Consider the following 115,343-nt stretch of genomic DNA (forward strand, 5'->3'; position numbering starts at 1 on the left):
GACTGATTGGATTTGTATTTTTCCTGAGAAGAGAATGGAGGATATCTCACCACGAGTGGTTAGTAACAATTTGTATAAACAGCTGGATCAAATAATGCCTGATGTGGTATTAGCGGGTGCTATAGCCTTTCCTGCCGGGGCTACCGCTGTCAGGTGGTCAAAGGAGCGCCATAAAGCGGTTGTGATTTTTGATGACGCAAAATGGGAGGATGTTCCCCGAAATAAACTTGTTAATTATATCAAGCAAATTTTCTATAAACATGTAGAAGCCGTTGTTTGTCCGGCACCCGATTGGAATGCAACTTTCAAACGGTGGCGGTTTAAGCCGGAACAGGTGTATTATGGAGTAGATGTTGTGGACAATGATTATTGGAGCATAGCTACTTTACCTCCTGCGCATTTACCTGATAGATATTTGTTGACTGTAGGTCGGCACATTCCGGCCAAGAATTTTCTTTTGTTACTTGAAGCCTATCATCAGTATCAACTTGCCAATGATGGGAATTTTCTCCCACTGGTAATAGTGGGAGATGGTCCGCAAAGAACGCAGTTAGAAAAGTTCATCTCTGACAGGTCGCTAAAAGGTGTGTATCTGTTATCTTTTGTTACACCGGAGAGATTGCGGCAATATTACCAACATGCCCGGTGTTTTATATTGCCCAGTTGCTATGAAACATGGGGATTGGTAGTTAATGAGGCTATGGCTGCGGGCTTGCCGGTGCTGGTTAGTAACAGATGTGGTTGTGCCGGATCTCTGATAGAGGATGGGGTGAATGGTTATACTTTTTCAATTGGTGAAGCCAGCAGGTTAGCCGCCTTGTTGGATAAAATTACTTACATGAAAGAAATAGATATTCTTGCAATGGGTATTTCCGCTCAGCAAAAAATTCAAACATGGGGTATTGACTTCTTTGTTAAGAATGCCATTGCCGCAATTTATTTCGCTGCTACCAATAAAAAAAGGCATCCTTCTTTAATGGAAACATTTGTATTGAATTGTTGGAAAGGGAGATACAGACCAATATAGATACATCTATTGACATGACTTAAAAATAACTTGCCTATGAAGGTGCTGATTATCCATAACGAATATGGGAAATATAGCGGCGAAGAAGCCGTGGTAGACCAGATGGGACAAATGCTCCAAAATAATGGACATGAGGTGGGTTTCTTCCGCAGAACGACCGCTGGATTGCGGGAAAGCCTGACCGGTCAGGTTAAGGTTTTTTTTTCCGGGATCTATTCCTATCAGGGAGTACATGAGCTACGTAAAGAATTAAAGCGGTTCTGTCCTGATGTTATTAATATACATAACCTCTATCCGTTTATTTCTCCGGCAGCACTCTTTGAATGTAAAGCAGCAAAAATACCGGTGGTAATGACCGTTCATAATTACAGGTTGATATGCCCTACCGGACTGTTTATGCGTGATGGTAAACCTTGCGAGCATTGCCTGGAGCATAAGAATGAATGGGGCTGTATACGTTTTAACTGCGAAGGCAGCAGGTTGAAGTCCGTCGCTTATGCCTTGCGCGGCTACGTAGCCCGTAAATGGAGAGCCTATCATCAGAATGTTGACAGGTATATTTGTCTGACCTCTTTTCAGAAAAGTAAATTGATACAGGCGGGTTTTGATGAAGAAAAAATAGCCGTAATACCTAATAGCATTAATACCCCTGGACCTTATGAGCCGGCAACAGGTAACTATGTGGCCTATTCGGGCCGTTTTAGCTACGAGAAAGGTTGGGATATGTTAATAGATATAGCCAGGAAGCATCCTGAGATATCATTTTGTTTAGCAGGTCAAAAGATGGAGGCACATCTTCACCCCGTTCCGATACCTGCCAATGTTGTTTTTAGAGGATTTTTGGACAAACAGGAAATGGCCGATTTTTATAGAAACGCCAGGTTTCTGATTGTACCAAGCAGGGTTTATGAAGGATTTCCACTCAGTTTGCTAGAAGCAATTTCCTGGGGTAAACCAATAATAGCCCCAAATCATGCAGGATTTCATGATATTGTGGGGAGTGGGGACGAGGCAATCGGATATTTATTTACTCCTGGAGATATTAATGATTTAGAAGCTAAGATTACAATACTTTGGAATAACCCACACTTAACTTGGTATTATGGAAGAAAATCGTTTGCCAAATTTACAGCATTTTATGAGTCAACAGTTGTATATCAACAATGGAATTCACTTTTTACAAGTTTACTGAAATAAAATTGACTAATATAAGCTTTGTGCCTAATCCCCCAAGTTTTCAACTTGATCCTTTTTAACTTGATCCCTTGATCCGGCAATTAATTAAATTATAATAGTAAGGAGAATGAAAAAAGGGGAAATCAACTATGCTTCGTTGATTTCCCCTTTTTGCGGGCTATCGGGGACTAATTTCGAACTTGTTTGTCCAGGATTTAAGCAAAATTAGGACGTCTCTGGATATAACACTCCGTTTGGCGGCCTATTTTTGTATTATAATTTTCCCAGTCAGTTTTTCTCCTGTAATAGTGTTGATCTTTATGAGATAGACGCCTGCTGGGATATGATTTGGTACTTTCAGGTTGTTTGTTTTCACCATGAAGTAAGCATTTTATTTTGAACAAAGTAGAGATTGTACATTAGGATGGACTAATTGTTATCTAATAGGATTCATTAATTAAGATATAAACAGGCATGGGCTTGAGCGATGTTGAAGCGGCATTTTTTTAAAGTTATGTGTTCAGGATTGACATCAGGTCGCAGCTTCCAGGTAATACTAAATGGTATGAGTTTCCGACAATTTTTCCTGACGCAGTGCATTGACGAAAGTAACGATGCCGGCCAACCACAAAGAATATTACCGCCGATATATTGCAGTGGTAAGCGCTATTTTGCAATAGCTGAATTGTTGACTCTGTAATTCTTTTATAATAACCTCTCAGGTAATATTTCTTATTAAAAACCTAAAAACCCACACATGAAAAAAGTAGCGTCAAAGAAAATGCGACTCTCTACCATCAGAATCGCCACCCTAAGCAATCCACAAAAAAGGCAAATTAAAGTTACCGGAACATCCACCCCTTGTACACTTCTTGATCACACCTATTGTGGATGTCCTCCGTCTGCAATTTGTTAATGAACTTTGTAAATTAGAACAACAGCCCCGGCGAAATTACGATCTTCTCCTTCCGTCTGTGATTGCAGGCTATAGGAGATAGGTATATTCACCGGGCTTTTTATTTTTCCACCTGTTCGAGTTACATGGATCTTATTAACCCATATATTTATGCAGGAAGTATGCCGATTGGAGTTGTTGGTGGACAAGACCTGGAAATTGTCGATGTCTGAAGCAGAAGTAGACTACTCTAATAAAATTGTAACATAGTATATTCCCTGTGCAGGGCAGATCAGTCATTAACAACGAAGTGTAAAAATAGCGGCGCTACACACATGGGCTGCCATATTATTTGCTTTCCCTTTTATTGATAAGCACCAATAGCCTCCTGCACTAAATGGGAGCCCAATACTTTTACTGAGAGGGAAGAGGGTGTGATTATAGTTGTATTTTAGTTAGTGATCCAATAAGGTAACATAAAACCAGAAGAGAAGTCGGAACTCGACTAAACATGCGAGTTAAAAAAGAAAAACCCGCGACTAGCACGGGTTCCTTCGAGATTTTGCGGGGTGAAAGGGACAATGTTCGAACTTATTTGTGGCAGATTTGCAGAAGATGATAGTCTATGGTTCTTAAGCTTAAGATGGCGGCAGATCATTGTGTAGAGATTGTTTTACGTAGCTAGTACTGGCTTTCTTATTACATTAAGGTGTAATGATATGATAGTCAATCGTAAATAATATGATGAGGCTAATTTAGGAAGGATAAGTCACTGATATTATAAAATAATTTCATAGGTTTTCCAATTTGGCTTTACCAGCATATATGATTGGGCTTAGAGCGAATTTGATGGCCAATTTGGCTCTAAGTGTTCGTTTTTGTATATTTAAAGCCAAATTGCAAGAAATGAGTAGAATAATCGGAAGAGAGAAGGAATTGAAAATTCTAGGACAGGCAATGAAATCTGAGACCTCCCAGTTTATCGCAGTATATGGAAGGCGGAGGGTTGGTAAAACTTTTTTAATCAGAGAAGCTTTTCAACAGGATTTTGCATTTTACCTAACTGGCGTAGCTAATATAAATCTACAACAGAATTTGTCCAATTTTCAAAGAGCCATGCAGAAATATCATCCTGATGAATCTGCTCCTTTTCCGGAAAATTGGTTTGCCGCTTTCAGTCAACTGGAAGAATTATTATCAAAAAGCGGGAAGCAAAAAAAAATAGTATTTCTGGATGAACTTCCATGGTTGGATACTGCACAATCTGGCTTCATTCAGGCACTCGACTATTTCTGGAATTCATATGCTAGTGCAAGAAACGATATTATTCTGATTGTATGCGGATCTGCTGCCTCATGGATGATCAATACACTTATTCATAATAAGGGAGGATTACATAACAGGGTTACTCACAGGATACGTCTCGAGCCCTTTTCATTGAGGGAATGTGAGACTTTCTTTCAGAGCCGCGGAGGAGTATTTAGTAGATACCAAACAATTCAATTATATATGGTGATGGGAGGTGTACCTTTTTACCTTGATCATGTAGACGTAAGTATGAGCGCCTCTCAAAATATAAATCGATTATGTTTTCAACGGGACGGATTATTGACAGAAGAGTTTAGGGATCTTTATACTTCTTTATTCAATAAAGCAGAAAAACATCTTTCGGTCATAGAAACGTTAAGCAAGAAAGCAAGAGGATTAACGCGTTCCGAAATTATTCATGATACAGGATTACCAAATGCAGGAAGTACGACAAGAATATTAAATGAACTGGAGGAAAGTGGCTTTATACGTAAGTATTTCTCATTTGGCAAGAAGGAGAAAAGTAGTCTTTTTCAGTTAAGTGATTTTTATTCTTTGTTTTATATCAGATTTATACGCGGAAATCATGCGTTGAACGAGAATACCTGGATTAATGGGCTTGATTCACCACAACAGAGGTCCTGGAGTGGTTATGCATTTGAACAGGTGTGTCTTGCTCATCTGACAGAGATTAAACATGCTCTTGGTATCAGTGGTGTCCAGACAAGTAGTTCTTCATGGATCAACACAGGTGAGGGGAGCAAGCGACAAATAGATTTGGTTATAGATAGAAAAGACGATGTTATCAATATATGCGAAATGAAGTTCTCTATTAATCCTTTTACTATTGATAAAAAGTATCAAACAGAATTACAGGATAAAATAGACACATTCCGAACAGCAACACGTACTAATAAATCCATTTTTTTGACTATGATTACTACTTTTGGAATAGTGAGAAATATGCATTCTAATAGTATAGTTCAGAATAGTTTAACTATGGATGATTTATTTCGATGATTTAAATATTACTTATGTTCACATTGAGAAAATTTGAATTACAGATAAGTGATACAATCGTATATAGAGGAAGGGAATATTATGAAAATGGAGCTGTTGTTGATGTTGAGGAAACAGGAAAAGACTTCTGGCAAGCCGAAGTGATGGGGACTGAACTATATACAGTGAGTGTGGAGATTTTAAAAAAGGATAGAATAAAATCATATTCATGCGACTGTCCTTATGACGGTGATATTTGCAAGCATGTTGTCGCTCTTTTATTTCTTCTGAGGGAAAAAATTATAAACACTGCTGCTCGCAAAAATGTAGTTCCCAAAACAGATTTTTATAAGTTAATTCAAAGAATAGGCTTAGAGGAACTCCAGGAATTTATTTTGGCCCATGCCACAAAGGATGAAACCTTCAAATCTCTCTTTGAGCGGTACTTTTCGGATAAGGATAGCAGTATTAATATAGAAGATAAGTATACGAAACAGCTTAGAAGTTTCATAAGGAGTCATTCGAGCGGAGATTTTATTGACTATCGATCCATTCACAGGTTGGCAAATGAGGTTAATGGATTGCTTGATGAGGGCCGGCAGATGATACAAAAAAGCAATTTCCGCGGTGCTTTTATTGTAGCGAAATCTGTGTTAACAGAAGCTATCGAACTTATTACTTACTGCGATGATTCCAGTGGATATATTGGAGATATTATCAACAGTTCTATAGAACTGATAAGGGTTGTCGCAGAGGCTGAAAGCTTAGCCGTAGATTTGCAGGAGGAAGTCCTTTTTTTCGTACAATCAGCATTAAATCGTCCTATATACTTTGATTATGGTGATTTTGGATATGAGATAGTTGATTTGTATCAAACTCTTGCCATAAAACTAAATAGAGAAAAATCCTATTTGGAGTTTGTTGATGGTCAGATTAAAATGACTTCAGCGGATGAATATCCCTACAGAAAAGAATATTTCATTGTACAAAAAATAGCCTTTCTGAAAGCTATAGGAAATATTAGAGGAGCTCAGGAGCTTGTTCGTGAAAATTTAGATATTGTTGATGTCAGACGTGGGGAGGTAAATGGTTTAATAGAAGAAAAAGATTTCTCTCCGGCGAAGAAATTTATAACCGAAGGAATTAAAATAGCTGAAAAGAAAGGCCATCCAGGAACCGTTGCGGAGTGGCAGAAAGAATTGCTGCGCATTGCCATTTTAGAAAACGATAAAAAGACGATCAGGCATTACACGAAGTATTTTGCTTTTAACCGGGGTTTTGATACAGTTTACTATAATCAATGGAAGAATACCTTCACCATTGATAAATGGGAAGAGGAAATAGAAGAATATATTGAGGAAAGAATAGCAAGTGTAGAACTGCAATATCAAAAAAATAAGGGCAAAGCATGGTATTCAACCGATACTTTACTGCTTGATTTACTTGCCCCTATTTATATTGAAGAAAAATATTGGGACAGGCTACTTGCACTAATGAGCAAGGAAACAGATTTGGACAGATTGTTACAGTATCATAACCATTTGATAAAGATATATCCGGTACAGCTATTGGCAATATATATTCCTGCATTTGAGCGTAAAGGAGTTGTGGTTGGGAACCGTAGGGAATATGCAGATTTGGCTACCAAAATGGAAAAGGTAATTAGAGCTATTCCTGAAGGAAAAGATGAAATTATAACCGTGGCAGAGGAGTTGATCCGTAAATACCCCCGCCGTCCCGCTATGATTGAAGAACTGAATGCAGTCGTCTCTTTTAATAGGTCCCCTTCGCGGAACCCAAATGATAATATTGTAACTTAATAAACGAACCTTAACCCAAGTAAAGTAATATAAACTGATCGGGGGAAATTAAAGGGAAATCAACTAAAAAAGAAAAACCCGCGACTAGCGCGGGTTCCTTCGAGATTTTGCGGACTGGACGGGACTCGAACCCGCGACCTCCGCCGTGACAGGGCGGCATTCTAACCGACTGAACTACCAATCCTCTTCCCCTAAGGGAGTGCGAAGGTAAAGATTTCTTTTTTTATTTTCCAACAAATCAGCACAATTTTTTTTACGCCCGTAGAAAGTATTTTTGTGGAAACAGATTCCACATAGAAAAGATACTGCACCGTCACGACTATCCGGCGCACCGTAAAACCCGTATCGCGCCTACGCCCAGCGGCTTCCTGCACCTGGGCAATGTGTTTTCTTTTGTGCTCACGGCCACGCTGGCACGCCGCTGCGGCGCCACCATCCTCCTGCGGATAGACGATATGGACCAGCAACGGGTAAGACCGGAATATGTGCAGGATATCTTCGACACACTGCATTTCCTGGAGATACCCTGGGAGGAAGGGCCCCGCACACCGGAAGAACTGAAACGGGAATGGTCGCAGCTGCACCGGGAAGCACTGTATCAACAGGCGCTGGAAGCGCTGAAGGCGGGAGATAAGCTCTTCGCTTGCGACTGTAGCCGGTCAGGACTGCAACATTCCGGTGGGGCGTATGATGGTCATTGCCTCCACCGCCAGCTGCTGTGGGATGGACCGGATGTTTGCTGGCGCCTCAATACGACCACGCCATTGATGCTGGACATGCGCGCGGCCAACGGCGTACTACCGGTAACGCTGCCGGCTGAACAGCGTTATTTTGTGGTAAGGAAAAAAGACGGCCATGCTGCCTATCAGCTGGCATCGGTGATAGACGATGACTATTTCGGGATAGACCTGGTCGTGAGGGGAGAAGACCTGTGGGATTCCACGCTGGCGCAATTATACCTGGCCCAACTGGCAGGAATGGACCGTTTCTGCGATACTACCTTTTATCATCATACCCTCCTGATGGAAGCGCCTGAGAAAAAACTCTCCAAGTCGGATGGCGCTACTGCTGTGCGTTACCTCAGAAAAGAAGGCAAAGCCAAAGCAGACGTCTTTGCGGCGATCGCCGGTATGCTGGGCATCCGGGAACAGGCGCCTGATTGGGAAACGCTGGGAGCCCTGCTGCTGGACCATTACCCTGTGTTCCGGCAACGGGTACAAACGCAGCACTGAGCTATTGGTAATGATTTCTTAATAGTGGTTATGTAGCTTCACACCCGAAATCATTAAACAGGGGTGTTATGAAGTATATTATTTTACTGGGGGCCTTTCAGGCATTGGTTGTATTCAGCATATTTGTCATCAGCCATAAGAAAAGATCTTCCGATAATATATTAAGCTGGTTTTTAATGTTGGTGTTTGTCCATCTGGGCGCAGGTTTTGTGCTGCATACATTGTTCCCTCATGCGGAGATCCATAAGCAGTATTACACATTTATTACATTAATGTATGCACCGGTATTATGGATGTATACCACCCACCTTTCCGGAAGATACCAGCAGGCCAGGCGGAGCAATTACCTTCATTTCCTGCCGGCGATGGCTGGTGCCATAGCCTACTTTACGATTGCCGGTTATATCATTGCCCACAATGGTAAAACACCTCCTGCCATCATTTATTATAACCAGACGGTGGGATATATAGCACTGGTATCTTTTCCGCTATATGCAATACTGTCCCTGTGGGAAGCCCGGCGGATCCCGGCCTTCTGGCAATCAGAAAGACAGCTGGTCCGTTTTATGGCGATCGTGTTTCTGGCTACCACGCTTTTTAGTTGGCTACTGACGGTCAATAATAATCTGTCCCCGGCTTCCCGGTTTATTATTGATACCCACCACTGGGGAAGAATAATTACCTACATCTCCCTGCTGAGCATCTGCCTGGCTATCGGCCGGGTGAGGATTTTATTTTTGATGGATACCGGCGCTACACTGCCACTGCTGGAGAATACCCCACCTGTTGCTGCCGTCGTGGAGGAACCGGCAGAGGAGGAGGTTACTCCTGATACTTTGTCGCTCCCCCGGAAATCGGTATTGTCCACCCAGCAGCAGGCGGCCATTGCGGCACAGGTGAAACAGTGGATGTACGAAAAGGCCCTCTATAAAGACCCGGAACTGACGCTGGATAAACTCGCCGCTGCGATGGAAATATCCCGGCACCATCTTTCGGAGGCATTGAACCAGTACCTCGGACAGTCTTTCTATCAGTTCATCAACGAGTACAGGATCAGGGAAGTGGTGAAGCTGCTGGACAAATACCGGCAGGATAAAGAGATGCCCAATATTCTTTCTTTGGCGTTTGAAGCCGGTTTCCATTCCAAGTCATCGTTCAACCAATACTTCAAAAAAGTAACCGGCACTACCCCTTCCGCCTATATGAAAAGTAAAAATACGGTGGTAATAACCGCACAAAGTACGGTGAACAGCGCGCTGACCTGAATGGCTTAACAATTCCGTAATATTTTATAACTAATTGGTTTTTAGTTGATAATAAAAGTGTTTGTTTCCCCCGATCGATAAATTCGTACGGATTTATCTACAAGGACGACTTCCTCTGGGCACCAACTCAACTTTGCGGAAAAATATTTTTCGCCATGAGCAGCCGGCTTTTATTACTGATTTTACTCCTGCCTGTTTTCTGTACGGCACAGCAGATCAGAGGGAGTATTTTATCCAAAGAAGGTCCTTTGCCTTCGGCTACCATCGTTATCGACGGCGCCGGAGCGCAAACCGATCTTTCCGGGGTTTTTAACATCACCCTCCGGAAAACAGGAAAGGTGACACTGAAGATCAACTATGTGGGTTTTGCCGTTAAAACAATGGAGGTAGATGTTAAACCGGGGTTAAACCAACTGGGCTCTATTATGATGGAACCTGCGAACGACGTACTGGGAGAAGTAGTGGTGAAAGGTGCTTCGGCCGGCTCACAGATACGGGCTATCAGCATCAAAAAGAATGCACCGGGAATTATGGAGGTGCTGGCGGCCGATGCCATCGGCAAGCTGCCGGACCGTAATGCCGCTGAAGCGGTACAGCGTATTCAGGGTGTTTCCATTGAGCGTGACCAGGGCGAAGGACGTTATGTGTCTGTACGTGGCACGCCTATCCAGTGGAGTGCTACCTTGCTGAATGGGAACCGTCTGCCCACCGCCAGTCTGGATTATACCGACCGCCGTATTCAAATGGACATCTTCCCGTCAGAACTGATAGAGTATGTACAGCTGTCCAAAGCCATCACCCCGGATATGGAAGGCGATGCCATCGGAGGATCTATCAACTTCATCACCAGGGCCGCGCCGCAGTCAAAGATGCTGCGGATCAATGCCGCCGGCGGATATGGCGATCAGGCCCGCAAAGGTTCCTATAATGCGTCCATCGTTTATGGCGACCGCCTCCTGAAAGGCAAATTGGGCTTTGTGTTGTCCGCCGTTATCTGGGACCGTACCTCCGCACAGGACCGGTACAATATGAACTACGACTTCGCCAATCCCAATGCAAAACAGTCTTATTCCATCACCGACCTGCAACTGCGCGATTATATTGCCCACCGCAAAACCACCGGCCTCAACGCCGGCCTGGAATACAAATTCAACGACAGGCATAAGATACAGTTCAGGGGTATCTACAGCTCCTTCCTCGATGGACAGAACGTTCGTGAGACGTATTTTTATTTCAACAATAAAAACGCCACCATCACAGACAGGGCTTCCAATTACTTCACAGATCTGTATTCCGGTGAACTGAGTGGTCAGTCCGTTTTCTCCGGAAAACTCACACTGGACTGGGCAGCCAGCATGGACAAGTCAAAATTCCGGTTTAAAGACCCGGGATACTATCCTATGGCCACTTTCCAGCAGGCGGTCACCTACGAAGGGCTGGCGGCCGACGGAAAAAAATACCTCGCCATGGATGCTCCCGATGGAAAAGGAGATGTGATAGATGCCGTATTACCGCATATTTCAGCCAATACGCCTATTACCGCCGATGCGATGAAGCTGTCGCAGGTGATCATGTTGCGTGCTACCAACTGGGAGGAGAACAAACGTTTCAGTTTTAATTTAAAATACACCCCATCAGAAAAACTGATGCTGAAGTTCGGGGGCAAGTTCATTCATAAAGACAAGGTGGTACAATCTCCCTATAATATATACATCGCAGGTATGCAGGGCGCGGCGCCTTCCATGGCCAGCCTGGGCACTGAGCCATTCCCTTATAACGGCGGCTTCCTGTCTGAAATCCATTCTCCCTATAACAACGTGGTCATCGATCAGATGGCGCTGGGAAACCTGAAATCGCTGGCAACGCCGGAAGGCATCAGCCAGTACAAGCTGTATCCTTTCCAGGTGGATTCTGCTACCAATGCTTCTGGAGCGACCAAGTACTACAGCGGTGTGGAAAACGTATATGCGCTTTACGTGATGGGAGAATATAAAGTCTCTGAAAAACTTACGCTGACCGGCGGTATCCGTAACGAGTACAACAAAGTGACGTTCAACGGCAGCAAGGTAAATGGCAAGCAGGTAACGGCTATCACACAGGACAATAGTTACAATGCTTTCCTGCCGATGCTGCATGTGAAATATAATGTAACGGACAAGGATATCCTGCGTGTAGCGTATACCCGTAGCTTCGCCCGCGCGGATTTCAATAACCTGAACCCCGGTACCACACAAGATGATGCCAATAAGCTGATCACCCGCGGCAATGCCGGTCTGAAGCCTACGTTCGCCAATAACTTCGACTTGATGGCAGAACATTATTTCGGAGGTATCGGTATGGTCAATGTAGGTGCTTTCTACAAAAAACTTACTGACCTGGTATATACGAACCAGTCTTCTGAAAACATCAACGGCATACAATATACCGTGAGCGAGCCACAGAACCTGCAAGGCGCCTGGCTGGCAGGCTTCGAGGCGGGTTTTGTAAAAAGATTCACCGGTCTGCCGGGCTTCTGGAAAGGATTTGGGGTAGATGTCAATTATACCTATACCGATTCCAGGGTGAAGATCCCCCGGTTTGTGAATAACGAGAAGATCGAAGATAACAGCGTAATTCCCAAACAGGCTAAACATATCTTCAACGCCTCGCTGTTGTATGAATACGGGAAGTTCATGGCCAGAATAGCCGGTAACTATAAAGGCAAATACCTGGACGTGATCCGTCAGGCTGCAGGCCCGGACCACTACCGCTGGTATGCGGAGAATTTCACAGTGGATTTTTCCGCTTCTTATGCTATTACGCCTAAGATCAGGACATTCCTGGAGCTGAACAATATCACCAATGCACCGGTACGCTACTATCACGGCACTTTCGACCGGGTGGAACAAGCTGAATGGTATTCTCTCCGCGGACAAGTAGGCGTGAGCGTTAAAATTTTCTAACAACAAAAAAATCAACTGATGATGCAGACAACTATTACCCGTGCGTTGGGAACAATGCTGATGGCCTGTGCTACCACCATTTGCGGGGCACAGTCGCTGGACACACTTAAAATAAATCAGGTACAAATACTGGGCACGCACAACAGTTACGCCCGTCCGGTAGATACCGCGGTACTGGCTTTGATTGATCCTATCTTTGAAAAACTGGGCCAGACTTATATGAAAAGCATGCCGAAAGAGCAGCTGGCGGCCTTTCAGGAGTTTCATCCCAATACGGTGAAGATGAGCGAAGGCTTACATTACAATCATCCTCCGTTTGATATGCAGCTGGATGCCGGGGTGAGAAGCCTCGAGGTAGATGTGTATAACGATCCTACCGGTAACCGTTTTAATGATCCTGCCGCTTATCGGATACTGCGTCAGAAAGGGGTGACGGACCTGGCGCCTTTTGATACCAAAGACCTGGACAAACCTGGCTTCAAGGTATTACACATGGCCGATATTGATTTTCGTACCCACTATACCACGTTTAAAGGTGCGCTGACTGCCATGCGTTCCTGGTCTGACGCACATCCTGGTCACTTCCCTATTTATGTGATGATTGAAGCGAAAGACAAAGGCATTCCTTTGTTCCCCGGTTCCGCACAGGTACTGCCTTTCGATGAAAAAGCCTTCGATGCGCTAGACCAGGAAGTGATCGCGCAGCTGGGCAGGGACAAGCTCATCACTCCCGATGATGTACATGGTAAATTCCCTACGTTGCGTGATGCTGTACTGGCTAAAAACTGGCCTACCGTCAAAGCTGCCAGAGGGAAATTTATTTTCCTGTTGCTGCCTTCCACTGCGGGCATGAACCTGGTGTCTGACTATGCTAAAAACAGGCCTAACCTCGAAGGCCGGGTGATGTTTATGCAGTCGGCTCCGCAGGACAGCTATGCCGCATTTTTCCTGTTGGACAATGCTATCGTGCGTCAGCAGGAGATACAGCAGGCCGTGCAACAGGGCTTTCTGATCAGGACCCGTTCCGATATTGAAACCTATGAGGCAAAGGTGAATGATCACACCCGTGCTGATGCAGCGTTTAAAAGCGGCGCTCAGATCATCTCCACCGATTTTTTCCGGCCGGGAAATGGTTATGGTACACCTTATTTTGTAACCCTGCCGGGTGGCGGGGAAGCAAGACCTAATCCCGTGAATACCGGTAAGTAGTCAGGGTTTGTTTCTTAGCGGCGGCATCACCTCTCCGGAGGTGATGCCGCCATTTTTTATGGAGATAATCCGTAATATGCAGCTTTGTATGTTTTCCCGAATAAACAAAGTATAACGGAGATGCCTATATTATCAAAAGCAGCTACTGACCATTGGAAAGCTCCTTTTTTAAACGGAGCGGTATTATATAGCGATGATACCTTTATGATGACTGTTAACCCGGACCTGGAGGATAATGAACGCGTCATGTTGCTGGAACCTGTTGATGGCCCGGCAATGGCCGTACTTACGCTCGGGATGGCTTCCCTGGCGGGATTGGAGCAGCCTCAAAATATGTCATTGCCGGAATTTCGCAGCCAATTGCAGCGGGCAGGTATTATACTACATGGTGCGGATTATGTTTTTTTCTTTCCGGAAGATGAAAAGGCCCGTTTAATGAAAGAGACCACGGAAGGCAATATCCGCCGGTTGACAGCGGCCGATGCGGCAGCTTTTGAGGCATTCTGCGCAGCTTCTTCTGAAGAAGATCTCGATGGCGCCTATGTGGAGCTGGACCACTGGCGGGTGATGGGGGTTTTTGAGGGAGAGCAGCTGGTGTGTGCGGCCAGTATGTATCCGTGGAATGATACGGCCATTGCCGATCTTGGCGTACTCACGCTGACGGCTGCACGGGGAAAGGGTTATGCCCGCAGGTTAACGCGCGCTATCTGCCGCCTGGCCTATGAAGAAGGGTATGAGCCGCAGTATCGCTGTCAGCTGGATAACCAGGCGTCTGTGGCGCTGGCCAAAGCGGTAGGGGTGATGTTATTTGCCAAGTGGGACATGCTTTCGGAGAAATGTGCGCTGTAATTCATTGCAGGTAAGGGTTATAGGAATATGGTTATTTTGTGTTATATTCATTTAAGTAATTGATAGTCAGTCAAAAAGGTAAGGTTGCCTGACAAGATGGTTTTTGGTTATGATAACGGGAATGCCTATCTTGTATCAGATTACGAATACAAATACGAATACGACCATACCCAAAAACCATTTCCAATGAATTCCCAGCAGTATATGGAACTGTACTGGCAGCAATTGAAGGATCTGGGCCTGAGCAACGAAATGATTAACCTGTACCGCCAGCAAATGGAACAGTCGATGAATACGGCTGATCAATTACTCCCCTTTGCTGAAAATATCAAACAGTTTAATCAGTTTTTCACCGGCGATGATGCTGATGAAGAAGCGCTTAGCCGGGAACCGGAGTCCATTTTGCTGAATAAAACCAGCCTATTAACCCAGGAACAACAATGGGCCATCGCTTGCGGAGCCGATCTGGCTTTCCTCAATGGCCAATTTCTCAATGACATCACCACTGGTATTTCCAGACAGGAATGCCGGCAGCTGCTTTCCGAATGGTGGGACATCGACAGCCCGGAAGAATTGTACGATATGTTCGCCTGGCTCCACGAAAGTGGCCACAGGATTGATTATGATATCATCCTTCAGGCTATCAACAGCGTATCCATGAAAGAAAGCAAAGCCTTTCTGCGGGAGTACATCGCGGCCAACGAACTGGAAGAAGCGGTGGTCATGGAGCGCCTGCGTAATACCCGTGACGCGCTGGAACTGTTCCGCAGCAAACAACTCATCCACGACAAACTGCAGCCGGATATGCTGATATGGGACTTTGCCCGTATCATCAACCTGTCCAGGGCAGGCTTTGACGCGGGGTATATCGGGTATGACGCGGCGATGGAGCAGATCATGTCCTGTGTGCCGGTGATACGGCGTACCTATAGCTCGTGGAAACACCTGTCACTGTCTTATCAGTTCGCCCGCTGCGTATGGAACGGCGTGGAAGAGGACAGCTTCCAGGCGTTGCAGAACAATATGAATTATCTGTTGCAGACACCAGACAGCCCCTGGGTGGCGCTGCCGTGGAAGTGATAGTCTATAACATATCAAACAATTTATTGCGGGCCAGCAGGGAAGCGCCAATCACGCCGGCCCTGCTGCCTAGTTTGGACAGCTTGTACTGCGTATCGTTGTTCACAAGGCTCAGGGAATATTTATTGATAGCACTGCGTAAAGGCAGGAAAATCGTTTCTCCTGTAGCCGACAAAGCCCCTCCTAAAATAATCAGCTCCGGGTTATACAGGTTGATCAGAATGGCAATGCCCTTGCCCAGCTTCTCTCCAATGGCGGCAATCAGTTCTATGGCCAGCGTATCGTCGTGATTGGCGGCATCCAGGATATCTTCCAGGGTAATATCTTTTACCGCCACTTTTTTGGTGACGCCGGAGGTGGCGCCTTCTGCGATCCGTTGTTTGAACTGCCGCACCAGCGCCTGCCCGGACGTTTCTGTTTCCAGGCAGCCTTTTTTACCGCAATGGCAGAGGATTTCATTCTCAAAAAAGGGAATGTGGCCAAACTCACCGGCAAAACCGGATTTGCCATAATACAGTTCCCCGTTGATCATAACGCCAAGGGCTATACCATAATCGGCATTGATGAAAATTACGTTTTTCTCGTTTTTCACCACGCCGTTACAGAATTCGCCATAGGCCATGGACCGGGAATCGTTTTCCACATAGGTTTTAACGCCCAGTTTGCTTTCTATGATACGGGTAAGCGGCTCTTCATTGAAATAGAAGTAGCTGTAACTGTAGCCGGTCCGGTAGTTGATACGGCCCGACAGGTTGATGCAGATACTGGAAATCTTTTTGGCGATGCCCTTCAGCTCTTTGATGAATTGGCTGATCAGCCTGCAAAGCTCATCCAGTGAAGCGGCGGTGTTGCTCAGCTCATAAGGGATCTTTTCCTGGAATTTGACCAGTTCCTTCTGGAAATTGAGCAGGCCGATGTTAATATGATTGTTTTTTACTTCTACCCCCAGGAAGAAGAGGGAATTAGACTCCAGCCCGTACAGGTTGGGCCGGCGGCCAACGGTAGATTCTGTTTTGCCATAATCCTTTACCAATCCGGCTTCCATCAGTTCGTTGATCAGCTCTGCGATCTTAGGCGAACTTACATTCAATACCTTGCTCAGATCAGCAATGGTAGTATTGCCCTGGTTGGCAAACCACGACAGGATGCTTTTCTTCAGCTGCAGGTTTTTATAGGCAACACCGGTTATCTCCTCGTTATACAGATCACTGAGAAATGAGTTATTTCTTGCCATGTATGGGTTGATAAAGGATTTGATAGATGATACCAAGATAATCAATTTCCCGGCTACCGGACAAGAAAAACCCCCGGTGTAGACCGGGGGAACTCATAACGCTATAAAATTACGTCCTTGTCTTAGACGTTAACTGACACATGAGCGGATTGTCTATAGTACATAATACCTTCTTTCTGTTTCCAATACTTCCTCTTGTGGTTCGTATTGTTCCTGTAACATCTGCCGCAGATCTTTTTCAATATTGCGTGCAATGGTTGTTACCGGCGTATCTGTAGGTTTATTTTCGAACGGGTCCTGTAAGTTGATGCCCATCTTTTCTATCAGCATGAAAGCAGAGGCAATGGCAATTACCAGGGGTATCTCCATAAAGCCCAGTACATCTATCAGGGCAAAAGGCAATAACAGGATGAAAAAGATCAGCGTAAAGTGGGTATAAAGGCTGTAAGTGGCCGGGAATACCGTGTTCTTGATCCTTTCGCATTTACCCATGGAATCACACAGGCGTGATAAGGTCTGGTCTATGCTTACCTGTTGGTACTGGTTGATCCAGCCATTGTTCAGCGCTTCTTTCAAATCTTTACCGTGTAAAAGCAACAAGGCAGCCGGTACATTATCATACTTCATCAAATAGTTTAACTCCCTTCTGCTTATTAACCTGTCCAACCCTTTTACCGGATCTGTTTTTCTTAATGCCTGGCCGAGACTATAGCACCACGCTGCCTGCCGCTTTACAAATCGTTCCTGAAAATGCTGCAGTTCTTCTGATTGATATGTTGCATCCATCAAACTCAAGACCTGTCTTGTCAGGGAACGGGAATCATTAACGATAGCGCCCCAGATGCTCCGGGCTTCCCACCACCGGTCATACGCCTGATTGGAGCGGAAAGCCAGTAGCATCGATAATATGGTAACCAATACCATCGGGACGGCTATCGGAATACTGATAAAGGTTAAATCAAAACGGTAGTACAGCGTATTGATGACCATGGTATACACCGCTACCAGCAGCATCTCATACTTGATTTTACCGAATACATATTTTAAGGGGATATTCTTCTTTAGTAACATAGCACCCTGGTTTTAGAGGTTATTCTGTAGCCATCAACAATGCAGAAATAGTTGATTTGGCTATTATCTTCCGGGTAGAGCCGGTCAATGTTGTTTTAATTAAAGGATATTTAGAGGCAGCGATCAGTTTGATCGGGTTGTAGCTTCTTTTCGAAGGACAAACAAAATCGTTGTCTGTTGGCTGCAAAATCACATCTACGTTCTGTGCCAGGCAGAAATTGCGGAACGCCGCCCTGGTATTGCCATGGAAGAACTCCACTTTCAACTTGCTGACAGAAGACGCATATTTATTACGGATGATTTCACAACCATCTTTAAAATCAGCGGTGATCAATTCGATATGCCTACTGTTACGGGTATACGTAATGAAGTCAAACAATGAATCGGGCATATGCAGGGCATGCATAAAAATGATATTCACAGATTCGTTGGGGTAATGTGCTACAACGCTGTGCACATATCCCAGTGAACGTATGGAGAAGTCGGTCGGAATGAGTATATTTTTCATAGCTGTTGCTTTTATGATCACAAAACTACCAGCCGCAGGTTAGTAAGCGGTAAGAAGGGGGTTAAAAGATGGTAAGAATGTGGTAAGAAAACGGTAAGAATAGCAGCCGCTACAGTGGGAGTTCAACCCTGATCTCAGTTCCGACGTTTATCTGGCTCTCCACCAGGATATCGCCCTTGTGCATCCGGATGATGTTCATGGCCAGCGGCAGACCGATACCGTAGCCTTTAAAATGGCCGGTATTGGAGGCGCGGAAAAAGGGAGAGAAGATATAAGGGATATCGTTGGGGGGAATGCCGATACCGTGGTCTTTAACATTGATGATCACTTTCTGGTCGGTAGCCGCCAGTACGATGGAAACAGGCTGGTTGTTGGAGTATTTGATGGCATTCATCACAATGTTGCTCAGCGCCAGTTCCAGCAGTTGTTCATTACCATTGACAGACAGTTTTTCTTCTTCCTCCGGAAAGAGGCTGTAGTCGATCTCTACTTTATTGTCCGGATGTATTTTGTCAACGGTGCTTTTGATGGTAAATAGCAGCTCGTCCATACGCACCAGGCCCCAGTCCTGCTTTTTACCGTCGAAGCCGGTCTGTGCAAGGTGAAGCAGGCTTTTGGTGATGTGCTCGAGACGGCCGGCTTCGCTGAGGATGCTGCGCAGGGCGGCCATATAATTTTCGGGCGTTCTGTCTTTATTGAGTGCCAGTTCCGCTTCCCCGATGATAGCGGTGAGCGGGGTACTCAGCTCATGAGACGCGTTGCTGACAAAGTTGTTCTGTGTTTCAAAAGCGGTCTCCAGGCGGTCCAGCATATTGTTGAACGTAGTGGCCAGTTCATTGATCTCATCGCGGCTGTCTTTGGCATTGAGCCGCAGATGGAGGTTTCGGGAGCTGATACTTTTTACCTGGTGCATAATGTCCCGGATAGGCCGGAAAATATACCGCGAGAAGAAAATGCCCACCGCAATCAGGATAGCGGAAGACACAATACAACAGATCAGTAAAATTTTGCGCAGCCACCCCAGGTATTCGCTGCTGTACTGGTTAATAGCTGATACAATAACAATATAAAGTCCTTGTTTGCTTTTGTATAATACCCCTTCGTAGAAACGGTTGCCATCCCGGTGGGTGGCCTTACTGTTGGTCAGTACCTGTTGATAGAAGCTGACAGGCAGTTTCAGGCTGCTGTCTTGCTGTATATGGCCGGTATCGGTTACCTGCAACAGGTATTCTTTTTCTGCAGGCAGTTTTTCCAGGTGTTCATCCCGGATCTCGTTGTAGATCACAGAATCAGCCTCGTAATAAGGAAGGGAGGCCCGGGCGGTAAGATAGGCGCGTATTTCGAGCCGTTTATAAAAATCTTCAAAGGAATGCTGGTTGGCAAAATAATACACAAGAACGCTCATCACCATGATTGTGGAAATGGTGAGACCGGCAAAGATGAGCAGTATTTTAGTGCGTATTTTCATCCGCCGTTTGTTCCTTTAACATATAACCCAGTCCTGTTACGGTTTGTATCAGTTCAGGGAGATTGTTTTTGTTGATTTTTTTCCGGAGATAGTTAATATAGACATCCACCACTTTGGTGTTCATATTGAAGTCGATGCCCCATACCTGTTCCAGTATTTCCATGCGGGACAATACTTTACGGGGATTTTTCATCAGGTATTCCAGCAGGCGGTATTCCGTGGCGGTGAGCTGTATGGTTTTACCCTGTCTGTTGGCCGCCTTGGTGTCAGTATTCAGCTCCAGGTCGCCTACCTGCAACAAGCCCTGCTGCTCGTTAATGGTAACGGGAGCGGCTATATTACTTTTACGCCGCAGCAGGCTGCGGATACGGGCTTCCAGTTCGGCCAGTTTGAAGGGCTTTACCAGGTAATCGTCTGCGCCGCTGTCCAGCCCCATCACGATGTTTTCGGTGGTGCCCAGCGCGGTGAGCATGAGGATGGGCGTGGCCACCTGCGCGGCGCGCAGGGCACGGCATACCTCTATCCCGTTCATGTTGGGGAGCATCACGTCCAGTATGATCAGTAAAAAAGAGGGATTGTCGAGGGCCATACGCAGGCCGCTGGCGCCATCAGGCGCTACGCTCACTTCATAGCCGGCTTCCGCCAAACCGCGCGTGATCACGGATACTACCGCCGGTTCGTCCTCTACTAATAATAATTTCATACACAACAAATATAGGACATGTCGACTAAAGCGCATCCCCGGTAAAATATTTCTATCTTGCTTTAACAAAAAAATATATGTCTCTATCCACCTATGATGATCTCTGTACGAAGATAGCCGCCGCAGGCGGCAAACCACTGGCGCTGGAAGCGGTATGGGATGGCGATACAGAAGGTTGGCATCTGTGCCTGACGTTGTACACCCGTGCGGGGAGAGAAACATTTTATGAGCATTTCCTGGGTTCAGTGGAGCCTGATACGAACTTCAGGATACCTGATGAAGAGTCGTTGAGGTCTGTTGAAGCATTTCTCGTCAATCAGTGGGGACAAATGGCTGCTGTGCAATACGGCCTTGAATTCTATTTTCCCTCTCCTGATGAGTATACTGATGATTGTCCACGCTGGCCGCAACGGCATCTCGGCGTTAGTTGCGCAGACTGTGGAAAGCTTATGTTAAAAGAAATGGCGGCCCGCCATAAAGGAGTGTGTTTTCATTGCGATATGAACAGGGAAAGCAACCGAAAACTCAAAACCAATGCGCCGGGAAGCAGGCATGGTATTTTTGCCAGCGTAAAAGATGATAATATCAGCTCCATCGTAAGATGCACAAATGGTAAAGGTCTTTCCATTGTGGAAGGACTGGAAATGGATACTAGTACCTGGAAAAGCCCTTCTTCGGCGATAGTGGAAATTGTAATAACGGAGGAGGATATACTACGCTGGAAGGAAATATTACATGGAAAAATCAAAATAGAGTTATCCACAGCTAAGTCCTCGCTAAGCCAGGTACAGGAACAGCGTTTTTCTCAACTCAAATTTGAAGGCCAGACTTATTATTTCGGAAAGTGGGACACGCTCGATTACGCAAGCGTTACTTTTCTGATGGGCGAGTATGAACCGATAACAGCCGCTTTGGCGCAAAAAGCCGTCTTCAAAATATTTTATTTTCATGATCTCTCAGCGAGGGAAGATAGTTTTATGCGCTCTATTCATTTCGGGTTTAAAGGGCAGGCGGCAACGACATTACTTATCAATAAGTTTAAAAAAATCCTGACACCGGAAGAAGTAATCACAACGTTAAAACAAATGGAAGAAAGAGGCTTGCTGAACCGACAGGGGGATCAGCTGACATTAACCACCCTGAGTACTCTGGTCACAGCTTTATGATCCTAATGCTTCAGTGCGTTTGTTTTTTTGGCTATCTTCGGACATGCATTAAACCGCATCCCATTTGCCTATGTTACGTCCGTTTGTATTATCCGGGGGCGGCGCCCGGGGATATGCCCACCTGGGAGTATTAAAAGCCTTTGCCGAACGGCAGATTTTTCCGGAAGCTATTTCCGCCACCAGCGCTGGCTCTATCGCCGCCGCATTTATCTGCGACGGATTTCATACGGATGAAGTCAGGGAAATATTCCAGCAACAGAAACTGGGATTATCTATGGAATGGAAAAACTGGCGTGGCGGCTTTTTGTCGCTGAAGAAGGTGGAAGACGCATTAAAGAAAAACCTGCGGCATACTACTTTTGAAACATTGCCGCTGCCGCTGTATGTGGCTGCTACCAACTTCGCTAACGGAGAACAGAAAATATTTGATCGTGGTCCGCTGATACCGGCCATCCTGGCCGCTTCCACTGTTCCGTTGTTGTTCCGGCCAGTGGAAATAGAAGGTGTTCCGTATGTGGACGGAGGGCTATCGGGCAACCTGCCGGTGGAACCGCTGCTGGCGAAACACGACCGTGTGATCGGCGTGCATGTGAACCCGCTGACGCCGTACAACCCGGCTGGCGGCTTCTTCGCTAATATGGAACGTACGGTACATATGGCCATCCAGGAGCCGGTGCTGAAAAGCAAACAGCAATGTGAGTTTTTTGTAGAGCCGGAGGGACTGGGAAAGTATGGGATTTTTGATTTCAGCAAATTTGATGCGATCTATACTATCGGTCTTGACTATACGAGGAAGTTACTGGAGACAGTGCTGACTGATTAAAAAATCAGGCCGGAACGCTTACGTCCCGGCCTGGTATATATGGCGTTAATTGTTTTCTGTGTACTTGCGGAAGTTGTCCAGGATGGCCTGCCATCCGGCATGTTGCATTTCCAGCGAATTGGTGCTTTCCGGGTCAAAGGTTTCCGTGATGTGCGTGGTGTCACCGTAGCTGTTGAAGATGATCTTCACTTTGCGTCCGTCACCCAGTATATAACCGATCAGTTCATGTTCTTTTATTTCGGTGTATTCACCACCAAAATCGAAGCTGAAGCTGCCGTCTTTTGCAGCCATGGTGGTGCTGAATTTCCCCCCGGTACGCAGGTCGTTGGTGGCTTCCGGTGCATGCCAGTCGTCAGATGCTGCACACCATTGGGTTATGTGTTCAGGAGCGTTCCAGTATTGCCATACTTTTTCAATAGGGGCGTTGATAGTGCTTTCAACGGTAATGGTAGTCTGATTTGCGGTTGTCATGATAAAATATTTTAGATTATTTTTTGACTGTTGTTAACGATACAAACTTACGGCGACTTCGGCGGAATGAACGTGTGTGATAACGGCAAATAGGAGGTGTTTTGCGCCAATGTTATTTTTGATTTAAGGGGCAGTAGAAAACTGCCCCTTTCTTTTTGTTGATTGTTATCAAGCCCCATTTTTCGATTACGTCCGTTGTGTGTTTACCACCCTTTATTGTTTGGTTTTATATTTGGATTGCTCAATATCTCTGACTGTGGGATGGGCAGGTAATAATATAGGGCAGAAGGTAACAGGTCGGTCTGTGTATCTCCCTGTTGCAGGTCAGCCTCGTCCCTTTGTACCGGCAGTCCCAGCCTTTTCAGATCATAATAACGATGTCCTTCAAAAGGCAGCTCCCTGAATCTTTCCAGCAGAATGGCCTTGAGCAGCTGTTGAGCATTATTCAGGACCGGAGCTTCATATCCCTGTATACGGGCATGGCCGATGCTATTCAGGTCTGCTGCGGCCTCCGGCAGTTTGCCAAGGTGCATATTGGCCTCTGCGCGAATGAGGTACATCTCCGATACCCGGAATACTTTCACATCATTACGGTTTTCGGCTCCTTCTTCCCCTGCATATTTCCGGACCACATCGGCGAGCTGGCCGTCAGCGGCCAGGGCCGGGTCCTGGTCGAAATAGCTGCTGTAGCGGATATCATTGTCTTTGTCGTAAGCCTTTAACAGTTTTTGTGAGGGCGCAAAGTAAACGATGCCGATGGACGGGTTTTTCCAGATATCGCCGGGACGCAGCGTGCTCAGGTTGGTCCGTTTCAGTTTAAAGATCACTTCGGTATTGCTTTTATCAGTCCAGATGGCGGGGAATTCCTCCCGGCTGGCCAGCGTCAGTTTACCTATGGCGCGGGTAGCGTTTTCGGCGGCCGCGGTCCAGTTGCCGGTGTATAAGGCCACCCTCGCCTGTAGGGCATATATGGCCTGTGTATGCATACGGGTAACGTCGTCGGATATACGATCGCCTGAAATAATGAGCGCTGCTTCCAGGTCGCTTTGCAGCTGCCGGAAAAAGTCGGCAGCTGCCGGACGGGTAGGTTTGTTGTTGATATCGGCACTGGTCACATAAGGCACGGCAGGGGCATCGGGTTGGTATACACCGGCATAACTGTAATTGCGGTACAACTCAAAGTGCTCAAAAGCGCGGATGGCCAGCAATTCCCCACGCAGCTGCTGCTTTTGCTGCTCTTCCGTGGCGTTGTTAACGGGCACACGGTCTATTCCTTCAAGGATACGGTTAGCGCGATTGATGACCTGATAGGCATTGGTCCATGGTATGGAAATTTCTGCGTCCCCACCGGAAAAAGCCCATCTGAACAGGTTTTGGGCCGATCCGTTCACACCGGCATTTTTTAACCCGATACGGCATTCGTCTGCCATCACGGAACCAATACGCAGGGTGTGTTCCGGTTCCCATCCGGCGTAAACGCCGAGCACGGCGCGGTTCACGGTGGAAAGAGATTTGAATATGTCTTCCCCATCTACCTGGTCGGTGGGTTTTACATCCAGCATATGATTGCAGGAAGTGCTGTAAACGGAGAGGGCGGCGGCGCAGCAAACGACTGCTATATGTTTGATGATACGGTTCATGGTCATGAGAATTTAGAAGGTGACGTTAATACCACCGGTAATGGTGCGTGGCATCGGGTATTCGTATTGTGCAATGTCGTTGGCGTCTTCCGGATCGAAGCCGCGCCATTTCATGATAGACAGCAGGTTCTGACCACTGGCAAATACTTTCACATTACGGATGGCGCCGGACATACGCACTGGTACAGGGATATTATAGCCCAGCGTGATATTGCGCAGCTTCACATAGTCGGCGCTGGTGACATCGCGGGAAGTGAAGTAGGTGGCATATTGCGCGCCAGGGTATTGACTGATGTCACCGGGCTTCTGCCAGATGTTGAGCATGTCTTTCGACTGGCTGTACTGGCGGTAGTTCGGGCTGCCGGAATGTGCGTACAGATCAGGATAGTTCAGGCGGGACATGCCGTGGATAAAGCTGACAAGCATAGACAAATCGAAACGTTTGTAGCGGATGCTCACGGTAGCGCCACCAATCAGCGGCGGATCATAGACGGCTTTCAGCGGTACGGCATCGTCAGGATTGTAGGTGTTGGTTTCTTTACCTGCTTTGTCGAGATAGATGGGTGCGCCGGTTTGCGGATCTACGCCTTTCCAGCGTACGGCATAGAAGCTGCCGAGTGGCCGGCCAACAATATTCATGGTGGCTTCGTCGGCAAAGATCTGCTCTTCTCCGCCAAGGCTCAGGATGTTGTTTTTGTTGTAAGCGAGGTTCACGCCCAGGGTGAGGGAGAAGTCCCTGTTTTTGATGGCGTCGCCTTCCAGCATCAGTTCTACGCCACGGTTACGGACCTTGCCGGCATTGGCGGCGATGGTAGGAAAACCAGTGGTATGGGAAAGATTACGATTGACAAACAACCCTTCGGTGACGCGGTTGTACAGGTCTATTTCACCACGCAGGCGGTTGTGGAAGAAACCGAATTCCAGCCCTACGTCGCCGATACGGTTCATTTCCCAGTTGTAGGCAGGGTTGCCGGGCGTCATGGGGACCAGCGTTTTGTTGCCGTTGTAATCAGCGGGATTGTACAGCGTTCTGAATCCGTAGTCGCTGGTGAAGCCACCGGCATTGCCGGTGAGGCCATAGCTGGCGCGCAGGCGCAGCGTGCTAAAGGCCTGCTGGTCTTTCAGAAAATCTTCTGCCAGTATGTTCCAGTTACCGCCAATAGCGTAAAAGAATTTGTAGCGGTTGGTAGCTGGTACCTGTGAGGAGCCATCACGGCGCAGGCTGGCGGAAAACGTATATTTGTCGCCGTAGGAATAACGGAACAACGCGATCTGCGATATCAGCAACCGGTTAGGTGTTGTTTGGCCGCTTACTACCGGAATGAAGTTGTTGTCAGGTGTGCCGGGTGTAATGCCACTGGGCGTGCCAGGCAGCTCTGGTACAAGGCCATAGCCGGTGAACCCGAAACCATTGCCTTTTATTTTATTGATTTCGGATAACAGGTTGGCTTCTATTTCATGGTCCTTTCCCCACTGTTTATTATATCGTACACCACCAGTGGCCACCAGCCCCAGCCTGTTGGCCAGTCCCCGCTGATAGGAGCCCTGGTTGCCGTTGCTCACTAGTTTACCGTACCACGAATCGGGGTTCATATAGTTGGTGGTGTTGTTCTGCTGGAAGTCCATGCCCACGGTACCGGTCAACTGAAAGTCTTTTGTCAGCTCCACTGTTTCATTCAGTGACAGCACTGCTTTTATCTGGTTGTCTTTTTTCAGGCTGTTGGCGTATGCGTCCAGCGCATTGGCGCCATAGCGGCCGGGCCCGGGTTTACCATAAGGTGATTCATAAGGCAATGCATAATACAGCGCCGCTATGGGATTTTTTTCGGTGATACCGCCGCCGCCAACAGCTGCACCGCCTTCTTCGGCCACGCCTTCATCCTGTATGTATTTGATGGTGGCGGTAGAGATGCCCATATTGAGCGTGGTTTTAAACCTGCCGCTGCGGTTTTGTACATTGGCGCGCAGGCTGTAACGTTCCATGCCGGAGTTGAGCGCAATACCTTCCTGGTTAAAATAACCACCAGAGAGATAGAAAGTTGTTTTTTCGTTGCCGCCGGAAACATTCAGGCTGTGCGTTTGTATACGGCCCTGGCGCAGCAGGTGTTTGCGCCAGTCGGTGTTGATTTGCCGGAGGCTGTCGAGGTATTGATTGCCGAACGTATAGTCTTCTGCAGTTTTGGGTACTGAGATGCCGTTCACCAGTTTGTTGGGGTTGTTGCGGGAATAAGCCCATCCCGGCAGGGTGGGGTCTTGCAGTATTTCTTCAAATTGCAGGCGCTGATCAGTGTTCATCATGTCCCATTTGCTACTGTTGAGGCCTGACACACCAAACTGGCCGCGGTAGTTCACCCGTACTTTCCCGTCTTCCCATGCCTTTCCTTTTTTGGTGGTGATAACGATCACGCCATTGGCGGCGCGGGAGCCGTATTGCGCGGTGGCGGCAGCATCTTTAAGCACATGGATGGTTTCAAAGTCTTCCGGGTTGAGTGCTGCAAATGAGTTGTTCGCTACCGGTACGCCATCTACTACATACAGCGGGTTCACATCGCCGTTGATGGAACCGAGGCCACGGATGGAGACGCGGCCGGCTTCTCCCGGCTGACCGGTTGGTGTGCCTACATACAGACCGGGAGCACGTCCCTGCAGCATCACATCGAACGATGCTACCGGTGCCTGGGTGGTAACGGCCGTAGGCAGGCTGGTAACGGCGCCGGTTGTACGGGATTTGCTTTGCTGCGTATAGCCGGTGATGACCACACTGTTGAGCGACTGTGCTACAGCAGAAAGGAATGCGTTTAATTCATCATTGCCCGGAATTGTTTTAATGGATAAGTCACTGTAACCTATATACGAAAATCGCAGCGTGTTCTTTCCGTTAGGTAATACGATATTGTAATGGCCGTTAGCGTCGGTAACTACGCCGGTGGCAGTACCTGGCACCGCCACCGTAACACCGATCAAAGGTTGCTGCGTCAGTGAATCGGTAACAGTTCCCCGGATAGTCCGTTGCTGTGCTATGCCGGCAAGTGATACGGCCAGCAATGCTACAAACAGGAGAATAGATTTGATGTGCATAATCAGTTGTGTAATGAATAAATGAATAGGCTGTTGAATACGGGTGCAAAGCTAGTGGCAGTGTATTAGAGCGGAATTAAGAGAGGGCGGGCAACTGTTAGAAGGCAATTAGAAATTACGCATTACGAATTCGTAATTTCTCTCAGTACATATCCGACACCGATAACGGTATGAATGAGCGGTTGGCTGAAACCTTTGTCCACCTTGGAACGCAGGTAGTTGATGTATACATCTATCAGGTTAGTGCCCCTGTTGAAATCGATGCCCCACACGGTTTCGGCCATATAGGCGCGGGATAGCACCTTGTTTTTGTTAGTGATAAGCACTTCCAGCAGCGCATACTCTTTTATCGTAAGGAGAATTTCCTTGCCATCCCTGAAAACGGTGCGGTTATAACAATTCATTTCCAGGTCGGCCACGCGGTATATGGCGGCAGGCGCACTGGTCTGCGCACGGCGGTGCAGCGCCTGGATGCGGGCGAGCAGCTCCTCGAAATGGAAAGGTTTGGGCATGTAGTCGTCTGCTCCGCTTTCAAAGCCCTGTACTTTATCTCTCACCGTTCCTAATGCGGTTAACATCAGTACAGGCAGGCCTTTTTTCATGGATTTGATGCGGCGGCAAACTTCCAGCCCATGAAGGGAGGGCAACAGCCGGTCCAGTATCACCAGGTCGTAATCATATTGTAGGGCCACATGGCAGCCGTCTTGTCCGTCATATGCTACTGTAACCGTATGTTGATGTGCTTCCAGTCCTTTTCTGATAAATGCTGCTACGCTGGGTTCGTCTTCTATCAATAAGATGTTCATAATTGTAAGGTGAGGCTAAATTAAGCCACCACACTTATTCTCCGTGTTGCATTAAAATATTCTAATACGCCATGCATCGTTTTTAATCAAAAAGGCCTGTTAATTTTACATTATCGGGTAGGGGGAGTTATTTTTTTTAATGTCTTATCAATAGACATCTTTTATTTTTGCGATTTTTATGACGAATTGGAAGACCTTGCTACCAGCAGTATTGACTACGTTTGTTTTTGTTTCCTGTGAGGAAGACAAAAGCAGACCGGCTACTCAACAGGCCCTGCTGATGGCAGTAAACGCGGCGCCGCAGGCCGGCCCCGTGAGTGTGGTGTATAACGACAGAAGAAGGGTGAACAAATTATCCTATGGTAGTTACAGCAGCCGGTATGGCAGCGCCTACCGCAGTGTTACCACAGAGGATACCGACGACCTGATGGTGGAAACGGCAGATGGAAAAGTAGTCATTGCCGACAGCCTGCGTATAGAGCACGGAAAAAAATACTCCCTGTTTATTTATGATACCCTTCGGGGAAGCCCGTCAAGGCTCAATTATACCCTTGTGCCGGATGACATTCCTGCCCCTGCCGCAGGCAGCGCACAGGTGCGTTTCCTGCATCTTTCCGCAGATGCGGCGCCGGTTGTGGTGGACCTGTTCATGGCAACAGACAGCATCCGGCTCACCGGCGCGGCGGTGCCTTACCTGGCCTCTCAGCGCAACCCCGCTGCGGTAGCAGCTTTCAGAGCTGTAAAAGGAGGCGTGTACCAGGTAAAAGTGAAACAGTGGAGAAACGAATCACTGGAAACCCTGTTGGACATCCCCCGGGTAAAACTCAATGAGAGAGGTGTTTTCACCCTCTATCTGCAAGGCCTCGTGAAAGGGCAACCTCCTTACGCGCTGGCCCTTGGACAGGTCCGCCACTGATCATATTATTCCTGCATACTGCTTTGCCAGGTGAACCAACGGGTGTGGCTAAACAGCCATTCGGGCAATAGGTCGGTAGTATATAACTCACTGTATATCTCGTGTTGCAGCTGATCTATCTCCCAGGCCCGCAGCTGGCGGCCTTGCAGGGTACGGATTAATATAGAATCTGTACGGTAAGGATTTTCTGTATCGGCATTACCATGGACCACCCATAATGGCGTAGCCTCCAGCGCTGGCAGATGATCGAAATCGGGGACGCCGGAAATGGCCACACCGGCGGCGAAAAGGTCGGGCCGCAAACCAATGCTGTTGATAACGCTCGAAGCTCCCATAGAGAAACCAATCACATATATGCGTCTGCCATCTACCGGCAGCACTTTCTTCAAAGAATCCACCAGGGCCAGTACCGTATTGGTATTGGGCCCCGGCTCAGATACCAGCGTGTGCCGGCTGCTGTCCATAACGTAGTTGGAAGAGCGCTCGGGAAACTGCGGCGCCACTACAAATGCCGGATAATTCCGACGGATACGGGGCTGCGCCCATAATTTGGCGAGAAGGCCCAGCTGACTGTTATTGTCGGTACCTACCGCTCCGGAGCCATGCAGCACCAATACCAGCGGGTAACGTTTATGCTTCTGTAAAGACTGGGGCTTCATCAGGCGATAGCAGACTGTCCGGAATGACAAGGCCTCAAAAGGACGTGGGTCCATCTCCCGGAGGACATTTTTAATACTGTCGGCTTTGCCTTTGTCTGGCATGGTACGGATGAGGGAATAACCTGTGGGCTTTTGTGCGTTGGCCATCCATGATGACAGCCCGCATAAGCAAAGGAACAATAGCTTTTTCATACAAAGGGGCTACTACCATAAGTTGTACCAATCTTTCGTTACATCCGGAAAAAATGGGACCAATTTATCTTGAAGTATGTGAAGAGCGCGATTAGTAGCAGCGGATGAGGTAACTTTCATTAAACAAAAACTGCATCATGATGAAAGTGCTGATCTGTTGTTGTCTGCTCCTGCTGACAAGCCTGGCCCCGGCTGTTGCCTGTTCTATTTTGTATTATATAGATGCTAAAACCGGAAAGATTTATGCTGTCAACAACGAAGATTACTGGTTTGATGTATCCCCGTATATCCGTATCCTTCCACATGAAGACGATAGGCTGGCGAGACTATGGTATGGGTGGGGAAAACATGCACAGGGAGGGGTCAATGAGGCGGGATTGTTCTTTGATGGCGCAGTTACGCCTGAAGAAGCCCGCATCAAAGGGTATCATAATCCTGTAGGCAATCTGGGAGATGAAATATTGGCGCGATGCCATACAGTGGAAGATGCATTGGCATTGTTGGAAGAAAAAAAGGTAGCACTGACAGATGGGCATTTGTTGTTTGGCGATCGTTCAGGACATGCTACCGTTGTGGAATGGGTCAATGGTAAGCGGAATCTGGTCAATATTCAAAACAATGTGCTGATGGCCACCAATTTCTTGCTGACCGATAAAGAAAAAGGCAATTATCCCTGCCCCCGTTATGCAGCCATGGAAGCGGCAGTAAAGCAGTTGGAGGCTGGCAATGCCCCGGTAGGATTGAAGGAAGTGGGCAATATTGCAGCAAAGGCAGTACAGCCCATGGCCGTTGTTGGGCCGCAACAAAAAGCGTATGGTACGCTCTATACAAGCTTCATTAATATTACCGATATGGAATTTGTATTGGTATATAAACTGGATAATACCAAACAGACAAAGCTGGACTTAAAGGCTGAATTTGCAAAGCCACGGTCGCAGACGATCTGGCTGCGCTAATTTCATTGGAGATAAGCAATTACTTCTTCCGCTGTTTTCCGGGCTGTTCTGCCTACGCCGATCAGGGTAGCCGAGGCGAAGCCGGTCCATTGTCCGTAACCTACCAGCCATAGTCCTGGCATATCTGTGGCCGCGGTGCCACGGGTGTTGATTTTACCGTTGGCCTGCATAATACCCAGTGGCAGCAGATGTGCCAGTGCAGGCCGGAAGCCGGTACAGAAGATAACGGTATCGACGGTTTCTTTTTGTCCGTTCTCCCAGGCAATACCGTCTTCATAAAAATAATCGAAGGCAGGCAGGTAATGTTGATAGACACCGCTGTCCCTCGCTGCTTTCACCGGGGGCACCATGACGATCTGGCCAAGGGAAGGCCGCTGAAAGTCCCTGCCCTGTTGCATGGCTTCATACTGCATGGTAGCGGCGTCGAAGAGGTATTTACCGTCAATATCGTCTGGAAGGAAAGTGGGCGGCTGCCGTGTAATCCACAGGGTATCGGCCATGGGCGCCAGGTCTGCCAGTATCTGCGCGCCGGAGTTGCCTTCCCCGACCACGGCTACACGCTGGTCCCTGAACAGCTCCGGCGACTGGTACGAGGAGGAGTGAAGCAGGGTGCCCCGAAAGCGCTCTTTCCCGGGAATATCCGGTAGGTATGGATTGACGAAACTGCCGGTGGCGCTGATGACTGCGCGGGCATGGTAGGTGCCGGCGGTGGTATCTAACTGGTAGCCGTTAGCCTGTTTTTCCACCCGCAACACTTTTACGGGCCTTTGTACCGGGAACTGATAACGGCGCTCATATTCCTGCAGATACCGGATCGTTTCATCGCGGGAAGGATAGTATTGCTGGCCGCCGGGCATCAGCACACCGGGCAACGAGCTCCATAATGCCGGTGAAAAAAGGGAAAGAGAATGCCATCCATGTTGCCAGGAGCCTCCCGGACGCGCTTCTCCGTCAAGCAGGAGATAACGCAGGGAGGTGCGCCGGAGATAATAAGCTACTGCCAATGCACTTTGACCGCCACCAATGATAATTACATCATATTCCATGTATGTAGTTTACGATAATATGCCCAGCCAGCCAAACAGGGTATTTCTTTTTTCAAAAAACAGGATTATATTCGGTATCACGATGTGCCGACCATACAGCAGATGTTGTAACATATATACAGGGAAAGCCTGTCCTGTTAAGAAAATTAATATCCACGTAATATTGAACGATTACTTTTGTTGAGACTGTTATATTTCCTTTTATGACCGTGCATAAACCAATCAATTCCTGTAAAGTCGGCGCTGTGGCGGATTTTGAGCAATCTGTGGGTGTTTACTGGAACAAGCTGCTGGCCATTGCTGTGGCCAAAACCAATGCACACGACGCGTTTGATATTGTGCAGGATGTTTTTCTTTCCCTGTGGGAGAAATGGGAAACTGCTCCTAAAGATGAAGGTCTTGAGTATTATCTTTTGCATGCCCTTAAGCTCCGTATATTTAAGTATTACCGTACAGCAGGCCGTTATCAGGCACATCTTAAACAGCTGGAAACATTATTAAATGATTCGCTGGAAACGCCGGGCACTTTTGCCCAGGAAGAACTGTACGGGTTGCAGGAAGCCATTCTCAATGAGGCACTGGACACTTTATCACCCAGCCAGCAACAGCTGATGACCTTACGGGTGCGTCATCATTATTCCTACCAGCAGATCGCCGGTATGCTCGATATAGATGCGGCGTCCGCCCGTGTGTTATACTGCCGTGCCCTCAAGCAGGTAAAGACACATATTAAAGCTAATCCTTCGCTGGCAGTCAGTCTGGTATCTGCCTGGATGTTGTTTACAATTTCTTAACGTTGGCGTAGTTAACATTTCTTTCGCATCGGGTATTCTTTAGTAGATGACACCGCAAAATTATCCCGGGGCACAAGCCCTGTTAGAAAAATTTCATGCAGGGAAATGCACCCCTGAAGAACTGGCGGTCCTGGACAAATGGTATAACAGTCTGGGAGCGGGAACACCTGTCGACCTGGAAGGACTGGAAGCAGACCTCCGGCGGCAACAGTTCCTGGCCAACTTCCGTGGCACCCTGTCAGCGGATCATGCCTCCGGGATGGACCCCGTGGATACCAGGCATCAACAACAATTCGTGACCGGCTACCGCAGCTCACTACCTGCGGACCACACCTCCGGACAAAAACCTGCGGCTACCGGACCTGAACCACAACGTAGCCCAGGGCTTCAGCCCTGGGATTGGCAACGATGGGCCGCCGCGGCCAGTATCGTATTATTAGCCGGTACGGGTTGGTTATGGCGGCAACAAACAGGTAAACAGCACCAATCGCCTGCACTGGCGGGTATGGTGACCGTTACCAACGAAACCGCCGGTATTAAGCAGGTCACGCTGCCGGACAGCTCACGGGTATGGCTCAACGCACATGCGACCATTGCGTGGAAAAAAGATTTTAACCGGCAGGAGCGTGGTGTAACGCTGATTGGTGAAGGTTTCTTCGATGTTCATGCCAGCGAAAAAAGGCCTTTTGTGGTGCACACCCGCGATATGGCCATCAAAGTACTGGGCACACGATTTAATGTGGAAGCCTATGCCGGAGAGAAGAACACGCGTGTGTCCCTGCTGCAGGGGAAAATACAGGTAAAAGCACATCCGAAAAATGCCAGGGCATTGATATTACAGCCCGGTTGCGCTGCTTCCTGCAATGCCGGTGATACGCTTTTACAGGTAGGTGAAACCGATGCCACTAAAGTAGCGGCCTGGAAAGAGGGTGTTTTCACTGCCACCGATATTTCACTCAAAGACGCAGTGGAAAGGCTTTGCGACCGCTACGGCTATTCCGTCAGCTGGAAAAACAAACAGGATATCGAAAAGAATATTACCGTGATGTTCAAAACAGATAGTTTCACGGGAATGCTGGACAACATATGTTATATCAGTCGTAAACAGTATAAAATTTCCGGTAGAGAGGTGACGATTTTTTAAAAAAGCTACAACACTCCGAAAAACAATTTTTATTATGAAAAGGAAATTTACAGTCTCGGACCATTGGGTCCGCAGCGGCGGGCTTGCCATGTCAGGGATGAAACGCTTCCTGTTGCTGGGCTGCTGCCTGCTCCCCGCCACCATCGGTTTCGGCCGGCAAAACAGCCTGAACGAAAAAGTGAAACTGGACGTATCCAACGCTTCTTTGTCACAGGTGCTAAAAGCATTAAGCAACCAAAGCAGCTTCACTTTTAATTATGTCAAACAGGATTTTGACAACATCATGATCCGCGATTTCAAAGCCAATAATATTACCCTGAATGAAGCACTGCACCAGCTTCAGAATCAGTCAGGCATTGAATACAGCGTGAATGATAAAGCTATTCTGCTGCGTAAAACACAACATCAGCAGGATGCTCCGCAGAGCGGCAAACAAGTTGTAGCCCGCCGTATCTCCGGCCGTGTTACGACTGAAAACAACGAACCTATTCCCGGTGTGACCGTATGGGTGAAAGGCACTAAAAACAGGGCCATCACTGACCCCGAAGGACGATACGAAATCACCATCGATACAGAAAACCCGGTCCTCAGCTTCAGCTATGTCGGTTACCAGACCACAGAACTCACGCCTGGCAGTGGTAACACGCTCAACCTTGTCATGAAAAACGGGAACACGGCGCTGGATGAAGTGGTGGTAATCGGTTACGGTACCGCTAAAAAAAGTGACCTCTCCGCCGCTGTAGCCACCGTGCCGGACATGAAACAAATCAAGGAACGCCCCGTGATGGACGTGGCCAACATGATCCAGGGTAAAGTACCCGGTATCACGGTTGTCAGCAACGGTGGCCACACCAGTAATGGTAACAATGTCGTGATCCGCGGTGTAGGCTCTCGTGCAAAAGAGAGTGTGTTGTACGTGGTAGACGGTGTGCCTAATGCACCTTATAATCCAGCTGACGTAGAATCCATCACTGTATTAAAAGATGCGGCTTCTGCTGCTATCTATGGTGCTTTCGCGGGCGCTACGGGTGTTATCCTCATCACAACCCGTCAGGCTTCGAAAGGGCTGCCACAGGTACAATACACCGGCTTTGTAGGCGCTAAACAGGCATGGCGCACGCTCCAGTCCCTGAGTGCTGAAGATGAAGCAAAAGTGTCTAACCTGGCTTATGCCAACGCCGGCAAACCACCGTTGCCAGGATGGGACGCTTCCCTCAATCCTTATGCACAGGTGACCCGTACCAACTGGATGAAAGAGATATTCCGCACCGGCATGATGCAACGCCACAACGTGAGCTTTAATGCAGGTTCAGATAAATTCTCTACACTGTTACAGGCACGTTACGAAAATGAAGAAGGCACCTTACTGAATACCTACAACAAAAATATCTCCGTTCGCTTCAACGTTAACTACGAGCTGTCGAAGAAAGTAAAACTGCGGCAGGATATCTTCTGGAACAACAATGAGAACCGCGATGCGGAAACTGCCAGCGGCTATACCGGCGTTATTCTCTCCGCTATCTACATGCCCCGCTCTGCCACCCCTTATTATCCTGACGGTTCTTTCGGCGGCGTAGGTCCTGCTGATTCCAAATACCTGGGTGTTCACGGCGACGTGGTGAATCCAGTAGCCACCCTGTTGCGTAACCAGCCTTACAATAAAAAGAGCGATATCCAGTCTGTGACAGAACTGACGGTGTCCGACATTATCCCCGGCCTGTCCTTTATATCACGTTTCTCTTACCGTCAGGTAGATACGCTTTTTAAGAATTTTGAGCCAAGAAGACTGGAACCCGGTAAAGCCAATGCACAAAACAAACTGACTTATGCTTTCAGCAGAGACTACAACTGGCTGTGGGAGAATACGCTCAACTATAACAAGACCCTGAAGAAACACAACATCGGCGCGATGCTGTCCATGACAGGACAGGAAGCTGGTAACCGCAACTTCGGGATCGCAGCCAGAGGTTTTGAAAGCGAAGCTGACTGGGCCCGCTTTATGTCACTGGCTTCCGTATTTGACCAGGACCGTCCAACAGACCGTGAATGGAAAGACAGGAACCTTTCTTACGTAGGAAGGGTTTCCTATAGCTGGGCAGACCGTTATTTCCTGACCGGTAGCTACCGTCATGATTTTGCCGGCAGGCTCCCTGTTGGTTATCGTGGTCTGGGCTTCCCCGGTGTTACAGCTGCGTGGAAAATCAGCTCGGAGCCTTTCTTCAACGTGCCGGCTGTTGATCTGCTGAAAGTAAGAGCCAGCTGGGGCCGTATTGGTAACATCCAATCAGTGGCAATTAACTATGCCTATCCGCTGCTGGCTAACGACTTCACTTACCAGGTGGGCAACGGTGCACCGCTGTCCAGCGCGCTGTTTAATGATACGAGATTTAATCCCCAACTCACCTGGGAAACATCTCAGCAAACAGATATCGGTATTGACATCGCCCTGCTGAAACATCGTCTTACCATCACCGCAGATTATTTTGACAAACTGACTTACGACCTGATCAAACAACAGGACACTTACTGGCCTGTTTCTTTTGGCTTAAATGCACCACAGATCAATCAGGGTAAAATCGGTAACAAAGGCATTGAAATAGCTGTTGGCTGGCAAGACAAAATCGGTCAGGTAGGTTATAGCCTGAACGCCAATATGGCTACGCTCCAAAACCGCGTAGTGGAAATTGATGAGAATCCTAATTCTGTATGGATACATAAGGACAACTGGAGAACCGTGCTGAATCCTTATCGTTCAAAAGTAGGACAACCTTATTATTCCTACTGGCTGATACAGTCTGCCGGCATCTTCCAGTCAGACGCAGAGGCTAACGCCTATCAGAAAAACGGACAGAAGATCCAGCCTAACGCCAAAGCTGGTGACCTGAAATTCATTGACCAGAACGGCGACGGTAAAATCGATGATGCAGACCGTGTGTACATGGGCGCTGCTTTCCCGAAACTGACCTATGGTTTTACTGCCAACTTCACCTGGAAAAACTTCGACCTGAGCCTGTTCCTGCAGGGTGTGGGCGGTGTGAAACTGTTCAATGCCTTCAAACAGTCCACCCTGAACGGTGCTGAACAAGGATATAACCGCTGGGATAAAATCCTGGGTGCCTGGTCTCCGGAAAATACCGGTTCCAACATCCCCCGTATCTCTGCGGATGATACTAACAAGAACTTCCAGACAGCTTCTGACTGGTACCTCGAAAGCGGTAACTACCTGCGCCTGAAAAACCTGCTGATCGGTTACACGTTCAGCAAGATGCGCTGGAACAACGGTCTGCGTGTATACTTCAGCGGTGACAACCTGCTTACTTTCACCAAATACACCGGTATGGACCCTGAAGTGGGTGGTATTGGTCTCGATGGTGGACAGTTCCCTGTTTCCCGCACCTATTCCCTGGGCCTTAATGTTAAATTCTGATCAAACTGACAATCATGAAAAAGAAATATATCTATATACCCGCACTGATGGCGATGATGGCCGGTTGGAGCTCGTGCTCCGAAAAATGGGTGGACACTAAACCCAATGGCGCGCCTTCCACCGCTTTTTTCTGGCAGAGTGATAACGACCTGCGTAAAGCCACTGCCGCCATGTATGTGGACATGAAAGATGAATATACCTGGGGCCGTGACCTGTTCTGGGTGCAGGATGCCAGTGATGACCTGATCGTAGGCCGTACCAAGGCAGATGGTGAAAACATCAAAAACTTCATCCCCAGTGGTCGTGAAGGTTACCTGACCAATGGCTGGGAGAAGCTTTACAATATGATCAACAGGGCTAATCAGGCGATTGAAAATATCCCGAAGGCCGTTAACGTATCTGAAGAGGTGCGTAAAAAATCCCTCGGAGAAGCTTATTTTATGCGTGGTTTCGCGCATTTCTGGGTAGCCTACATGTATGGCCATAAAGACCAGGGTGTTCCGTTTGACGGGCCTGAAAATCCGGAATTTGGCAAACGTATACCGCCGCAGTTAGCTTCTGTAACAGACAACTATGCACAGATCATCAGCGACCTGCAAAAAGCCGCTGACATGCTGCCACTGTTCGAAAGCTATAAAGATGGCGATAAGGGCCGTGCTCACAGAGCTGCGGCGTGGGGTTATATGGTGAAAGTATATGCTTACTGGGCACAGTTTGACAAAAACAAATGGCAGCTGGTGCCGGCTTTATGCGATAAAATCCGTGATGAAGGCCACCGCGCATTGATCAGCGGACAAGCCAACAGCCGCGAAAACTATCAGGCTGTTTTCCGTGTGGCCAACAACTGGTCTTCTGAGTATATCTGGTCTGTTAACTCCAGCATCCAGGGTGGATCTGAGTTTCCCGGTGTAATACTGGAAAATAAAGGCTGGACCAAATACAACGGATGGGGCTACTTCCAGCCTACAGAAGAGCTGTACGAAGAATATGAAGCCAATGACCCGCGCAGGGAAGTAACGATTCTGAAGTTCGGTGATCCGTTCGTTTATATCGGTCAGGCCAGGCAATATTATTCTACCAACAGCCTGTCCGGTTTCCAGATCAATAAATACATGGAGCCATACAGCTACGGTTCCAACGGTGATATGGCCAGCAATACCTTCGCCAGCTCTAACCCGGATTATCCTACCACGGCGCTCAATCTGCCGCTGATGCGTTATGCGGAAATATTGCTGTTTAAAGCGGAAGCGCTGATACAGCTGGGCCGCAATGGTGAAGCTGCCGCGCCGCTTAACGAAGTACGGGCCCGTGTTGGCCTCACACCGGTGGCTAATCCTACTATCGCTGATCTGAAACATGAGCGCCGCGTGGAACTGGCCTGTGAATGGACAGACCGCTTCCATGACCTGAAAAGATGGGGTGATTATGACAAGATCAATGCACCGCTGCATGGCCGTATCCATGCTAACCGTCAGGACCCTGCTTCTCCCTATACCATCAAGGTAGTATGGCCTGCGCGTAATTTTAATCCGGCCAAACATATGGCATGGCCTATCAGTCCGGATGAAATTGCCCGTACCAACGGCCTCTACAAACAAACACCCGGCTGGTAACCTCTCCGTTACTATGTCATGATAACAAACAGCGGAATTTTTCCTTCTATTGGAAAAATTCCGTTGTTGTTTTTATAGGTTACCTATCTTTAGGTACAACCTGATCTGTTACTATGCTATTCTTTCTAATGCTGATAACGGCCGTTACGGCTGCGCTGATGGGAGGCTTATTTTACGCCTACTCCTGCTCTGTCAATCCTGGCTTGGGCCGCTTGTCTGATGCCGCTTATCTGGCAGCCATGCAGTCTATCAACCGGGCTATTCTCAACCCGGTATTTTTTGTTGGCTTTATGGGGCCGGTGTTTTTGCTTCCGCTCAGTACCTGGTTCATGTTCCGCGAGGGAATGCCGCCAGCGGGTGGGTGGTTGCTGGCAGCTACCCTCACTTACATAGTAGGTGTTTTCGGGGTTACAGCAGTAGGCAATGTGCCGTTAAACAATGCGCTGGACAAGATATCGTTGCAGGACGACAGTGCAGCGCTGGCTGCACATCGTGCCCGTTTTGAACGGCCCTGGAACCGGCTGAATACTATTCGTACCCTATCCGCTATTGCTACGGTGACGATGGTCATCATTGCCTGCCTGAAATCGTCGCTTTAAAATTATGTTCTTCATAGACGTAGCCGGGCGTAGAAATACGCCCGGCTTTTTTGCTGACGTTGCAGTTGCTCGTCGCTGTGCTGATATAAGTGGATGTTAGTTTTTCCGGAGATAACCAAACAAACCATGAGACTCATCATCAGGACCTGCAGTAAAGAACAGCTGACCTGGTGCTGAAGGCACGTTGCTTTCCAGTGCCCACAAGCCTTCTATGATAACCGGACCAGTACCTTTCTGCAACTGTCCGAGGTAAAGTCCTTTTTCGCTATAAGCGTTGATATGCCCGTCGCCAAAATTGCCGATGAGGATCACGCCATCTTCCATGCCGGAGCAGCCTTGTGTGATGCCCCATGGTGAATTGAGCGTACCTTGTGAGACAAACCTCCTGATAAGTTTACCATTAGGTCTGTAGATGTCCACATATCCATTGCCAGGGCCAGCCTGATCATCATGTTTGTCGGGTTTTTGTTTGGCGTAGGTAACGAAAAGCACGCCTTCTATGTTCCGGATATTGAACGGCGCAAAGCCTGTCGGGATAGCCGGATCAACGAATGGTTTGGTAGAAACGTAATGGAAGGCGGAGTCAAATACATCGATGGTGCCATTATGGAAATTGGTCGCATAAATGTAGTTTTTGCCACTGTCGCTGGCCAGTGCAATGCCTTTGTAAACAGCATTGAAAGAGGAGCGGTTGGCTTGTATCACAGCAGTATCGCCGGATGTCCAGGATACAATAGTGCCGTTTTCAGTGGCAAAAATAAAGCGGGCGCCCTTGAAGCTGGTCGTGTTATTGAATACCTGGCCGGTAGGGCTGCCGGGGTCTTTACCTCCTGGTGAAGGGATAATTACCGGTGGTCTCAGCGTAGCACCGTTTTTATCGTAGATAACGCTGGAGCCGTCGCCATTGGAGGAGATCCAGAAGGCGCCTGTGGGCCCTACGGCAATGCCCCACGCATTCACCAGATGCGGATCGATACGTCCTGCATCATAACCGGCAGTATCAGCCACCAGGTTGGTTTGTTTATAAGTTTTGCCCAGACAGTCACACTGGTCGCAGGCGTGAAAGGGATCATTCTTATGACAGCTGGTTACCGATAACATAAATGTGATGACCATCATCGCGATGCCGGCACGAATAAATTTTGGGGGTGTTCCGACAGGCTTTACCGCTGCCGGCATTTTTTTAAACAAGGCGCTCATGTTGATACATTTTAAAATGTGATAGAAAATAGTATGGGTGAAGTGTTGTCATACGACAACCTTCGGTGAAAAGCGGGTTTCTGCCAGTCTCAGCAATCATCAATACCAAACACGATGAATTACGATTTCTTTTGGGGTGATTTTTTTTCAAGAGGTGAGATGAATAAATAAGGATTAACGGGTAGGAAATGTTGCACGAATGTTAAAAAAAATATTGTGATGGCTGGGTGCGGTTCCATGCAACATTCGATTGTTTTGCCAGTCATAGATTTTATTTGATGAATCTATCAGACCTTCCGAACTTATTGTTAATAAACTGTCGGACCTCATGAAACCAATTTTACTTTTCCTATGGATGACCATCGTCACCATAACTGTTGCTGCACAGCAAATTTCCGGTACTTATGCTATCCGTAATGTTCAGACGGGTATCCTGTTGCGCATCAAAGATGCTGATACCCGCAACGGTACGCCTATCGTGGCTTATTCACCGGTCAACTGGAAATGTGTGACCTGGGATTTCAAACATGTGGCAGATAACACCTATCAGCTGGTGAACCTGTACTCCGGCAAAACACTACAGCCGCAAACCACGGCAGCAGCCGGAGCAACACTGGAGGAGCAGCCATTGGTGACCGGCAATGACAACCAGGAATATGAGTTTATTCCTGCAGGCAAAGACCAATATCTGGTGAAGCTGAAAGGAACAACACTTTATCTGACGCCAGCCGATGACAAAGGGACTGTGAACGCCCCGGTGGTACTGGCTCCGGTGAACAACACCGCATTACAGCACTGGACGTTGAAAGAACAACACCCCGAGATGTAGCACGGAATAGTTTTTGCGGCGGTCGCTTCATTGTTTACCCACTTTAAAAGCTGTCGTCTTATGATCTTTGTTGAAAGTGAATTTGCGCCGCTGCGCACCGTTGTCCTGGCTGAATCGGAATTTGGCATGCCCAAGGTCCAGCGGGAAGAAGACCTGAAATTCCTGACCCCTGAAGCACGCACCGACCTGCACACCAAAACAGGCATGGACTACGGTGACGCCTATCCGGAAAAACAACAGGCATGGATAAAAGAACGAGATGCCTTTAAAACCGTGCTCCTGGAACACGGTGTGGAAGTGTTACGCCCCCGGCGCCTTACCGCAGCAGAAAAAAAAGCCGGCGGTGATGACGGCTACGCTAATTTTTTCTCCCGTGATCCTTTCTTTACTGTCGGTAACCTGGTGATAGAAGGATCGATGCGTTTGTTGCATCGCCGCATGGAAGTGCTGCCGGTACGGGACATTATGCTGGAACGGGTGTACCCCGAAACATGCACCTATGTGGCCGCACCGCGCGCGGAAGTGGCAGCAGCAAATGATGTGACCCTTGGCCCTGGCCCCTTTATTGAAGGTGGTGATGTACTGGTGCTGGACAAACATATTTTCGTTGGCAGCTCCGGCCTCGCCTCCAATGCGCTGGGCGCCCGGTGGCTCGAAAAACTGCTGCAGCCCTACGGATATACGTTGGAGATAGTACCGCTGCAACCGGATATCCTGCACCTGGACTGTGCCCTCGGTCTCATCAAAGATGGATTGATGGTGGTATGTGAAGCTGCTTTCAAAGATGGTATCCCCGAAAAGCTGCGCTCCTGGGACCGTATCGATGTAACATACAAAGAAACCACCAACCTGGCCACGAACGGACTGCCGCTTAGCCCGGAGGTATATGTGACTGATCCGGTGTTCCGGCATATCGGTGATCAGATAGCCAGCCGTGGTGTGAAGGTGGAATATGTGGATTTCCAAATCACCCGAAGCCTGGGAGGTTCTTTCCGCTGCAGTACGCAACCGTTGTTACGCAAAAGTTGAAGCAGACACAGCAAGAATAAATACATCATTTATAGTAAAAATATTTTTCTGAGAAACCGCTTCGTGCGGTTTTTTTTATGCTGAAATACGCTGTCAGTATGGTTTTTATGCATAATGTCGTGCCTATTGTGAATGTCTTTCCTGATCGTTATATTTGGTAGAGAATGTTCGGAAGACTTACAGATGCTTTGTTACCCTGGTTCATGACGAATTAGAGAGGTGAACACTGTTTTTTAGTATAATAATAATGTTGAATGCGTTTTTTCCCTGTGTTCCGTGATCAGCGATTTTATGAAAAGATATGGTGTTGGTTGATCCCATTGTTATGTAGTTTGCCAGTGGCCTGCAACCAATCGAATCGTGATAACGAAGATCATCCCGCGTTTTTTGAGCCGGTTTTTCAAAAGATAGACCAACTTGGCCCCGGACAAAAGCCGGAGGCTTTCCGCATATTGGATGCTGTTTATGCTGGCTTTCCCAAGCCGGGCCCAATGGACCTGGTGTGGAAATATCGTTATAAACTGGATTACTACTGGCTCAGTCAAAATGACCGCTTTCATACAAGAGTATATGCGGACAGTATATTGCAGGTGTTATCGGGAAAAACCGACAGGCCGGGATATGCAGTAGAATATGGCCGGGCATTGATGTACATCGGGGATATATACCGGGATGAAGGAAAGCTGGACAACGCCGTGTCGTTGTATTATGAAGGCAGGACGTTTATCCAGCGGAACGGTGATACCTGCACTATGGGGGAATATAGCCTGAGACTGGCGATGGTATATTACCGGCAGCGGAAATATAACCTCGCCATTCCCTATTTCAGGGAAATGTTTGCGGAGCTGTCAGCCTGTAATGCGAAGCCGTTTTATCGGTTTTGTTATCAACAGGGGCAGCTGGATAATATCGGGTTGTGTTTTGATCACCAGGACCAAAAAGACAGTGCCATGTATTACTACGACAGCGCCATGCGTTATATAGAGCAATACAAAGCCCCTTTTATGAAGTTGCCCAACCAGGTTATGTATACAATGGCTGCGGAAGCGGTGATTTTGGGGAATAAAGGAAGCTTGTTATTGCGGACCGGCGATACGGTTGCTGCAGAAAAACTGTTGAATGAAAGTGTCCGGATCAATCTTTTGCAAGGTACGGAGTTCAGGGATGCACTGTTAACGATGGGCAAACTGATTCAACTGCAACTGGAACAAAAAAGATTTCCAGAAGCGCAGCAAGGGTTGCTGAAAATGAGAGCTGCCCTCGATTCTGTGCCTGTTAATGCGGCAGAGCTGTCATGGCGGGAATTGCAATCGGAGTTTAGCGAGGCTACCGGGAAAAAGAAGGAAGCGCTGGCATTCCTGAAAAGCTATCAACGGATGAAAGATTCACTGGCATCCCTGGATGATCCTTTTCAGGCGTTGGATGTCAATACCCAGTTTAATTATCTGTCCGGTGAGATGGAATTAGATCTGTTGAAAAAACAGAACGAAATCAAGAACATCTACCTCAGTGTCATGTTGCTCCTTACACTGATGGTGATCATCATCGGCCTTCTTATATGGCAATACTCGAAGCGTTCCAAAAAGCAGGCCGCCAAGCTGGAAAGCCTTAACAGGGTGATCACGCGGCAAAACGAACATCTGGAAAAAGGCCTGCGGGCATTGGAACACAGTCAGCAGGATAATACCCGCATGCTCAAAATAGTGGCGCATGACCTCCGTAACCCCGTAGGCAATATGATTTCCATGGCCGACTTTCTGCAGAACTATGGCAACGTTACGGATGAACAGAATAATGAAGCGCTGCACCTTATCCAGCAATCCGGCCATATGGCACTGGAGCTGATCAGTAATCTGCTGTACATGAATATACGGGGAGATATCAGGAAAGAGCAGGTAGAGGTGGATGTGGCCCTGCGCTATTGTGTCGATCTGGTAAAAACAAAAGCAAGCGAAAAACAACAACAGATCATTGTTCATCTCTTTCATGCCACGATCTGGGCTAGCCGCGAAAAGATATGGCGCGTATTCTCCAATCTTATTACCAATGCTGTTAAATTCAGTCCTGTAGGCGGTACTGTGGAGGTATCCATGCAAATAGCAGATGCTGTTGTCCGCATCACAGTACGGGACAATGGCATCGGTATACCCGATCCGCTGAAGGGAAGTATTTTTAATCTCTCGCAGGATGTAAAACGCCGGGGCACTATGGGCGAAGAATCTTTTGGCTTCGGGCTGGCGATCTCCAAACAAATTGTAGATGCCCACGGAGGCCGGATATGGTTTGAAAGTGAAGAGGGAAAAGGTACAGCGTTTATCGTGGAACTGGAAAAATACAATGAACTGAATCACCACTGACATTTTTATTGCCGTGCCAGTCTTTTTATTAGATACAAAGAAAGTCGTATAGTCATGCTATATGGCTTTCTTTTTTTGAAAAAAAATAGCTTATTTTAGCATGACAGGTATAATTGATTACCTATGTGCGATTATATATCCGCTTCTGACCGAAATCCCTGTCATCTCTATCTGATCAGCATACCGCCATATCACTGTCGATATTTAAATTGAAACTGACTATCCATGGCAAGTATGATCAATGTTGTAACAAAAGAACTGATTGTATTAACACCCTATTATGCCTTCGGACGAAATGCGTCCATCGTTCACACTACTATTCCGCAGCAGGATGTATCTCAATCCCATGCTACTATTTTCTGGAACCGGGAAGGTTGGTTCCTGCGTGACCACAGCCGGAACGGCACATTGATCGATAATGAACTGTTGTGCCAATCTATCCGCAAGCTGAGTAAAAAGCACCAGATACGGTTTGGCAACACGGAAAGTACCTGCTGGAATATCATCGATCTGAAACCTCCCGCACCCTATCTGAAGTCGGTGCATTCAAAAGAAAAGGTTATGCCGTTGCCAACCGGAACGGATGCACGGATATTTTGTTCGCCTCATCATGGATGGGTGTATGAAATGAATGGCCATATCACCCATTTGTCGGATGGCTGCAGTGTTTTTTTTCAGAACGAAGAATGGCTGTTCATAGCCAACGGTTACCTGGAGGAAACGATCGATCATCAGCACCTGGTGAACAACACTGTTTTCCTTTTCACATTGAGCAGTAATGAAGAACATATCCGGTTACAGTTGCGGGTATCAGACGATCAACTCATTGATCTGGGCAGCCGCGCGCATAATTACCTGTTGCTGGTGCTGGCGCGGAAGCGGCTGGCAGACCATATTGTAGGACAAAGTCCGGAAGAACAGGGTTGGATTTCCCTCGATGAGCTCATAAGAGACATCTCCAAAGAGATGCAAAAAGACATAGATGTATATTTTATCAACCTGCAGATTTTTCGCTTACGGAAACAGCTATACGAACAACTGTCCTTCGGACAAATGTTTGCCAATGTTGTGGAAAGACGTATGGGAGAAGTCCGTTTAGGGCATCCTTTCTTCAGTATCAGCAAGGGGTCTGAGGAGCAGGGCAGTATCCTGCCCTGATGAAGGATGCCTGAGAACAGCAAAGCATTCCTTATGGAAGAACCCTCAATGCATGATCAGTTTCCCTTCATGGAATATTACCACATCGTGGAATTGTTGTGCGATGGTGCGCACAGTAGTGTGTATAAGGCTGTCCAAAAAGCTACCCGCCAGTATGTGGCGATCAAACTGATAAAAGGGAATTTGTTGTCGGAAAAGCAGCTGCAGGAGAGGTTTGAACGGGAGGTACGGATCTGCGCAGAAATCAACCACCCTTACATTGTTAAATTGCTGGATACCGGTTATACCGGTGACAACATGCCTTTTGTTGTATTCGAATATATCGCCGGTATTACGCTGAAACAGTTCCTTCAACAGGAAGGTGCTATCAACCTGCCGTTGGCGGTAGAACTGATGGGGCAGGTATTGGACGCGCTTGCCTGTGCGCATAGCATGAGCATTGTGCACCGCGACCTGAAGCCTGAGAATATTATGATCACACAACCCGGGGCAAGACCTTATGCCAAAGTACTTGATTTTGGTATTGGTGCTTTTACGGGAGATAGTTTTCCGGTAGATAATGCCGCTGGTACTCCTGCCTATTGTGCGCCGGAACAATTGCGGGGAGAACCGCCTTCCACACGATCAGATATCTATGCCTGGGGGTTATTGCTGACAGAATGCATCACCGGTACGCCGGTTTTCAGGGGTATCACCACAGCCGCTGTGTATGAAGGGCAGTTAAGCCCGGACCCTGTTCCGCTGCCGGATTTTATAGCAGGGCATCCATTGACCGCTTTGTTGCAAAGGGTATTGGAAAAAAAGGCAGTCAACAGGGCTGGGGATGCACATCTGTTACTGCAGGAGCTGGCAGCCATGGACTTCATGGACCTGCCGCTGGTGGCGCCTGTTGATGCTTTGTTGAGACCCTCCAACACGGGAACGATGGACAATATGCTGGCATGGAACTACGATAAACGGGAAAAACGATTGATAACGGTGCTGTCCATAAAGCTGGATGTGCTGGGCTGTCGGGGTAGCCATCCGGAAGAGGAGTTGCTGGAAGAATTACAACACCGGCAGCTGAGTGCCTGTGCTGCTATCGCTACCCGCTTCGGTGGTTTTGTAAAGGGTATGATGGCAGATCACCTGCTGATTTATTTCGGTTATCCACAGGCGACGGATAATGATGCGCGCATGGCCTGCCGGACAGCACTGGAAGTATTAGAGGACATGCAGCAGTACAGCATAACGTTGTATGAACAGAAAAAAGTGATGCTGGAAACCAGGCAGACGATGCATACCGGTACTATTATTTCACGGAGGAACAGAGTACCGGAAGGCATCACTGCCAATACCGGATTTAAGTTGCTGCACTATACGCCGGCTGATCGTATACTCGTTACCGATACTACCGCTGCACTGATCGGAACATTTGCGGAGCTGGAGAAGAACCATGGTATGACGGATGAGGAGTGTTTGCCGGTACAGGAAACATTCTACGTATTGAAAGAGCGCCGCGCGGAAGCGTTTTCGCAACTATACTCTGCTGCTGCCAATCGTTCCATGCATGGGCGGACCGCCGCGTTGGATACGATTATCCGGCATTTTGAGCAGGTGGCTGCCGGCAGGAGGAAGGTGATACTGGTAACCGGCGATGCCGGTATCGGCAAATCGAGGTTGCTGCTGGAAGCCAGGAAAAAGATGACGGCAGTCACCCTGATTGAACGCCGCTGTTTGCCGGAGCATCGGCATATCGCGTTGTTTCCTTTTATTGAAATCATCCGGCAGTATTATGGATTGTATCAGCATGCGGGGGCGTGGGTGGTCCCACTGTTGGAGCGACTATTATCTGTGGCCGGATGTGACCTGACAGTCACTTTGCCGGTAATGCTGTCTTGTTTCGGATTTCCATTTACGGATAAATATCCGGCATTGCAGGCGGGGCCGGCTGATCAAAAAAAGATCCTCTTTCAGGCGTTAAGGAAATGTATGGGAAACATCTCCCGGAAGAAAAAATATGTATTGCTCCTGGAAGACTTGCAATGGATGGACCCCAGCAGCAGGGAGTTTCTGGCGGGTATGATTGCTGAAAAAGAGGAAGAAGGAGGTATGTTCCTGCTTTCAGCCAGAACGGAATTTATGCCCGGGTGGGATGCTACGTCATTTACCCGGCTGCAATTGGGGCCGCTGGATATCTGCGCAGTAAGAAGAATGATAGAAGAACAGTTGGGATATGGAAAAAAAATAGCGCCCGCCTCGCTGCATTATGTGATGCGGCATACAGACGGTGTACCGTTTTTTATAGAAGAGCTGTTGCAGCTGTTACTGGCGGAAGGATGGCTGGTAGCGGTACGGGATACTTATCACCTCATGGACGATGGCCGGCAGCCCGGTGTGCCATTGACGCTGAAGGAATTGTTGCATGCGAAACTGGACCAGACTGGTAGCGCCAGAGAAACAGCGCAGCTGGCTGCTACCATAGGAAGGGAATTCTCTTCCCGGCTGTTGATGAAAGTAGCCATGAAAGAAGTCTGTAGTGTATGGAATGACTTGCAGATGCTGACAGCAGCAGATATCATTGTACCGTTACGGACAGAGAAGGGGTTGTGGTATGTGTTCCGGCATATGCTTTTCTGTGAAGTGGCGTATGACAGTCAGCCGGCGCCGGTACGGGAACAGGCACACGCCCGCATAGCGGAAGAACTGATTGCAGTGATAGATCCTGATGGGCAGCCGGATGTGCTGGCCGTGAATACCCTCGCACAACACCTGTATGGCGCGGGAAATGTGGCAGCAGCTATTGAATGGCTGTTGACCGGTATTCAGCAACTGATCAGTACCTCGGCCAACCGGGAATGTATACCGCTTTGTGAACAGGCGCTGAAATGGCTGCGGGAACTGCCTGCCGATCATATTACCGAACTGGCCATCAGGCAATACCTGCTTTCCAATCTGGTGATCGTGGATGGATATGGTGCTACTACGGTAGGGGAACAACTCGATATCATGTACCGGTTGTATGAACAGTTACCGGCGCAGGAGCAACTGCTTCCCGGCATGTTTATTTATACCAGTTACTATGCCATGCGTGGTGACTGGAAAATGGCGGCCATGGTGGCACAGCGGTTATGTCAGCAGGCATTGGCCCTGCAGGATATAAAATATGCCATCGTTTCTTCTGTCTTCCTGGGGCTGCAATTGTTCAACGACGGCCGGTTTACAGAAGCTGCTGCCGTGTTGGAGAAAGCATTGGCGCTGTATGACCCGGCCAGCCAGGATGTCCGGAGGCGGGATGAACCGGCGACTGTTGTCGGTGCCGGTTCGGTGCGCAACGATTGGGATGCGGCTATTGCTGCCATGGAGATAGTTTTCCGGCATTATGTTACTGCGGAAAGCCGGGTACAGGATTGTCTGCGCTTTGTTAACAGTTCGGATGGACAACAATATATCACTGAAACCTATCGGTTACTGTCGCTGGCAGGTGCTGGTAAACAGGCATATGCTATTGCCCGTAAATACCTGGCCTTGTCACAGCAAATGGCGGAAAAACAACAGATGATGGTGATGCAGCGTGTGCATTGCCTTCGATAACATTACCTCCTTTTTTAAGGATGAACCTGTTCTGGTATGTCGACTGAAATATGTTGAAATAGGAATTTTTTATACTGCTGTTTAGCTTTGAAACAGCAAGTCAATGGAGCTCCGGATTGACCATCAGCAGGCGGATACCGAAAAGCCTGAAAAGAGTAGGTAATACTTTAAAACTTTAATAAGATGCCCGAATATAGTTTACAAGTACAGTTTAACCAGTCACAGCTGGATATCCTGTACGCCACAGGTAGCAATGTGGTAGTCGCGAAACCCACCGGAGGCTCCAGTCCTAATGTTGCCTGGCAGGTATTTAAACCCATGCGTTCCAATAAGCTTGGATGGGGAGAGGAATATGGTATCTATGCTTCTACTGCCAGAGTAGAGAATGGCGCAGAGCTGGAACAATTGTCCGCCACACCGGTAGGCGCTGCCAGGAACAAGCTATATACACTGGAGCCTTCCTCTAATATCAAAGGACCAGTTAGTGGCGGCTCGCCGGATGCATATTGCCTGTTGAATAAATATGATCCCCAACCATATATGACAGTAGGCTTGTACCAAGATGCTACTGTCAATGGAACAGATATTATCGGCAATGCGCTGTCAGCAGTCCCTGTACTGCTGTCCAGTAAAGCCACTATGACTCCCTTTACCACGGTTTATATCTGGCTTCAGTCACAGGTGATCAGCAACACCGTTGTAACGCTGGTGACATCTCCCATGACCCAGCTCAAATACGGCGATGGGGTCAATACGTTGTCCGTAGCATATGACAGCAGCTCTGGTAAGTTCCTGTCTACCGACGGTACGAGAGCCACTGAAGCCCTTATTTCGTTTATCGATCCTGTTTTGTAAATCCCAATGCCGGGGCCTGTTCCCCGGCCAAATGAAGCACTATGGAAACTGTATGTGGTACTGTTACGATGCAGTCCCTGTTACTGGCCATGCAACAAAGAAACCTTGTCTATAACTACGATTTCAGGTATTACAGCAATAAAGTCATAATAGGGAATGATATCACTTATAATTCCCCTGACGGCTGGATATATCTTGACCCCGGAAGGAATGGCAAGATCGGCTTTGACTCGGTCAATAACACCTGCATCATTACGAAAAGCGAAGATAACAGCCCAATGCGTTTTGCCCAGGCTCTCCATGAATTCCCTCGCTGGCAATCCGTGCTCGCTGGCAGGCAGGTAACGGCAAAGGCTATACTGAATATTCCTGCAGGAGCGGAAGTTACCCTTTCGCTGACAGATGGAATAGATGCCTGCACAATTGCCCGTAAAGGCAGTGGTCTGACGGAGATGGTGGTACAACTGGTCGTCAATCCCAAGTCCACCGCCGTATTGTTAACGGTGGGTTGTGCCACGCCTTTTGCCAGGATTGCTGTTTACAGCATGTGTGCCAATGTCGGAGCGGTGGCGCTGGACAATCTTCCCTGCACGGTGCAGGGAATTATCGGGGAGCGAAGACAATATATCGCTACCGAGAATCCCCCGGCAGAAGAATTATCGCTCTGTAATCCGGCGGCGGAACTGGGCCTTGATTTTTCCCGGCTGAACAGCGTCATTAACAGCCGGTTTGGCACCGGCCCCAACAAGCGGTCCTTGTTACCGGACATGCGGGGATATTTCAGCAGAGCCTGGGACCATGGTGCGGGCACCGATCCGGATGCCGGTCAGCGTAAACCCCTTGGCGGTACTATCAAAGGCGATAACGTGGGAACCCTGGAAGAAGATGAATTCCTCAAACATGACCATCAGTTGTCATTCTCCACAGATAAGCCAATCCTGACCGGTAAAGAAGGATCGGCCACTATTATCAACACCGGTAACACCTCCAATACCAAACCCGCTGGAGGTAAAGAAACCAGGCCAAAAAATTTGGCGGAGTTATTCACCATCAAATGGGCCTGATATTTTTTAACCCTTTAATCCCAATTAATTATGGCAAACTTCACCATGAGATGGGCTAACAGATCTCAATCCACACAAGACTGGATGATCGATATCCCTGATGCATTTACCCTTCCCCCCGACTGGGTACGGGAGGCTGATTTGATCATCAACACCGATCATACTTTCCAGATAGCGGTGACCACAAACGGAGGCTTTGCAGCAGCAAACCTTACCTATCACAGTGGCGCCAACAACTGGACCCTTCACAGTAATACTCCCAATGAGTGGCGTCTTAGTCAGGGCAATGGTTACGTGACAGTGGCCTGTCTCCTGAACAATGTACGCTTTAGTAATATCGCTTACACTGCCTCTCGTGCGGTAGCAGAAACTGCAAAAGGCAAAGGTGGTTATCCTGCTTATCAATTGTATGAGGACAATACGGAAACCACGTATTGTTCATCCAGGAAAGTAAAAAGTCATGCCGAAGGCGCTGAATGGATACGCGCTTGTCTGGCGGCTCATGAAGGCACCAGCTGCCATGGCAAACCCTGGATTAGTGACGACCAGGAAGGGGTTATCTGGCCGTGATAGATGTAGTATGTATGCGGAAGTACGCGCCGTGTTCCTCCTTCGGGAGGAATGCGGCGTATTGTTGTCGTGTGAAAAAAATTGTTGATACGTGACAGAGGGTTTTTTATGTTTTCATCGTTATATATCCGGAAAACCTAAAAACCCTTACACCATGCGTTTATTTTGTAGTATCCTCACCTTTGCCATGATGGGCCTCTTAAGCTTTTCATCTTGTAGTAAAAAGGAACAATCAGACAACAACAACAAACCTGCCAGTGAAACATCTCTTAAAGCCAGCACGGAGCAGATCAATTATGGGCAGGAATTACGCAACTTCATTCAGGATATCAGCAGCTGGGCACGGACACGCAAACCCGGGTTTATCGTGGTGGCGCAAAACAGCACAGAACTGCTGACCGCCGATGGCGACACTTCAGGGCCTTTGGTCACTGAATACCTGAATGCGCTCAATGGTATTGGCAGAGAGGAATTGTATTACGGCTATGAAAATAACGACAATGCCGCTACGCCCGCCGCCGTTACCAAAGAATGGGTACGATTTGGCAAACGCGCCACTGCCAGCCACCTTGCCGTGCTTGTCACCGATTATTGCGACCAGGCGCCATTGATTGCCGCTTCTTACCAAAAGAACGAAGCCAACGGGTTCATCTCTTTTGCTACCGCCAGCCGTCAGCTGCAAACCATTCCGACCGGTGCGCCCAATCATGAAAATGCCAACAACATCAACACACTGGCAGACGCCAAAAATTTCCTTTACCTGATCTCCCCTGATGATCAGTATCTCAACAAGTTGAAGGCGACCAACTATGATGTACTGGTTATCGATGCTTTCCAGCCGGATAAAACAATTACCTGGACACCGGCCCAGATCAATGCGCTCAAGGTGAAAAAGAATGGCGGCAAACGCATAGTGCTGGCGTATATGAGCATGGGACAGGCAGAAGAATACCGCTGGTACTGGAAGCCTGAGTGGAATAAAAATCATCCGGCCTGGATGGCCGAACTGGACCCAAAATGGGAAGGTAACTATTACGTTCGCTACTGGATGCCTGAATGGAAAGCGTATATCTATGGTAACGCTGACTCCTATACGCAAAAAATACTTGATGCCGGTTTCGACGGCACTTATCTCGACCCGGTGGATGCTTCTTCATACTGGGAAAACCCAGCGGGCCAATAATGACTAAATATGGAGTGGCGAACTGGCAGGCGTTACCTGTCAGTTCGCCACTTTTTTATTTGGTTCACCCCCAATACTAATTTCAGGCAACCCTGTGAAAGACAACAACGCCCCTGCTATCGTTCCCGGTTTAAATATTTCCCCAGGCAGACCATCCACTGCCACTTATCCAGAAAATAGTCGTCATCACCGTGCCGTTGGCGGCAAATACATCGATAAAGTTAGGAGCACGAGAGATGGCCGCGGGGGTAGCATTGATAGGACCACCGAGATTGATGGAAGACGACCATCCTGTTGTGCTTGTCCAGTTGAAGTTGATCAGGATACTGCCGTTTCTGGCAAAGACCTGCAGATTGTTTGCGTCCCTCGCCACTACAACGGGATCGGAGGAAAGCGAACCTCCCAGGTCACTCCACGCGCTCCATCCGGTACCTTCCGTCCAATTCAGGGTAACCAGGCTGTTGGTGACACTGCGGGCAAAGATGTTTAACAACTGCGGTGTTCTGGACCTGACAGCCGGAGAGCCTGCAATACTACCTCCAAGGTTGTTCCATGCCGACCATCCTCCGGTGGCAGACCAGGTTATCTGTGTCAGATTGTTGTTGGTCGTTTGGGCAAATACATGCACATTGTTCGCATCTCTTGAGGCTACCGCCGGCTGCGAGGTGATATTACCACCCAGGTCTTCCCAGGCAGACCAACCACTGCCACTGGTCCAGGTTCTTGTAACGAGGGTATTGCCAGCGCTTCTGGCAAAAACACTGATCACACCAGGCGTCCTGGAGTTTACAACCGGTGCGTCGGCAATATTACCGCCCAGGTCTTCCCAGGCAGACCATCCCTTGAAGAGTGTCCACGAAATATGTATCAGGTTATTGGAAGGCCCTTTCGCAAAAACATCCATGAAGCCTGCAGCCCTTGATACCGCCGCGGGGATAGATGAAATGGGACCGAGTAATTGCCATTTGGACCATTTGCCGGTATTATTCCATGATTTATGCATCAGGTTATTGGCAGGGCCTATGGCAAAAACACTCATATTGTTGGCGTCTCTCGCAATAGCCACCGGTGGTGAGTAACAAGGCGTTGCCAAAGGAACGCGGAACAGGTATTCCAGTGCGAGCCGGTCGTTGGCGTTAAAGCTGCCACTGGTATCGCCGATGGTGCCCAGGCTGTAGCAGGCCAGCATAAAAGAGCCTGCATCAGCGCCTGTAGGCGTACCTGGAATAGGGAAGGCGCCTGCGGTGCCGGCACCTTCATTGCTGCCGCTGCCGCAACTATAACCGGTGTTGCTCCAGTCGGTATGCCGCAAGCCAATAGTATGGCCCATCTCATGCTCCACAACATGCCTGATGAAATCCACATTATTGCCTAACTGGGATGAACAGGTATTGATGGTGATGGTAGGGTATGGGTTACCGTTAGCAGGGAATCCGGAAAAACCCAGCTGACCAGCACTAAGACAGGCGCCTTGCACTGTAATGTCTGCTGAAGTGGCTATCACATATTTAAAAGTCAGGTCCAGTCCCAGCGCATTGTAATTATCTATCGCCTGGCGTACTGCTGTCACAAAAGCGCTACTGAGGCCAACAGTACGCACCGTCAACACACGTGGCAAACCAGTCACCAATTGTGTTGTTCTGTACTGCTCTGTCTCCGCAATCCGGAGTACAGGGCCCGCCGGTCCGAGATCACGTTCATAGAGCAGGATGTCCCGCTCTACCAGATAACCACTATCGATACGTTGCAGGTCTTTAATACTGAAGCCTAACGCTTTGATACGGTCAAGCACAGAAGCCGGTACAGGGCCGGAATCATTGGTCCAGCCAGGATGTTCCTGCTTACAGGAAATACTCAGACAAAAGAGCAGACAGCATAGGAAAAGAAGAAAAATTTTTTGCATAAAAGACAGATTTTTAGCTACATCAAATAATCGGGAATACAGCGCCAGGCTTTCGGGTAATACCGTGGGGAAGCGATATCTGTGCCACAGAATAGTTTGTTGGGTAGTGGCATAAATATAGGGAGTAGCGGTGCTGCTGTCTCACAGCCTCAGAAAGGGGATGCTGCACAGGACATGCGAGCCTGCCTGGTTGCCGGTATAAATTTAATACAGATGAAAACAGCCAGGAAGATAAGTGTTGTAGCGGTTACATACAACCACCCCGCACTGTAATAATAGATGGCCCCACCACTGATAGGGACCAAAATATTGGTGAACGATTGCGGACTTTGATCACGCCCTGCAATCCTTTTTTATGGGCAAAGGTGCATTCTGGTCACGTTTTGGGGTATTAAGTTTTTTTTTCTGACTAGATAAGGGTAGAACCAGTTTTTGGTGTATTACTATTAGTGGAGCTAACTAAAATACGTTGAAAATATTCATGTTGAACGACCATAATGATGATCGATTAGTTGAAATGTGCTTTAAAAGTTATTACCAGGCATTGCACAGGTATGCCTATGCTATGCTTAAAAATAATGAAGAAGCAGGGGATGCGGTGCAAGCTGTGTTCCTGAAAATATGGGAAAAGAGAATCCACTTAATAAAGGACCAAGGTATTCGAGCATATCTTTATACGGCGGTGCATCACCATTGTCTTAATATCAAACGGCAGCAAAGAACACAGGAAAAACGTCTCGCAGATTACCGGGAACCTGGTGTTATCAACATAAATCAACTGATTTCAAAAGAAAGTTATAATAGAATAATGAACTGTATTGATCAGCTACCGGAACAATGCAGGCTGGTATTTACCAAAAGCAGGTTTGAGCAAAAAACATATAATCAAATCGCTGCTGAGCTGGATATTTCCGTTAAGACTGTAGAAGTGCACATGGGTAAGGCTTTGCGTATCCTGCGGCTAAAATTATCAGATATACTGTGGATAACTTTCCTGTACAATACCTTTACCTGTTTCAGCAATTAATTGAAATGATATGGATTTTTCAGAAGAAGAGATATATGAATTAATCACCAAGTTTCTTTCGGGAGAAGCCACTCCGGATGAGGCCATGCAATTGGAAGAATGGAAGGAGGAATCCATTGATCACAGCGAGTTTTACGCACATGCGGTCAGATTGTGGGAGCAGGTCAGTGGTGATGCCTCTTGCCCGGAATCCACCAATAAGGCCTGGGAAAAACTTGCCGGAAAGAAAACTGGTAACAATAAAAAGAAGTTCACCTTAAAAGTAATCTTAAAGGTGGCTGCCGCTGTCATTTTAATGGTTTCTGCAGGGGCACTGTTGTTCAAAATAAATCACACGCCTCAACGGGAATATTCCATTATGCTGGATGCTGGGAATAATTTTCTGAGGGATACGCTGCCCGACAATTCAATAGTTGTGCTGGATAAACAGTCTGGTTTCCAATACGGGGCTGATGATAATTCCCGTAAGGCAATTTTAAAGGGTCAGGCCTGGTTCTGTATTCAGGGAATAGATGGAAAACCTTTCGAAATTGAAACCAGGTATTTTAAAATAAAAGTACTGGGAACTACCTTTCATGTCTCTGTGGAAAAGGAGTTTCAATCTGTAACTGTCACCAATGGGGCGGTTTTGCTGATTACCCCCCATGACACGCTGTTGGTGTCTGCTAATCAAAAGGGCTGCTATCTTCCTTCCTCCGGAAGGTTAACGCTATATCGGAAAATAGATATTAATGAAATGGCATATGCTACTCATCAGTTCTATTTTGACGATACCAGGCTGGAAGACATATGTGCTAAACTAGCCAGCGTATATGGTAGAAAAATGGTTATAGCTGATGAATCACTTAAGTCGATGAGGATGACCGCCGAATTCCAAAATGAGTCGCTTCAGGATATAATGGTGATAATCGCACAGACTTTACATGTGCATTTCAAACAAACGAATGATTCAATAATCATACATGAAAAGAACAGTGACTAAAATATGGTTCCAAATTCTATTGATGGCATTTGGTGTATTTTATGCCAGGTCCCTGCAAGCACAGCATTCGTCCCCTGAAGCTGAATATGTAACGATCTGTACTTCCGAAATCCGGTTTAATAAACTGTTTGAATTGCTGCATGCCCAAACCGGTGCGCACTTTTCCATCAATACCAGTAAGTTTCCCTCCACAAAAATTATCCGGTTGAACGCCGGGCGCTATACCCTTAAGCAGGTCCTCATTCAACTACGAAACCATACCGGAATTGAATATAAAAAAGTAGACAAATACATAGTGATTACAGATGGTACTGTTCCCAAAAAAAGGGCAATCATTTGCCATAAGAACTCACCAGCGAAAACAACCTGTTTATTACATCATCTGAGTTTATCTAATCTTCCATATACAAGCCATTTAACCTATAACCCCGCTGGCGTACAATTGCCAGTTATCATTGTTGATAGTGGCAGCATGAATGCGGTCAGGTTGGATAAAGGTCTAAAACAGGAACACCTCAGGGAATCAGATACACTTCGTTCTATTGCCACTCGCCATAGCTTCTTGGTGGACTCCGTTAAAAAGCAAACTGGTGAGGTATTAAAGGTTAATCTTCCATCTATTCCTATTCACCCTTTTTATGCCCATTCTTCCGCTGGTTATCCTTATATCGCACTGGGTTGGTACGCTGATGAAAATTCATTGCTCAATGTTGAGGTTAATGGCGGCTTTCAGCATCTTTACCTGGTAGCCGCTGTCAGCAGGAACAACGGGTTTGAATTGTTCAGATATGGACTGGGATCTAAGGTGGGATTAGATAAACACTATGATTTGAATGTTAGCGCCACATACGGTATTAACCAAAAAAAGTATTCGGACCTCAATGATACTTCCAAGAGCAATCAGGTAACGGTAAAAGGAAAGTTCCTGCAAGCCAGATTAAACCTGGAACGCCACATTAATGATCATTGGAGTTTACAGGCTGGTATCTCCATTAATGCACTTTTTCAAACGTATTATTATAATGATATCCCTGCGGCGCCCATGTTGGACGAGCAACATTACTTTGCTGCCTACAAGATTGTGCATACTCCTGTAATACTTGGTGATAGCTATTCTTCACAGAAAAGCATAAGTTTTATTTCATGGATGGGATTTCAGTTTGGAATTTCCTATACTATCAATTCATTCCATAAACGGCCAAAGAAGGGGTGTCCTAAACCAGACCAATAATAATACTTTCCTTCTTTATTTTATTCTGGTAAGGGTCAGAACTTATTTATGTGTATAAGAATAAGTAAGCATTCTTAACACAAAAGAAAATAAGTTATGATAAACCTGATTCAGACAGCAGAAAGAACAAACAATTCTTCACATATCAATAATTACATTTTTCAGAGACATTTATTTGCCTATAAGAGTGTTCCGGAAAAGTGGTTGTCAGGAAAGGATGTATTGGAAATAGGCTGTGGTACTGCTTATGGTGCTTCTATTCTGGCTGCGGACGCTAATGTGTATGTTGGATTGGATAAGAAGGTTCCGGTTGTGGAGCCTGCATTTAAAAACACTCGTTTTTTAAAGTGCACACTTCCTTTTCTTCAGGAAATTCCTGACGGGAGTTTTGATACAATAGTGTGTTTCCAGGTAATAGAACATATCCGGCAAGATGCATTGTTGCTTTCGGAAATGAAAAGAGTGCTGAAAAAGGATGGCGTTATTCTTATTACAACACCCAATAGGCTTACCACGCTTGTTCGAAATCCCTTTCATGTAAGAGAATATACCGGCGAAGAACTGGGTCACCTGGTACATCAATATTTCGATAAGTTCGATATTTATGGCGTATTCGGAAATGAAAGAGTAAAAGAATACTACGAAGTGAATAAGAAAGCAGTGGCAGGTATTCTCAGGATTGACAGGTGGGGTTTGATAGATAAAATGCCTGCTGCCTTACTTAAAATCCCCTATTCAATTATGAATAACCTCAACAGGTTGTTGCTATTCCTCTCTGCTCCTCCGGAAACAAGAATGATAACAGACGAAGACTTCTCTTTATTAAAAGTTGACGATGATTGCCTCGATTTATTTGCGGTGATACACAACTCGGACCAAGCTGAAAAGTTGCGGGATTAGCAGAATAGTTGCTTTGGTAGCAAGAATGAAAAAGGGAAAATCAGCAATAACTTACTGATTTTCCCTTTTGGGAGAGAAGAGGAGTGTTGATTACTTTAAAAAATTATTCAGATAGGTCGAGATTATTGCCGTCTCTTTCATCAGGCTAACATGTCCTTGTCCAGGAACAATGGCCAGTTGTGATTTGGGCATAGCGGCCAAACCTTCAGCACCCCCACCTCCCAGTAATTGGTATGTTTTTATCAACTCAGTTTTATCTAGCCCGTCATTGTCGCCCGATATGATTAATACTGGCGCGGTAATTTTCGAGATATTGGCGTCTCCCAGGTCGAATGGTGTTCCAGCGGAAGCAATCATCTGTTCCAGGAACTTTGTCCATTTTGTTTTGTCGGGCGCTACTGCGTCGTATGCCGCGTGCATAGGCGTGTTCGTAAAAAATTCAGGTTTCATTTGTTTAAACCCATTGGTTACTTCCGGGAGCCAGCCACTCGTTTTATAGGTGGAAGAGATGATGACTAATTTCCTTAACCGTTTTGGGCTTTGTATGGCAAATTGGTATGCCACCTTGCCACCAAAGCTATATCCTACTATATCAGCACTGTCAATTTTCAGGTGGTCCATTACGCCTTCCACGTCACTTGCTAAAGTAGTCAGTGATAATTTTCTCTCTGAAAATTCCGTATGTCCATGCCCCTGCAGTTCAATAGCAATTACTTTTCGGGATTTTGACAGTTCAGGGATTAATTGCCCCCAGTTCAGATCAATTGTCATATAAGCACCATGTAGTAAAACTATGGGCCTGCCTTCGCCATACACTTCATAATAAACTTTGATACCATTGACAGGTGCGTAACCGCTTTCGGAAGGTTTGACGTGTTGCCCGTCAGATTTAGATGCTGTAAACATAATGATCGAGATTAGGAGTATGGATTGAAAGAGATGTCGTGTTTTGAGTAGCGTTTGCATAACGTTTCAAATTTTATTGGCCATACAAAGATGGGATTCATTTCAGAATCCGATACTGTGTGAAAACGACAATCTTAGGGGGTAATTCCGGCGCTGTATTGTTATTATGGCTGCTGAACTTTCTCATTTTCCCATTTTATCAGTTACATGCTTTATTATGGCCACTGTTTCATCTATTTCTTTTTCGTTCAATCCTGCAAACCCAAATCGTAGTGAATTCAAATGGTGTGTTCCATAACTATAGAATTTTCCATCATTCATGAACATACCATTAATTGCTACCTGTTTGGAAATTTCGGGTAAGGAAAAACCTTCATTGAATTTAGTCCAAACCGCAAGGCCTCCCGCTGGCTTTGCAAACGAAACCACATTTCCCAGTTGCTCTTGTAGTTGATCACATAAATGGTTCCTCCGGGCACGATACAATTTTACTGATTTTTTTATATGCTTCCGCATTTCCCCGTTTTGCATTAAAGCGGCGAGGGCTCCTTCGAACAGGTAATCGTTTCTGTAATCCAGGATGGTTCTCACTAAAACCGCTTCGTTAATAAAATTGCCGGGAGCAATCATGTATCCTAAACGGACGGAAGTAGTGAGTGATTTGGTAAGTGAACCAATGTAAATGATATTCCCACCATGATTCCCGCTTGCTAATGGCAATATTGGACTGCCATTATAATGAAAATCATAATCGTAATCATCTTCAATCACCGGGAAATGGTATTTCCGGATTATGCCCATCAATTTTATTCTCCTGTCAGTACTTAGTGTTACTGTTGTTGGATGGTGATGGTGTGGGATGATATATAAAAGATCAGGTTTTTGAGTCTTACAGAATTGTTCGATAAAGTCTATTTTCATTCCATTTTCATCCATGGGAACTTTTACGAGTTTTGCGCCGAATTGCTCAAAAATCAGATTGGCCAGAAAGAAATTGGGCTCACCTACCAGCACAGTTGAACCGGGCCGGAGTAAAATTTTGGCAGCTATATAAATGGCCATTTGCCCACCATGTGTTAGCAGGATATTATTGGTGTCGATATTTAATCCTCTGCTATCTGATAGATATTCTACCAGTGCAGATCGCAAACTCAATGAGCCCATTGGACTGCTTTGATTTTGAGTATGTCTGTGCGAAAAACTATGGAACAAACTACGGTATTCTCTCAGTAGCAGATCTATTGGCGCTATTCTTTGGTCCGGGAATCCGTCGTTGATCACCAAACGATATTCTGTGGATTGAGGGGCCAAAGCCGGGAAATCAATTATTTTTTTTACTTCAAAGCCGGTGTCCCTGGTGTAGGCAGACGTTGTTTTGGATTTGTTAAAATCCCTGGGATTTATTCGGGGTAGTTTTTCTGCGACCGTAACATTCTTTCTCGGCTCAATTTCAACCCAGGCCTGCGCTTCCAGCTCCTGGTATGCAGCAACTATTGTTTTTCTGTGTACGCCAAGTAAAACCGCCATTTCGCGGGTTCCGGGCAAAGTCGCTCCTGGTTTAATAATACTGTCGAGAATAAGCTCCGTTAATTGATTGGATATTTGTTGATATAAAGGTGTACTGGTATCCTTGTCAAGTTTAAGCAGTGTCTTAAATGGAAGCATATGGACTACATTGAATGTTGAAACTGGCCCCCAAAGGTAAATGAATGCCTTTATAGTTTTGCCAGTGAACAGTAACTGCTCACTATTTATTTTTTTTATCTAAAAGGCATCCAGATCACGTCATGTTCTGCAATAAAATTAATAGTCTCGTCTTCCTGTTGTTTCCTGTAATTGTGCTAAACTCCTGTGGGAGTAAATTGCAGCATCAAACAGAAACCTCCGCGCTAAAGGAATTTCCGGTGTTAACGGTTGAAGTGAAAAACACCAGCTTATACAGTGATTATCCTGCTTCTATACAGGGTGTACAAAATATTGAAATAAGACCAAAGGTAGATGGTTTTATTGAGAAGATATATGTGGATGAAGGAGCATCTGTACAAAAAGGGCAGGTTCTTTTTAAGATAAATGCGCCTCAATATGAACAGGAAATGCGTACAGCGGCTGCCGCTATTAAAAGTGCAGAAGCAGAGGTGGGTACAGCCAGAATGCAGGTTGAAAAGGTTATTCCACTTGTTAAAGAGGAGATAGTCAGCAGCTATGAGCTGGAGACGGCAAAATTTATACTGCAAACTAAAGAAGCCGCGTTGGTACAGGCAAAAGCCAGCCTGGTCAATGCACATATAAATATTGGATATACGACCATCCTAAGCCCTGTTGACGGAGTGATTGGAGGCATTCCTTATAAAACCGGAAGTCTGGTAACCGGTAGTTCCTTGCTGCCGTTAACAACGGTGTCGGCAATAAAGGAGGTATATGCTTATTTTTCAGTTAATGAAAAACAATTCCTGTTATTCTCCGAAACACATGCTGGTATTACGCTGGAGGATAAGCTGCAAAAGCTGGCGCCTGTTTCATTGATCCTTCCCACTGGGGTTAAATACAAAGAGAAGGGCCGTGTGACAACAGTGAACGGATTGATAAATACGGAGACAGGGGCGGTCAGTTTCAGAGCAACTTTTCCTAATGCATTGGGGATAATAAGAAGTGGAGGAAGTGCCATTGTTCGTATGCAACAGGAGATCCCTAATGCATTGCTGGTACCTCAGAAGGCTACCTATGAAATGCAGGGTAAAAGGTTTGTTTATAAACTTGATGAAAAAAATACAGCCAATAGTACAGCGATAGAAGTTGTTGAAGGTGTGCCCGGAGATTTTTTTGTAGTTCAGAATGGGCTGAAGGCGGGAGATCGGATTGTAGCATCTGGTATAGCTAATCTGAAAGACGGAATTAAAATTAAAGCAACAACAACTTCATTACAATAGTATGTTACGAAAATTTATTGAGAATCCCGTACTATCTACGGTAATATCTGTTATTATAGTAATTCTTGGTTTACTGGGATTATACGCTTTACCTATTACCCAGTATCCTGACATAGCACCGCCTACCGTAGAGGTGACGGCAACCTATCAGGGGGCCAATGCGGATGCTGTTATGAAGAGTGTGATTATTCCGTTGGAAGAGCAGATCAATGGTGTGGAACATATGACTTATATGACTTCCAGGGCGAGTAATGATGGAACTGCTGTAATAACAATAACCTTTAACCAGGATGCCAACCCGGATATGGCTGCAGTGAATGTTCAGAATAGAGTGAACAAAGCTATCAGCCTGATGCCGGCAGAAGTAGTGAAAGCTGGCATTAGTACAACAAAACGCTTAAGCAGCGAAATATTCAGTTTCCTGTTATACAGTGAAAAAAAGGAGTACGATCAAAAATTCCTGGAGAATTATCTCCGGATAAATGTATTACCTAAAATAAAGCGAATAAATGGGGTAGGTGACCTCTATATCTATAGTGGACAGGAGTACAGCATGCGGATATGGCTTAAGCCTGATGTCATGGCATCCTATAACCTTATGCCTGCGGATATTATCGCGGCGCTCACGGAGCAGAATATTGAGGCAGCACCCGGTAAACTGGGGGAAAATAGTAACCAATCTTTCCAGTATACCTTAAAATACACCGGCAGGTTGGAAAAGCCGGAACAATTCGGTGATATCGTTCTTCGGTCTGTGGGGAACGGCCAGGTATTACGTCTTAAAGATGTAGCGAAAATTGAATTAGGCGCAGCATCCTACTCCAGTACTACTACAGCCCAGGGCTATCCTGCCCCTTATATTGCCGTTAATCAGACGTCTGGCTCCAACGCTCATGATATCATTAAGAAATGTGAGAGTATATTGGATGATGCAGCCAAAGAGTTGCCCAAGGGATTGAAATTTACTGTTTACACCAATGCCAATGATTTTTTGAATGCTTCCATGGATAAGCTGGTACATACATTAATCGAAGCTTTTGTGCTGGTATTTATTGTGGTATTCATTTTTCTGCAGGATTTACGTTCAACGCTTATACCTGCCATAGCGGTTCCTGTTGCAATCATCGGTACTTTCTTTTTTTTGAAGCTATTCGGATTTACCATTAACCTGTTAACGTTATTTGCGCTGGTGTTATCAATTGGTATTGTGGTAGATGACGCTATTGTTGTCGTTGAAGCAGTACACGCCAAGTTAGACCAGGGCGCACATTCTGCAAAGAAGGCAACCGTCAGTGCCATACATGAAATCAGTACCGCCATTATATCCATTACTTTGATTATGACTGCTGTATTTGTTCCCGTTACTTTTATCACGGGTTCAGTAGGAGCATTTTATAAGCAATTCGGTTTAACCCTTGCCGTTGCTATTATCATTTCTGCGATAAATGCGCTCACATTAAGTCCTGCTTTATGTGCATTATTGCTAAAGGCACATACCACTAGCCACAGACCAGAAAAGAATTTACTAAAGCGGTTTTCTCAAAGTTTCAATACTGCATTCTCGGCTATGACAGCGCGTTATTCAGAAGCGTTGATGTTCCTTGCCAGAAGGAAGTGGTTGGCCATTGTCGCCATGGGCGGTTTCTCTATGTTATGCTGGTACCTGGTAAAAACTACCCCAACCGGGTTTGTGCCAAATGAAGACAGTGGATTTATATATGGCAATATTATCCTGCCCCCGGCGGCCTCACAGCAACGTACAGAGCAGATTGTTTATAAGATGGACAGTATTGCCAGATCAATGCCTGAAGTAGGCTTAACATCATTGGTGTCTGGCCGCGATCTGATCAGTGGTGCCGGTGGTGCTTACGGCTCTTTGTATGTTAAGTTGAAACCATGGGACGAGCGTACGCATAAAGGACAGGACATCAATAGTATTGTTGGGAAACTGGTAGCGCAAACCGCTGGAATAAACGAGGCCAATATTATTTTCTTTACAGCACCAACACTGCAGGGGTTTGGTAACAGCAGTGGCTTTGAGTTTCAGTTGCAGGATAAAACAGGCGGAGATTATCAGTCATTTGATAACGTGATTCAAAAGTTCATGAAGGCTTTGCAGGAAAGACCGGAAATCATGTACGCAACAACGCCCTACAATACTAACTATCCACAATTTGAAGTAAGCGTAAATGTTGCAAAGGCAAAAGAGGCCGGTGTGCCGGTTAATTCAATTCTGCAAACATTACAGGGCTACCTCGGAGGGATCTATGCTTCGGACTTTAACCGTTTCGGAAAACAATATAAAGTGATTATTCAGGCTGACGCGTTGCATCGGACCTCAGCAGAGGCACTTCAGGGTATTTTTGTAAGAAACGGCAAGAACGTAATGGCGCCTGTGTCTGAGTTTATTACACTTAAAAAGATCTATGGACCTGAATTCATCAATCGGTTTAATCTTTTTAATTCCGCCCTCGTCAATGGTTCTCCCAATCCTGGTTATAGCTCAGGCGACGCTATCAGGGCTATTCAGGAGGTGGGGGCCACAACGCTGCCAAGTGGCTACGGATATGAATTTTCCGGCCTCAGTAGGGAGGAGATTCTAAGCGGCAAACAAACAGTGTTAATATTTATTTTATCCATTGTATTTATTTATTTTTTATTGAGCGCCCAGTATAAAAGTTATATACTGCCGCTGTCTGTACTGCTTTCACTTCCTGTAGGGCTGGCTGGCGCTTTTCTGTTTGCCCGTTTATTCGGATTAGATAATAACATCTTTCTCCAGATCAGCTTAATCATGCTGATAGGGTTGCTGGCCAAGAATGCCATCCTGATAGTGGAATTTGCTGTAATGCACAGAAGGAATGGAGAAGGACTGATACATTCGGCAGTAGCGGGGGCCACTACCCGTCTGCGTCCAATTCTGATGACTTCCTTCGCATTTATATTCGGCCTGTTGCCTTTAATGCTTGCTACTGGTGCCGGGGCCATCAGCAACCGGTCCATTGGTACGGCTGCCGTGGGGGGTATGCTTATCGGGACATTGGTTGGGATATTTATTATTCCGGTTTTATTTATCATTTTTCAATCCCTGCAGGAAAGGATTGGTGGTCATCCTTCAAAAAAAATCACCCGGGAGTTAAGCCCTGTTTCAATTGACTGAGCGTATTTCAAAAAGAATAATAGATGAAAGATATTTATAAATGGTGGGTTCTGCCCATAATGACCGTTTTTTTGGTATCCTGCAAAATCACACAAAAATATCAGCGGCCGGACATGCAGGTGAATGGCCTATACCGGGATCGTTTAGATACTGACACAAGCAGCATCGGTGTTATGCCCTGGGACACTTTTTTTACTGATTCCCTGTTACGGCAATTAATTATAAAAGGAATTGATCAAAACCTGGATCTCAAAAAAGGTATTGAGCGCATAAGAGCATCGAGGGCTGCTTTTATACAAAGCAAAGCAGCATTTTTACCTGATGTGGCTGGCAGCGCCGGTGTTTCCAGGTCACGTTTGTCTTACCCGAAAGGATTCGGCATCATTACCTCCACAACACAATATGACGTGGGGATAAATGCCAGCTGGGAGGCAGATATCTGGAATAAACTAGGTAGCGCAAAACGGACTGCCTTTGCTCAATTGCTGAAAGAGGAAGCTGCACGGAAAGTTGTGCAGACTCAAATTGTAGCTGACATTGCGGGGAATTATTATCTTCTGCTGGCATTGGACCAGCAATTGGACGTATTGGAAAAAACTGTGTTAAACCGAAAGGAAGATGCCCGTGCCATGAAAGTTCTGAGAGAATCGAATGTAGTGAATGGTGCCGCCGTGGTACAGAGTGAAGCTAACCAGTATGCGGCAGAAGTGGAGGTGCCAAAACTGAAGCGGCAGATCAGAGCGGCTGAGAATGCAATAAATGTATTGCTTGCAGATCCACCAGGTATAGTGAGAAGGAGTAGCCTGGCGGAACAACAGATAAATACTGCCTCTCTTCAGATCGGAGTACCGGCAATGCTCTTAAAAAACAGACCGGATGTGCAACAAGCTGAATATGCATTTCGGGCTGCTTTTGAAAATACTAATATCGCACGAACATATTTTTATCCTTCCTTCAATATTACCGGAGCAATAGGTTTTTCAAGTTATAGTTTTAAGGAGTGGTTCTCTGCTGCCGGTTTTTTTGCCAATATTGCCGCTGGCCTTGCTCAGCCTATTTTGAACAAGGGACAGAACAAAGCCCGCCTGGAAATTGCAAGAAGCCGGCAACAGGAATCATTATTGAATTATCAGCAGTCGTTAATTATTGCCGGGCAGGAAGTTTCCGATGCCTTATATGATTACCATACCGCTGCAGATCAACAGATAATCCGCTATAAGCAATTAAAAGCATTGGAAAAATCAGTGGATTTCACAAAAAAGTTGTTGCGATATAGTACGACTACCAATTACACTGATGTGCTAACATCAGAACAAAACTTGCTCTCGGCACAGCTGGATAATATAAATGACAGGCTTTCAGAATGGCGGGCATTGATTAATCTGTATCGGGCATTGGGGGGCGGTTGGCAATGATGCAATAATAGTGATTGTTGTATTGCCGTTGTGCTGGTTGTTTGCGAAAGCCACTTTTTAAGTGGCTTTCGATATTTGGCAAAGAATCAGATGGCCCTGTTTCTTTAAATGAATCCGCCATCTATAGAAGATCATGCAGTGATGCATATGACAACAATTCCCCGTCAAAAAGGTCCTCTGTTTTATGCTGTTTAAGCGCTGCTGCTGAATCTCTGATCTTTGTCAGGGCAAGACTAAATAATAAAGGACCAAGGCTAACCCTTGCTACCCCGGCTGCCTGTAATCGTTGCAGATCTCTGATCGGTTCAATGAGGAGCACATTAATCGGCAGAGGGGACTTTTCAGCAATTTCCTCCACTTCTTCATATGTTTTTACAAGAATCGGGTATATACAGTCTGCTCCCGCATCCGCATATGCTTCAGCTCTTATTAAAACCTCTTCAACCGGGTTTTTTATATCCGGATTAAAATAAACATCTGTTCTGGCATTGATAAACAGGCGAACCCCCAGGTCATCAGCAACCTTCCGGATAGTAGCTATTTTTTCACATTGCTTTTTGATATGCAACAGGTCATGATGATTAACATTACTGTCTTCAATATTGATTCCCACAATTCCGGTTTCAATGAGTGCAGCTATATTTTCCTCCAGTTTATTGATCGAACCGGAAAACCCACGTTCTATATCCACTGTGACTGGAAGATAATCAGCTGCAGCTGTAATGTTACGCACCACTTCCAAAAGCCGGGGAAATGGTATATGCTCTCCATCCGGATAGCCGTTTGAAATCGCTGTGGCTATACTGGCTGTTCCAATTGCAGGAAAGTTCAGCTTCGTTATTAGCTTTGTACTGACGTGATCCCAGACATTAGGTAATAGTAGTAATTTGTCAGAATGGTGCAAAGCCCTAAATTGGTCAGCTTTCTGCGTCTGATCAGGTTTCGTGTTTGACATATATTTATTGCAATTTTAAATCGGGAGTCAGTTGGTTCGAGTTCACCCAATAAAATTATTGATATAATGCAGCGTTTTTAGGAGCCAGATTTAATATTCATCGTAGTCCAGGCGGAAGTTATAGATCAAGTCGAAAAGTTGGGAGATGGAGTAACAACACATTGCCTGTCGACAGCAATGAGAAAGGAGTGTTTCCCTGGATATATGGCTATGGTACATACAGCATGCCTATAGTAACCCAGGGGTAAAGGTGGACTTGATGCGGGGGTGTTCTTTGGAGGTATAGCCTTAATGAAATATAACAGGCAGGATGGAGACGATGCAGGACATGCATGCAAAGGCAGACCACAGGTTAAGCCTGCGGGCAGTAGGTGGGAGTATGTAGTTCAAAGGGAGTTATGTTTGTTCATCAGTATACAGTTGCCAGGCAGGAAAACGGCTTATTCCCGTTGAATGACAGGGAGCAGGAGTTGCACTGATGCAGCGGCCGGTATTTTCTCTGACAGCAGTTTTAACCGGGGGCGTTCTGGACAGATCTGTTTGTGCAGGAGCTCCGGCAGGGGCGGCGGCGGCTCTGCTGCAATAATATCAGCGGCGAAGTATTTCGTGTTGCAGGAAGGAACATGGTCCTGTACACCTCTTACCTGTAGAACAACTATCAATGTTCCTTTACCCGGTACATCCACATTACATGCTGCTCCTTTAAAATCTTCCCCGGTTTTTACTATGAGCACAGCGCTTTCTGTACCTACTACCTGGTGTGTAGCGAAATGGATACGGGCGGCGATCACCTTTATTTCCAGGCCGTTGATGCCTTTGTATGCAGGTAATGCCTGTGGCGAAATGTACAGGATACCATCATGGGAAAGTTTGGGTGCATGGATGAGAAACCTGTCTGTTCCCGTATGCCGGTTGAACCTGAAGCCGGTAATGCTCCTGATGTTATTACCGGTGGCGGGAATGAGTGCGCTGGTCAGCCTGTTGATATGCCCGCTATCGCAACCAGCATCCAGCTCGCCCAAAAAAGCACTGCGGATGAGCGCTCCTTTTTTGCTGGCTATGCCAAATCGTTGAGCGGCCCTGCGGGTAGCTGCCGTCTGCCGGACGTATGAAGGCATGCTTCGCAGGAAGTGTTTGCCATTACGCCTGTAACCGATCAGGTTGCCGAGCCTGCCGGTGAAGGTGATGATAGAAATCTGTTTTGCCATAACGAATGATACTGATGATAGCTAAAGATAGCATTATCAGCAAAAGCTATTTGATGGCTGCACTGAAGATTATCCAATAGCAAGGCCCGGATGGAGGGGAAATATTCAGGCGGTGTGTATCAGGCATTAGATATTCGTTAAAGCCGGGAGAACCAGGTTTAGAAAATTTTGAAAATACACAACAAGAAAACAGGTACACCGTTTTTCGGTCCCAACTTTTCAACTTGATCCTTTTATTTTTGAGCTAATTACTAATAGCTATGCTGGGAAGGCTAGAATAGGATTAAATTAATAGATTAATATTAATATGCTAACTATTTATATGTATAAGTATTTGAAAAATTGTTGTGTTTAATAGTAAATCAATTTTCACTATTTTTACATCAAATGAGTAATAATGATACCCGAAGCAAACTTGAAAATATCATTAATGGAACTATCCTTGAGGGGGAAGCAGATAATTGCACAGCAATCAGAAATCTCTTATGCACAAGCTTTAAAACAAGTACAACGGTTAAAAGAGATTTCGAAAGTAAATCAATCATTAAAAAAGAGCAGGCCGAATTCTTAAAACGGTATGGCAGTAAAAATAATTTATGGGTAACTGATTTACCTGATGAGACTACCTTCTTAGCAAAAGGTGGTGAGGCCAGTATATATTTCAATGGTGCTAATAATAGTGTTATTAAGTTAAATGATGCTATTTATTACGCGACATGGCTCGAATTTTTTAATAGCCTTGTTATCCATAACCTGCTTTTTGCCGATACTGCTTATACTTTTCTCGGCTTTTGATTTTAGAAGATATTCATGATGAAAATGTGATTGTAAATTCCAATACACTATTTTTTATCGACACTGTATTTTATACTGCATTCCAGAATAAGTAGCTCCTAAATAATAATAAATTTCTCAGCGTATCAGCAATTAATTATACTGAGGGGAAAGTCTGTATAACGAACAAAATAAAGCCTTCAAATCTACAGACTTGAAGGCTTTTTAAATTTTTTGCGGACTGGACGGGACTCGAACCCGCGACCTCCGCCGTGACAGGGCGGCATTCTAACCGACTGAACTACCAATCCTCGCTGTGGTTCTGCTTTTCAGCCAAACCGTTGGCCCCGTTTGGGGTTGCAAATATAGAAATATTTATCTGAATCAGCCAAATAATTATACAATTTTATTTAAATAAATATTTAAACGCTTTCTGGTGGCTTGTTTGATCCTGATTTGTAATCCAATAATGCCAGCCGCGCATAGTGATCAGCCAGCCGGGTGGTTTCCGGCAGACGGTATTGGGTGGCCATTTTCAGGACGATATCGGTAGCGGTGTCCAGACTGATCTTATGACCCACGGAAACAAATACGGGGTTAATACCGTCCCGGGTACGCAGGGCATGGCCGATCAGTGCTTGGTCATCTTCCGCTATCAGCGGGGCTACGCTGCCGCGTGCTTCGTCCAGGTTTTGATACTGGCCACACAGGCGTGTTTTACCGCAACCTATCACCGGCTTGTTGAGCGTTACCCCGAAATGGCAAGCCAGGCCGAAGCGACGCTGATGTGCCAGTCCCTGGCCATCGCAGATGATGAGGTCGGGCTCCACCTCCAGCTGCCGATAGGCTTCCAGCAGTGGTGGCATCTCCCGGAAAGAAAAAAGCCCGGGGATATAAGGAAAGGTCACTTCCATACAGTGAGAGGCAACGGCCAATACAGACAGGGTGTTGTAATCCAGTACCACCACGCTGCCGGCAATAAGGTTGGTGGACTTGTCGTACTCTACATCAGTACCGGCAATAGTCCGGATAGGGTGGGGCAGCACATCAGTAGTGATGACCTGCGCCCTCAGCTGTTCCTGAAGGATAATGGCATCGGCGGGTGTGATCATGTACAGCTCAGTTTTAGCTGCAATATTAACTATTTGTATATTTGATTACCATATCGTGTCACCAGGACATATTTTTCTACCAGTATAAATGATCTCATTATGACACTCTGTTCTCATCTGAAAGCCATCACCGACATTAAAACTGCTAAGGACTACGTTTGTGAAGAATGCATCAAACATGATGGTACCTGGGTACATCTGCGTACCTGCCAAACTTGCGGCGCCACCCTCTGCTGCGATGACTCCCCCGCCAGGCATATGACACAGCATTTTCACCTGACAGATCATCCGGTCATCTCTTCGGCTGAACCGGGAGAACAATGGCTCTGGTGTTATAAAGACGGAGTTTTTGCTGAATACTGAAGAAAATTTTATTAATATTGACGGATACAAATTCCACCGGATGAACAATGATGATCCACGATACGATAGCCGCGGCGTAACCTTGTGTTAATAATAGCATGTTAATTTTGTCTCCGTCATGGACAATACAACCAATCTGATTTCACCAAAACTGTTGCAACGCCTCTGTCACGGGGAGGAGGAAGCATTGCGCTCCCTGCTCGATCTGCTCGGGCCGAAAGTGCTCGCGTACTGTAAAAAGAAGGTGGGCAATGAGGAAGATGCGGAAGAACTGTTGCTGGACATCTTTCTGAAACTGTGGCATTTCCGGGATAAAATAGACCAGACGGCCGATGTGCAGGTATTGCTCTTCACCATTGCACGTAATCATATTCTGAATTTCATCCGTAACAAAGCCACACGCCAACTAGCCACCATAGAGCCTGCGGAAGCTTTGCCGCAACAGGAAGACCATATCCGCCAACGGATAGATTATAACGAGCTGTTCAATCAATACCAACAGGTATTGGAAAAACTGGGTGAAAAACAGCGTGCCGTTTTCCGTATGAGCCGTGAAGAAGGCCTCTCTCACCGCGAAATCGCGGATAAACTGGGCATCTCCATACGCACGGTGGAAGCCCATATCCACAGTAGCCTGAAAACAATCCGCACAGAACTAAAAGATGCCTATATATTAATCGTGTTACTGTTAATCCAATAAATTTATTTCACTCCACTAAGTAGTCCCTTCTTTTTTCGTGTATATAAGGGAAAGAGCCAGTTAAATATGACGAAGTACGATGCCTCGGACATGCAGGAACTGATCCGGAAAATACAGGAACATACCGCTACTGCGGAAGAACTGCGGCGTTTCCTGCACATGACGGAACAACCGGCATTAGACGACCTGCTGCCTTATGCGGAATGGCAGCAAAGTCAGGAGGAGGCATTGCCATCCGGACTGAAAGAGAAAGTGATGCAGGCAATACCTGTCAACAGGCTACGCCCGCTGAAACACTATCTCCGTAAGTCATTGCCCTATGCTGCTGCCATAGCCCTGTTGCTGGCATTGCACCAGCTGCTGCCCCGCATAGGGCACCGCCAGCCTGCACTGCTGACAGCTACTACGAAGGATGGCGAAATAAAACGTATAACCCTGCCCGATAGTACGACCGTGGTGCTCAACGCCCGTTCTGCTATCCGGTATGCGTCATCGCCGGATGCCATCCGGGAAGTGTTCCTGGAAGGTGAAGCGTATTTCGATGTACGGCAAAACGAAATCAAGCCTTTTGTGGTACGCTCCGGCGCACTCAGTACCCGCGTGCTGGGCACGTCCTTCAATATCCGGGCATATCCCGGCGAAACGCAACAGCTGGGCGTGGTGTCAGGTAAAATACAGGTGTCATCCCCGGAAGGCAAATCACTGATCATGGTAAAAGGCGACCAGGTAACCTATGATGCTACTGCCACCTTTGTCAGTATCGCCACTGATCCGCAACAGATGAGCAATTGGCAGAAAGGCATCATCGATATGAACAACCTGACGCTGCAACAGGTGGCTGCTATTCTGGAAAGATGGTATAGCGTTAAAATTATCCTGTTGTCGCCCGGCATCGGCCAGCATGTACTGTCCGGCACACAAACCAATACTTCGTTAACGGCTACACTGGAATCCATCTGTTTTGTATACAACCTCCAATACCAACAAGAGGGACAAGTCATAAAAATCCGTGAAAAATAATAACCGGACCATACTGTCACTCCTATACGACGCTTACAAAATTTAAGGTATGAAACTATCTTTATCCACTATCCGTGGCCTTACGGGAAAGGTCATGCTAAACTTCCTGTGCCTGCTGCTGGCGGTAGCACCTGCAACAACGCTGAGGGCGCAGGCTCCCGGGCCGGACAACCAAACGGTCAATATTGCTGTGAAACAAGCTACGGTGGTGGAAGTGTTCCGCATCGTGGAAAAACAGACTTCCTTCCGCTTTCTTTTTGATAAATCCCTGGAAGCTTTTGCTGCCAGGGTTTCCCTTCAACACAAGAACATTCCTGTAGCACGACTGCTGGAGGAAGTGGACAAACAGACGGGCCTTCAGTTCAAAACATCGGGTACAACTATTTCTGTGGCTGTAAAAAATAGACCTTCTCAGGTGCATCCGGGCGTGGACGCCCCAAAACGGGAAATCACAGGTATTGTACTGGATTCTTCCGGGCAGGCTATGGTGGGAGTGACCGTCGCTGTAAAAGACGGCCGCATCGGTACCGGTACGGATGTCAACGGCAGGTATATCCTCTCTGTGCCTGATGATGCCACACTCGTGTTCAGCCTCATCGGCTACCGCAAACAGGAAATGCCAGTGGCGGGAAAAGATAAAATCAACGTCATCCTGCAAACGGCATCTTCTTCGCTGGAAGAAGTTGTGGTGGTGGGTTATGGTGAACAGAAAAAAATCAGCCTGGTAGGCGCACAGGCTACTATCTCCCCCAAAGACCTGAAACAACCGGTGTCTAACCTCACTAACTCGCTCGGTGGCCGTATCGCCGGTATGGTGTCGGTACAACGCAGCAGTGAACTGGGGTACAACGATGCCAATATCTATATCCGCGGTATCTCCACCTTTACCAAAGGGCTCAGTGCTCCGCTCACACTGGTGGATGGCGTACCCAGGAATATCGCCAATGTGGACCCTGAGGACATAGAAAGTTTTTCTGTGCTGAAAGACGCTTCTGCCACGGCTGTTTATGGTGTTCGTGGGGCCAACGGCGTTATACTGATCACTACTAAATCAGGTAAAGCGGGTAAGCCATCTTACAATATCCGTTATACCGAAGGCTTCACCCAATTTGCCAAACTGCCGGCTTTTGCTGATGGCCCTACTTACATGCAGATCTCCAATGAAGCCCTGAAAACACGCGGCAGCGCTCCCATCTACACGGATGAAGCTATCCAGAAAACACGCGATGGCAGCGATCCTTACCTGTATCCCAATGTGGACTGGTTCAAAGAGCTGTTCCGCGATCACGGTAAAGTGAGAAACGCCAATGCCAATATCAGCGGCGGTTCTGAAAAAGCGGTGTATTACATCGGTCTCGGTTATTATGATGAACTGGGCCTTTACAATGTGGATGGCCTTTCTAAATACAACTCTTCCATCTATTCCAAACGTTATAATGTAACGTCCAACATTACACTCACCCCATCCAAAACAACAACGGTCAAGCTGGGCATCCAGGGTTATCTGAATAACGTTAACCTGCCGGCTACCAGTGTCGGTGATATTTTCTCCGATGCTTTCTACCTGACTTCTGTGCAGATACCCACCCGCTACCCTGATGGCAAAGTCGCCGATCTGCGCGGCGGCGGACTGAAAAATCCCTGGGCATCGCTTACGCAAAGCGGTTATGCGAACCAATGGAGAAGCCAGCTGTACTCTAACCTGCGCCTGACGCAGGAACTGCCCTTTATCACAAAAGGCTTGTCTGTTACCGGTATGTTTTCGTTTGATGCCTATAACTATACCAGCAACCGCTATACGAAAACACCGGATACCTGGTATGCTACCGGCCGTGATGGAGATGGCAAATTGCAATATGAACAGACTGCCATCGGTACGGAATTTCTCGCTTATGATAAATCCAACCAGGGTGAACGCTCTTTCTACAATGAACTGGCAGTAAACTACAACCGTGGCTTTGGTAAACACGATGTGTCCGGCATGCTGCTCTATAATAATAGCGATAAGGCCAACACATATGCAACTAACCTTGAAACGTCATTGCCATACCGCTTTCAGGGACTTGCGGGAAGATTTACCTATGGTTTTAATAACAAATATTTCGCGGAACTGAACTTCGGTTATAACGGTGCGGAAAACTTCTATCCAGACAGACGCTATGGCTTCTTCCCATCTGCCGGACTCGGATGGGTGATATCGGAAGAACAATTTTTTAAACCTGTTAAAGATTACGTACAGCTGTTTAAAGTACGCTTCTCGCATGGCCTCGTAGGCAACAGTAATATCGATGGCAGAAGATTCGCCTACCTGGCTACTGTGGCGGGTACCGGCGACTATTATTTTGGTAAAAATATTGACCAGAAATTTACGGGTAAGGAAATTGGAGAATATGCCGTGGACGTGCAATGGGAGACTTCTAAAAAGACGAACCTCGGTTTTGATATACAAGTGCTTGACGAAAGCCTCACTCTACAGGTGGACCTCTTCAAGGAATACCGCAGCGGTATCTTCCTGCGCCGTAAATCTCTGCCTGGTTACATCGGCATGATCAACGCTCCTTTTGGTAACGTTGGTATTATCGATAACAAAGGCATCGATGCATCGGTGACTTATAACCGCCGCTTCGGTGATCTCTCTGTACAATTGCTGGGCAATTTCACCTACAACAAAAACGAAGTCATTGAAAACGACGACCCCGCCTGGAAATATCCATGGCTGGAAAGAAAAGGCCACAAGGTAGACCAGCGTTTCGGTTACGTCGCCCTCGGTCTTTTTGAGAGTGATGAGGAAGTACGCAATTCGCCGCGCCAGCCTGGTGATGTCCGGGCAGGTGACATCAGATACAAAGATATCAACGGCGATGGCGTCATAGATACCTACGATCAGGTGCCTATCGGTTATGGTGATGTTCCTGAAATCATCTACGGATTTGGGTTCACACTGGGGTATAAATCTGTCAGCCTCTCTGCATTGTTCCAGGGCGCTGCTCATGTGGACGTGCTCCTCAGCGGTGAAGGCACTATGCCTTTCCAGCAAGGCCTTGCACGAGGTAACCTCTTCAGCAATATCACCGATCGCTGGACAGAAGAGAATCCCCGTCAGGATGCATTTTATCCCCGTCTGATGGCCGGCTCGCTGAACGATAACTACGCCGCCAGCTCCTGGTGGGTGAAACGCAGTGACTATCTCCGTCTGAAGACACTGCAGTTGAGTTACAGCCTGCCACAACGCCTCATGAAACGTATCGGCCTTAAATCGTCCAACATTTTCCTGCAGGGTGTTAACCTTCTCACCTTCTCCCCGTTCAAACTTTGGGATGTGGAAGTGGGCAATGGCAGAGGTGCTGCCTATTCCAGTACCAAATCCTATACTGTCGGCGTAGCCGTGAATTTCTGATGATTTGCTAACAACAATAATCTTCTTCGGATGAAAATAAAAAGACTCGCTTACCTCGCATTGGTAAGTACTTCGTTCCTGACAACGTCCTGTAATAAGGACTTCCTTAACCAGGTGCCCGATGACCGGATCACCATTGAACAGGTATTTTCGCGCAGACTCTATTCAGAAGAATACCTGGCGAATATTTATATCACCCTGCCCAACGAAGCATACCGTAACACTTCTCCCTGGGAAGGCTGCTCTGATGATGCGGACATCACCTATGACCGTCCGGGTTCCGGTTATGACACCTATCCCATCAATCTGGGCAACTGGAGCGCTGCTTCCGGTTACATGGATACCTGGTCCAAATACTACCGCGGCATTCGCTCAGCGTCTTATTTTATACAGCATATCGATGAGAACAAAGAGATAAAGGAGTTGCCCAACGGCCAAGAACTGATTGATAAATACAAGGCAGAAGCCCGCTTCCTGCGTGCATTCTTTTACTATGGCCTGCTGCGTCAGTATGGCCCGGTGATCCTGCTTGGTGATACGCCCATTGCCGGTGACCTGGAACCTTCCGATGCGGAAATGCAGAAACCACGTAACAGCTACGATGAATGTGTGAACTACATCGTGTCTGAACTGGACCTCGCCGCCATGAAATTGCCCAAACACTTCACGGAACAAGCCGATGCCGACTATGGCCGCGCTACCGCCGCCACCTGTAAAGCCATCAAAAGCCGCGTGCTGTTGCTGGCCGCCAGCCCGCAATTCAACGGGAATACCGACTACGCCAATTTCTCTAACCTCGATGGCAAACAGCTGATCAGCTCCGCCTTCGATAAAGAAAAATGGAAACGTGCTGCCGACGCGGCAAGAGATGTGATCACCGGTTTTAACTTCTCCCTGTACCGCAAAAACGACGCTGCCGGAAAATACGATCCATACCTTTCCTGCCGCGACGTGCTCCTCGATCCATGGAATAGTGAAGTGATCTTCGCCCGTACCACCAACAACCTGAAGGACTGGGAAAGGTCTACCAGTCCGCGGTTGGCGAACGGTTATGCTGCTGTGGCAGTGACCCAGCAACTGGTTGATGAATTTGAAATGCAGAACGGAAAAGGTATCCGCGAAGCCGGTTCGGGTTATGTGGAAACGGGCTTTTCTACCGCTGCTACCAAATACACCACCACCGGTACTTACAATATGTATGTCAACCGTGAACCGCGTTTCTACGTGAACGTTAGTTACAACGGTAGCCTGTGGATCAACACCAGCGAAGGCAACAAGGTGATAGAAACGTTCTTTACCGGTAACACTGGTAAGAAAGGTTCATGGGATTTTCCCCGCACCGGTTATATCGCACGTAAAAACATCCATCCCAACAGCAACCCAAGAATTTCCCAATACATCGCCAGGCCATTTGTACTGGTCCGTTATGCGGAAGTGCTGCTCAACTACGTAGAAGCGTTAAATGAATATGCTCCTGGTGATCCGGATATTACAAAATACCTCAATGAAATCCGTAGCCGTGCCGGCCTTCCGGAAGTGACGCCAGGACTCGGTCAGAGCGAAATGCGGACGAAGATCCGTCATGAGAGAAGGGTGGAACTGGCGCTGGAAAGCCTGCGTTATTTTGATACCCGCCGCTGGAAAATCGCGGAACAGACAGATGGTGGCAACTTCTACGGCATGAACGTAGACGCCGGTACGAAACTGACGGACCTCGTGTTTTATCAGCGCACTGTTTTTGAAAGAAGGGTATTCCTCAAAAGCTATTATCTGTTCCCCATTCCGCAATCGGAAATGGACCGTGATCGCAACCTGGTACAGAATCCAGGCTGGTAAACACTTTTTATTGATCTTAAAACGACTGACATCATGAAAATGAAAATAGGAACGGCCTGCGGAATGGCTTTGTTTATGCTCGCCAGCTGCAACCGTGACAGGGATTTGCTCAGTAATATTCCGGACAGCATCGCGGTGGTGTATATGCCGCAGGCGGTGAATAGTCCGGCTACGTATAGCTTTAACCGTACTGCCGCCACCGATTCAATTATCTATGGCGCCTGTTATGGCGGCCCGCATTCACCGGCATCGGATATCCGGATACAATTCAGGGCTGATGCATCACTGGTAGATAAATTCAATGCGAACAATTATACTAATTATCCCGTACTGCCCGAGGGGAGCTATGAGCTGGAGCAATCCGGCTCAGTTATCCCCGCAGGCAAATACAATACGCCACCGTTGAAGCTGCGTGTACGTTTCGATAAACTGGATGGTGTGGGAAACTACCTGCTGCCTGTCAGCATTACCACCGATGCCAAAGTAAATGAGCGGTTACGCACCACGTATTTTCTTATCAATGCTAAATATACCAGCAATCCGTTTCTGCTGTTCGATCGCGCTGCCTGGAAAATAACAGGCTTCTCCTCTGAAGAGCCTACCGGTGAAGGTGCTACCAACGGTCATGCTGTTCACGCACTGGATGGTGATGAGAATACCTTTTGGTCTACCCAGTGGAAGGCCGCTAAACCTGGTCCGCCGCATATCATCACCATCGATATGCAGACAGCCCAAAAGCTCCATGGACTTGCTTTCACCGGCCGTACAGACAAAACTACCGGTGAAGTAAAAGCTACCGGCAATCCTAAAAACATCGTCGTGGAAACCAGCCTGGATGGTAACGTGTGGGACTATACGGAAGCTTTCACGCTGGATAATAATAAGCTCAATACCATTTTCCTGGCCTATGCCCGGCAGGCAAGGTTCTTCCGGCTGACGATCAACACCAGCCAGGGGGATACCTATCTGACGAACATCGCTGAACTGAATGCTTTTTAACCTGTATATATGTCCAGATATTTTATCATAGGCCTGTTGTTGATGCTGTGTGCCTGTAGTAAATCAGACAACAAGAAAGATGACCCGCCGGCGCCGGTGAAAGAGAAAGTCCGCTTGAAAGTGATGACTTATAACATCTACGGCGCCCGCGCCAGTACCGGTGCGCCAGCCGATCTGTCCGAGCTCGCCAAAGTGATCAACGAGCAGCAGCCGGACCTGGTCGCTTTACAAGAGGTGGACGTATTCACCAATCGTACTGGTACTGCCGTGCATCAGGCGAAAGAGCTGGCTGCCCTTACCGGCATGGAGTGGTTCTTTACGAAAGCCATTGATGTCAGTGGCGGACAATACGGCGATGCGGTGCTGTCACGGCTGCCCATCAAAGAAAGCAAACGATACGCACTCCCGGTAGATCCCAATGTCAGCGGAGAATTCCGGTCTGTCGCCATGATCAAAGTCAATAAGGAAGGCAAGGACTTTTATTTTGCCTCCACGCACCTCGATCATCTGTCACAGGAAGAGAACCGTTTGGTACAGGCAGCTGAACTGAAAAAAATAGTGGCCGGCCTGGACCTGCCGCTGATCATGGCCGGCGATCTCAATGCAGTGCCCACTTCGCAGACCATGAACATTGTCCGGGGTTTTATGAACCTGGGCTGCACGCAGCAATGCCCGCTGACGTTCCCCTCCAATAAGCCGGACCGTACAATCGATTACATCATGACAACGCCGAATGCTGGTTTCTCAGTAAGTACCTATCAGCCGTTGACAGGATATATGGCTGATAAAAACGTATATGCGTCAGATCACTGCGCAGTAATCGCTACCATCAGTATAAACTAACGAAAGACGATAAAGGATGAATGCTACAACGGCTGTTCCCAAAAGGGGAGCAGCCGTTGTGTTTTACAGATATCAGGATATGAAGTGATGTTTTAAGGTGTCTATGATGGATCTGACGGATAGTTATTCCTGAAGTAGGTAATAGTTGTTGCCAGTTCACTTGCTTCATCGTTTATGGTGTGGGACATGTTAATGCGGCAGACGGCAGTTTGTTGATTGGTAAGTGCAATGATCAGATAGAACTCAAGACGTCTTCTCTCGTAGGGCCGTTTCCGTTCTACAATAAAGGTATTCGTGATGTTGTTCCATGGATATGTTCCGATATCCAGCGTGATGCCCTGTTTGTTTATTGTGACAATTGGTTTGTTTTTTCTGTCAGATGCCCTGGCCAAACGGACAATACCCCATACAATAAAGAGTAAGACGGCTATGGCGGGTATTGCATATAACAGCTTCGGTTGTAACCCGATCATGCTCATAAAAGCGATGAACACCAAAGCAAGTATTGGAGAAAGATAATCAGAACGTTTGTACACTAAAAAGGGGCGTCCGTCCGGTTTGATCATAAAAGTATGTAAAGACTTATCTGCCGTAGGCTTTATACGGAGACAGCAGCCATAGTGAGACAGCCGCCGGATGGCTTCATCTCTGCATACCTGTTGATATCCGGGTACATTTTTATATTTTTCTGCGTCTACGATAGGCATGGCTACAATAAATTTCAATCGGTTTTACCGGCGAGATTGCTGAAATGCGCTATGGCTGTGGCTAATCTGGGAACGCCATTTAAGGAGTAGTCCTCTATTTTAATGTATTTATACCGTTGTTCCGGTGTCACCAGTACAAGATGTGTCCAGCGGGATTTGCCCTTAATTCGTTCTACAATAAAAGTATTGGACAAGTCTCTCCATGGATAAAGTGCCCCTTTGGTGGTGATGCCTTTGGGGTCAACGGTGATGTCTGTCGTTAGCCGGGAGGACGTCCATTTGAACTTAAAAATGATCAGTAAACCCAGTATAATAGTCGATGCTACTACAAAGGGAATATAGATTACTTTCATTTTGCCGCTCATCAGGACTCCGGCCACCACGGAGCCATAGCAAAGAAATATCACCCGCCATCCCTGGTAGGTGCGGAAAGTATACCCTTCTGGCTTGATCTTTATCATGTTGGTATGCAGGGAGCGTTCTGAGGTACTTCGGATGACAACATTCATTTCCTGGGTGGAAGGCTTCTGGGATTCAAGCTCGTATACCAGCTGATAACCCGGTGTACTACTATATTTGTCGGCATCTATAACAGGCATGGGAATACGAATATGCTTTATGCTAAAAAACACTAAATTAGCAAATATTCACTATTATCCGGCTATGAGATATCTTATCTGTGCTGCATTTGCATGCCTGATGTTTGCCTGTCATCCGGTTGCCAGTATAACCGGATGAAAGCGTTTTATCCGCAGTAGTAAAACAGAAACCGCACATCCCGTGTCCGGTTTCCGTTTTAATTTTATACCTATATTCGATGACTGTTTGTTTTTTGTTTAACCCGCCTGTTGGCCCAAAAACATGCCTTCCCTTCACGGAAGACGGGCCAAAAAAGCCGGCACGGAAGTGGCAGAGATAGATTCGGAAGAAATAATATCTGTTATCCTCCACCATGCGTATAAATATGAAAGAATCACTCAAAAAATATCTGGAATACATCGATTCCGACGAAGACTTTTCCTTTAAAGTAAGAATGGAAGCGGAATGGGATGATCATGCCTATCAGGAATTCATCCGGCTGATGACCGCCGTCATCAATGATTATAAAGACAGCGGCCTGATACCGATACCCGTGATGCTGTTCTTTACATCCGGCCTGGACCAGCTGATCGGCATTGTGACGAATCCGCTATTCTTCAAAACTGCCTCCAGAGAATACGAGGACCTCGTCCGAGGCCGCGTGGCAGAACTGGAGACATTGCAAAAAAAATTCCTCTGTGGCGAACTTTTTATGCAATCATAATCTCTCCGCGAATGCATAATGTAGGCCGGGGCGTCAGCCCCGTTACATCTTAGCCCAGGGCTTCAGCCCTGGGAAACCTGGGGAATCCGCGATTTGGATTAGTGTTTCCTCCGTAAATCGCACAGCATATCGGAATGGATATTCAACCCAATATTGGTCATGTTATACAGGTGCTCGCTGGCAATCAGCCATACCACTTCACAGATCTGTGTTTCGTTGTAGAACATCGCCATGCGGGAGAAGGTGTCCGGATGTACTTTTTTATGCTGTGTCAGCTCTGTCACATAATCCAGCAACGCTTTCTCTGCGGGCGTAAATAAGGCACTGGTTTCGTATTCAGGGAGTGCATCAAACTTGGCGTTGTCCATGGAGGTGCGGATAACCTCCCACCGTGCGATGTCCATGCAGAAAAGGCAGATGTTCAGCCGGGCTACCTGTTGCCGCACCAGCAGAATGGTTTCATTGCTTAAAGTCAGCTTTTTGTCCAGTTTATTCACTTTGCCATAGAACATACCGAAAGCTACCGGGAGCCGTACAGAATGTACTTTCAGCGGAGCCAGCACTTTACCGAACTGCTTACGGGTGAAATAATAAGCCAGTTTCATCATCAGGCTTTTAGGTTGCTCAACGGGTGCGAGAAAAGTGTCCATAATCATGCTTTTTATCAGGGTGATATAATGTTTTTCGAATGTTATACCCTTATATCAACTGAACTTCCCGGAATAGGACACCTGGCGAAAATTTTTTTTAGTAACTTTCCTTTTTTAAAAACACCGATTGATTGTCAGTATATAAAATATATTTGGTAACCCCCATTGGTATGTCTGATGGAATTTAACCTTACCCTGAATGAACAATAATATCACCGTAGAACCATTTCAGATTGAAACCACCCGCACGGCGTTAGCGGTAGTCACGCACCTCACGGCCACAACAGGCGTATCCCACCGCGATAACATCACCTATGGCGAACAGACGCTCATGGCCAACTATGTCTATAACAGCCGTTCCTATAAAACGGTGTATACCCTGATGGATGCTGATGGCACTGTCATTAACAGCTACGAGGAGGAAGATGGTGTACTGCCAACGCTGTTTACCAGCCCGTCGGGGGAGGCATTCGTGTCTGTTGTGCCCTATCATCCGGATAAGGAGCTGGAAATCAGCATACCTGTTTTTAACCGGGAGCAAACAGAAAAACCGAAGGGCAACCGTCCTTTTACCGGCAATTTCATGAACGTGGTAAAAGACACTGCCGTTTTCTATGACAAAGACCAGTGGTCTTCTGAAAAACCGGACAAGATGCTCACCATCGTCTTTAAAGACGGGATCATCAAAAAGAAAAACAATATCAAAATACCGCCGCCCGCACATAATAAGATATACGTCGCAGACAATGAGATTCATCTGCTGCGAGAGGTAAATGAGCAGTGGATACACCGGCAAATCAATGAAAAAGGAGAGGAGGTGAAACGCCGGGAACTGGATATGGGAAGACACTACGCCCGGGATATCATCACCTGCTCCTTTGAAGAAACCTCCTGCCTGCTGGCAGATGAGGAAAACGGCCTGTTGGCCCTCCTGCTGGTAGATACCGCCGGAACGGTGACCCGTAAAGAACTGTTTGATCTGGGGGACCCGATTTTTAATACCTGGTGTGCGGTCTGTATCGGTCCGGGTACCTTCGCTATTCGTTTTAATACAGAATTTGGGAACGGCTGGATGGTGGTCCGCAACCATCAGCTGGTCGAACTGTTCTATAGTAAAGGTGTGCAGGGATACAAAAACCTGCTGACCGGTGAAGTGATCAGCATCCCAACGGAAGACAAACTGATACTCTCCGGACTGAATAAAACCCGGGAAAATGCGCTGGCTGCCATTATCTACCTTAAATCAGACAAATCCAAAGAACAAAAAACATTGTTTATTATCAACAGAACAATAACGACAGATGGAAACGGATGAACAAAGACAGGCCTTTGAAGATTATTCGTTCGAGGTAACCAGACGGCTCTTCGATCAACACGGCGGAAAACTGGACCAGCTCCCGGAAAAAGAACAGGAAGTGGTACGGATATGGCGACTGGAAGCAGACATGTATAACGGTGGATTCCTGCAGTACTTCTGCAACTGGGGCTACGAGAACTTTGAGAAAACCCAGGCGATATTGACCAAACTGGGCGCAGTCAAAAGCCTGGCGATCATCACAGAATATGAAAAAACAATCGCTGTGCTGAAAGAGGAAGAGAGAATCAAAGAACTGTGGGATATCCCCAGGTACCTCGACGAGTACCTTAACGAGGAACAACAGCAACGGCTCAACGAACTGGATGAGCTGTACTGGGAAAACCCCGATGATATTCAATTATTGTGTTATAACTATTATTTGAAACAAGATGCGTAACAAATCAATGTTTTTAATCCTGCTCCTGGCGCTGGGGGCAACCTGCGTAAGGGCACAGGCTAAAGTCAACGACTATCTGAATATACCAGGACCGCTGCAGCTCAACAATGCCGCCTATCGACTGGCATGGTCTGCACACCCCAACAATAACTATTACAAGCAGGAATACCTGGTACCCGGAGAAACCCTGGAGAAATTTAATTCCCTGGTTACCATTGACTTCCTAAAGGGTGATTTCCAGCCCGGCGACCTGGTAAGCCAAAAGGTAGAGGAACTGAAAAAACTACAGGCATCGAATCCATTGGTAAATTATAATGTGTATGAAAAAGACCAGCAGTACATTTTAGATTTCCTGGTGAGCCAAAGTTCAGCCGATGGCAAACAGCTACTGATCGTGGAAAGAAATGTATATCGGTATCAACGCAACGCCAACCCTGAACAGCCGGGTGTTCTACTGCTGTGCGCGAGCCAGCGTGCCTATGGCAATGGTATTGAATCGTTCCTCAAAAAGCTGAAAACGGATAAGATGAAGCTGGTCAATGAGGTGGCAGCATATAAGATGCCGGCGGTCAGTGCCAAACAGTAATACATTTCCCCTTCATTCTTAAAGGCGTGTTAAAATTTTCTTGTACGCCCCGTAACATCCCTTTGCGGCATAATAACCGGGTAGGTTATACGTTTTTCACCTAAATTTGGATCTGAAAAACTTATAGCCAACAAATAATCCGGATGCTCATAAAGCCGCCGGGCCCATAGGAGTATGAAGAAGAACATAATTACGGCTGCCGCTTTGCTGCTGGCTTCCTGCGCTTTCGGTCAAACTAAACCGCTCATCGGTATTGTTTTCAAAGGAATTGACAGTACCGGCCATCAGGCCGCTATTCGGAATACCGTGGAAGATGCCTTCCTGCGTGCCAAACGCTTTGATTTTGTGGAGCGTGGTGAAATGAATGAGATAAAATCCCAGCCAACGGAAAGTGCACAGCTGGAAGCTATGAAAGAGCTGAAAGCCCAATATCTGCTGGTCGGCAATGTAGTGAGTGTGATGGAAGACCAGAAACAAGCCAAACTGCCGGTATTCGGTAATTCCGTAACCCAGCAAACGGAAGTCATCTTTAATGTGAAAGTACTGGACGTTAATTCCGGTGAACTGGTAGCTGCCGGCAATTTTTCCAATACAGGCAAAGGGAAGAACGGCTTCCACGATGCACTGGCCGGTACCCGCGGCCGCCTCGATAAATTCGTAAAGGAGAACTTCAGACTGATGGCCACCATCGCTTCTGTAGAGGAAAAAAACGCCTACGGCGATGCCGTGAAAGTGCTGCTGTCTGCCGGTAAAGCGGTAGATCTCCGTGAAGGTGACGAATTTAAAGTCTATGAATCCGTGGAAGTAAACGTGGACGGCAAAAAAATCACCCGTAAGAAAACCGTGGGAAAGATTATCGTTTCCAGGATAGAGGATGAACACTTCAGCGTTTGCGCCGTGGTGGAAGGCGCTGGGGAAATTACGAAGCTGGTCGGCAGCGGCGCTACCCTTCGCTGTGAACTGACTGCCGAAGCACCGAAGAAATTATTTTTCCAGAAATAAAGTGATACTAAAAAGCGGCTGCCTCAAGCAGCCGCTTTTTTATTTTAACTCCTCCAGCGCAATCGCCGCCACATCTTCTGTTACTTTCGTAGGCGAATTACAGTCGCAATTACTTAATCCCACCACGTAGATATCTTCTCCCGGGATATAAACTGCCATTGACTTGTACCCGAAGATATGGCCTCCATGCACTCTGGCGGGTACGCCTTTAATGTCTTTGAGTTGCCAGCCATAACCATACGTATGTGCCTCTCCGTTATTTAAGGTATAATGTGTAAATGCTTTCTGCATTGCTGTGGTGTTCAGCAACAGATGCTGGTTGAGCGCATTTTGCCACTTCAGCAGGTCTGTTGCGGTAGACATCAATGCGCCGGCAGAGTAAGCGATATCATAACTGATCCTGGTTTTATTCACATATACGGAGTCCCTTTTGTGATAGCCATAGGCCCTGTTTTTGATGATCTGCCTGTCAGTGGCATAGTAGGTGTTATGCATACCTATTTTATCGAGGATGTTTTTCTGGATGAAATCTTCGTAATCTTCTCCGGAAACCTTCGCTATAACATATCCCAACAGGAAGTAACCCGAATTGTTATACGAATATTTTTCGCCAGGAGCACCGTCAACAGGTTCATTTTTGAAGAAATCGATCACCATCTCCGGGGTCATTTCCTTTTGTCCGATGGTGAAAAGGTTTTTCATACGGGTAAAATCCTGGATGCCGGAAGTGTGGGTCAACAGGTGATGCAGTGTTATCTTATCGCCTGAAGGGTAGTCAGGCAGATACTTTGACAACGGGTCATTAACGCTTAATTTCCCTTGCTGCTCCAGCATCAGTATGGCTACGGCGGTAAACTGCTTGGTCATGGAGCCTATCTGGAACACATTGTCTATTTTGACTGGTACGTCCAGTTCGAGATTGGCTTTGCCCCAGGCTTTCTGATAAACGGGCTTGCCTTTCCGGGCAATCATAAATACGCCTCCGGGGCCGTTGGGGTCTTTAAAAAGTGTGGAAATCAGGCTGTCGACCCGCGTTTCCAGCCGTTGGGCGGAAATAATCCGGGTGGGGCAACAGACGGTAAGCAACAGTAACAGTAATAAGGGATAGCATTGTTTGAAAGGCATCATGGTTGAAAAATAGATTTTGATGTCTTCAAAAGTACGGGGGAGAGGGCCCTTGGGGATGTCATCTGTTGTCAATACAGGCATATTTGGTGTAAAACCCTGGTTATTTGTGATGGAGGGAGGAGAAAACATGAATGCCCCGGCTGTTCGCAGCCAGGGCATTCGTAGCGGGAGAAATTTACCAGGGCCTGTCGGCCTGAAAAAATAAACAGGACCTTTCCAATTGAGAAGAGCTATGGGCCAGAAAATAAGACTGCACCAGTCCTTTTTCACCGGTAAGGGGAAAACCCATACCAAATGCAGAAATCTTACTGTCATTTTCGTTGTCGTTAAAAGCCCATTGATCTGTTGTACCGGCCAGCGTAAAATGAATATTGGCGGACCGTAGTTCATTTTTGTCATCAAAATCGGCGGAGGGCACATAATCGGGATATATCCACGTATTAGGGTTCACATTTTTAGCAAGATATGCCCTGTACTCTTTGCCAGTGGCGGCGTCTTGCCGATAGAGGAAAATATCAAAAGCGGCATCGCTCCCGGTGTAACGGAGATAAAATCCCAGTTTGTTAGTAGCAGGGTCTGTTGCCGGCGGGTTGATAGCCAGCTCTTTCCCGTCAATATAAATGAAGTTAAAATTGGCTTTGGTTCCGGTGGCAGGTAAAGGTTTACTGAAAACAACCGCTTTAGTTTCCATGTCTGTGAGTGTTAGTACAGCTTGTGGCCGGTTTACCGGGTACGTATATACGGTATTAAAGCTAACCAGTGATGACGGATTGACAATATACTTGCCGCCAGCAACGGATGGACCAAAAGAAGTGGTGTCAATGGACACCTGCAGGGCATTATTGTTCCCATTGTAGCCGTTAATGATTATCTGCATGGCTTTTTCTGCCTGTAGGTCTTCTTTGTTGCAGGCGGTGAATAGTATACAAAGCAGGACGGCGATGATGCTGATATGTTTTTGTAGAGACTTCATGATTCAGTTGTTTTATAACTCCAGATTTTTGTTAAACCTTATACTATTCCCTGTTTCACTTTCACTAAAAATATGGATGGTGGAAGACGGAGTGGATGCAGAGGGGGTAGGGGCGCTGGATGAAGTGGCATGCCAGGTGTATGGTGTTCCCTGCGTGTAAAACTCATTGGTGCCGGCTTTGTAGATGTAAGCCTTAAACAGCACGGCCGTATTCTGTCCGTTATACTGCTGACCGGTGGTGGAAAACGTGGATAAAGTCACGGTTTCACTGAACTCGTTAGGTTTTACATTTTTAATGCGGATGATTTCTTCAAACACTTTTGGGGTGAAATAATATTTCCCCAATACGATATCTACTGGTTGGTCATAATGGGTCAGGGTAGGATTGAAGAGGTAGGATATTTTGATTTTACCATCTTCTTTGGCCTGTTTTTGTGGCATGTTCATTACTTGCCCGTTCATGTAAAAAAAGCTGATAGTGGTGGGGCCGTCACCTTTTTTTAATTCTTTTTCCAGGATAACTTTTCCTGTTTCCTGCCCGGAAATGGTCAGTTTCACGGTATGCTGATTACCCGGAAAAGTGTAGGCTTCGCTTTGGTCAAAACTGCCTGAGGTCAGGATGTTTTTGAATTTAAAAGTGTCCACTTTTACAAGCAATGGTTCGGCGTCTCCGTTATATCCCTTAACGGTAACTGGCAGCATATCGCCTTTGTAAAAGAAATCGTCTTTTTTATTGCAGGCCACTGCTGTCAACAAAAAAATCAACGTAAATATTTTATGGTGTTTCATGTTTCTTTTTTTAGGATGATCAGGCATTGTTTAGAAAGAATAGGAAACAGACAAACTGAAAGACGTGCCTACCTTACGGATGAAGGTATCCTTGTCTCCGACGCGGGTCTTTGTTTTTCCGTCTGCTGATGTTTCATAATGTCCTTCTTCGTATCGCTGTGAGAAGCCTTCTTTCCACTCGTAGATGTCGCTCCATTCTGTTACCGGGATTTCTGACAGGGATAGGCCGTTCCATCTGTCCTGGTATTTGTAGGTATCATTGCTGTTGATGAAGAAGCGGTAAGGGCTGTTGAGGATATTGCTTACGTTCAGTCTTACATTGAGTTTTTTATCTTTTAAGAAGGCATAGCTCAACTGTGCATCCAGCTGGTCGCGCGGGCGTTCGTATTCAACAATGTTGGGTGTCATGCCTGCGGTGAAGGTTTTATAACCCATATGGTTAAACGCAACGTTTGCTCCGAAGCGGTTGCCGGTGTATTGGAGGCCAATATTGTAGGTTACTGGCACCTGTCCGTACAAGGGTCTTTTTTCTTTCTGTAACATTTTAGTGCGGTACTCATAGTTTTTGCCGTACTTATCATCCGTCATGCTTCTGCCCTGGAAGGTACTGGCCTGTACCTCTGAACTTTGAAGGGTAAGGTTGCCGCTCAGGAAGATGTTGTTCAACCATTTCCAGCCGGGGTTGATGAACCCGAGGCGTTTGCGCATATCAAACTCCCAACCGTTGACCTTTGCCCACTCGGAGTTTTGGGTAACTACATATACTCTCATGCTGGCATCCGGTTGCATGCGATACAGTTCCACAGGCTTATCAAAGTATTTATAAAAATATCCTGCGGAGATGACCTCACCCGGCTGCGGATACCATTCCAAACGGAAATCGTAGTGATCTATCAGGGTGGACAATACGCCTTCATTACGGCGATATGCACCGATAGCAGGATCGTAGCGCAGCATACGGGAGTTTTCAATCAGGGCAGGTCTTACTACCGATTGAGCATAGGCCGCTCTTATGTTAAAATCCTTCAGTGGTGTGGCGGTAAGGCTGGCGGATGGCAGGTAACGCCACTTTTTTTCTTCGGTGGTAGGATCAGCGAATGGGGATACTATTTTACCAGTTTCAGGATCAACATATTTGAGTTTTTCTCCCTGGTCCATCATCGCGCTGATGGCGAGGTCGTTTGTGCCGTTTTTCAGTCTTTCGTATTGATAGTATTCTGCCCTGATGCCCCATACCAGGCGAAGCCAGCTGGTAATGCGGTTGTCCAGCATACCATAAATAGCCTGATTGGTATTTTTACCTTCGTAGCTGTTCCGGGAAAATGCTGCCGGGTAATACAGGAGGTCTTTCAGCGGATTATTGAATTCAAGGTATTTGCTCCATTCCTGTACTGGCACAAACGGATAGACGTTACCGATAGTTTCTACTGTGCCAATCGGTAATACCATCCAGTCATACATGCCCTGGCGTTCCATATACTGGTAACCGCCTTTTGCAGTTTGTTTTTGTCCCAGTACATTAAAATGATAGCTGAGTGCAGCTTCTGCTATTTTATTGGTTTCTTCATACCGGTACTGGGCCCTGTTGAAAGTGCCGTTACCCGGATTGGTAACGCCGCTGGGTAATACATTGTAGGTGGTATTGTTGAGTGTACGGGTGGGGCCCAGCCAGGCCTCTACCGCATCCTTTTCCAGGTTGGTCAGTTTGTTGCGGGAGAGGTTCCAGTCGAATTGAAAAGCACCCAATGTATGCTCGCCATTGATGCGGTTTTGCAGCAGGTCAATAAATTTGGGACGGTCATATTCCCGGATAGCGGGATCAGCTCCAAAGCCGATATCATTGCCCCAGCCTACAATACGGGAAAACTGATTATTGAATACCCGGGAGTAAAAATTACGGGCGGTGATTTTGTGGTTTTTGGAACTCCAGCCCATATTGAGCAATGCACCCCAGGTAGTATTGAAATTATATTGTTTGGAGGAAGTGGCATCTATTTCTTCTCCGGTCTCCGCGTTATAGGCTGTGCCACCTAATTTCTCCCAGTCTCCCCGTTCAAAATGGGAGATGTCATCAATAGATTGTTCATTGCGGTAACTCACAGAACCTACGAAGCCAACGCGATGGTCTTTAAGCTGATAGCTGCGTCCAAGGCTGAACTGGTAGTTTTGTCCGGGTGCGGCCCTGTAGTTCCTTGTTCCCATTCTTTCCAGTCCGCCTATTCTTTTGTTCTGCGCTGCAATCATCGCCGGTGTGATCGGGGTGATACCTGCCGGTGGAACAGCGTTAGGATTTTTGGGGTTGTAGTTTTGATTGCTGAAGGTCAGCAGATCATCAGGAAAATGGTCCCTGCTGCCGTCGTCAAAACCCAGGTAGTCCTTGCTGCCACGGCCATAGCCGAGGAATTCCTTACCGGTGCTGCCCACCGTATATTTTCCGCCTATACCAATGGTGGTAAAGTTCTGATGAGGGATAGCGAAGGTATTTACCTGTATGAGACCGCCACCAAAGCCAAAACTCATGTCTGGCGTGGAGGTCTTGGATACGATCACATTGTCGATCAGGTTGCTGGGGATGATGTCAAATTCGAAATCACGCACTTGTACGTCCGTACTGGGTAAAATGGCGCCGTCCATCATGGCTACATTGTACCGTTCTGCAATACCGCGTACGACTACACGACGGTTGTCGTTGGTGCTGATGCCGGAAATCCGCTTTAACGTTTCGCCTACATTTTTGTCGGGCAACGCTGCAATCTGTTCTCTGCTGATGCCGTTGGAGATACCGGCTTCATTCTTTTGGCGGGCATAGAGCGCATTGATACTTTCTTTTTTTGCGGAAGAGGTGATCACCACACCTGCCAGTGTTTTTTTCTCTCTTTTTAGGGTGATGCTTAAGTCAAAAGTCTGCTCGTCTTTTACTTCGATGTCGGTTACCAGCTTGGAGATATAGCCGATGGAAGATACTTCTGCCTGATAGGTTCCTTTGGGCAGCGAGATGATGAATGAACCATCTTTTGCGCTGGTGGCTCCTTTGTTGCCGATGCGAATGGTCACATCGGGTAATGGGTCTCCGTTTCCTTCGTCAATGACTTTGCCCGTCACACGTCCGGGTACTTTCTTAGCGGGATCGGAGGCTGCTTTGTAAGCAGGATCGGGAACGAGGAAAATCAGTTTTCCTTTGATGGTATAGGTGATCGGGCTTTTGTCGAAGATGCTCGCCAATACACTTGTTAACGCGGCATCAGATAAGGAGAGGGTAACATTTTTACCATAGGCCGACAAGGAGTTTTCAGAATAGGAAAAACTAAAGCCTGTTTGTTGTTCAATCCGGGTGCAGGCTTCCCGCAATGGCGTGTTCCTGAATTGCACAGATATTTTTTTGCCGGCATCTTGTGCTGGTAGCGTAAGGTTCAATACCAGCAAGCATCCCAGGAAAATGGTGCGGAACGCTTTTCGGGGCCGCATTCTCAAATGCCCCGTTCGATTTTTTTTCATACTTTTAATTGTTGTTTGTGTTATGGAAATGGCCGCCTTTGGATTCCCGTCCCCGGCGGCTTTCATAGCGCATGCTTATTTCCGCTTCTGTCAGCAGGAGCGGATTTTTTATTGTATCAATACTGATTTCCCGGATCTTTTTATTGTTACGCCGGCGGTCATGGAAACAATGTCCAGTGCTTCGTCTACGGTGGACTGATGAAGGGTGGTGGTGATGATTCCACTGGCAAGTTCCGGGCTGCTAAACCGAATGTTGATGCCATAGTAGCGTTCAAGTTCGGCGGCTACCTCGCTCAGGGATTGTTTACGGAATGTCAGTATACCATGCCGCCATGCCCCGATAGTTTCCGTGTCAGGCAGCGTGTGTACGGTGGCGTGATGGGTGCTGGTGTCGAAGAGTAACAGCTGCCGCTGGGTTAATGTCGCTATTTTTCCTGCCTGTGGCCGTTCTTCGTCTATGACGTTTACCGCTCCTTCGGCAACGGCTACTTTAATGGAAGGTTCTGTATTGCGGTAACGCACATTGAAGGCGGTACCCACATCAACGGTGGTAAGGCCGTTCGTCTGAACACTGAAAGGATGTGTGCCTCCGTGTTTTACAATAAAGTAAGCTTCTCCTTCAAGGATGATTTTCCGGTTGGTAATACCGTAGTTCTTATTGTATTGCAGGCTGCTAACGGCATCCAGGTATACCTCCGAGCTGTCTGGCAGCATGATTTTGGTCCGCTTGCCGGCTTCATTATGCAGCTGCACCCATTGATGCTCCTGTAAGGCCCGCTGCCGTTGGTTTTGCTGCCAGCGCCAGCCGGTGAGCGCAATGGCGCCTATGAATACTGCGGCTACAGCAACTTTCCACCAACGGGCGGGTGATAATCGTTTTACAGGTGTGGCAGGAACAGGTTGCACCAGGGCGAGATATTGCTGGTAATTCTTGTCTGCATCGGCTTCCGGGGAAAATGTTTCACCGGAAACCTGCTGCCAGTCCTGTAATAGCCATTCCTGAAGGCTCGCCTGGTACGCCGGATCGTGCAGGTACTGCCGGATCACCGCCAGTTGCTCCTGGGTACAACGGTCATTTATATATATCCTGATAAGTGTTTTATCAACGGGTTGTTGCTGCATACAGACAGGTATTTAATGCTTTTACCTGCGTATATCCCTTGGAGTGAATATTCCCCTATGACGTAACAATTTGTTAATACTGACTATAAAATAATGGAAACTAAATGTTGGGCGAGTTGCGTACGTAATTGTTTTAACGTGGCGGAGATCTGGTTTTCCACGGTTTTGGGAGAGATGTTCAGCTGTTTGGCGATTTCCTTGTAAGTGAGGTTTTGTTCGCGGTGCAATAGAAATATCCGGCGCCGTTGCTCGGGTAAGCCGGCGAGGCTCTCCTGGTAATGACGCATGAGTTCTCCGTACAGCACAGGATCATTCGCTGTTGCCGGATCGGTAGGTTCTCCGCCTGTTTCAAGAGAAAACAGATGGTCCACTTTTTTCTGCCATGATTTGATGACACGGTTGCGGGCAATGGTAAACAGGTAGTTCTCAAAAGTGGCAGGATTGGTAACAGACTGCCTGCATTGCCAGACTTTTACCAATATTTCTGTGGTGAGGTCTTCAGCGTCAGTCTCGTTTTTGAGATAACGGAACGTATAACGCAGTAGTCTTTGACGGTAGTAATGGAATACCGCTTCAAAGGCGGTATCATCCCCTTGCAGCCAACGGTCTACCGGGCCGGAAATCTCCTCATGAGGCATATTGTTATCGTGCTGTTGACTGCAAAGAAAAAGAATTTTGTATTAAGAGAGTATTAAGAAAAACGGGTAATGCTATGGGAGGCATTACCCGGTCTGGATACAGATGCTGGATTTTTATAAGCTGTTTTTACTCTTAAAACGTTTCCGGATACTATAACCGAGGCTCATGGCAATACAAGCAGGGCATACGCCAAACCTGAAAAAAGTAAGTGCTGCTTTTTTATACCACGGCAAGTTTACGGGAATGATGGGACAGCTTGCGCCATCACCTTCATATTCCTTAATTCCCCATACATTGATACTTTCCTTCATGGCATATGATTTAACCCAGGAAATGATACAGGCATAATCCTATCAAGGTAACTGAAATGAGGCACAAAATAATTTTCGTTTGTTTTTTCATGTTTGCAGATATTAATTGTTGACAAATGGGTGAATGCATTTGAACTATTAATACCTGTTTTCTTCAGTTATCACCTGGAAAATGAAAATATTGTCAGCATCCGCAGCCACAGCTTGGACGGGCGGCTCCGCAACCGCCTCCTGCGTTGAAAAAGTTGGCTGTCTTTTGGAAGAAAGGAATATCAAAAACACCGTTGAAACGATTCAGAATGATGGCCTGCTGATGTAAGGTCCTGATGTCGTTAAGAACACCTATCTTTTTTTTAAGCGCTCTTTCCATAATTGTATGATCGCTGTCCGGAGTCTGCCAGGAAACGATCGAAATGAAGCATAGAAAGAAAAATACACCATATAGAAAACCAGTAATCAGATTAACTTCTTCAGCGGGAAAACAATAGATGGTCATAACAGATAGCACCAGCCAAACAGGATAAAGTATGGCATCTCTTTCCGGAGGCGCTGTTTGTATGGTGGCGATGGGGTGCAGGTATTCACTTAGCGCAGACGCCAACTGGGGAAGACTAAATTTTGATTTATTGTACAGGTGGTCCATTGATTGAAACAACACTTCAGGCTGGATGAAATTTTGATCTTCGAAAGCATTTGTTTGATCTGCTATAAGTGAAAAATATTTTTTTGAAAACTCTTTTTTCGTATCGCGTATCTTAATCCAGTTATTTTCCACAAGGTCATTTGTCAATAATAGAAACGCATTGTTATATCCACCTGATAAATAAGCTAGTTGATAGCGATTGTAAAGCGGCAAATTCCTGATGACGGGCTTTAGGTGCCGCTCCTCGTTCATTGCAACTAGCTTCCTGATGATAAAGAGCAATGGTGTAAAAAGAACAAAGTATTGTAATACTGAAAGATCGGGAAGTGGCAATTCACCAAATAATAGCCAGGTGAGTATAAATGGAATCAATAATGTCAGATAATAGGCTACCGGTGCTATTTTACTGCCGGAAGTATGGAATGGCTGTTTGGGGGCAGAAATTTTATCGGTGTACAAAAAAGGCGTTAATGCGGAGGGAATGCGCCAGAATTTTGCAGGGGGATTTTGCTTAAATACCTGTATGTATAAGATCAGCGTTTCCAGGTACCAATCATGATGTTTTTTGTAATCTGTAATGCCACCTACGTTGGGGAAATGATGAAGCTCGCGTTGCAGGATATTAGGGCAAAAGTTTTTCCAATATTCGGTAGTATACAATAAATGCATATGCCATACCTTATCTACTACAACAGATGGTGATACTCCGTTTTCGGCAATACAACAGAGGTAGACAAACCGCTTATATTCCTGGATGGCATCTCTGGTAAAATGAGGAGTCCAATTTTCCGTTTGTGCCATTTTTTTAGAAAACGGAATAACGGCATTGGCATCGTCAATAGCATAATTCTCAATCCGTATCCAAAGCGCGTTTTTCTGGTAATTTATATGGTCCTCAGTTAACAGAACATCTGAATGTAGCGGTTTCATAGCTTTTTAGTAAACTTCTGAAATTAGTGAAATGTAAAAGTCTTATATTGGTATTATTTGACGCTGTTTTCATCTTATATTCGTCTTATGAAAAAAGAAGATTTATTGCATCTTGAAAAGCTGATGAATTTTCTGGCTGTCCATTTTATCAGGAAGAATGCCTGGAAAGATGTCTCAAAATCGGAGTGGACGTATATTACTGAGGAGCTAAACAGATTGTTGGAGGAACAGAACAGGAAAAATAGAATAAGGAAGGAAGCAGATTTGTTGGGTGCAAACTATCTTTATGAACATCTCATTATTAATAAGTTAAAAGCATGCGATGGAAAAAAAAGCATGGATGGGACCAGTAAACCTAACCTTGGTAAATTAAGCCGGATTGTCCAGGTGTTAGGGTATGATAACTACTTCGATTTTATTAATTCGCATAAAGAGACCTTCAGTTTTAATGATTTAAAAATCGAAATTCCGAAGGCAACGGTGAATACCAGGCTATTGGACGAATTAATTGGATTTTGGTATTCTTTTAACCGCAATCTGCCCGATAATCCGGACAAAATTAATGAAGAAAGAATCTGGCGCTCATCAGTGGAAATATACAAATCAGAAGCTTCAGGCGAATACCTGATAGAGAGAAGCGGAGGAGACAATCATAAGTATTATGGCAAAATAACAGCTTATGCAGATTATGTTTTCATCATTATGAATAGCAATACCTTTATCCGGCAACGGCATTTTATTTCACGTCTGAAAGATATTAATGAAAAGCTAAAACAACCGGATTATAAATTGAGTGAGATGCACTTTATTAGCACCTGTATCAGTTTTAACCAGGAACCCATTGCCCTGTTTGAAATCTTCCAAAAAGTAAACAATACAAAAAATTTTGTTGCCGATTCTGTAAGTTTTCTCATAGAAAGCGAGGAGCTTCCGGCAGCTGTGGTGGCCCATTTAAAAAATACAGAAGGGAATAGAATTAATTACAGGTGATTTTAGATGGCTGTTTGTATCACTACTTGTATGATGATGCGAGCGCCAACACATCAACTGCATGGCTGCTAACAGTCTTCTTCCAGGCGTATGCTATTGCTCTAATAATAGAGAAAACAACTTTTCCATGTTATTAATATTGTGATGATCTTTAAAAAGAATTTTTATATCATTCATAATATTTTGCTTGAGCTTATAAATTTCCTGGCAAAAATCATTATAATTAAATGCGACCTTCTTTTTTCTATCTAGCTTCAATAACACATTATCAGCCTCCATTTTTATTTCAAACTCATAAAGCTCATACATATTATGTAAGTTGTAGACGGACGCTTTGTTTATCTTTAAATTTTTCAAAACATCATACAAATCATAAGAAAACTTAATTAAATCTGCCTTGAAAGACAAATAAGCATTCTCGTTTCCTAATATTAAAACGTCCCCCCAAATTAAATTCTCCCCTAAAGTAGCAACTGAATAATCGGAAATATTTTTCTTGCAGGTTTCCTGATAATGCTGCAAGTCTATTTTATACAATAATTTCATAACAAATCCATTATTCTTTTTATGACATTAAAGAGGATATGCTCACAGGGTACTAATAATAATAGGGATTAATAAATCCATCCTTCCTCAGGAACTCAATGAGGCCTCCGCTACCTGCCAGATGCGCAAAAATGAGGGACTTCGGACCGGAAAAGTAAATGAAGTATTTGCGTTAATCGCCAGCCTGTCGGGCAATACCCCAAAAATGAAAAAGGGACAAACCATACTGATGATGATTTGTCCCTTTTGCGGGGTGGAGGGGACAATGTTCGAACTTTTTTGCATTAAATTTGAAGGAAATTTCCTTGTTTCCTCGACTATTTATCTGAACTAGTGATAAGTTTCCCTGACATCATCTTGCGAACTTTAGAGGAATAGGAAATTTGTATGATAATATAGTTGCTATGTAAAAGTTCTAGATTTAGAATCTGATAGAGACAAGTTATTCATAAGCATGAAGTACCCATCCAAACGGCTCAGTTTTATATATCTCCAAGATACTCGTCAAGGCTCCTATAAAATGCATCAACGTAGTATTCCTTTAATGGATTATCAGATCGAACTAGCATAGACGAATAATACCCCTGTTTAGCATGATGCTCTAGACAATCATGCTTTTCAATTTCATTCTCAACTTCGCGATGCCAACTTCCAAAAATAATTCTTCTATGTCTTGCCAGCCCGCCTTTTGTATCACAGAGATATAACATTCCAATATCTGGATTTTTATCAAAAAAATCCATTATAAACTCTATTATGGTTACTTTGATCCTAGGGTCCTTAGTGTTAAAAGTTTCTGGGACATTATAAAAGCCAAACGATAATACTTTTACATCATTACCCTGCTCATCAGTCAGGTAATAATTACTGAAGTATAATTTGTAAACAATTTTGTTCTTGGTGGTAAATTCGTATCCTTCTTTAGTTGAAGTTACTTCATACGGGATGTACAAATTCTATATCTTTGAGAGAGGACAAAGGAATACCCTTAGCAATAGCTTCCCTAATCCGCTCCTTATCGCGGATCATTTTGACAAAAGGATTTTCCCTTTTTGCTTTTTTGCTATTTATGGGCTTTTTATCTTTCATGGCAGAACAAATTTAAGCATTTTTCTCAAAACTCAAGCAGGAAAAATATATTTCTAATCTTACGATAAAAATCAAAATATTTTCTTTTATATTGAAATACAATTAATTATAAGTTAATCATATATTGCATGAATTTTTTTAGCGGTCTAACGGAACTAACAAACACATGCTTAAAATCTAATATTGAACTATAATAACCCTTTTTCCTTTAGTGACTCAATCAACGCTTTCATAGTTGGATCATCATTGACTAGTCCCAATGCTTGAATCTCTTTGACTTTATCGGCAACTTTTTTGTGATAAATTGTACCAATTCGCTCAATTAACGTCAGCAATTCCAGGGAATCTGTCGCCATTTTTCGGGTATTGTTGACTTGCCTCCAGTTCTCAGGGGTGTCTGCATTATAAGATGTTTGACTGTTCAAGTGTTTCTGTAAATCACCAGGATAGGCAATCATGTATTGTTGTCTAGCATTTTCGGTTGTCCGATTTGTACCGGCGGCAAAATATTTATCTCTTTTTGTTCTCTGTAAATAGTCTTTTGAACCGTCAGAAATAGTATTAGGCATGATTACTACATAGGTTCTAGGGTCAATAGCAAGTTCGATTATGTTTTCCATATCGAAAATATTCTCAGGATTATGTTCTCCTTGTGGATTAATAATACATACAGGGTTATCACAAGTGATCAATGGTACCTCATTGGGTACGGTGATGATAGCGATGCCACAGGCCATTTTATGATCGACAAATCGTTGCAAATCTTCAAGATGACCAACAAGAAATAATTCTTTTAGTATTAGTTTTTGTTCCTCTCTTACTAATTCAAGATTTTCCAGTTTGAACCTGACGGGGCCGTTTCCCCAGTCAACAGATATCATTTCTTGAGAATTAGAAGTGCTCCGTCCTATTGCGTCAAAAGCTTCGTCAATTACTCGTGTATTTCGATTTAAAAAACCAGGTGTCCGGAAATATAAGCTGAGTATGGTATAAAGAATTTTCCTCTTTTCTTCGCGTGAAAAGCTGCTCATGTCTGGATTTATTAACATAGAATAGACATGGGGATAAATACCATCAACATGCTCACTATAATATTTTTCCAAAGCATAAGGGTCGTTCACTTTACCTGGAGGAAATGTGTAGAGATTTTTTTGATGACAAAGATTAGTTGTTGAAAGCTGTTTTATTTCACCTCCTTGGCGATTTAGCAAAGTGTCAACCCAATCCACGTCATTTCGGCGTTCGGAAAAATTGCGAAGATAAGACTTAGGAATATAATGATGCTTTTTAGGATTTGACATACAACGTGTTTAAAGTAAAAATGGAAGAATTGTAAATTTGATGAATAGTCCCACCTATTTAATCATATATCATGATTTGAGGAACCTATTTCATCTAAAAGTTTTGATAAACCTTTGCTAAAATTCTCTAATACAATATCTGCTTTGAGAATTTTAGTAAGTCACAAACTATTCCCATATTTGTCTAACCAGTTGATAGCGTCCCTGTAATCAGGATAGTATGACTTTAGCATTGTCCAAAATTTATGAGTATGATTCATTACTACCGTATGAAGCAGCTCATGTACTATCAGGTAATCAATAACAAACATAGGTGCTTTTATCAAACGCCAATTTAATGAGATGTTTTTTTCTTTGGAGCAGTTGCCCCATTTTGTCCGTTGATTGCGAAGGTATAATCTGTTATAGTTGAAGTTTAATTTGCCGGCCAATTCTTCGGTTCGGTTTGTAAGGTATTTCTTTGCTACGTCGGTTAACCATTGCTGCTGAATGGTTTTATCTAACAGATTTCTCTTTGCCCGGATGGTATTATGTTCATGGTCAACTATTACTTTATGCTCATAAGTCAAATCATAAAAATAGCTGTACCTGTTCCCATACAACAGTATTTGGTTTCGTTGAAGATTGATTTTTGACATGCCTTTAAAAAATTTCAAGTGCTTGTCAATCCATCGTTGCTTTTTCTTTAGCAATGCTATAATTTCATCCTGTGAGAATGCCTCGGGGATAATTATACGAACACGACCGTCTTCACTCACCCTTAAACGGGCATGTTTCACTTCTTTTCGTATTAATATGTAGTTATCCGGTAATACCATTAGTTTAGGCTGTAGTTTTGTAAAATAGCTTTCATTATTCTCTCCCAAAGTTCTTTCTGCCCATCTATCTGCAATTCCTCAAATTTTGGGTTAACGGACAAGAGCTCCATGTCTGACTGAAGCCTTTCATATTCTCTTGGTACGTCTTGCCAGCCGATGTAAATTTTCTTCTTAATCACATTCTCAAAGGCGGTTAATACAAAATCCTTTGCCAGTTCTTCCTTGAAATCTACTTTTGAAGCATTCTTTATCAAAGTAAACATTTCAAATGTACCCTTATCAGGGAAACCCATTCGTTGAGGGAGGGAGGCTACTTCGTCCAGCTCATTGTATAAAATACCAAGCTGATTCAAGATTTCTTCAATAGCTAAACTTTGCTCCTGTTTTCGCTTAATCAGATCATCCAAACGGGTTTGGAATTCCACATATATGGCACTGTTGACTTCATTTTGTCTGATTACGGTTTCAATGTCACGGATAATTTTTTCTGCTTTGTCTGAGGGATTAAGTTTGGTTTCTTTTAGCTTATTTAGATAATCAGAATCAATTTTAATTTCTGGCAAATGGCCTTTGAAATTTATTAGCTTGGAAGTCTCCTGTATTAATTTTCTCGTTTTGGCTGCATATATCTCTGCATCAAAATCTACCCGTTTAAATTCTTCCAAGTATATCTCATAAATTTCATTCAGCCACAAGTATTTTTCTTTGTGCTCTCTGAGTTTTGGATGTGGCGAAATGGATTCCCATAATTGAACTACTTCCCTAAAGGAATTTTCAAATTTGCCATGATCGAGTTCTGTCAGCTTCCTTACAATATTCATTGCACATTCATAAGTATCTTCCAGTTGAATATCTTCAAATGGTTTAAACGCATCGTATAATACTTTAGGAAAGGTGGCCACCAAACTCTCTACATCTTCAAATTCACCAATGTCTTCAGGATCGTAATTTAATGCATCTTTATAATTCTGAAATACACCAATGTAATCTACTATACGTCCAAATTCTTTTGATAGCTTTGATACCTTATCATCATAAGGTCTGTTGGTTCTTGCAACCGCCTGCAAAAGATTGTGATCACGAATAGGGCTATCAAGATACATCGTTTGTTCAATAGGGGCATCAAAGCCAGTAAGCAGCATATTGCAGACTATAAATACTTTAAGATTGTTACCTAGCTTTTGTTCTTCCTCTGTAATTCTACGTTTGAATTGTTTGATTAATTTTTTTCGCTCTGAATCTTCTTTGTAATGGTCTTTATATAATTCATACTTCTCACCTTCGTCATAAGCACCTGTTGAGAATATGATGGATATTTCAGAACGGTCGAAATATTTTAGTAACTCATTGTAGTATAATACACATGCTTCTTTATCACAAGCAACCACCTGGGCTTTGTAACCTTGGGGTTCAACAACACTTCTGTAATCCTCGGCAATATCCTTTGCCAATGTTTGTATCCTTTCTGGGTGTTTCAAAAAAACTTTCCAAGCCTGAACTTTTTTCTCCACTAGCATTTTTTCATCTTCATCCAATTCGGCAGTGATTTCATCATAACCCTGTTTCAGCTTTTCTTTGTCCAAAAACCACTCTTGCGGACCAAAAGTGTAACGTATTGGTTTGGTTGCCCCATCATCAATGGCATCCTGAATGCTATACCTATCCAAATAGTATTCATGTTCACCTTTTTGCCGTACAATACCAAATTCCTGGTGTGTTTTGGGAATAGGAGTTCCCGTAAAGGCGAAACGTTTTGCGTTTGGCAACACATTTTGCAGTTCAATCTGGAAGTCTCCGTACTGGGAACGATGGGCTTCATCAATCAGTATAATTACGTTATCTCTCAGATCCTGCCGGTTGCCCAATTCTCTGAATTTTTGAATGGTGGTAATAAATACCCCTGCTGGTGCTTTATCAATAATATATTTTAAATCGCCGATGTTGTTTACCGTTCTTGCATTCGGAAATTCGCAGTCATCAAATGTGCCTCCTATCTGTTCTCTCAGGTCTTTCCTGTCCACTACTATATAAACAGTAGGATCTTTCAACGCTTTGCTCTGCCTTAATTTAAAGGCGGTGTAAAGCATGGTCAAGCTTTTACCTGAACCCTGTGTATGCCAGATAACGCCTTGTTTAAGATCAGAACTGATTACCCGTTCAGCAATCTTATTGGCCGCCCTTAACTGCTGGTAACGGGCTACTTTTTTAACAATCTTTCCTTCGGTTCTTTCAAACACCATAAAGTACTTTACAATATCCAGCACCCTTGCAGGCTGAAGTAAGCCAATGATACCTAATTTCATTCTTTCTAATATTTCACCATTAGGTAAACGGTCAACATCAAAATTCCAAAGACCGTCCTTTTCATCCTGATAGGTTCTACACAAATCATTGGCAGGCGCTAAAATCGGGTTAGATTGACTAACATCTAAAAGGGTACTTTTCCATTCGTTAAAGTAAGAAGAGGATGCACCGGGAATGCCATATTTTGCAATGCGGCCATTACATGCTACTCCGAAGCAATGGCACATGTAGAGTTTGTCGGCCCGCTGGTCATAGGTCGAAAATTGAGCAACGCCTTCCAGCCAGTTGGTTCCTTTTCTTGCTCGTTGTTTGGCTTCTATCGGCACCAGGGGAATACCGTTTACAAGCAGTACAATGTCCGTTTTTACCATCTTGTAGCCCTGCACCCAGTATTGGTTGGTTACCGTAAAATCATTCTCCCAGATATTTTCGTAGTCGATAAAATGCACATCGATATCGTCGCCTTCTACGGTTATTGTTACATGAGAAGCCAACTTATCTAAAAACAATTCATTGCCCAATATGGGTACCGGATTGTTGAGATTTTGAAGTAGTTGCTCTACTGCAACTCTGGCAACTGCCGGCGAAATTTTATTGATATGGGCAGTCCGCTCAATGAGCATGTCCTCTAATACCGGATTGGAAAACGGACGCTTATAAGCTTTTAAGTCTTCATTGCTTCTGAATGTCCAGCCCATTTTGCTCAGCCATTCCGTTACGGGTCTTTCAACCCCTTTGAGTTCTGATAATCTGCCCATTATGAAATACTGTTTATGATGCGGTTTATAAATGCTGATTCTGATCTTTGGTAATTTTCATTCTCCTCCCTTTCGGATAGTTGAACACCGTCAATTGAAAAGTTCATTTTTAACCCTTCTTCGCTGATGAGGTAAGGACTGCGATACTGCTCAAAGTTGGGTAGGGTAGATATCGGATAAAGCAGGCCCCCGGCTTTTACCGATTTGTGGTTGAGCTGGTATTGAATATAGGTATGGATCTGAAAAAAGTCTGATCGGTCCACATCAAAATGTCTGCCCATCATTCGTTTGTATTTTGCATCCCAGACAGCTATTTCCTTTCCTTTTTGGAAAACCAAATCAGGAATCAATTCCCTTTGAAAGAAATATCCTTTGTAGGCTATCTGCCTATCATTCCTATAGCGCCAACCATAAGGCGAAAGATTTTTTTTCAGAATGGCTCTGAGATATTCCTCCCATACTTCGGTCATATCAATAAAAAAGCCGAACCCCTTTTTAGCTTTATCCTGTTTTAAACTGAATTGTTTTCGCTTGATAATATCCCAGGATAAATCAACTAATGGTTTCCAACTCAAGTAAATATCCTTATACCTAATATGCTTATAATCGCTTTCGCTGATGAGCTTTCTGTGTTGTACCGCTGTATGAATTTGATTGATGGCTTCCCTTGCAGAATCAGGAATGTTGATGTTACCAATTTCAAAATTTGCCTTTAAAATTTGGTAAGCCTGAAATATGATTTGTGCAATGTGTTCATCAATATGTTTTTCACGAAAGGTTGAAACTACTTCGTTGCTGCGATGCAAAGGCTTTATAGATCGCCTTACATCTAAACGCCCCCTAATGGTTTGCCCTCTATATTCTTTTTTTATCTGAGTTTTGGGAACTCCATGCAAATTAGCATTGGCTAACTTTTGTAACCAGATAAATGCAACGATCCGTTTAATGTAATGCTGCCAGTCAACGCTGTTACTGGTTTGACTAGCCGAAGTAGTAATCCGGATATTGAAAATTTCTTCCAACATCCTGAATAGCATTTTTTCACCAAATCTTGGTTTGATCGTTATTTTATAAACCGTTTGGTTGCAGTTAAAGATTGCCTCTCCAACAAACCTTCCGGCAGTCCAATTGTTATTTCGGTAATCGTATTCAGCTAACTTGGCGTCATTATCCGCATTATAATCAGCAGAAAACCAAAACACATTTTTGCTTTGTGATTGGATGAACTCTTGTAATACATCGGCTGTGGCCGCTTCTGTATCAAAAGGTAGACAATCAAAAGCTGTGATATGTTTAAGTGTTTCAACCATTAATCAGTGTCTTCTGTAAATCGTTTATTTTATCTCTTTTAGCATCTGCATCAATATTGCCTAGAAATGCCTGTAATATTGGTTGGATGCTGATTTTCCATAGAATGTTCACCGGTTGGTTTAAGAAATAGAGGCGACCCGAATGAATACCTTTCAATGATTTGAAAATATCAACCACTTCTGCAAAAAAGGTGTGGCCAATCTGGTAATTCTCACCCAGTTCAGGCATCGCAGTAACCTCTTTATTCAACTGTTCGCACCGGCTGATAAAAGTTTCTATATCCGCATCGTCTATTTTCATTTCCAGCTCCGCCTTCTTCTCTTGTATCATACCCCCAAGAATAGCTTTATCAAAACCTTTAAACTGCCATAGAAATCTTCTGCGAAGGGCGAAGTCAATCCGCTCCAGAGAAAAATCTATTTCATTCATGGTGCCGATAAAATAAAGGTTCGAAGGGAGTGCGATTTCCAAACCGCCAGTGGAAAGTCTTATTTTTTTATTTCGATACTCCAATGCAGAAAACAGCTCTCCAAACAATCTTGAAATGTCGGTGCGGTTTATTTCATCCAGGATTAAAACATGGGGGAGTGGATCGGCCTTTATATTCTCAATCAGATTTAAAAGATAGCCGGGCTTCACTATGCTGCTTTTATCTTCAATGTGCATCCCGGCAATAAAATCTTCATAGTTATAATTGCTGTGTAATTGCAAATGGTGAATATGACTTTCAAAAATCTTATCCGAATTTTCAAAGTATTCTTTAATGCTTTGTTTGTTGCGGAAATATTGTTTTGTGATGAGCAATTCTGCCAAGCGGGTGGCTGAATATGTTTTAGATGTGCCGGGAGGTCCATAAAAAATCATCGCTTTTTTGTACTCAAATAAAGTAACCTCCGAAACATCATCTTTACTTTCGCCAAAATTCCAGGCGTCTTGAATATCGTCATCATAGAAGCTCACCTCATAGCCAAAAACTTTATCCAGTTTTTTACGGATAGCTAAAATACTTTCATCAATATCTTCCCAAAGTCCCTCTGTATTTTCTTTATCTAACAGGCTAAAGAACGTATTGATGATGGCGTCTTTATGTTTCTGCGCCGCAATCGCCTCATATTTCTCCGGATCGCACAAGTGGAGCAAAATATGATGAAGTGCAAGATACTCCCATCCGGCTTCCTTCAATTTTTCATCTGTAGTAACTGTTGTAGCTTCATTGTTGTAATATAGCTCCCGGCAAAGCATTTCTATGTACTTTTTGATAGCGGCAACATCTGTTAATTGCTTTGCCTGCAGATTGTTTTTCACCTCTCTGAACAATAGAAGCAAATAGGCTATTTCAACGGGCTTGTTCAATTTATGCCGCTGACCTGCTGAACCTATACCACCATCTACAAAAACGTCTGTAAGGTGATTATTATATACATCTCCCAAGAACCGGGTAACTGCGCTCTTCTTTCCCCAGCTTCTCATATCTGAAGTGGACAAGCTCCAAAGCCATATAAAATGGGCAAAAACTTCCTGTACTTCTTTTGATGTACTTGAAAACTGATCTTTAGACTTGGCATCAAAATCCCGGTCACCTGTATCCGGGTTATCTACAAAGGCAGTAACACTTGCATTGAGATTGGCAATGGTAAATATGCCAGGATTATCAGTGATATAGCTATCGTTATGCAAAATACTTTTTTCAATAAAAGCATCAAAATAATCGTACACTTCTTGTTTGGCCCAATTTGGTTTCATATTAATTGATCAGGGTTGTTAGTTGCTGCCAAATGCTTTCCTTCCAGTGGGCAAATGCCTTGGGTGAGGAGAAGGCGCTATAAATATTTTTGTTCTATTAATGGTAGCTGTATTTAAACCAAAGCTTTAATAAGCTGGTGTGAGCAACTCCCAGATATTTTGATGCAGCCATTTACCATTAAAGCAGATCAGCTTAGGCTGATGGATGATTATCTTTTCTTCGAAACCTTTTGCATCATAATCTTGGGGCTTCAGATCCTTGTCCATTCCGAAAGTGAATTTTGCCAAGTTGGTTAAACCGATATTATACTGCAGCAATTCCGGAAACTCCTCCGGCTTTAAAATACGGGGGGTAAAACCATAACTGGCCAAAGTGGGATAAAATAAGTTACCCGCACCTGCATAATACGCCTTACGCGCTGCCGATTTATTTCCTGCGGCGGTACCGCAAAAAATAATGTTTAAGTTTTCTCTCAGCAAGTTTGATAATATCATGTTAGCATATTTCTAATTGTAAGGCACTTTCCAATTTAGCTATATCCACTCTCATTTTACCGGTAAGCAGGTTTTGCATCAGGGATTTTTTGAGGCGTTGAAGTGTTTTTACTTTTTGATGTTTGGAAATATAAATCTCATCTATTTCGTTAATCTTATTTGCTATCAAGATTTGCTCATCTTTATCTTCAGGTAGCACAAATTTAAATTTTCTAAAATCGCCCAGAGACAGGTTTGCCCTAGCAGTTTCAACAGAGTTACCAAGTAGCCTTCTTTGAGTATGTTCAAGCTGGATAAAATAAGCAATGAAGTTGTGATCATTTTTATCATTCAACCTAAATACACAGACAGCCTGATTAGTATTGGCAAATTCCATTTCAAGGTTATAAACTGCACATCTGCCAATTGAAGCACCAACGATATTTATTAAAATATCACCCTTTTGAAGTTGGCTATTTTTTATCTTGTCATTAAATTCTATGGGTAGATATTTTGGTGAGCTGATATCAATAACGCCATCAAGAACATTTTCGCTTGTAACGAATAATACACCAGAAGTTTGGTATTCAAAACCTTGCCATTTAGGTGATTGACCTTTTGTAATTTTATCTGTAATGTTACTGCCTTTTTTGACCACCCACCCAAGAGGTAAATCGCCAAATTTTTCATCCTTATAAAACTCATCTTCACTACGCCAAGTGCCATCAGGTTTTAATTTTCCGGTAAGGAGATTTTGCATCAGGCTTTTTTTGAGTTTTAGGGCCGATTTAATAGTATTCTCTATAGCCTTAATTGCGTCATCAACTACTTTGAGGATCGAAGAAATAGCTATTTGTTCCTCTTCTGGGGGGACCAACACTTTTAATTTTTTAAAATCACTTTCATTTATAGCTGGATAGTTCGACCCAACTACCAAACTATGAAATTGCTTTTCACCAATCGAACTCAATAATTGATAAAAGAAAAAATCGCTGTCATTCCCGGTCTTTGCTTTCGCAACTGCAAATCCCGTAGATCCAATCCATAAACCGTTATCAGGTTTCTTAAACCTAACAAAACTTTTCAAATTCGGTCTGACAGTTGAAAACATTAAATCACCATCAGCAAGTATTCTTCTCGCTCTTCCAGGGGCTTCAGTAAATGATGTTTCAATTACTTTTTCAAAATTTATCTTTCCCTCTTCAACACACTCTATTGATACGTATTTAAATGGTAGATTACCATCTGTCTGAGATGTCAACATATGTATGTTTACATCAAGGACGTCAGAGACTTTACTCAGTATCCATCCTTTTGGGCAATTATTTTCATCTAAAATCATAGAATAGAAAGTATGTTACTGAGTTTCGAAATCGAATTCTTTTCGTTAAGAAGCATCTCACCAATTTCTTTTATTGCCTCCTTTAAATCAATTTCTTCCTCTGGTTCAAAAGTGTCCACATACCTGGGAATATTGAGGTTGTACTCATTTTCATTAAGTTCTTCCATATCCACCACCGAGAAGTATCGTTTTCTTAATTCGGCGTCTTGTAACATGGAGATTAATTCCGACTCAACTTCATCAATGGCTTTACGCTCTTTGGCGGCGAGCTCATGTGCTGCCATTATTTTATCTGCCTTTTGATTCAGTATTTTCTCCAAAACAGCATTGAGCGTTTCTAGGTTTTTCAATTCTGACTTCGTGGGTTTCTTGCCCTCTGCTTCTTTCGCTGCTATAGCTTTTTTTGCCCTATCCACTTTTGCTTTAAATCGTTCCAAATCCTCGTGATAATGTTCTTCAATTTCAGAAAGCTTGTATCCCAGGTCTTCCTGGATCAATGCCCATAATCTTATCTTCTGGATGGCTATCCATTCCTTTGCAATTTCCAGGTCTCCCCAGCTTTCTAATATAGTAGAGATGCGCAGCATATCATGCGGCTGTAGCTCATTCATGTTTGGCTTTTCCTTGTACCAACCTTCTTTTGCAGCATAAATCATCAACACTTTATCCTTGCGATGTTGAGGTTTGTTTTTGTTGATGAAGAGAATAGAACCGGGAATGGTAGTACCATAAAACAAGTTGCCGGGCAATACTACAATGGCATCAATGATGTTGTGCATTTCGGTAAACTCTCCATTGCTGTCAATAGGCCCCTGCAAAAGGCCTCTGCGTATTAAGTACTCATCATCAGCCTTTCGGTTCTGCCCATCTTCCTCCTCAGTCTTTGCCGGTTGCCCCCTGAACAAAACACCTTGCGGGCAAACCACTCCTGCTTTCCCATCTTGTTTTAATGAAGCAATAATGTGTTGGATAAATGCAAAGTCGCCATTGGAGTACGGGGGAATACCATAAATAAACCGCTCATAAGGATCACTAAAATCTTCTTTCCCTGGGTATTCTAATTGCGGAGCGCCATCTTTTTTGTTGACTGCTTTACCTTTTGCATCTTTCTTAGGTTCACCATTTTTCCACCAATTTTCTTGTGAGAAGGGGAAATTGGCCATCACCAGGTCAAATTTTTTTATCTCTAGCTCATTGTCTTCTTCTTTAAATTTTGGATCGAGTAAAGTATCGCCCTTTTCAATTTTTGCGTCAAGACCGTGCAAAATCATATTGATATTGGCAATCGCCCAGGTATTCCAAACATCTTCCTGCCCATATAACCGGATGGATTTTTGATTGCCATAATTAGCTTTGCAATACTTAGCAGCACTAATGAGGAAGCCACCTGAGCCACAAGTAGGATCGTACGCTACATTCCCTTTTTGCGGTTTAAGGTAACGAACAATAATATCTACTACTTCCTGCGGTGTATAGAATTGGCCAGCAGTAGTGCCGCCTTTATTTTCATCAGCAAAGCGTTTTATCAGGTATTCATAGGCATCACCCAAGACGTCAACTGTTGCGTTTTTGTTGCTGAGATCCACTGCATCGAGGTAACTAACCAATAATGAAATCACTTCAGGGCTTAACTTTTTACCACCCGAGCCATCGGGGGCCGGTTCATTCCAGCGAACGGTATTGATAACTCCTTTAAGAAAAAACTTACCATCCTTATCTATATTGGCTTCAGCAATACCTGTTACTGCTTTATGCAGGGCTTCGTTCTTTTTATCGATGGTGGTTTCACGTACATCTTTCCAAAAACAACCTTCAGGAATTTTAAAATCATGTTTCTTACCGATAATTATATTCTTTTCCTTCTTACTGGGCTCACGTCCATTCTCTTTAACAAACTCTTTTATCCCGTTTTCATTCTCCCATTCATAATTATCAGAAAGTCGTTTAAAGAAAAGTAAAGAAAGAATGTAAGCCTTATAATCTTCTACCTTGTCCCTAAGAATATCAGCCATTCCAAAAAGGGTACTGCCAAGCGCTTGTTTGGTTATCATTAATTATTATTTTTTAGTGTTTTTCTCGTCTTGATTTTCTCCTCTATGACTTGTATTGCTTTAGTGCATAACTTTTCGCCCTTTACAATGTCATAAAGTTGATCAACCAGCCCAAGCGTTAATAGTTCATTGATAATGAGATCCGGCTTCCATAGATGATATACAATCTGATATGCTGTATATGTTTTACCAGTGCGGTAGCCATAATTAATAAAATAAGATTTTGTCCTTGGGCAATAGCTTCTATAGTTCGGTTAATGGCAGTCTGTTGATAATACCTTGGTACTCGACCTGAAGTATCAAGGTAGTAGTCCTGTGCAGCTATTTTTTCGCCATTTGGAGTGTCGATACCCCTAAACTGCTTATATATATTCCATAATTTTTCCGGCGAAGGAAACGCATCTAGTTCAAGAACAGTTTCTATTTGTTCATCGGTGGAAGTTCGATTATGAAATAGGAATTGGTCGCCATTAGTACTAAATATGCATGGGATATCCAGGACGCTCGCATAATCCAATGCCTGTTGAATCCCGGCTCTCACTGTATGATTATTGTCTTTGACTTCAATAATGGCAATTGGAATATTTGGCTTATAGTAAAGAATGTAATCAGCTCGCTTACCTTTTTTTCCTCTAGCTGTTACTTTTCCCCGAACGCAAATTTTCCCATCCGTAAAAGAAACCTCTTCCAAAAATTGAACATGCTTATCCCAGCCTGCTTTTTCTAAAGCAGGGGTAATGTACTTAGTACAGATATCTCTTTCTGAAAGGGAACGTTTATTCATTATGGGTGGTGGACTTTTTTGAATGGTATCGTACAGAGGCGGCATTTTTTGCCTCATCTATTTGGTCACAAGCAATTCACAAACGCCAACATGCAGTATTTCAGAAATTTTAAACAGGGTTTCTACAGTAGGCTGATTACGATTAGTGCACCATTTTGAAACGGCCGTGGTACTAACCCCCAACTGTCCGGCTAACCAAATATTAGTCTTTTCTTTCTCTAGCAACACAATTTTTATCCTATTATATCTTCTTTTTGGATCCGCCATATTGCAACTAACAAAAAAAGACTTAAAGTATTAGCATTCAGTTGTATAGCAATAACTTAAAGTTTATTTAGTGATTTTAAGTTATTTTATGTAACTTAGATTATACTTTAAATAACTTAAATGTATTCTCTAAATAGCTCATAGACCAGTTAAAATATCAATTAAAGCGTATTTGCTTTATCTCGCTCCTGAAAACTACGACCTTTTGGAGATGGCGGGAAATAAGGTAAATCGCTCACGTTTTCCTTATATTTAAGGTTAAGACGTGGGCGTCCTTATTCGCCATCGGGGTGTCGTAGCCCTCGGAGACGGTAAGGACTAACCCACGTCTCTTTTTGTTGCACCCCCTCTGGTTAGTCCTTACAAGCAGTTTTCTTATTTCTCCAACACTTAAAACACTGCTATGAATTGTAAGACTAACGACAAACTTTCCCCTATAGAAAAAGATATCATAATCATCCCAGGTGATCTCAAGGCATTCGAAAATTTTGTGGATACCTATCAGGAACGAATATTTGCTGCTATCGCTCGCTTATCTGGAGAGGAGAGCGTTTGTATTCTTGAGAAAATTACGATCGATGTTTTTGTTGAATTATGGCAGCAAAAGGTTCAGTTCATCCAGGAAAGGAGTATAGGTATTCTTATTTACAAAACCTGTCTTCGTCACACACTCTTGTATCTCAGACAACATGGATTTGAAGAGCGCATTCAGCAATTAAAGGATATTCTTCCTTGCAAAGAACCATTTTCAGTATTGGAAAATCTGTAACCCCTTCAAACTTACTTAATATGATACGGAGAGACTATCCCGAAACAGAATTATATGCCCAAAATCTTAGCAACGAAGAAATTGCTAATCCTTATCTGGTTATTTATGAGTTATTTGATTTCGACCATTTGCCGTATATCCGTGAACTACATTGGGCGTTCTTTAAAGCTGCGGTAACCGGTAGTTTTAATAGTCATCTTAGCAAGAAGGAGAGGTGTACACTGGTTTTATATCATGAGAAAATTGGAAAGCTTTTAGAGGCGGCGCATATTATTAACAACCAGTATATGCAGCGCAGAAGGCTCCAGCTTGAGGATCGTTCCGATCTTCAGCAGATATTAAATAGTAAAGAGAAGGCGCCGGAACAAAAAATTATTGATCTTATTGTGAAGGTTGCTGAACCGGTAAGGCTATTTTTAGTAAGTACTAGTCTTGACGCGGGTAAAGAAGTGGTATTGCACGATTATCTAGTAGTATTACCTGCGGAATCCTTACCGTATGAAGAGATTAAAGCCCTGATTGAATCGGCTTGTGCTAAGTTGGGATCAGTTATTGTTTCATTCATAAAGGAAGCTGAGTTAATCAAGCTATTGGATGAAGGCCACATTTTCTACTCAATAATCTGCAGATCTACTAATCTTATTTATGAAAAGGAGGCATCAATTTCGACCATACCTGTTATAAGAAATGCCTTTGCTGTTATTGAAAAGGCACGCTCCCATTTCCATGATGAATTTAGAAAGGCTGAATCTTACCTGGGAGGTGCGAAATATTATATGCGGAATAGAGAAAATAATTTGGCAGCCCATTCTTTACACCAGGCGACCGAACACACCTTGCGTGCTTTGCTAATCTCTCTAACTTCCCATTATCCTTATGGACATAATTTATCCAGAATGTTACGATATAGCCTGCGGCTTACAACTGCGCTTAATGAAATTTTTCCACAGAGCACGGATAAGGAGCACGAATTATTGGTATTGCTGAATAAGGCGTATACCCACACTCGTTATAGAAATGATTATGTGATAAGTGATAAGGATTTGAATATTTTATTGGATCGTGTTACTTTATTTCAATCGACTACGCTTAAAGTACTCGAAGAAAGACTGAATAGCTTTTGTTTGTTGGCAGAAAATTCTTGAACCACCTCTGATTTAATCCACATGTTC

At 45.3% G+C, this 115,343-nt stretch carries 91 protein-coding genes, 2 tRNA genes and 2 pseudogenes (1 of these 95 cut by a window edge); 52 read left to right on the forward strand and 43 right to left on the reverse strand.

The window, feature by feature from the left end; all coding sequences use genetic code 11:
• From HHL17_RS08660 to HHL17_RS08675, 4 genes are all read left to right on the forward strand, one after another.
• Positions 1 to 1,027 carry the 3' portion of a glycosyltransferase family 4 protein gene (locus HHL17_RS08660; protein ID WP_169224339.1) on the forward strand. The gene continues 155 nt to the left of window position 1, outside the view, so 1,027 of the gene's 1,182 nt are visible here — the last part of the coding sequence; the start codon falls outside the window, past its left edge; its stop codon occupies positions 1,025 to 1,027.
• Positions 1,028 to 1,063: 36 nt separating this feature from the next.
• The gene (locus HHL17_RS08665; RefSeq protein ID WP_169224340.1) at positions 1,064 to 2,224 is read left to right on the forward strand and encodes a glycosyltransferase family 4 protein; all 1,161 of its coding nucleotides are present in this window, start codon (positions 1,064 to 1,066) and stop codon (positions 2,222 to 2,224) included.
• A gap of 1,780 nt (positions 2,225 to 4,004) precedes the next feature.
• The gene (locus tag HHL17_RS08670) at positions 4,005 to 5,426 is read left to right on the forward strand and encodes an AAA family ATPase (protein WP_169224341.1); all 1,422 of its coding nucleotides are present in this window, start codon (positions 4,005 to 4,007) and stop codon (positions 5,424 to 5,426) included.
• A gap of 14 nt (positions 5,427 to 5,440) precedes the next feature.
• Positions 5,441 to 7,225, forward strand: a complete 1,785-nt coding sequence (locus HHL17_RS08675) for an SWIM zinc finger family protein (protein ID WP_169224342.1) — start codon at positions 5,441 to 5,443, stop codon at positions 7,223 to 7,225.
• 110 nt (positions 7,226 to 7,335) lie between these two features.
• Here the strand turns inward: HHL17_RS08675 and HHL17_RS08680 are convergent.
• A tRNA-Asp gene (locus HHL17_RS08680) sits at positions 7,336 to 7,409 on the reverse strand.
• 160 nt (positions 7,410 to 7,569) lie between these two features.
• Here HHL17_RS08680 and HHL17_RS08685 point away from each other — a divergent pair.
• From HHL17_RS08685 to HHL17_RS08710, 6 genes are all read left to right on the forward strand, one after another.
• A complete protein-coding gene (locus HHL17_RS08685; protein ID WP_317166569.1) occupies positions 7,570 to 8,457 on the forward strand; it encodes a glutamate--tRNA ligase family protein in 888 nt (295 codons plus the stop codon).
• 68 nt (positions 8,458 to 8,525) lie between these two features.
• Positions 8,526 to 9,722 (forward strand): helix-turn-helix domain-containing protein, encoded by a 1,197-nt coding sequence (locus HHL17_RS08690; RefSeq protein WP_169224344.1) that lies wholly within the window; start codon positions 8,526 to 8,528, stop codon positions 9,720 to 9,722.
• A gap of 155 nt (positions 9,723 to 9,877) precedes the next feature.
• Positions 9,878 to 12,664 (forward strand): TonB-dependent receptor, encoded by a 2,787-nt coding sequence (locus tag HHL17_RS08695; RefSeq protein WP_169224345.1) that lies wholly within the window; start codon positions 9,878 to 9,880, stop codon positions 12,662 to 12,664.
• A gap of 18 nt (positions 12,665 to 12,682) precedes the next feature.
• Positions 12,683 to 13,873, forward strand: coding sequence for a Ca2+-dependent phosphoinositide-specific phospholipase C (locus HHL17_RS08700; RefSeq protein ID WP_169224346.1), 1,191 nt, complete (start codon positions 12,683 to 12,685; stop codon positions 13,871 to 13,873).
• Positions 13,874 to 13,993: 120 nt separating this feature from the next.
• Positions 13,994 to 14,722, forward strand: a complete 729-nt coding sequence (locus HHL17_RS08705; RefSeq protein ID WP_169224347.1) for a GNAT family N-acetyltransferase — start codon at positions 13,994 to 13,996, stop codon at positions 14,720 to 14,722.
• 186 nt (positions 14,723 to 14,908) lie between these two features.
• Positions 14,909 to 15,802 (forward strand): DUF1266 domain-containing protein, encoded by an 894-nt coding sequence (locus tag HHL17_RS08710; protein ID WP_169224348.1) that lies wholly within the window; start codon positions 14,909 to 14,911, stop codon positions 15,800 to 15,802.
• A 4-nt stretch (positions 15,803 to 15,806) separates the two neighbouring features.
• Here HHL17_RS08710 and HHL17_RS08715 read toward each other — a convergent pair whose 3' ends face one another.
• The 5 genes from HHL17_RS08715 to HHL17_RS08735 form a co-directional block, all read right to left on the reverse strand.
• Positions 15,807 to 17,036, reverse strand: a complete 1,230-nt coding sequence (locus tag HHL17_RS08715) for an ROK family transcriptional regulator (protein WP_169224349.1) — start codon at positions 17,034 to 17,036, stop codon at positions 15,807 to 15,809.
• A 153-nt stretch (positions 17,037 to 17,189) separates the two neighbouring features.
• On the reverse strand, positions 17,190 to 18,107 hold the full coding sequence (locus tag HHL17_RS08720; RefSeq protein ID WP_169224350.1) for a bestrophin family protein: 918 nt from the start codon (positions 18,105 to 18,107) through the stop codon (positions 17,190 to 17,192).
• A 19-nt stretch (positions 18,108 to 18,126) separates the two neighbouring features.
• Positions 18,127 to 18,615: a hypothetical protein gene (locus HHL17_RS08725; protein ID WP_169224351.1), complete on the reverse strand. Its 489-nt coding sequence runs from the start codon at positions 18,613 to 18,615 to the stop codon at positions 18,127 to 18,129.
• Positions 18,616 to 18,724: 109 nt separating this feature from the next.
• The gene (locus HHL17_RS08730) at positions 18,725 to 20,083 is read right to left on the reverse strand and encodes a sensor histidine kinase (RefSeq protein WP_169224352.1); all 1,359 of its coding nucleotides are present in this window, start codon (positions 20,081 to 20,083) and stop codon (positions 18,725 to 18,727) included.
• Positions 20,067 to 20,786: a response regulator transcription factor gene (locus HHL17_RS08735; protein WP_169224353.1), complete on the reverse strand. Its 720-nt coding sequence runs from the start codon at positions 20,784 to 20,786 to the stop codon at positions 20,067 to 20,069. Before HHL17_RS08735 ends, HHL17_RS08730 begins: the two co-directional genes overlap by 17 nt.
• A 77-nt stretch (positions 20,787 to 20,863) precedes the next feature.
• Between HHL17_RS08735 and HHL17_RS08740 the strand changes: the two genes are divergently transcribed.
• Positions 20,864 to 21,952 carry a hypothetical protein gene (locus HHL17_RS08740; RefSeq protein ID WP_169224354.1) on the forward strand — a complete coding sequence of 363 codons (1,089 nt, stop codon included), beginning with the start codon at positions 20,864 to 20,866 and terminating at the stop codon, positions 21,950 to 21,952.
• A gap of 70 nt (positions 21,953 to 22,022) precedes the next feature.
• Positions 22,023 to 22,775 carry a patatin-like phospholipase family protein gene (locus tag HHL17_RS08745; RefSeq protein ID WP_169224355.1) on the forward strand — a complete coding sequence of 251 codons (753 nt, stop codon included), beginning with the start codon at positions 22,023 to 22,025 and terminating at the stop codon, positions 22,773 to 22,775.
• Positions 22,776 to 22,820: 45 nt separating this feature from the next.
• On the opposite strand, the gene HHL17_RS08750 is transcribed toward HHL17_RS08745, so the two are convergent.
• The 4 genes from HHL17_RS08750 to HHL17_RS08765 all read right to left on the reverse strand — a co-directional run bounded on the left by HHL17_RS08750 (position 22,821) and on the right by HHL17_RS08765 (position 28,770).
• The gene (locus HHL17_RS08750) at positions 22,821 to 23,246 is read right to left on the reverse strand and encodes an SRPBCC family protein (RefSeq protein ID WP_169224356.1); all 426 of its coding nucleotides are present in this window, start codon (positions 23,244 to 23,246) and stop codon (positions 22,821 to 22,823) included.
• A gap of 203 nt (positions 23,247 to 23,449) precedes the next feature.
• Positions 23,450 to 24,886 (reverse strand): RagB/SusD family nutrient uptake outer membrane protein, encoded by a 1,437-nt coding sequence (locus HHL17_RS08755; protein ID WP_169224357.1) that lies wholly within the window; start codon positions 24,884 to 24,886, stop codon positions 23,450 to 23,452.
• Positions 24,887 to 24,898: 12 nt separating this feature from the next.
• Positions 24,899 to 27,964 (reverse strand): SusC/RagA family TonB-linked outer membrane protein, encoded by a 3,066-nt coding sequence (locus HHL17_RS08760; protein WP_169224358.1) that lies wholly within the window; start codon positions 27,962 to 27,964, stop codon positions 24,899 to 24,901.
• Positions 27,965 to 28,086: 122 nt separating this feature from the next.
• Positions 28,087 to 28,770, reverse strand: a complete 684-nt coding sequence (locus HHL17_RS08765) for a response regulator (protein ID WP_169224359.1) — start codon at positions 28,768 to 28,770, stop codon at positions 28,087 to 28,089.
• Between the two features lie 178 nt (positions 28,771 to 28,948).
• Here HHL17_RS08765 and HHL17_RS08770 point away from each other — a divergent pair, with 178 nt between their 5' ends.
• A complete protein-coding gene (locus HHL17_RS08770) occupies positions 28,949 to 29,686 on the forward strand; it encodes a DUF4397 domain-containing protein (protein WP_169224360.1) in 738 nt (245 codons plus the stop codon).
• 5 nt (positions 29,687 to 29,691) lie between these two features.
• Here HHL17_RS08770 and HHL17_RS08775 read toward each other — a convergent pair whose 3' ends face one another.
• The gene (locus HHL17_RS08775; protein ID WP_169224361.1) at positions 29,692 to 30,537 is read right to left on the reverse strand and encodes a carboxylesterase family protein; all 846 of its coding nucleotides are present in this window, start codon (positions 30,535 to 30,537) and stop codon (positions 29,692 to 29,694) included.
• A 137-nt stretch (positions 30,538 to 30,674) separates the two neighbouring features.
• Between HHL17_RS08775 and HHL17_RS08780 the strand changes: the two genes are divergently transcribed.
• Positions 30,675 to 31,493, forward strand: a complete 819-nt coding sequence (locus HHL17_RS08780; RefSeq protein WP_206155942.1) for a carcinine hydrolase/isopenicillin-N N-acyltransferase family protein — start codon at positions 30,675 to 30,677, stop codon at positions 31,491 to 31,493.
• 2 nt (positions 31,494 to 31,495) lie between these two features.
• Here the strand turns inward: HHL17_RS08780 and HHL17_RS08785 are convergent, their stop codons facing one another.
• A complete protein-coding gene (locus HHL17_RS08785) occupies positions 31,496 to 32,539 on the reverse strand; it encodes an ArsO family NAD(P)H-dependent flavin-containing monooxygenase (RefSeq protein ID WP_169224362.1) in 1,044 nt (347 codons plus the stop codon).
• Positions 32,540 to 32,742: 203 nt separating this feature from the next.
• On the opposite strand from HHL17_RS08785, the gene HHL17_RS08790 reads away from it, so the two are divergent.
• The 5 genes from HHL17_RS08790 to HHL17_RS08810 all read left to right on the forward strand — a co-directional run bounded on the left by HHL17_RS08790 (position 32,743) and on the right by HHL17_RS08810 (position 40,116).
• Entirely contained in the window at positions 32,743 to 33,333 is a 591-nt protein-coding gene (locus tag HHL17_RS08790) for an RNA polymerase sigma factor (protein ID WP_169224363.1), read from the forward strand.
• 46 nt (positions 33,334 to 33,379) lie between these two features.
• A complete protein-coding gene (locus HHL17_RS08795; protein ID WP_169224364.1) occupies positions 33,380 to 34,477 on the forward strand; it encodes a FecR family protein in 1,098 nt (365 codons plus the stop codon).
• 34 nt (positions 34,478 to 34,511) lie between these two features.
• On the forward strand, positions 34,512 to 37,904 hold the full coding sequence (locus tag HHL17_RS08800; protein ID WP_240975112.1) for a SusC/RagA family TonB-linked outer membrane protein: 3,393 nt from the start codon (positions 34,512 to 34,514) through the stop codon (positions 37,902 to 37,904).
• 14 nt (positions 37,905 to 37,918) lie between these two features.
• Positions 37,919 to 39,517, forward strand: coding sequence for a RagB/SusD family nutrient uptake outer membrane protein (locus tag HHL17_RS08805; protein ID WP_169224365.1), 1,599 nt, complete (start codon positions 37,919 to 37,921; stop codon positions 39,515 to 39,517).
• 113 nt (positions 39,518 to 39,630) lie between these two features.
• On the forward strand, positions 39,631 to 40,116 hold the full coding sequence (locus tag HHL17_RS08810; protein WP_169224366.1) for an anthrone oxygenase family protein: 486 nt from the start codon (positions 39,631 to 39,633) through the stop codon (positions 40,114 to 40,116).
• A 96-nt stretch (positions 40,117 to 40,212) separates the two neighbouring features.
• On the opposite strand, the gene HHL17_RS08815 is transcribed toward HHL17_RS08810, so the two are convergent.
• Positions 40,213 to 41,316, reverse strand: a complete 1,104-nt coding sequence (locus HHL17_RS08815; protein ID WP_169224367.1) for a TIGR03118 family protein — start codon at positions 41,314 to 41,316, stop codon at positions 40,213 to 40,215.
• 328 nt (positions 41,317 to 41,644) lie between these two features.
• Here HHL17_RS08815 and HHL17_RS08820 point away from each other — a divergent pair, with 328 nt between their 5' ends.
• The 9 genes from HHL17_RS08820 to HHL17_RS08860 all read left to right on the forward strand — a co-directional run bounded on the left by HHL17_RS08820 (position 41,645) and on the right by HHL17_RS08860 (position 53,934).
• Positions 41,645 to 42,145: an RICIN domain-containing protein gene (locus HHL17_RS08820; protein ID WP_169224368.1), complete on the forward strand. Its 501-nt coding sequence runs from the start codon at positions 41,645 to 41,647 to the stop codon at positions 42,143 to 42,145.
• A gap of 60 nt (positions 42,146 to 42,205) precedes the next feature.
• On the forward strand, positions 42,206 to 43,174 hold the full coding sequence (locus tag HHL17_RS08825) for a dimethylarginine dimethylaminohydrolase family protein (RefSeq protein WP_169224369.1): 969 nt from the start codon (positions 42,206 to 42,208) through the stop codon (positions 43,172 to 43,174).
• Positions 43,175 to 43,665: 491 nt separating this feature from the next.
• The gene (locus tag HHL17_RS08830) at positions 43,666 to 45,531 is read left to right on the forward strand and encodes a sensor histidine kinase (protein ID WP_169224370.1); all 1,866 of its coding nucleotides are present in this window, start codon (positions 43,666 to 43,668) and stop codon (positions 45,529 to 45,531) included.
• Between the two features lie 225 nt (positions 45,532 to 45,756).
• On the forward strand, positions 45,757 to 46,689 hold the full coding sequence (locus tag HHL17_RS08835; RefSeq protein ID WP_169224371.1) for an FHA domain-containing protein: 933 nt from the start codon (positions 45,757 to 45,759) through the stop codon (positions 46,687 to 46,689).
• A 33-nt stretch (positions 46,690 to 46,722) separates the two neighbouring features.
• The gene (locus HHL17_RS08840; protein ID WP_169224372.1) at positions 46,723 to 50,262 is read left to right on the forward strand and encodes a TOMM system kinase/cyclase fusion protein; all 3,540 of its coding nucleotides are present in this window, start codon (positions 46,723 to 46,725) and stop codon (positions 50,260 to 50,262) included.
• A 183-nt stretch (positions 50,263 to 50,445) separates the two neighbouring features.
• Positions 50,446 to 51,117 (forward strand): hypothetical protein, encoded by a 672-nt coding sequence (locus HHL17_RS08845; protein ID WP_169224373.1) that lies wholly within the window; start codon positions 50,446 to 50,448, stop codon positions 51,115 to 51,117.
• A gap of 41 nt (positions 51,118 to 51,158) precedes the next feature.
• Positions 51,159 to 52,181 (forward strand): hypothetical protein, encoded by a 1,023-nt coding sequence (locus HHL17_RS08850; protein ID WP_169224374.1) that lies wholly within the window; start codon positions 51,159 to 51,161, stop codon positions 52,179 to 52,181.
• 30 nt (positions 52,182 to 52,211) lie between these two features.
• Positions 52,212 to 52,751: a hypothetical protein gene (locus HHL17_RS33355; RefSeq protein WP_206155943.1), complete on the forward strand. Its 540-nt coding sequence runs from the start codon at positions 52,212 to 52,214 to the stop codon at positions 52,749 to 52,751.
• A 154-nt stretch (positions 52,752 to 52,905) separates the two neighbouring features.
• Entirely contained in the window at positions 52,906 to 53,934 is a 1,029-nt protein-coding gene (locus HHL17_RS08860; RefSeq protein WP_169224375.1) for an endo alpha-1,4 polygalactosaminidase, read from the forward strand.
• A gap of 130 nt (positions 53,935 to 54,064) precedes the next feature.
• Here HHL17_RS08860 and HHL17_RS08865 read toward each other — a convergent pair whose 3' ends face one another.
• Positions 54,065 to 55,837: a M57 family metalloprotease gene (locus tag HHL17_RS08865; protein ID WP_169224376.1), complete on the reverse strand. Its 1,773-nt coding sequence runs from the start codon at positions 55,835 to 55,837 to the stop codon at positions 54,065 to 54,067.
• A 481-nt stretch (positions 55,838 to 56,318) separates the two neighbouring features.
• Between HHL17_RS08865 and HHL17_RS08870 the strand changes: the two genes are divergently transcribed.
• From HHL17_RS08870 to HHL17_RS08885, 4 genes are all read left to right on the forward strand, one after another.
• Positions 56,319 to 56,864 carry an RNA polymerase sigma-70 factor gene (locus HHL17_RS08870; RefSeq protein ID WP_169224377.1) on the forward strand — a complete coding sequence of 182 codons (546 nt, stop codon included), beginning with the start codon at positions 56,319 to 56,321 and terminating at the stop codon, positions 56,862 to 56,864.
• A gap of 10 nt (positions 56,865 to 56,874) precedes the next feature.
• Positions 56,875 to 57,846: a FecR family protein gene (locus HHL17_RS08875; RefSeq protein ID WP_169224378.1), complete on the forward strand. Its 972-nt coding sequence runs from the start codon at positions 56,875 to 56,877 to the stop codon at positions 57,844 to 57,846.
• A complete protein-coding gene (locus HHL17_RS08880) occupies positions 57,827 to 59,077 on the forward strand; it encodes an STN domain-containing protein (protein ID WP_169224379.1) in 1,251 nt (416 codons plus the stop codon). The genes HHL17_RS08875 and HHL17_RS08880 overlap by 20 nt, the downstream gene beginning before the upstream one ends.
• A gap of 96 nt (positions 59,078 to 59,173) precedes the next feature.
• Positions 59,174 to 59,977, forward strand: a complete 804-nt coding sequence (locus HHL17_RS08885) for a class I SAM-dependent methyltransferase (protein WP_169224380.1) — start codon at positions 59,174 to 59,176, stop codon at positions 59,975 to 59,977.
• A 90-nt stretch (positions 59,978 to 60,067) separates the two neighbouring features.
• Here the strand turns inward: HHL17_RS08885 and HHL17_RS08890 are convergent, their stop codons facing one another.
• Positions 60,068 to 60,883 (reverse strand): alpha/beta fold hydrolase, encoded by an 816-nt coding sequence (locus HHL17_RS08890; protein WP_240975113.1) that lies wholly within the window; start codon positions 60,881 to 60,883, stop codon positions 60,068 to 60,070.
• Between the two features lie 183 nt (positions 60,884 to 61,066).
• Entirely contained in the window at positions 61,067 to 62,548 is a 1,482-nt protein-coding gene (locus HHL17_RS08895; RefSeq protein ID WP_169224382.1) for an aminotransferase-like domain-containing protein, read from the reverse strand.
• 197 nt (positions 62,549 to 62,745) lie between these two features.
• Between HHL17_RS08895 and HHL17_RS08900 the strand changes: the two genes are divergently transcribed.
• From HHL17_RS08900 to HHL17_RS08910, 3 genes are read left to right on the forward strand one after another with little or no spacing between them, the layout of a single operon-like run.
• Positions 62,746 to 63,810, forward strand: a complete 1,065-nt coding sequence (locus HHL17_RS08900) for an efflux RND transporter periplasmic adaptor subunit (protein WP_206155944.1) — start codon at positions 62,746 to 62,748, stop codon at positions 63,808 to 63,810.
• Between the two features lies 1 nt (position 63,811).
• Positions 63,812 to 66,970, forward strand: a complete 3,159-nt coding sequence (locus HHL17_RS08905; RefSeq protein ID WP_169224384.1) for an efflux RND transporter permease subunit — start codon at positions 63,812 to 63,814, stop codon at positions 66,968 to 66,970.
• A 23-nt stretch (positions 66,971 to 66,993) separates the two neighbouring features.
• Entirely contained in the window at positions 66,994 to 68,385 is a 1,392-nt protein-coding gene (locus tag HHL17_RS08910) for a TolC family protein (protein WP_169224385.1), read from the forward strand.
• Positions 68,386 to 68,506: 121 nt separating this feature from the next.
• On the opposite strand, the gene HHL17_RS08915 is transcribed toward HHL17_RS08910, so the two are convergent.
• Positions 68,507 to 69,340, reverse strand: coding sequence for an isocitrate lyase/PEP mutase family protein (locus tag HHL17_RS08915; protein ID WP_169224386.1), 834 nt, complete (start codon positions 69,338 to 69,340; stop codon positions 68,507 to 68,509).
• A gap of 440 nt (positions 69,341 to 69,780) precedes the next feature.
• On the reverse strand, positions 69,781 to 70,548 hold the full coding sequence (locus HHL17_RS08920; protein ID WP_169224387.1) for a hypothetical protein: 768 nt from the start codon (positions 70,546 to 70,548) through the stop codon (positions 69,781 to 69,783).
• Between the two features lie 387 nt (positions 70,549 to 70,935).
• Between HHL17_RS08920 and HHL17_RS08925 the strand changes: the two are divergent.
• Positions 70,936 to 71,438: pseudogene (locus HHL17_RS08925) on the forward strand (putative polyvalent protein kinase domain-containing protein).
• A 121-nt stretch (positions 71,439 to 71,559) separates the two neighbouring features.
• Here the strand turns inward: HHL17_RS08925 and HHL17_RS08935 are convergent.
• Positions 71,560 to 71,633 (reverse strand) — tRNA-Asp (locus tag HHL17_RS08935).
• 111 nt (positions 71,634 to 71,744) lie between these two features.
• A complete protein-coding gene (nfi, locus tag HHL17_RS08940; RefSeq protein WP_169224390.1) occupies positions 71,745 to 72,434 on the reverse strand; it encodes a deoxyribonuclease V in 690 nt (229 codons plus the stop codon).
• 99 nt (positions 72,435 to 72,533) lie between these two features.
• Here nfi and HHL17_RS08945 point away from each other — a divergent pair, with 99 nt between their 5' ends.
• The 7 genes from HHL17_RS08945 (at position 72,534) to HHL17_RS08975 (ending at position 81,592) form a co-directional block, all read left to right on the forward strand.
• The gene (locus HHL17_RS08945) at positions 72,534 to 72,797 is read left to right on the forward strand and encodes a UBP-type zinc finger domain-containing protein (protein WP_169224391.1); all 264 of its coding nucleotides are present in this window, start codon (positions 72,534 to 72,536) and stop codon (positions 72,795 to 72,797) included.
• A gap of 118 nt (positions 72,798 to 72,915) precedes the next feature.
• Complete coding sequence (locus tag HHL17_RS08950; RefSeq protein WP_169224392.1) at positions 72,916 to 73,497, forward strand: RNA polymerase sigma-70 factor; 582 nt, start codon at positions 72,916 to 72,918, stop codon at positions 73,495 to 73,497.
• A gap of 66 nt (positions 73,498 to 73,563) precedes the next feature.
• Positions 73,564 to 74,517: a FecR family protein gene (locus HHL17_RS08955; RefSeq protein WP_169224393.1), complete on the forward strand. Its 954-nt coding sequence runs from the start codon at positions 73,564 to 73,566 to the stop codon at positions 74,515 to 74,517.
• 49 nt (positions 74,518 to 74,566) lie between these two features.
• Entirely contained in the window at positions 74,567 to 77,914 is a 3,348-nt protein-coding gene (locus HHL17_RS08960; protein WP_169224394.1) for a SusC/RagA family TonB-linked outer membrane protein, read from the forward strand.
• 30 nt (positions 77,915 to 77,944) lie between these two features.
• The gene (locus HHL17_RS08965; RefSeq protein ID WP_169224395.1) at positions 77,945 to 79,750 is read left to right on the forward strand and encodes a RagB/SusD family nutrient uptake outer membrane protein; all 1,806 of its coding nucleotides are present in this window, start codon (positions 77,945 to 77,947) and stop codon (positions 79,748 to 79,750) included.
• Between the two features lie 33 nt (positions 79,751 to 79,783).
• On the forward strand, positions 79,784 to 80,749 hold the full coding sequence (locus HHL17_RS08970) for a BT_3987 domain-containing protein (RefSeq protein WP_169224396.1): 966 nt from the start codon (positions 79,784 to 79,786) through the stop codon (positions 80,747 to 80,749).
• 9 nt (positions 80,750 to 80,758) lie between these two features.
• Positions 80,759 to 81,592 carry an endonuclease/exonuclease/phosphatase family protein gene (locus tag HHL17_RS08975; protein WP_169224397.1) on the forward strand — a complete coding sequence of 278 codons (834 nt, stop codon included), beginning with the start codon at positions 80,759 to 80,761 and terminating at the stop codon, positions 81,590 to 81,592.
• Between the two features lie 101 nt (positions 81,593 to 81,693).
• Here HHL17_RS08975 and HHL17_RS08980 read toward each other — a convergent pair whose 3' ends face one another.
• Positions 81,694 to 82,317 (reverse strand): hypothetical protein, encoded by a 624-nt coding sequence (locus HHL17_RS08980; protein WP_206155945.1) that lies wholly within the window; start codon positions 82,315 to 82,317, stop codon positions 81,694 to 81,696.
• Positions 82,314 to 82,898, reverse strand: a complete 585-nt coding sequence (locus HHL17_RS08985; RefSeq protein WP_169224399.1) for a hypothetical protein — start codon at positions 82,896 to 82,898, stop codon at positions 82,314 to 82,316. The genes HHL17_RS08980 and HHL17_RS08985 overlap by 4 nt, the downstream gene beginning before the upstream one ends.
• 365 nt (positions 82,899 to 83,263) lie before the next feature.
• On the opposite strand from HHL17_RS08985, the gene HHL17_RS08990 reads away from it, so the two are divergent.
• Entirely contained in the window at positions 83,264 to 83,602 is a 339-nt protein-coding gene (locus tag HHL17_RS08990) for a hypothetical protein (protein ID WP_169224400.1), read from the forward strand.
• 98 nt (positions 83,603 to 83,700) lie between these two features.
• On the opposite strand, the gene HHL17_RS08995 is transcribed toward HHL17_RS08990, so the two are convergent.
• Positions 83,701 to 84,252: a carboxymuconolactone decarboxylase family protein gene (locus HHL17_RS08995; protein WP_169224401.1), complete on the reverse strand. Its 552-nt coding sequence runs from the start codon at positions 84,250 to 84,252 to the stop codon at positions 83,701 to 83,703.
• A 199-nt stretch (positions 84,253 to 84,451) separates the two neighbouring features.
• On the opposite strand from HHL17_RS08995, the gene HHL17_RS09000 reads away from it, so the two are divergent.
• The 4 genes from HHL17_RS09000 to HHL17_RS09015 all read left to right on the forward strand — a co-directional run bounded on the left by HHL17_RS09000 (position 84,452) and on the right by HHL17_RS09015 (position 87,594).
• A complete protein-coding gene (locus HHL17_RS09000) occupies positions 84,452 to 85,567 on the forward strand; it encodes a hypothetical protein (RefSeq protein WP_169224402.1) in 1,116 nt (371 codons plus the stop codon).
• Positions 85,554 to 86,006, forward strand: a complete 453-nt coding sequence (locus HHL17_RS09005; RefSeq protein ID WP_169224403.1) for a DMP19 family protein — start codon at positions 85,554 to 85,556, stop codon at positions 86,004 to 86,006. The genes HHL17_RS09000 and HHL17_RS09005 overlap by 14 nt, the downstream gene beginning before the upstream one ends.
• Complete coding sequence (locus HHL17_RS09010; protein WP_169224404.1) at positions 85,999 to 86,592, forward strand: hypothetical protein; 594 nt, start codon at positions 85,999 to 86,001, stop codon at positions 86,590 to 86,592. Before HHL17_RS09005 ends, HHL17_RS09010 begins: the two co-directional genes overlap by 8 nt.
• A 174-nt stretch (positions 86,593 to 86,766) precedes the next feature.
• Positions 86,767 to 87,594, forward strand: a complete 828-nt coding sequence (locus HHL17_RS09015; protein ID WP_169224405.1) for a hypothetical protein — start codon at positions 86,767 to 86,769, stop codon at positions 87,592 to 87,594.
• Between the two features lie 39 nt (positions 87,595 to 87,633).
• Here HHL17_RS09015 and HHL17_RS09020 read toward each other — a convergent pair whose 3' ends face one another.
• The 6 genes from HHL17_RS09020 to HHL17_RS09045 all read right to left on the reverse strand — a co-directional run bounded on the left by HHL17_RS09020 (position 87,634) and on the right by HHL17_RS09045 (position 95,739).
• The gene (locus tag HHL17_RS09020) at positions 87,634 to 88,803 is read right to left on the reverse strand and encodes a serine hydrolase domain-containing protein (protein WP_206155946.1); all 1,170 of its coding nucleotides are present in this window, start codon (positions 88,801 to 88,803) and stop codon (positions 87,634 to 87,636) included.
• Positions 88,804 to 88,897: 94 nt separating this feature from the next.
• A complete protein-coding gene (locus tag HHL17_RS09025) occupies positions 88,898 to 89,695 on the reverse strand; it encodes a hypothetical protein (RefSeq protein WP_169224406.1) in 798 nt (265 codons plus the stop codon).
• 12 nt (positions 89,696 to 89,707) lie between these two features.
• Positions 89,708 to 90,484 (reverse strand): hypothetical protein, encoded by a 777-nt coding sequence (locus tag HHL17_RS09030; protein WP_169224407.1) that lies wholly within the window; start codon positions 90,482 to 90,484, stop codon positions 89,708 to 89,710.
• Between the two features lie 30 nt (positions 90,485 to 90,514).
• Positions 90,515 to 93,979: a carboxypeptidase regulatory-like domain-containing protein gene (locus HHL17_RS09035; protein WP_206155947.1), complete on the reverse strand. Its 3,465-nt coding sequence runs from the start codon at positions 93,977 to 93,979 to the stop codon at positions 90,515 to 90,517.
• 108 nt (positions 93,980 to 94,087) lie between these two features.
• On the reverse strand, positions 94,088 to 95,101 hold the full coding sequence (locus HHL17_RS09040; protein WP_169224408.1) for a FecR family protein: 1,014 nt from the start codon (positions 95,099 to 95,101) through the stop codon (positions 94,088 to 94,090).
• 83 nt (positions 95,102 to 95,184) lie between these two features.
• On the reverse strand, positions 95,185 to 95,739 hold the full coding sequence (locus tag HHL17_RS09045; RefSeq protein WP_169224409.1) for an RNA polymerase sigma-70 factor: 555 nt from the start codon (positions 95,737 to 95,739) through the stop codon (positions 95,185 to 95,187).
• Between the two features lie 166 nt (positions 95,740 to 95,905).
• Between HHL17_RS09045 and HHL17_RS09050 the strand changes: the two genes are divergently transcribed.
• The gene (locus HHL17_RS09050; protein ID WP_169224410.1) at positions 95,906 to 96,088 is read left to right on the forward strand and encodes a hypothetical protein; all 183 of its coding nucleotides are present in this window, start codon (positions 95,906 to 95,908) and stop codon (positions 96,086 to 96,088) included.
• 147 nt (positions 96,089 to 96,235) lie between these two features.
• Here the strand turns inward: HHL17_RS09050 and HHL17_RS09055 are convergent, their stop codons facing one another.
• Positions 96,236 to 97,624 (reverse strand): glycine-rich domain-containing protein, encoded by a 1,389-nt coding sequence (locus tag HHL17_RS09055; RefSeq protein ID WP_169224411.1) that lies wholly within the window; start codon positions 97,622 to 97,624, stop codon positions 96,236 to 96,238.
• 87 nt (positions 97,625 to 97,711) lie between these two features.
• Between HHL17_RS09055 and HHL17_RS09060 the strand changes: the two genes are divergently transcribed.
• Positions 97,712 to 98,614 carry a hypothetical protein gene (locus HHL17_RS09060; protein WP_169224412.1) on the forward strand — a complete coding sequence of 301 codons (903 nt, stop codon included), beginning with the start codon at positions 97,712 to 97,714 and terminating at the stop codon, positions 98,612 to 98,614.
• Between the two features lie 93 nt (positions 98,615 to 98,707).
• Here HHL17_RS09060 and HHL17_RS09065 read toward each other — a convergent pair whose 3' ends face one another.
• From HHL17_RS09065 to HHL17_RS09125, 13 genes and pseudogenes are all read right to left on the reverse strand, one after another.
• Positions 98,708 to 99,160 carry a hypothetical protein gene (locus HHL17_RS09065; RefSeq protein ID WP_169224413.1) on the reverse strand — a complete coding sequence of 151 codons (453 nt, stop codon included), beginning with the start codon at positions 99,158 to 99,160 and terminating at the stop codon, positions 98,708 to 98,710.
• A 482-nt stretch (positions 99,161 to 99,642) separates the two neighbouring features.
• Complete coding sequence (locus HHL17_RS09070; protein WP_169224414.1) at positions 99,643 to 100,113, reverse strand: DUF6169 family protein; 471 nt, start codon at positions 100,111 to 100,113, stop codon at positions 99,643 to 99,645.
• A complete protein-coding gene (locus HHL17_RS09075; RefSeq protein ID WP_169224415.1) occupies positions 100,097 to 100,249 on the reverse strand; it encodes a hypothetical protein in 153 nt (50 codons plus the stop codon). The genes HHL17_RS09070 and HHL17_RS09075 overlap by 17 nt, the downstream gene beginning before the upstream one ends.
• A 188-nt stretch (positions 100,250 to 100,437) precedes the next feature.
• Positions 100,438 to 101,550: a DUF4238 domain-containing protein gene (locus tag HHL17_RS09080; protein WP_169224416.1), complete on the reverse strand. Its 1,113-nt coding sequence runs from the start codon at positions 101,548 to 101,550 to the stop codon at positions 100,438 to 100,440.
• A 161-nt stretch (positions 101,551 to 101,711) separates the two neighbouring features.
• Positions 101,712 to 102,368 carry a M48 family metallopeptidase gene (locus HHL17_RS09085; protein ID WP_169224417.1) on the reverse strand — a complete coding sequence of 219 codons (657 nt, stop codon included), beginning with the start codon at positions 102,366 to 102,368 and terminating at the stop codon, positions 101,712 to 101,714.
• Positions 102,368 to 105,430, reverse strand: coding sequence for a type I restriction endonuclease subunit R (locus HHL17_RS09090; RefSeq protein WP_169224418.1), 3,063 nt, complete (start codon positions 105,428 to 105,430; stop codon positions 102,368 to 102,370). The genes HHL17_RS09085 and HHL17_RS09090 overlap by 1 nt, the downstream gene beginning before the upstream one ends.
• A complete protein-coding gene (locus tag HHL17_RS09095; protein ID WP_169224419.1) occupies positions 105,430 to 106,740 on the reverse strand; it encodes a 5-methylcytosine restriction system specificity protein McrC in 1,311 nt (436 codons plus the stop codon). Before HHL17_RS09095 ends, HHL17_RS09090 begins: the two co-directional genes overlap by 1 nt.
• A complete protein-coding gene (locus HHL17_RS09100) occupies positions 106,733 to 108,484 on the reverse strand; it encodes an AAA family ATPase (RefSeq protein WP_169224420.1) in 1,752 nt (583 codons plus the stop codon). Before HHL17_RS09100 ends, HHL17_RS09095 begins: the two co-directional genes overlap by 8 nt.
• Positions 108,485 to 108,610: 126 nt before the next feature.
• The gene (locus HHL17_RS09105) at positions 108,611 to 108,979 is read right to left on the reverse strand and encodes a mismatch-specific DNA-glycosylase (protein ID WP_169224421.1); all 369 of its coding nucleotides are present in this window, start codon (positions 108,977 to 108,979) and stop codon (positions 108,611 to 108,613) included.
• Position 108,980: 1 nt separating this feature from the next.
• A complete protein-coding gene (locus tag HHL17_RS09110) occupies positions 108,981 to 110,300 on the reverse strand; it encodes a restriction endonuclease subunit S (protein WP_169224422.1) in 1,320 nt (439 codons plus the stop codon).
• Positions 110,297 to 112,351 (reverse strand): type I restriction-modification system subunit M, encoded by a 2,055-nt coding sequence (locus HHL17_RS09115; RefSeq protein WP_169224423.1) that lies wholly within the window; start codon positions 112,349 to 112,351, stop codon positions 110,297 to 110,299. Before HHL17_RS09115 ends, HHL17_RS09110 begins: the two co-directional genes overlap by 4 nt.
• 146 nt (positions 112,352 to 112,497) lie before the next feature.
• Positions 112,498 to 113,135, reverse strand: a pseudogene (locus HHL17_RS09120) (type I restriction endonuclease); the annotation flags it as partial.
• A 57-nt stretch (positions 113,136 to 113,192) separates the two neighbouring features.
• On the reverse strand, positions 113,193 to 113,402 hold the full coding sequence (locus HHL17_RS09125; RefSeq protein ID WP_169224424.1) for a helix-turn-helix transcriptional regulator: 210 nt from the start codon (positions 113,400 to 113,402) through the stop codon (positions 113,193 to 113,195).
• A 403-nt stretch (positions 113,403 to 113,805) separates the two neighbouring features.
• On the opposite strand from HHL17_RS09125, the gene HHL17_RS09130 reads away from it, so the two are divergent.
• Both HHL17_RS09130 and HHL17_RS09135 read left to right on the forward strand, forming a co-directional pair.
• Complete coding sequence (locus HHL17_RS09130; protein WP_169224425.1) at positions 113,806 to 114,171, forward strand: sigma-70 family RNA polymerase sigma factor; 366 nt, start codon at positions 113,806 to 113,808, stop codon at positions 114,169 to 114,171.
• A 20-nt stretch (positions 114,172 to 114,191) separates the two neighbouring features.
• Entirely contained in the window at positions 114,192 to 115,316 is a 1,125-nt protein-coding gene (locus HHL17_RS09135; RefSeq protein ID WP_169224426.1) for a HEPN domain-containing protein, read from the forward strand.
• Positions 115,317 to 115,343 lie beyond the last annotated feature (27 nt).

Source organism: Chitinophaga fulva, from assembly GCF_012927205.1.
GTDB lineage: Bacteria > Bacteroidota > Bacteroidia > Chitinophagales > Chitinophagaceae > Chitinophaga > Chitinophaga fulva.

Coding starts and splice junctions, on each gene's coding strand:
- HHL17_RS08825 (WP_169224369.1), top strand. CDS start 42,206: ATGATCTTTGTTGAAAGTGAATTTGCGCCGCTGCGCACCGTTGTCCTG.
- HHL17_RS08985 (WP_169224399.1), bottom strand. CDS start 82,898: ATGCCTGTTATAGATGCCGACAAATATAGTAGTACACCGGGTTATCAG.
- HHL17_RS08710 (WP_169224348.1), top strand. CDS start 14,909: ATGAATTCCCAGCAGTATATGGAACTGTACTGGCAGCAATTGAAGGAT.
- HHL17_RS08805 (WP_169224365.1), top strand. CDS start 37,919: ATGAAAAAGAAATATATCTATATACCCGCACTGATGGCGATGATGGCC.
- HHL17_RS09125 (WP_169224424.1), bottom strand. CDS start 113,402: ATGGCGGATCCAAAAAGAAGATATAATAGGATAAAAATTGTGTTGCTA.
- HHL17_RS09135 (WP_169224426.1), top strand. CDS start 114,192: ATGATACGGAGAGACTATCCCGAAACAGAATTATATGCCCAAAATCTT.
- HHL17_RS08965 (WP_169224395.1), top strand. CDS start 77,945: ATGAAAATAAAAAGACTCGCTTACCTCGCATTGGTAAGTACTTCGTTC.
- HHL17_RS08915 (WP_169224386.1), bottom strand. CDS start 69,340: ATGTCAAACACGAAACCTGATCAGACGCAGAAAGCTGACCAATTTAGG.
- HHL17_RS08835 (WP_169224371.1), top strand. CDS start 45,757: ATGGCAAGTATGATCAATGTTGTAACAAAAGAACTGATTGTATTAACA.
- HHL17_RS08700 (WP_169224346.1), top strand. CDS start 12,683: ATGATGCAGACAACTATTACCCGTGCGTTGGGAACAATGCTGATGGCC.
- HHL17_RS09045 (WP_169224409.1), bottom strand. CDS start 95,739: ATGCCTCATGAGGAGATTTCCGGCCCGGTAGACCGTTGGCTGCAAGGG.
- HHL17_RS09015 (WP_169224405.1), top strand. CDS start 86,767: ATGAAGAAGAACATAATTACGGCTGCCGCTTTGCTGCTGGCTTCCTGC.
- HHL17_RS08725 (WP_169224351.1), bottom strand. CDS start 18,615: ATGAAAAATATACTCATTCCGACCGACTTCTCCATACGTTCACTGGGA.
- HHL17_RS08715 (WP_169224349.1), bottom strand. CDS start 17,036: ATGGCAAGAAATAACTCATTTCTCAGTGATCTGTATAACGAGGAGATA.
- HHL17_RS08820 (WP_169224368.1), top strand. CDS start 41,645: ATGAAACCAATTTTACTTTTCCTATGGATGACCATCGTCACCATAACT.
- HHL17_RS08875 (WP_169224378.1), top strand. CDS start 56,875: ATGGATTTTTCAGAAGAAGAGATATATGAATTAATCACCAAGTTTCTT.
- HHL17_RS09030 (WP_169224407.1), bottom strand. CDS start 90,484: ATGAAACACCATAAAATATTTACGTTGATTTTTTTGTTGACAGCAGTG.
- HHL17_RS09090 (WP_169224418.1), bottom strand. CDS start 105,430: ATGGGCAGATTATCAGAACTCAAAGGGGTTGAAAGACCCGTAACGGAA.
- HHL17_RS08760 (WP_169224358.1), bottom strand. CDS start 27,964: ATGCACATCAAATCTATTCTCCTGTTTGTAGCATTGCTGGCCGTATCA.
- HHL17_RS08730 (WP_169224352.1), bottom strand. CDS start 20,083: ATGAAAATACGCACTAAAATACTGCTCATCTTTGCCGGTCTCACCATT.
- HHL17_RS09040 (WP_169224408.1), bottom strand. CDS start 95,101: ATGCAGCAACAACCCGTTGATAAAACACTTATCAGGATATATATAAAT.
- HHL17_RS09095 (WP_169224419.1), bottom strand. CDS start 106,740: ATGGTTGAAACACTTAAACATATCACAGCTTTTGATTGTCTACCTTTT.
- HHL17_RS08840 (WP_169224372.1), top strand. CDS start 46,723: ATGGAAGAACCCTCAATGCATGATCAGTTTCCCTTCATGGAATATTAC.
- HHL17_RS09100 (WP_169224420.1), bottom strand. CDS start 108,484: ATGAAACCAAATTGGGCCAAACAAGAAGTGTACGATTATTTTGATGCT.
- HHL17_RS08880 (WP_169224379.1), top strand. CDS start 57,827: ATGAAAAGAACAGTGACTAAAATATGGTTCCAAATTCTATTGATGGCA.
- HHL17_RS09130 (WP_169224425.1), top strand. CDS start 113,806: ATGAATTGTAAGACTAACGACAAACTTTCCCCTATAGAAAAAGATATC.
- HHL17_RS08670 (WP_169224341.1), top strand. CDS start 4,005: ATGAGTAGAATAATCGGAAGAGAGAAGGAATTGAAAATTCTAGGACAG.
- HHL17_RS09050 (WP_169224410.1), top strand. CDS start 95,906: ATGGCAATACAAGCAGGGCATACGCCAAACCTGAAAAAAGTAAGTGCT.
- HHL17_RS09025 (WP_169224406.1), bottom strand. CDS start 89,695: ATGAAGTCTCTACAAAAACATATCAGCATCATCGCCGTCCTGCTTTGT.
- HHL17_RS08765 (WP_169224359.1), bottom strand. CDS start 28,770: ATGAACATCTTATTGATAGAAGACGAACCCAGCGTAGCAGCATTTATC.
- HHL17_RS08795 (WP_169224364.1), top strand. CDS start 33,380: ATGACACCGCAAAATTATCCCGGGGCACAAGCCCTGTTAGAAAAATTT.
- HHL17_RS08975 (WP_169224397.1), top strand. CDS start 80,759: ATGTCCAGATATTTTATCATAGGCCTGTTGTTGATGCTGTGTGCCTGT.
- HHL17_RS08865 (WP_169224376.1), bottom strand. CDS start 55,837: ATGCAAAAAATTTTTCTTCTTTTCCTATGCTGTCTGCTCTTTTGTCTG.
- HHL17_RS09000 (WP_169224402.1), top strand. CDS start 84,452: ATGAACAATAATATCACCGTAGAACCATTTCAGATTGAAACCACCCGC.
- HHL17_RS08720 (WP_169224350.1), bottom strand. CDS start 18,107: ATGTTACTAAAGAAGAATATCCCCTTAAAATATGTATTCGGTAAAATC.
- HHL17_RS08695 (WP_169224345.1), top strand. CDS start 9,878: ATGAGCAGCCGGCTTTTATTACTGATTTTACTCCTGCCTGTTTTCTGT.
- HHL17_RS08770 (WP_169224360.1), top strand. CDS start 28,949: ATGACGAATTGGAAGACCTTGCTACCAGCAGTATTGACTACGTTTGTT.
- HHL17_RS08860 (WP_169224375.1), top strand. CDS start 52,906: ATGCGTTTATTTTGTAGTATCCTCACCTTTGCCATGATGGGCCTCTTA.
- HHL17_RS09020 (WP_206155946.1), bottom strand. CDS start 88,803: ATGCCTGTATTGACAACAGATGACATCCCCAAGGGCCCTCTCCCCCGT.
- HHL17_RS08800 (WP_240975112.1), top strand. CDS start 34,512: ATGAAAAGGAAATTTACAGTCTCGGACCATTGGGTCCGCAGCGGCGGG.
- HHL17_RS08745 (WP_169224355.1), top strand. CDS start 22,023: ATGTTACGTCCGTTTGTATTATCCGGGGGCGGCGCCCGGGGATATGCC.
- HHL17_RS09010 (WP_169224404.1), top strand. CDS start 85,999: ATGCGTAACAAATCAATGTTTTTAATCCTGCTCCTGGCGCTGGGGGCA.
- HHL17_RS09110 (WP_169224422.1), bottom strand. CDS start 110,300: ATGATTTTAGATGAAAATAATTGCCCAAAAGGATGGATACTGAGTAAA.
- HHL17_RS33355 (WP_206155943.1), top strand. CDS start 52,212: ATGGCAAACTTCACCATGAGATGGGCTAACAGATCTCAATCCACACAA.
- HHL17_RS09075 (WP_169224415.1), bottom strand. CDS start 100,249: ATGAAAGATAAAAAGCCCATAAATAGCAAAAAAGCAAAAAGGGAAAAT.
- HHL17_RS09085 (WP_169224417.1), bottom strand. CDS start 102,368: ATGGTATTACCGGATAACTACATATTAATACGAAAAGAAGTGAAACAT.
- HHL17_RS08905 (WP_169224384.1), top strand. CDS start 63,812: ATGTTACGAAAATTTATTGAGAATCCCGTACTATCTACGGTAATATCT.
- HHL17_RS08810 (WP_169224366.1), top strand. CDS start 39,631: ATGCTATTCTTTCTAATGCTGATAACGGCCGTTACGGCTGCGCTGATG.
- HHL17_RS08785 (WP_169224362.1), bottom strand. CDS start 32,539: ATGGAATATGATGTAATTATCATTGGTGGCGGTCAAAGTGCATTGGCA.
- HHL17_RS08815 (WP_169224367.1), bottom strand. CDS start 41,316: ATGAGCGCCTTGTTTAAAAAAATGCCGGCAGCGGTAAAGCCTGTCGGA.
- HHL17_RS09035 (WP_206155947.1), bottom strand. CDS start 93,979: ATGAAAAAAAATCGAACGGGGCATTTGAGAATGCGGCCCCGAAAAGCG.
- HHL17_RS09080 (WP_169224416.1), bottom strand. CDS start 101,550: ATGTCAAATCCTAAAAAGCATCATTATATTCCTAAGTCTTATCTTCGC.
- HHL17_RS08750 (WP_169224356.1), bottom strand. CDS start 23,246: ATGACAACCGCAAATCAGACTACCATTACCGTTGAAAGCACTATCAAC.
- HHL17_RS08845 (WP_169224373.1), top strand. CDS start 50,446: ATGCCCGAATATAGTTTACAAGTACAGTTTAACCAGTCACAGCTGGAT.
- HHL17_RS08780 (WP_206155942.1), top strand. CDS start 30,675: ATGATGAAAGTGCTGATCTGTTGTTGTCTGCTCCTGCTGACAAGCCTG.
- HHL17_RS09060 (WP_169224412.1), top strand. CDS start 97,712: ATGAAAAAAGAAGATTTATTGCATCTTGAAAAGCTGATGAATTTTCTG.
- HHL17_RS09065 (WP_169224413.1), bottom strand. CDS start 99,160: ATGAAATTATTGTATAAAATAGACTTGCAGCATTATCAGGAAACCTGC.
- HHL17_RS08955 (WP_169224393.1), top strand. CDS start 73,564: ATGACGAAGTACGATGCCTCGGACATGCAGGAACTGATCCGGAAAATA.
- HHL17_RS08890 (WP_240975113.1), bottom strand. CDS start 60,883: ATGTTTACAGCATCTAAATCTGACGGGCAACACGTCAAACCTTCCGAA.
- HHL17_RS09105 (WP_169224421.1), bottom strand. CDS start 108,979: ATGATATTATCAAACTTGCTGAGAGAAAACTTAAACATTATTTTTTGC.
- HHL17_RS08970 (WP_169224396.1), top strand. CDS start 79,784: ATGAAAATGAAAATAGGAACGGCCTGCGGAATGGCTTTGTTTATGCTC.
- HHL17_RS08665 (WP_169224340.1), top strand. CDS start 1,064: ATGAAGGTGCTGATTATCCATAACGAATATGGGAAATATAGCGGCGAA.
- HHL17_RS08775 (WP_169224361.1), bottom strand. CDS start 30,537: ATGAAAAAGCTATTGTTCCTTTGCTTATGCGGGCTGTCATCATGGATG.
- HHL17_RS08690 (WP_169224344.1), top strand. CDS start 8,526: ATGAAGTATATTATTTTACTGGGGGCCTTTCAGGCATTGGTTGTATTC.
- HHL17_RS08990 (WP_169224400.1), top strand. CDS start 83,264: ATGAAAGAATCACTCAAAAAATATCTGGAATACATCGATTCCGACGAA.
- HHL17_RS08950 (WP_169224392.1), top strand. CDS start 72,916: ATGGACAATACAACCAATCTGATTTCACCAAAACTGTTGCAACGCCTC.
- HHL17_RS08675 (WP_169224342.1), top strand. CDS start 5,441: ATGTTCACATTGAGAAAATTTGAATTACAGATAAGTGATACAATCGTA.
- HHL17_RS08705 (WP_169224347.1), top strand. CDS start 13,994: ATGCCTATATTATCAAAAGCAGCTACTGACCATTGGAAAGCTCCTTTT.
- HHL17_RS08870 (WP_169224377.1), top strand. CDS start 56,319: ATGTTGAACGACCATAATGATGATCGATTAGTTGAAATGTGCTTTAAA.
- HHL17_RS08740 (WP_169224354.1), top strand. CDS start 20,864: ATGTCTCTATCCACCTATGATGATCTCTGTACGAAGATAGCCGCCGCA.
- HHL17_RS09005 (WP_169224403.1), top strand. CDS start 85,554: ATGGAAACGGATGAACAAAGACAGGCCTTTGAAGATTATTCGTTCGAG.
- HHL17_RS08850 (WP_169224374.1), top strand. CDS start 51,159: ATGGAAACTGTATGTGGTACTGTTACGATGCAGTCCCTGTTACTGGCC.
- HHL17_RS08755 (WP_169224357.1), bottom strand. CDS start 24,886: ATGAACCGTATCATCAAACATATAGCAGTCGTTTGCTGCGCCGCCGCC.
- HHL17_RS08735 (WP_169224353.1), bottom strand. CDS start 20,786: ATGAAATTATTATTAGTAGAGGACGAACCGGCGGTAGTATCCGTGATC.
- HHL17_RS09055 (WP_169224411.1), bottom strand. CDS start 97,624: ATGAAACCGCTACATTCAGATGTTCTGTTAACTGAGGACCATATAAAT.
- HHL17_RS08960 (WP_169224394.1), top strand. CDS start 74,567: ATGAAACTATCTTTATCCACTATCCGTGGCCTTACGGGAAAGGTCATG.
- HHL17_RS08910 (WP_169224385.1), top strand. CDS start 66,994: ATGAAAGATATTTATAAATGGTGGGTTCTGCCCATAATGACCGTTTTT.
- nfi (WP_169224390.1), bottom strand. CDS start 72,434: ATGATCACACCCGCCGATGCCATTATCCTTCAGGAACAGCTGAGGGCG.
- HHL17_RS08790 (WP_169224363.1), top strand. CDS start 32,743: ATGACCGTGCATAAACCAATCAATTCCTGTAAAGTCGGCGCTGTGGCG.
- HHL17_RS09115 (WP_169224423.1), bottom strand. CDS start 112,351: ATGATAACCAAACAAGCGCTTGGCAGTACCCTTTTTGGAATGGCTGAT.
- HHL17_RS08885 (WP_169224380.1), top strand. CDS start 59,174: ATGATAAACCTGATTCAGACAGCAGAAAGAACAAACAATTCTTCACAT.
- HHL17_RS08995 (WP_169224401.1), bottom strand. CDS start 84,252: ATGGACACTTTTCTCGCACCCGTTGAGCAACCTAAAAGCCTGATGATG.
- HHL17_RS08945 (WP_169224391.1), top strand. CDS start 72,534: ATGACACTCTGTTCTCATCTGAAAGCCATCACCGACATTAAAACTGCT.
- HHL17_RS08830 (WP_169224370.1), top strand. CDS start 43,666: ATGGACCTGGTGTGGAAATATCGTTATAAACTGGATTACTACTGGCTC.
- HHL17_RS08920 (WP_169224387.1), bottom strand. CDS start 70,548: ATGGCAAAACAGATTTCTATCATCACCTTCACCGGCAGGCTCGGCAAC.
- HHL17_RS08895 (WP_169224382.1), bottom strand. CDS start 62,548: ATGCTTCCATTTAAGACACTGCTTAAACTTGACAAGGATACCAGTACA.